The organism is Pseudarthrobacter sp. NPDC080039, assembly GCF_040702335.1.
GTDB classification, from domain to species: Bacteria; Actinomycetota; Actinomycetes; order Actinomycetales; family Micrococcaceae; genus Arthrobacter; species Arthrobacter enclensis_A.
Genome location: NZ_JBFBKY010000004.1, coordinates 217841 through 333183 on the forward strand (window position 1 = coordinate 217841; position 115343 = coordinate 333183).

Annotated in this window: 89 protein-coding genes, 2 tRNA genes and 2 pseudogenes (1 of these 93 cut by a window edge); 33 read left to right on the plus strand and 60 right to left on the minus strand. The window is 65.0% G+C overall.

Going from position 1 to position 115343, the window contains the following annotated elements; genetic code table 11:
* Positions 1-383 (plus strand): annotated as a pseudogene (locus AB0313_RS06880) (lysozyme M1); the annotation flags it as partial.
* A gap of 67 nt (positions 384-450) precedes the next feature.
* On the opposite strand, the gene rfbA reads toward AB0313_RS06880, so the two are convergent.
* Positions 451-1320, minus strand: coding sequence for a glucose-1-phosphate thymidylyltransferase RfbA (gene rfbA, locus AB0313_RS06885; protein ID WP_141942217.1), 870 nt, complete (start codon positions 1318-1320; stop codon positions 451-453).
* 2 nt (positions 1321-1322) lie between these two features.
* Positions 1323-2588: a hypothetical protein gene (locus AB0313_RS06890; RefSeq protein ID WP_366304473.1), complete on the minus strand. Its 1266-nt coding sequence runs from the start codon at positions 2586-2588 to the stop codon at positions 1323-1325.
* A 237-nt stretch (positions 2589-2825) separates the two neighbouring features.
* Between AB0313_RS06890 and rfbB the strand changes: the two genes are divergently transcribed.
* The 4 genes from rfbB to AB0313_RS06910 are packed head-to-tail and all read left to right on the plus strand — an operon-like array spanning position 2826 to position 6389.
* The gene (rfbB, locus tag AB0313_RS06895; protein ID WP_141942220.1) at positions 2826-3824 is read left to right on the plus strand and encodes a dTDP-glucose 4,6-dehydratase; all 999 of its coding nucleotides are present in this window, start codon (positions 2826-2828) and stop codon (positions 3822-3824) included.
* A 3-nt stretch (positions 3825-3827) separates the two neighbouring features.
* Positions 3828-5255: a bifunctional dTDP-4-dehydrorhamnose 3,5-epimerase family protein/NAD(P)-dependent oxidoreductase gene (locus AB0313_RS06900; protein WP_307306835.1), complete on the plus strand. Its 1428-nt coding sequence runs from the start codon at positions 3828-3830 to the stop codon at positions 5253-5255.
* Positions 5256-5300: 45 nt separating this feature from the next.
* Positions 5301-5966 carry a glycosyltransferase family 2 protein gene (locus tag AB0313_RS06905; protein ID WP_307306832.1) on the plus strand — a complete coding sequence of 222 codons (666 nt, stop codon included), beginning with the start codon at positions 5301-5303 and terminating at the stop codon, positions 5964-5966.
* A 12-nt stretch (positions 5967-5978) separates the two neighbouring features.
* Positions 5979-6389, plus strand: coding sequence for a DUF2304 domain-containing protein (locus AB0313_RS06910; protein ID WP_141942223.1), 411 nt, complete (start codon positions 5979-5981; stop codon positions 6387-6389).
* A 286-nt stretch (positions 6390-6675) separates the two neighbouring features.
* Here AB0313_RS06910 and galE read toward each other — a convergent pair whose 3' ends face one another.
* Complete coding sequence (gene galE / locus AB0313_RS06915) at positions 6676-7707, minus strand: UDP-glucose 4-epimerase GalE (RefSeq protein WP_366304476.1); 1032 nt, start codon at positions 7705-7707, stop codon at positions 6676-6678.
* Between the two features lie 109 nt (positions 7708-7816).
* Here galE and AB0313_RS06920 point away from each other — a divergent pair, with 109 nt between their 5' ends.
* Positions 7817-8560, plus strand: coding sequence for a glycosyltransferase (locus tag AB0313_RS06920; protein WP_366304478.1), 744 nt, complete (start codon positions 7817-7819; stop codon positions 8558-8560).
* A 177-nt stretch (positions 8561-8737) separates the two neighbouring features.
* Here the strand turns inward: AB0313_RS06920 and AB0313_RS06925 are convergent, their stop codons facing one another.
* Positions 8738-9622, minus strand: a complete 885-nt coding sequence (locus tag AB0313_RS06925) for a glycosyltransferase family 2 protein (RefSeq protein ID WP_307306823.1) — start codon at positions 9620-9622, stop codon at positions 8738-8740.
* Between the two features lie 128 nt (positions 9623-9750).
* Here AB0313_RS06925 and AB0313_RS06930 point away from each other — a divergent pair, with 128 nt between their 5' ends.
* Complete coding sequence (locus tag AB0313_RS06930) at positions 9751-10671, plus strand: glycosyltransferase (protein WP_160147566.1); 921 nt, start codon at positions 9751-9753, stop codon at positions 10669-10671.
* Between the two features lie 129 nt (positions 10672-10800).
* Here the strand turns inward: AB0313_RS06930 and AB0313_RS06935 are convergent, their stop codons facing one another.
* Entirely contained in the window at positions 10801-11727 is a 927-nt protein-coding gene (locus tag AB0313_RS06935; protein ID WP_160147567.1) for a glycosyltransferase family 2 protein, read from the minus strand.
* A 362-nt stretch (positions 11728-12089) separates the two neighbouring features.
* Between AB0313_RS06935 and AB0313_RS06940 the strand changes: the two genes are divergently transcribed.
* A complete protein-coding gene (locus AB0313_RS06940; RefSeq protein ID WP_366304481.1) occupies positions 12090-13076 on the plus strand; it encodes a hypothetical protein in 987 nt (328 codons plus the stop codon).
* Positions 13077-13345: 269 nt separating this feature from the next.
* Here AB0313_RS06940 and AB0313_RS06945 read toward each other — a convergent pair whose 3' ends face one another.
* From AB0313_RS06945 to AB0313_RS06975, 7 genes and pseudogenes are all read right to left on the minus strand, one after another.
* A complete protein-coding gene (locus AB0313_RS06945; protein ID WP_366304483.1) occupies positions 13346-15292 on the minus strand; it encodes a DUF6541 family protein in 1947 nt (648 codons plus the stop codon).
* Positions 15252-17291 (minus strand): DUF6541 family protein, encoded by a 2040-nt coding sequence (locus AB0313_RS06950; RefSeq protein WP_366304485.1) that lies wholly within the window; start codon positions 17289-17291, stop codon positions 15252-15254. The genes AB0313_RS06945 and AB0313_RS06950 overlap by 41 nt, the downstream gene beginning before the upstream one ends.
* Before the next feature lie 25 nt (positions 17292-17316).
* On the minus strand, positions 17317-18069 hold the full coding sequence (locus AB0313_RS06955; RefSeq protein WP_366304487.1) for an ABC transporter ATP-binding protein: 753 nt from the start codon (positions 18067-18069) through the stop codon (positions 17317-17319).
* A gap of 1 nt (position 18070) precedes the next feature.
* The gene (locus AB0313_RS06960; RefSeq protein WP_141942242.1) at positions 18071-18940 is read right to left on the minus strand and encodes an ABC transporter permease; all 870 of its coding nucleotides are present in this window, start codon (positions 18938-18940) and stop codon (positions 18071-18073) included.
* Positions 18941-20932, minus strand: a complete 1992-nt coding sequence (locus tag AB0313_RS06965) for a glycosyltransferase (RefSeq protein ID WP_141942243.1) — start codon at positions 20930-20932, stop codon at positions 18941-18943.
* Complete coding sequence (gene glf, locus AB0313_RS06970; RefSeq protein ID WP_141942245.1) at positions 20929-22116, minus strand: UDP-galactopyranose mutase; 1188 nt, start codon at positions 22114-22116, stop codon at positions 20929-20931. The genes AB0313_RS06965 and glf overlap by 4 nt, the downstream gene beginning before the upstream one ends.
* Before the next feature lie 123 nt (positions 22117-22239).
* Positions 22240-22536 (minus strand): annotated as a pseudogene (locus tag AB0313_RS06975) (N-acetyltransferase); the annotation flags it as partial.
* Between the two features lie 188 nt (positions 22537-22724).
* Here AB0313_RS06975 and AB0313_RS06980 point away from each other — a divergent pair.
* Positions 22725-26825 carry an FtsK/SpoIIIE domain-containing protein gene (locus AB0313_RS06980; RefSeq protein WP_366304490.1) on the plus strand — a complete coding sequence of 1367 codons (4101 nt, stop codon included), beginning with the start codon at positions 22725-22727 and terminating at the stop codon, positions 26823-26825.
* 52 nt (positions 26826-26877) lie between these two features.
* On the opposite strand, the gene AB0313_RS06985 is transcribed toward AB0313_RS06980, so the two are convergent.
* Complete coding sequence (locus AB0313_RS06985) at positions 26878-27270, minus strand: hypothetical protein (protein ID WP_366304608.1); 393 nt, start codon at positions 27268-27270, stop codon at positions 26878-26880.
* A gap of 325 nt (positions 27271-27595) precedes the next feature.
* Here AB0313_RS06985 and AB0313_RS06990 point away from each other — a divergent pair, with 325 nt between their 5' ends.
* Positions 27596-27844, plus strand: coding sequence for a WhiB family transcriptional regulator (locus AB0313_RS06990; protein ID WP_003804966.1), 249 nt, complete (start codon positions 27596-27598; stop codon positions 27842-27844).
* 127 nt (positions 27845-27971) lie between these two features.
* Here the strand turns inward: AB0313_RS06990 and AB0313_RS06995 are convergent, their stop codons facing one another.
* From AB0313_RS06995 to AB0313_RS07010, 4 genes are read right to left on the minus strand one after another with little or no spacing between them, the layout of a single operon-like run.
* Complete coding sequence (locus tag AB0313_RS06995) at positions 27972-29438, minus strand: sensor histidine kinase (protein WP_141942249.1); 1467 nt, start codon at positions 29436-29438, stop codon at positions 27972-27974.
* Positions 29439-29465: 27 nt separating this feature from the next.
* Positions 29466-34319, minus strand: a complete 4854-nt coding sequence (locus tag AB0313_RS07000; protein WP_366304492.1) for an NAD-glutamate dehydrogenase — start codon at positions 34317-34319, stop codon at positions 29466-29468.
* Between the two features lie 56 nt (positions 34320-34375).
* Entirely contained in the window at positions 34376-35680 is a 1305-nt protein-coding gene (locus AB0313_RS07005) for a P-loop NTPase (protein WP_366304494.1), read from the minus strand.
* Positions 35677-36318 carry a hypothetical protein gene (locus AB0313_RS07010; protein ID WP_141942255.1) on the minus strand — a complete coding sequence of 214 codons (642 nt, stop codon included), beginning with the start codon at positions 36316-36318 and terminating at the stop codon, positions 35677-35679. Before AB0313_RS07010 ends, AB0313_RS07005 begins: the two co-directional genes overlap by 4 nt.
* 152 nt (positions 36319-36470) lie before the next feature.
* On the opposite strand from AB0313_RS07010, the gene AB0313_RS07015 reads away from it, so the two are divergent.
* A complete protein-coding gene (locus tag AB0313_RS07015) occupies positions 36471-36686 on the plus strand; it encodes a helix-turn-helix domain-containing protein (RefSeq protein WP_141942257.1) in 216 nt (71 codons plus the stop codon).
* A 45-nt stretch (positions 36687-36731) separates the two neighbouring features.
* Here the strand turns inward: AB0313_RS07015 and AB0313_RS07020 are convergent, their stop codons facing one another.
* On the minus strand, positions 36732-37322 hold the full coding sequence (locus AB0313_RS07020) for a hypothetical protein (RefSeq protein WP_366304497.1): 591 nt from the start codon (positions 37320-37322) through the stop codon (positions 36732-36734).
* A gap of 110 nt (positions 37323-37432) precedes the next feature.
* Between AB0313_RS07020 and AB0313_RS07025 the strand changes: the two genes are divergently transcribed.
* Positions 37433-38305, plus strand: coding sequence for a hypothetical protein (locus AB0313_RS07025; RefSeq protein WP_366304499.1), 873 nt, complete (start codon positions 37433-37435; stop codon positions 38303-38305).
* A gap of 49 nt (positions 38306-38354) precedes the next feature.
* Complete coding sequence (locus tag AB0313_RS07030; protein ID WP_307306776.1) at positions 38355-38852, plus strand: Rv3235 family protein; 498 nt, start codon at positions 38355-38357, stop codon at positions 38850-38852.
* Positions 38853-38980: 128 nt separating this feature from the next.
* Here the strand turns inward: AB0313_RS07030 and secA are convergent, their stop codons facing one another.
* The 7 genes from secA to mtrA all read right to left on the minus strand — a co-directional run bounded on the left by secA (position 38981) and on the right by mtrA (position 49338).
* Positions 38981-41722, minus strand: coding sequence for a preprotein translocase subunit SecA (gene secA, locus AB0313_RS07035; protein ID WP_366304501.1), 2742 nt, complete (start codon positions 41720-41722; stop codon positions 38981-38983).
* 99 nt (positions 41723-41821) lie between these two features.
* Positions 41822-43033 carry a crosslink repair DNA glycosylase YcaQ family protein gene (locus AB0313_RS07040; RefSeq protein WP_366304503.1) on the minus strand — a complete coding sequence of 404 codons (1212 nt, stop codon included), beginning with the start codon at positions 43031-43033 and terminating at the stop codon, positions 41822-41824.
* A 30-nt stretch (positions 43034-43063) separates the two neighbouring features.
* Positions 43064-43789 carry a ribosome-associated translation inhibitor RaiA gene (raiA, locus tag AB0313_RS07045; RefSeq protein WP_141942267.1) on the minus strand — a complete coding sequence of 242 codons (726 nt, stop codon included), beginning with the start codon at positions 43787-43789 and terminating at the stop codon, positions 43064-43066.
* Positions 43790-43933: 144 nt separating this feature from the next.
* Positions 43934-44824: a phosphoribosyltransferase family protein gene (locus tag AB0313_RS07050; RefSeq protein WP_366304506.1), complete on the minus strand. Its 891-nt coding sequence runs from the start codon at positions 44822-44824 to the stop codon at positions 43934-43936.
* A 179-nt stretch (positions 44825-45003) separates the two neighbouring features.
* A complete protein-coding gene (locus AB0313_RS07055) occupies positions 45004-46719 on the minus strand; it encodes an LpqB family beta-propeller domain-containing protein (protein WP_307306763.1) in 1716 nt (571 codons plus the stop codon).
* Complete coding sequence (mtrB, locus tag AB0313_RS07060) at positions 46716-48692, minus strand: MtrAB system histidine kinase MtrB (protein WP_307306761.1); 1977 nt, start codon at positions 48690-48692, stop codon at positions 46716-46718. Before mtrB ends, AB0313_RS07055 begins: the two co-directional genes overlap by 4 nt.
* Positions 48664-49338 carry an MtrAB system response regulator MtrA gene (mtrA, locus tag AB0313_RS07065; RefSeq protein ID WP_141942272.1) on the minus strand — a complete coding sequence of 225 codons (675 nt, stop codon included), beginning with the start codon at positions 49336-49338 and terminating at the stop codon, positions 48664-48666. Before mtrA ends, mtrB begins: the two co-directional genes overlap by 29 nt.
* Before the next feature lie 168 nt (positions 49339-49506).
* Here mtrA and AB0313_RS07070 point away from each other — a divergent pair, with 168 nt between their 5' ends.
* The 6 genes from AB0313_RS07070 to AB0313_RS07095 are packed head-to-tail and all read left to right on the plus strand — an operon-like array spanning position 49507 to position 55880.
* Positions 49507-50988: a hypothetical protein gene (locus tag AB0313_RS07070; protein ID WP_366304509.1), complete on the plus strand. Its 1482-nt coding sequence runs from the start codon at positions 49507-49509 to the stop codon at positions 50986-50988.
* Entirely contained in the window at positions 50978-51616 is a 639-nt protein-coding gene (locus AB0313_RS07075) for a DUF4129 domain-containing protein (protein WP_366304511.1), read from the plus strand. Before AB0313_RS07070 ends, AB0313_RS07075 begins: the two co-directional genes overlap by 11 nt.
* Positions 51613-52818 carry a DUF4350 domain-containing protein gene (locus tag AB0313_RS07080; protein WP_366304513.1) on the plus strand — a complete coding sequence of 402 codons (1206 nt, stop codon included), beginning with the start codon at positions 51613-51615 and terminating at the stop codon, positions 52816-52818. The genes AB0313_RS07075 and AB0313_RS07080 overlap by 4 nt, the downstream gene beginning before the upstream one ends.
* Positions 52815-53828, plus strand: a complete 1014-nt coding sequence (locus AB0313_RS07085; protein ID WP_366304515.1) for a MoxR family ATPase — start codon at positions 52815-52817, stop codon at positions 53826-53828. The genes AB0313_RS07080 and AB0313_RS07085 overlap by 4 nt, the downstream gene beginning before the upstream one ends.
* Positions 53828-55120, plus strand: coding sequence for a DUF58 domain-containing protein (locus tag AB0313_RS07090; RefSeq protein WP_366304517.1), 1293 nt, complete (start codon positions 53828-53830; stop codon positions 55118-55120). Before AB0313_RS07085 ends, AB0313_RS07090 begins: the two co-directional genes overlap by 1 nt.
* 46 nt (positions 55121-55166) lie before the next feature.
* Positions 55167-55880, plus strand: a complete 714-nt coding sequence (locus AB0313_RS07095) for a DUF4166 domain-containing protein (protein WP_141942280.1) — start codon at positions 55167-55169, stop codon at positions 55878-55880.
* Positions 55881-55883: 3 nt separating this feature from the next.
* Here the strand turns inward: AB0313_RS07095 and AB0313_RS07100 are convergent, their stop codons facing one another.
* The 9 genes from AB0313_RS07100 to AB0313_RS07140 form a co-directional block, all read right to left on the minus strand.
* A complete protein-coding gene (locus tag AB0313_RS07100; RefSeq protein WP_307306864.1) occupies positions 55884-56897 on the minus strand; it encodes a hypothetical protein in 1014 nt (337 codons plus the stop codon).
* 68 nt (positions 56898-56965) lie between these two features.
* The gene (locus tag AB0313_RS07105; protein ID WP_043450675.1) at positions 56966-57373 is read right to left on the minus strand and encodes a chorismate mutase; all 408 of its coding nucleotides are present in this window, start codon (positions 57371-57373) and stop codon (positions 56966-56968) included.
* Between the two features lie 101 nt (positions 57374-57474).
* Positions 57475-59190, minus strand: coding sequence for an ABC transporter ATP-binding protein (locus AB0313_RS07110; protein ID WP_141942282.1), 1716 nt, complete (start codon positions 59188-59190; stop codon positions 57475-57477).
* Positions 59187-60212, minus strand: coding sequence for an ABC transporter permease (locus AB0313_RS07115; RefSeq protein ID WP_141942283.1), 1026 nt, complete (start codon positions 60210-60212; stop codon positions 59187-59189). Before AB0313_RS07115 ends, AB0313_RS07110 begins: the two co-directional genes overlap by 4 nt.
* A 1-nt stretch (position 60213) precedes the next feature.
* Positions 60214-61305: an ABC transporter permease gene (locus AB0313_RS07120; RefSeq protein WP_141942285.1), complete on the minus strand. Its 1092-nt coding sequence runs from the start codon at positions 61303-61305 to the stop codon at positions 60214-60216.
* Between the two features lie 127 nt (positions 61306-61432).
* Entirely contained in the window at positions 61433-63073 is a 1641-nt protein-coding gene (locus AB0313_RS07125) for an ABC transporter substrate-binding protein (protein ID WP_141942287.1), read from the minus strand.
* Between the two features lie 250 nt (positions 63074-63323).
* On the minus strand, positions 63324-64457 hold the full coding sequence (gene mnmA, locus AB0313_RS07130; protein ID WP_141942290.1) for a tRNA 2-thiouridine(34) synthase MnmA: 1134 nt from the start codon (positions 64455-64457) through the stop codon (positions 63324-63326).
* Positions 64458-64579: 122 nt separating this feature from the next.
* Positions 64580-65809 (minus strand): cysteine desulfurase family protein, encoded by a 1230-nt coding sequence (locus AB0313_RS07135; RefSeq protein WP_141942292.1) that lies wholly within the window; start codon positions 65807-65809, stop codon positions 64580-64582.
* Between the two features lie 21 nt (positions 65810-65830).
* Entirely contained in the window at positions 65831-66520 is a 690-nt protein-coding gene (locus AB0313_RS07140) for a helix-turn-helix domain-containing protein (RefSeq protein ID WP_366304521.1), read from the minus strand.
* A 90-nt stretch (positions 66521-66610) separates the two neighbouring features.
* On the opposite strand from AB0313_RS07140, the gene AB0313_RS07145 reads away from it, so the two are divergent.
* Complete coding sequence (locus AB0313_RS07145; RefSeq protein ID WP_141942295.1) at positions 66611-67033, plus strand: hypothetical protein; 423 nt, start codon at positions 66611-66613, stop codon at positions 67031-67033.
* 93 nt (positions 67034-67126) lie between these two features.
* On the opposite strand, the gene AB0313_RS07150 is transcribed toward AB0313_RS07145, so the two are convergent.
* Positions 67127-67771: a hypothetical protein gene (locus tag AB0313_RS07150; RefSeq protein ID WP_307306736.1), complete on the minus strand. Its 645-nt coding sequence runs from the start codon at positions 67769-67771 to the stop codon at positions 67127-67129.
* A 244-nt stretch (positions 67772-68015) separates the two neighbouring features.
* On the opposite strand from AB0313_RS07150, the gene AB0313_RS07155 reads away from it, so the two are divergent.
* The 4 genes from AB0313_RS07155 (at position 68016) to AB0313_RS07170 (ending at position 71144) form a co-directional block, all read left to right on the plus strand.
* Positions 68016-68963: a J domain-containing protein gene (locus AB0313_RS07155; protein WP_366304524.1), complete on the plus strand. Its 948-nt coding sequence runs from the start codon at positions 68016-68018 to the stop codon at positions 68961-68963.
* 23 nt (positions 68964-68986) lie between these two features.
* Complete coding sequence (locus AB0313_RS07160) at positions 68987-69454, plus strand: tRNA (cytidine(34)-2'-O)-methyltransferase (protein ID WP_141942300.1); 468 nt, start codon at positions 68987-68989, stop codon at positions 69452-69454.
* A 213-nt stretch (positions 69455-69667) separates the two neighbouring features.
* Positions 69668-70276, plus strand: coding sequence for a sigma-70 family RNA polymerase sigma factor (locus tag AB0313_RS07165; protein WP_141942301.1), 609 nt, complete (start codon positions 69668-69670; stop codon positions 70274-70276).
* A gap of 10 nt (positions 70277-70286) precedes the next feature.
* Positions 70287-71144 (plus strand): anti-sigma factor, encoded by an 858-nt coding sequence (locus AB0313_RS07170; protein ID WP_141946438.1) that lies wholly within the window; start codon positions 70287-70289, stop codon positions 71142-71144.
* A gap of 67 nt (positions 71145-71211) precedes the next feature.
* Here AB0313_RS07170 and AB0313_RS07175 read toward each other — a convergent pair whose 3' ends face one another.
* The 4 genes from AB0313_RS07175 to AB0313_RS07190 form a co-directional block, all read right to left on the minus strand.
* A complete protein-coding gene (locus AB0313_RS07175; RefSeq protein ID WP_307306731.1) occupies positions 71212-71991 on the minus strand; it encodes a PIG-L deacetylase family protein in 780 nt (259 codons plus the stop codon).
* 4 nt (positions 71992-71995) lie between these two features.
* Entirely contained in the window at positions 71996-72943 is a 948-nt protein-coding gene (locus AB0313_RS07180) for an electron transfer flavoprotein subunit alpha/FixB family protein (protein ID WP_366304526.1), read from the minus strand.
* A 13-nt stretch (positions 72944-72956) separates the two neighbouring features.
* Positions 72957-73748 (minus strand): electron transfer flavoprotein subunit beta/FixA family protein, encoded by a 792-nt coding sequence (locus tag AB0313_RS07185; RefSeq protein ID WP_141942306.1) that lies wholly within the window; start codon positions 73746-73748, stop codon positions 72957-72959.
* A 238-nt stretch (positions 73749-73986) separates the two neighbouring features.
* Positions 73987-75639 carry a trypsin-like peptidase domain-containing protein gene (locus tag AB0313_RS07190; protein WP_307306727.1) on the minus strand — a complete coding sequence of 551 codons (1653 nt, stop codon included), beginning with the start codon at positions 75637-75639 and terminating at the stop codon, positions 73987-73989.
* A 283-nt stretch (positions 75640-75922) separates the two neighbouring features.
* Here AB0313_RS07190 and AB0313_RS07195 point away from each other — a divergent pair, with 283 nt between their 5' ends.
* The 3 genes from AB0313_RS07195 (at position 75923) to AB0313_RS07205 (ending at position 80396) form a co-directional block, all read left to right on the plus strand.
* On the plus strand, positions 75923-77983 hold the full coding sequence (locus AB0313_RS07195) for a TPM domain-containing protein (protein WP_366304529.1): 2061 nt from the start codon (positions 75923-75925) through the stop codon (positions 77981-77983).
* Positions 77984-78089: 106 nt separating this feature from the next.
* Complete coding sequence (locus AB0313_RS07200; RefSeq protein WP_307306723.1) at positions 78090-78878, plus strand: PspA/IM30 family protein; 789 nt, start codon at positions 78090-78092, stop codon at positions 78876-78878.
* A gap of 90 nt (positions 78879-78968) precedes the next feature.
* Entirely contained in the window at positions 78969-80396 is a 1428-nt protein-coding gene (locus AB0313_RS07205) for a deoxyribodipyrimidine photo-lyase (RefSeq protein ID WP_366304531.1), read from the plus strand.
* 25 nt (positions 80397-80421) lie between these two features.
* Here the strand turns inward: AB0313_RS07205 and AB0313_RS07210 are convergent, their stop codons facing one another.
* The 5 genes from AB0313_RS07210 to AB0313_RS07230 form a co-directional block, all read right to left on the minus strand.
* Positions 80422-81354: a cytochrome b/b6 domain-containing protein gene (locus AB0313_RS07210; protein ID WP_366304533.1), complete on the minus strand. Its 933-nt coding sequence runs from the start codon at positions 81352-81354 to the stop codon at positions 80422-80424.
* A gap of 138 nt (positions 81355-81492) precedes the next feature.
* Positions 81493-81566: transfer RNA gene (locus tag AB0313_RS07215), tRNA-Met, on the minus strand.
* Positions 81567-81721: 155 nt separating this feature from the next.
* Positions 81722-81795: transfer RNA gene (locus tag AB0313_RS07220), tRNA-Met, on the minus strand.
* Positions 81796-81914: 119 nt separating this feature from the next.
* Positions 81915-84914: a UPF0182 family protein gene (locus AB0313_RS07225; protein WP_141942317.1), complete on the minus strand. Its 3000-nt coding sequence runs from the start codon at positions 84912-84914 to the stop codon at positions 81915-81917.
* Between the two features lie 139 nt (positions 84915-85053).
* On the minus strand, positions 85054-86082 hold the full coding sequence (locus AB0313_RS07230; RefSeq protein WP_141946439.1) for a S16 family serine protease: 1029 nt from the start codon (positions 86080-86082) through the stop codon (positions 85054-85056).
* A gap of 322 nt (positions 86083-86404) precedes the next feature.
* Between AB0313_RS07230 and AB0313_RS07235 the strand changes: the two genes are divergently transcribed.
* Positions 86405-87841: a zinc-dependent metalloprotease gene (locus tag AB0313_RS07235; RefSeq protein ID WP_141942319.1), complete on the plus strand. Its 1437-nt coding sequence runs from the start codon at positions 86405-86407 to the stop codon at positions 87839-87841.
* Between the two features lie 74 nt (positions 87842-87915).
* Here the strand turns inward: AB0313_RS07235 and AB0313_RS07240 are convergent, their stop codons facing one another.
* Genes AB0313_RS07240 through nudC form a run of 3 tightly spaced genes read right to left on the minus strand, consistent with a single transcriptional unit; the run spans position 87916 to position 91773 of the window.
* Positions 87916-88563 carry a YgjP-like metallopeptidase domain-containing protein gene (locus AB0313_RS07240; protein ID WP_366304536.1) on the minus strand — a complete coding sequence of 216 codons (648 nt, stop codon included), beginning with the start codon at positions 88561-88563 and terminating at the stop codon, positions 87916-87918.
* Positions 88560-90695 (minus strand): ATP-dependent DNA helicase UvrD2, encoded by a 2136-nt coding sequence (locus tag AB0313_RS07245; protein ID WP_366304538.1) that lies wholly within the window; start codon positions 90693-90695, stop codon positions 88560-88562. Before AB0313_RS07245 ends, AB0313_RS07240 begins: the two co-directional genes overlap by 4 nt.
* A 55-nt stretch (positions 90696-90750) precedes the next feature.
* Positions 90751-91773, minus strand: a complete 1023-nt coding sequence (gene nudC, locus AB0313_RS07250; RefSeq protein WP_141942323.1) for an NAD(+) diphosphatase — start codon at positions 91771-91773, stop codon at positions 90751-90753.
* Between the two features lie 142 nt (positions 91774-91915).
* Between nudC and AB0313_RS07255 the strand changes: the two genes are divergently transcribed.
* Positions 91916-93205: a macrolide 2'-phosphotransferase gene (locus AB0313_RS07255; RefSeq protein ID WP_141942325.1), complete on the plus strand. Its 1290-nt coding sequence runs from the start codon at positions 91916-91918 to the stop codon at positions 93203-93205.
* Positions 93206-93249: 44 nt separating this feature from the next.
* Here AB0313_RS07255 and AB0313_RS07260 read toward each other — a convergent pair whose 3' ends face one another.
* From AB0313_RS07260 to AB0313_RS07270, 3 genes are all read right to left on the minus strand, one after another.
* The gene (locus tag AB0313_RS07260) at positions 93250-96777 is read right to left on the minus strand and encodes an ATP-dependent DNA helicase (RefSeq protein ID WP_366304540.1); all 3528 of its coding nucleotides are present in this window, start codon (positions 96775-96777) and stop codon (positions 93250-93252) included.
* Complete coding sequence (locus tag AB0313_RS07265; RefSeq protein ID WP_366304611.1) at positions 96774-100073, minus strand: ATP-dependent DNA helicase; 3300 nt, start codon at positions 100071-100073, stop codon at positions 96774-96776. The genes AB0313_RS07260 and AB0313_RS07265 overlap by 4 nt, the downstream gene beginning before the upstream one ends.
* 116 nt (positions 100074-100189) lie before the next feature.
* Positions 100190-100606: an MGMT family protein gene (locus AB0313_RS07270; protein ID WP_366304541.1), complete on the minus strand. Its 417-nt coding sequence runs from the start codon at positions 100604-100606 to the stop codon at positions 100190-100192.
* 63 nt (positions 100607-100669) lie between these two features.
* Here AB0313_RS07270 and AB0313_RS07275 point away from each other — a divergent pair, with 63 nt between their 5' ends.
* From AB0313_RS07275 to AB0313_RS07290, 4 genes are all read left to right on the plus strand, one after another.
* Entirely contained in the window at positions 100670-101380 is a 711-nt protein-coding gene (locus AB0313_RS07275) for a 3'-5' exonuclease (protein ID WP_141942333.1), read from the plus strand.
* Positions 101381-101709: 329 nt separating this feature from the next.
* Positions 101710-102660 carry an ABC transporter substrate-binding protein gene (locus AB0313_RS07280; protein ID WP_141942335.1) on the plus strand — a complete coding sequence of 317 codons (951 nt, stop codon included), beginning with the start codon at positions 101710-101712 and terminating at the stop codon, positions 102658-102660.
* A 33-nt stretch (positions 102661-102693) separates the two neighbouring features.
* The gene (locus AB0313_RS07285) at positions 102694-103458 is read left to right on the plus strand and encodes an amino acid ABC transporter permease (RefSeq protein WP_141942337.1); all 765 of its coding nucleotides are present in this window, start codon (positions 102694-102696) and stop codon (positions 103456-103458) included.
* Positions 103455-104192, plus strand: coding sequence for an amino acid ABC transporter ATP-binding protein (locus tag AB0313_RS07290; protein WP_141942339.1), 738 nt, complete (start codon positions 103455-103457; stop codon positions 104190-104192). The genes AB0313_RS07285 and AB0313_RS07290 overlap by 4 nt, the downstream gene beginning before the upstream one ends.
* A gap of 92 nt (positions 104193-104284) precedes the next feature.
* Here the strand turns inward: AB0313_RS07290 and hemL are convergent, their stop codons facing one another.
* The 10 genes from hemL to hemE all read right to left on the minus strand — a co-directional run.
* Positions 104285-105616, minus strand: coding sequence for a glutamate-1-semialdehyde 2,1-aminomutase (gene hemL, locus AB0313_RS07295; RefSeq protein ID WP_141942341.1), 1332 nt, complete (start codon positions 105614-105616; stop codon positions 104285-104287).
* Positions 105617-105691: 75 nt separating this feature from the next.
* Positions 105692-106768, minus strand: a complete 1077-nt coding sequence (locus tag AB0313_RS07300; protein ID WP_141942343.1) for an LLM class flavin-dependent oxidoreductase — start codon at positions 106766-106768, stop codon at positions 105692-105694.
* The gene (gene hemB, locus AB0313_RS07305; RefSeq protein WP_307306694.1) at positions 106765-107748 is read right to left on the minus strand and encodes a porphobilinogen synthase; all 984 of its coding nucleotides are present in this window, start codon (positions 107746-107748) and stop codon (positions 106765-106767) included. The genes AB0313_RS07300 and hemB overlap by 4 nt, the downstream gene beginning before the upstream one ends.
* A 62-nt stretch (positions 107749-107810) precedes the next feature.
* Positions 107811-108677, minus strand: coding sequence for a uroporphyrinogen-III synthase (locus tag AB0313_RS07310; RefSeq protein ID WP_141942346.1), 867 nt, complete (start codon positions 108675-108677; stop codon positions 107811-107813).
* A 7-nt stretch (positions 108678-108684) separates the two neighbouring features.
* Positions 108685-109683 carry a hydroxymethylbilane synthase gene (gene hemC / locus AB0313_RS07315; RefSeq protein ID WP_141942348.1) on the minus strand — a complete coding sequence of 333 codons (999 nt, stop codon included), beginning with the start codon at positions 109681-109683 and terminating at the stop codon, positions 108685-108687.
* Entirely contained in the window at positions 109680-110867 is a 1188-nt protein-coding gene (locus AB0313_RS07320) for a ferrochelatase (protein ID WP_366304613.1), read from the minus strand. The genes hemC and AB0313_RS07320 overlap by 4 nt, the downstream gene beginning before the upstream one ends.
* Before the next feature lie 53 nt (positions 110868-110920).
* Positions 110921-111622 carry a hydrogen peroxide-dependent heme synthase gene (hemQ, locus tag AB0313_RS07325; protein WP_366304546.1) on the minus strand — a complete coding sequence of 234 codons (702 nt, stop codon included), beginning with the start codon at positions 111620-111622 and terminating at the stop codon, positions 110921-110923.
* 112 nt (positions 111623-111734) lie between these two features.
* Positions 111735-112718, minus strand: coding sequence for a hypothetical protein (locus tag AB0313_RS07330; RefSeq protein WP_366304548.1), 984 nt, complete (start codon positions 112716-112718; stop codon positions 111735-111737).
* 111 nt (positions 112719-112829) lie between these two features.
* Entirely contained in the window at positions 112830-114278 is a 1449-nt protein-coding gene (gene hemG, locus AB0313_RS07335; RefSeq protein ID WP_141942354.1) for a protoporphyrinogen oxidase, read from the minus strand.
* A 3-nt stretch (positions 114279-114281) separates the two neighbouring features.
* Positions 114282-115343 carry the 3' portion of a uroporphyrinogen decarboxylase gene (gene hemE, locus AB0313_RS07340; protein WP_366304551.1) on the minus strand. The gene runs 33 nt beyond the window's last position, so the window shows 1062 of its 1095 coding nt (coding positions 34-1095); the start codon falls outside the window, past its right edge — the gene reads right to left on this strand; the stop codon is at positions 114282-114284.

Below are 115343 nucleotides of genomic sequence, written 5' to 3' on the forward strand. Positions count from 1 at the left end.
ACGGAGCCATCATCTGGTCCACCGCCACAGGAGCCCAGGTCTCCCCCAACGGACCCATCCGCAGCGCCTGGCAGGCCAGCGGCTTCGAGGGAGGCACCCTGGGCTACCCGACCGGACCGGTAACCTGCGGACTGAAAAACGGCGGCTGCTACCAGAACTTCCAAAACGGAGCCATCATCTGGTCCACCGCCACAGGAGCCCAGGTCTCCCCCAACGGACCCATCCGCAGCGCCTGGCAGGCCAGCGGCTTCGAGGGAGGCCCCCTCGGCTACCCGACCGGACCGGTAACCTGCTCTGCTGATGGGCAAAGCTGCACCCAGTTCTTCCAGGGAGGTCGGATCGACTGGACCGCAACTGCCGGCGCCAAGATCACTCGGCAGTAAGGTAACAGCAAAGAAAATGTCGATGGCGCCCCGCAAGCGGGCCGCCATCGACATTTAAAATTGATACTTACGCGCCGTGCTCCAGCAGGTCAATCAAGTATTGGCCGTAACCACTCTTGATGAGCGGTGTGGCACGTTCGCGCAGTTCCTCATCAGTGAGAAAACCAAGTCTCCACGCGATTTCCTCCGGAGCACCGATCTTCAGGCCCTGGCGGTTTTCGGTGGTGCGGACGAAGTTCGAGGCGTCGTTTAGGTCATTGAAGGTGCCGGTGTCCAGCCAAGCGGTGCCGCGGGGGAGAATCTCGACCTGCAACTTCTCGCGCTCCAGGTAGGTGCGGTTTACGTCGGTTATCTCGAGTTCGCCGCGCGGCGAGGGCTTGAGGTTCTTCGCGATATCGACCACATCGTTGTCGTAGAAATAAAGGCCGGGCACTGCGTAGTGGCTCTTGGGTTTTGCCGGCTTCTCTTCAAGGGAGATCGCCTTCCCATCAGGGCCAAATTCCACAACGCCGTACGACGTGGGGTCCGCTACCCAGTATCCAAAGACAGCGCCGCCGTCGATATTTTCGAAGCGGCGGAGCTGCGTGCCCATACCCGGACCGTAAAAGATGTTGTCCCCGAGGACCAACGCCACCGGCTCGTTTCCGATATGTTCGGCACCCAGAATGAAGGCCTGCGCCAGCCCGTCAGGAGACGGCTGCTGGATGTACGTCAGGCTCACCCCGAATTGTGATCCATCCCCCAGGAGCCGCTGGAACTGCTCGGCGTCGTGCGGAGTGGTAATGATCAGGATGTCCCGTATGCCCGCGAGGATCAGGGTTGAGAGCGGGTAGTAGATCATCGGCTTGTCGTAGACCGGAACGAGCTGCTTGCTGACACCAAGCGTGATCGGGTGGAGCCTCGATCCCGTTCCGCCGGCGAGAATGATTCCTCGCACGCTCACCTTCTTTCGTTGTCGTTGGTTCGCAATCGGTTACACGATATCGCTACTCGCCCGTACTCCCAGCCGCGAGGTGCTACGAATGCCGGCACTTCGGCGAGCTGCGGGTCGGAAGCACATGCGGATCGTCCCGCCAAAACCTGCTCTCCCCACGATGGGCCGTCTGCCCTGGAACTGGTGGGTGGAAAGAATCCGAGGAACAGAATGGTGGCAAGTATTGTCGCGCAACTGTTTTGCCATGTGATTCCGCGGCGCAGGGAGGGCACCGGGGCTACAGGCCTCTCCGTTTCGCGACGCCAATGAAAACGGCCCGACGCCAGCGCCAGCGCCCCAAGTGCAAACATGGCCGGAGCAACTGCGTACCGCAGGAAGTCGAACTTCAGCCACTCCTGGTTCGTAAACGACGAATAATTCATAAATGCGCGGTTGTTGAAAACTTGGGCGGCAAACCAGAGGGCCGCGGAAACTCCGACGGACGCCAGCACGGCCACAAGCGTTGCGCGCCCATTGAATGCTGCGGCGACAGCAGGAGCCAATAACAACGCTACGGGGACCAGGAGCAGAGCTCCGCCGAAGTAAGTCCACGCGACGCCTACGCTGGACGCTGAACTTTCGACGCTCGACATACCTCCCTGCAGAAGCCACCCGATAATGACGCTTCCAAGGTCCCACGGCACTGCGTCCTGTGAGACCGAGCGCGGGAAGCTGACGTAGGTGATGAATTGCAGGGCAAGACCCAGGAGCAGGCCGACCGACCCGCCCCATTGACGCCGGGTGCGAACGGCAAGCCAGATAAGAGGTACAAAAAGAACCGTTTGGATCTCAGTGGTGGCGGCCACGAAAGACACAAGTACAAGCAGGATGTTGGACGAACGGCGCCGGGATTGATGTATGAGAATCCACGGGGTCAGCCACAGCATGTACCAATGAAGGTTGGCTGTATTTCCCATGACCTCAAGAGGTGCAACGGGTAGGAGTGCGGGTATCCCCGCGAGTAACAGCCGGCTCCAGACCGACGGAATATGTGACCGGCTAAGGAAGAAGACAGCCACGCCGACAAGCCCGACGCACGCGCAGGACAGCCACGAGATCCGCTCGGCGTATCCTTCGAGCGGACCCATACGAAGGGATAAGTGAGCCAGAAGCCGCGGAAGTAGATGGAGATATCCGTCATACGGGTCCATAAGGCCGCTCAGGAACCGGCTGTCCATCGCCTGACGAAGGAAGATGCCGCCATCCTCCGCCCAGAGGGTCTCCCTGGTCAATCCAGGAAGTCTGATCCAAGCCAGGAGTGTGAGGGCTGCAGCACCCAGAACGGCTGCGGCGAAGGCCCGGAATCCGTTCCTCGATACAGCGAGAGTCCCGCGGAACGCCCTCGGCAGACGGGGCGTTCCGGGAGCATCGACAAGCCGCGGTGGACGCAGCTGGCCAGCCGGCAAGTTCAAGTCGGACGTCCCTTCATTCAAACAATGTTCAAAGCCTATCGGCTACGATCTTGAATCATGCAACGACTCCTCGTCACCGGCGGCGCCGGCTTCATTGGTTCCAATTTCGTCCACTACGTTCTTGAAAACACCGACCAGCAGGTCACCGTTCTGGACAAGTTGACGTACGCCGGCAACCTGGAATCGCTTAAGGGTCTGCCCGAGGAACGTTTTACGTTCGTTCATGGCGATATCGCCGATGCTGCCCTCGTGGATCAGCTGGTTGCCGAGACCGACGTCGTGGTGCACTATGCAGCCGAATCGCACAATGACAACTCCCTGCATGACCCCCGCCCCTTCCTTGATACAAACATCATCGGGACCTACACGCTGATCGAGGCTGCCCGGAAGCACGACAAGCGGTTCCACCACATCTCAACCGACGAAGTCTACGGCGACCTTGAGTTGGATGATCCTGAACGATTCACGGAGCAAACGCCGTACAACCCGTCCAGCCCATATTCTTCAACCAAGGCCGGCTCGGACCTGCTGGTCCGCGCCTGGGTGCGTTCCTTCGGCCTGCAGGCGACGATCAGCAACTGTTCCAACAATTACGGCCCGTACCAGCACGTGGAGAAGTTCATTCCACGGCAGATCACCAACATCATCGATGGTATCCGGCCGAAGCTTTACGGCAAGGGCGAGAACGTTCGTGACTGGATTCACGCCAACGACCACTCGTCTGCCGTGCTGGCCATCATCGCCAAAGGCAAAATCGGTGAGACGTACCTCATCGGCGCCGACGGTGAGAAGAATAACAAAGATGTAGTCGAGCTGATCCTCAAGCACATGGGCCAGTCACCGGATGCCTATGACCATGTCGTGGACCGGCCCGGCCACGACCTCCGGTACGCCATCGATTCCACCAAGCTCCGCACGGAGCTCGGTTGGGAACCGCAATTCTCCAACTTTGACGCCGGCATTGAGGCCACAATTGCCTGGTACCGCGACAACGAAGACTGGTGGCGACCCCAGAAAGCCCTCACCGAAGCCAAGTACAAGGAACAGGGCCAGTAAGACATGTCTATTGAGTTTTCAAAAAAGCTGGTTGCCCACGAAACACCAATACCAGGCGTTGTCCTTTACGACCTGCCGGTGCACGGTGACAACCGGGGGTGGTTCAAGGAAAACTGGCAGCGGGAAAAGATGGTGGCCCTTGGGCTGCCGGACTTCCGTCCAGTTCAGAACAACATCTCGTTCAACGAGAAAGCAGGCACCACACGCGGCATCCACGCCGAGCCATGGGACAAATTCATTTCGGTAGCCACCGGCCGGATCTTTGGCGCTTGGGTGGACCTCAGGGAAGGGCCGTCGTTCGGTGCGGTTTTCACCGCCGAACTCGATGCCAGCCAGGCCATCTTCATCCCCCGGGGCGTCGGCAACGCTTTCCAGACCCTCGAAGACAACACCGCCTATACGTATCTCGTCAATGACCATTGGTCAGCTGACGCGCAGGGCCAGTACACTTTCCTGAACCTTGCCGACGAGACGGTGTCCATTCCGTGGCCTGTGCCCCTTGGGCAGGCCGAACTTTCCGACAAGGATAAAGCGCATCCCCGCCTTCAGGACGTTGCGCCGATGCAGGCTAAGAAAACCCTCGTGCTGGGCGCAAACGGTCAACTCGGCAAGGCACTGCAGGACGCCTACGATGGCGATCCATCGGTGGAATTCGCAGGCCGGAACGAGTTTGATCTGGCCTCGCCTGATTCCGGCTCAGGCCTGAACTGGAAGAACTACTCCACAATCATCAACGCTGCCGCGTACACGGCCGTGGACAACGCGGAAACCGCGGAAGGCCGGGAAGCCGCCTGGAATGTGAACGTTAAGGGCGTGGCCAACCTGGCCCGCATCGCCATCGAAAACAACCTGACCCTGGTCCATGTCTCCTCGGACTACGTCTTCGACGGCACAAAGTCATCCGCGTACGTGGAGGATGATCCGGTCTGCCCGCTCGGGGTGTATGGCCAAACGAAGGCAGCCGGCGACGCTGCCGTGAGCCTGGTGCCCCGGCACTACATAGTTCGCACCAGCTGGGTAATCGGAGACGGGAATAATTTCGTCCGGACAATGGCCGCACTTGCCGGAAGGGGCATCAAGCCTTCCGTCGTAAACGATCAAATCGGCCGCCTGAGTTTCACCGCGGACATTGCTGCAGGCATTAAGCACCTGCTGGACACTGACGCGGAGTACGGCACCTACAATCTTTCCAACGACGGCGAGCCGTTGTCCTGGGCGGCCATCGCCGCCCTGGTGTACGAATCGTGCGGCGCTTCGCCGGATGCCATAACCGGCGTGAGCACCGAGGAGTACTTTGCGGGCAAAGCTGCGGCGCCCCGTCCGCTCAACAGCGTCCTCGACCTGTCAAGGATCAAGTCAGCAGGATTCTCTCCCGTGGATCAGCTCCAGCGTCTTCGCGAGCTGCCGCTCATGTCATCGAGTGTTCGGTGAGTGCTGCGCGTCGGGGTGTTTGTGGTTGTGTGAGAGGATAGTGCGGTGAGTAAGACGTGGGTTGTCATTCCGATGTACAACGAGGCAACCGTTGTTGGCAAGGTCATCGAAGGCCTGTTGGGGACCTTTCCAAACGTAGTGTGTGTTGACGACGGCAGCCGTGATGGTTCTGTAGTTGTAGCCCGCAACGCGGGCGCGGTTGTGGTAGAGCATCCTGTGAACCTTGGCCAGGGTGCGTCGCTGCAGACGGGGATTGAGTACGCGCTGCAGGACCCCCAGACCGACTCCATTGTTACCTTTGACGCCGATGGGCAGCACCGCGTGGAAGACGCCGTGGCCATGGTGGAGCGCTTGCGAACGGAATCGCTGGATGTGGTGCTCGGTTCGAGGTTCCTGGATTCCAGGACGAAACTGACGGCCATGAAGCGGCTTGTACTGAAGGTCGCTGCGCTGCAGATGAAGTTGTCCACGGGACTGGACCTGACCGATGCCCACAACGGGCTGCGTGTCCTGGGCAGGGATGTTGCCAGCCGCATTCAGCTTAGACAGAACCGCATGGCGCATGCGTCGGAACTGGTCCACCAGTTGGCGGCCTTCAAGGTGAGGTACGTGGAACACCCGGTGCACATCATCTATACGGACTATTCGAAGGCCAAAGGCCAGTCCCTGCTCAATTCGGTGAACATCGTTGCCGACCTGTTCTTCAAATAGGAGGGCCAACCCTTGATCTTCATAGTCCAGCTTGTTCTGGTCATCGCAGTAATCTTTGTGTCGCTGGCCCTGATGCGCGGTGGGTCGAATACGCGGCACCTGGCGATCCGGCGGTTGCTGCTGATGGTTTTTGCCTTCGCCGCCGCAATCTCTATCTTCCTCCCCGACCTGCTGACTCGCGTGGCGCAGTTCCTGGGCATCGGGCGTGGCACGGACCTGGTCCTTTATGCCCTGATCTTCTGTTTCTTCGTCTTCATGTCAACGACGTACCAGCGGTTCCGGCAGTCAGAGTTCGCGCTGACGCTCCTGGCGAGGCGAATGGCCCTTGACGAGGCCCCCCGCCCGTGGCTGGAGGACGACCGTCCACGCCTGCAGGCTCCAGTCAAACAGCAGCCCACCGCAGCATCCGGGTCTGAACGCTGACACGGAATTTCACCGGCAGGGGTGCGGCGTTTGGCCGTCCCGCCGTCGGAACGTTCCTGGAAGGCTGACACGCGTCAGCTGCAACGCCAGGCGCCAAGGGCCTGAGCACGGTTTAGACCGGCTCAGGCCCTTCGGCGTAATTGCGGTTCTTTTCGTCTTCCACCAATGGTGCAGCTCCAAGGCACGGGTAGGGCGGCAGCCGGCCGGCCGGGAGCATCACGCAAACGCCAGCCGGCCCGCAGGCCCTCGATCTACCCGCCCAGGGGCTCGAAGAAGCTTCCGTCCGTCAGATTGGCTGGGACGACAGCGCCGTGTAGCCGGAGGGATTGGATTCCTGCCACCGCCAATGGTCCGCACACATGGCTTCGAAGGACCGTTCAGCCTTCCACCCCAACTCGCGCAACGCTTTGGACGGGTCGGCGAGGCTAACAGCGACATCACCGGGCCGGCGGTCCACGATTTCAAAGGGCACCGGGCGGCCCGTGACTTTGGCAAAAGCATCAATGACCTCCAGCACGGACGTCCCCCGCCCCGTGCCCAGGTTCCATGTGAACAGGCCTGAATTGCTTTCCAGGTACTGCAGCGCGGCCAGGTGCCCGGCGGCAAGATCCACCACGTGGATATAGTCCCTAACCCCAGTTCCATCCGGGGTGTCGTAGTCGTCGCCGAATACCCGCACCAGGGGGCGCATACCTACCGCGACCTGCGCCACAAAAGGCAGCAAATTGTTTGGCGTGCCCACCGGGTCTTCACCGATACGGCCTGAATCATGCGCGCCGGCGGGATTAAAGTAGCGCAGGACAGCGACCCGCAACGTGGGGTCCGCTGCTGCCACGTCCTCCAGAATCTCTTCGATCTGCTGCTTGGTGCGGCCATACGGGTTTGTGGCGTTGCGCCGCATCCCCTCGAGCAAGGGAAGCGGATTCTGGGGGTCGTAGACGGTGGCCGACGAACTGAACACGAGGCGGGTGACACCATGCTTTTTGAGGGCCGCTAGCAGGTTCAGTGTGCCCACTACATTGTTCATGTAGTACTCATAGGGGATTTGGGCTGACTCCCCCACGGCCTTCAATCCAGCGAAATGGATCACCGCATCCGGCTGGAACTCCCCCACCGCTGCTTCGAGTGCATTTGTGTCCAGAAGATCGGCCCAACGCGTCTTCACGGGCACGCCGGCAAGCTCTTCAACCCGTTCAAGCGACACCGGGCTGGCGTTGCGCAAGTTGTCGTAAACCATGACCTCGTGCCCGTGCTCAAGTAATTGCAAGACAGTGTGGGAGCCAATAAAGCCAGCCCCGCCGGTAACCATAATCTTCATGTCTTCAGGCTATCGGCACAGAGCCGCCCACGTTCAATCGGGCACGACCACATACCTGCCCATTGCTATGATGGGGGACGCCCCACACCCAACCCGCCGGAGAATATGCATGCCCACACGACCGGTCGTATCCGTCTGCATGGCGGCTTATAACGGCGCACAGCACATCCACGAGCAGCTCGATTCCATCCTCGCGCAGCTGACCGAGCACGACGAAGTGATCATTGTCGACGATGGTTCTACAGACGGCACCCGCGAATGGCTCACCAACATGCGCGACCCCAGGGTGAAAGTCCACTTCAACGAATCCAATCTCGGGTATGTCCGCAACTTCGAAAAGGCACTCGGACTCAGCACCGGAGAGATTGTCATGCTCTCCGACCAGGACGACCTCTGGCTGCCCGGACGGGTGGACGCCCTTGTCCGGGCACTTGATGGCGCAGAGGCCGTCGCCTCAAATTTCAGCTACTTCGAAGGCACGCCGCGGAAGCTTGAGCAGCTGCGCCTCAAACAGGGCACCGGTGGTCACAGGGTCCGGAACCTTATCCGGCTCTGGATCGGCATCATTCCCTACTACGGTTGCGCCATGGCCTTCCGCCGGACCTTCATCCAAAGCAGCCTCCCCTTTCCCCCGTTCCTCTACGAAACTCACGACCAGTGGCTCGCTATGCTCGCCAACGTCAGAGGAACCATGGCCCACCTCGAACTCGAAACCCTCAGCCGGCGGCTTCACGCAAATAACACAACACCCAAAACCTTCAGAGGCATCCCAACCATTCTGAAATCACGCTGGATGCTCAGCAAGGCCTTTGTTGAGGCAGTGAAGCGGCGCAAAGGTCCTCGGCCCGCTTAGCGCTTGGCGCTGCTTGACGTATTCGCAGCGACCATCAGGGTGGTCACGGAGCTACCGGCGTCGGCAACAGCTCTGGACCTGCGACCCCCATTGCCTTTCAGGTCGATAACAACGAAAAAATGTAGAGGGGCGGCGCCTTCCCGGCGCCGCCCCTCTACATGCTGAGTTGCTGGAAGCTTAGGCCACCACGTGCTTGAGAAGCTTCTGCACCGCCGCACTGTTGCCGGCCGCAAGGCCCTTGCCCACGAGGGAGGCAGCGTTGAGCCTGCTCATAAGGTGGGTGGTCGCGGCACGTGCGGCCTTCGTCCAGCCGCGGGCTTTAAACCGTTCCGCCTGGTCCTGGAAGAATCGCCGCTCCTCTTCAAACCGGCGCCCGTCAAGGGCACGGACCGAGGAGTCGGATGCGGAATGTCGACGGTACAGGAAAGCGAGCTCGGGATCCACGACCATAGCACCGCCTCGGTCCGCGACATCGAGGAGCATGGCCAGGTCCTGCACGACATCCAGTCCCTCTGTGAACCCGATCCCCTGCACAACCTCCGCACGCCATGCAAGCGACGGGAAGTAGGTCCAGTTCGCACGCAGGAGACTTGCAGCCAGGTCCTCGTTGGCGAGCACCAGCGGCGCTGATGTCTGGGGTGCGCACGCCTTCTTGACACGATCCACGAGCGGATTAACCGCGATGCCGTTCTCGTCGATCACCTGGACACCCGGCTGCACGATTGCAGCTTCCGGGTGGGCCTCAAAGGAGCGAACAACGACGTCGAGATAGTTGGGCAGCATAATGTCGTCGGCACCCATGATGACCACAATAGGAGCCTCCGCCTGCGAGAGGGCCTTGCGGTAGTTTCCGTTGGCTCCCAAATTCTCAGCATTCTTTTGGTACGAAACCCTCGGATCATCAATGCCGGCAAAAAACTCTTCGGGCTCCTTGCTCGGGTAGCCGTCATCGAAGACCCGCAGGCGCCAATCATGGAAATGTTGAGCCATGACGCTGTTGGCAGCCTTCTTCATAAGTCCCACGTCCCCGTAATAGGGCAGCATGACGTCGACTACGGCCATAGAGAGATCCTCCCACCATCGTTGTTGCGCCAGACGGCGCCTGACCATGCTACCGGACCGAGCGCGTTCGCATCCGCCGATAGACTGGAACGAACAGCCCGAGATCAAGGCTCCTGGAAGGAACACCATTGCCGCAGCAGGACTCCGTCGTCGCCGTACTGTCACTTTTCAACCCTCCAGCTGAAGTCGTCGAGCGGGTCCGGAGGCTACAGCGCCAAGTGGACAACGTGGTGGTTGTCGACGACGGCTCACCCTCACCCGATGCCCGCACCTTTGAACAATTGGCGGACGTTGCCCAGGTCATAAGGCTCGGCGAGAACAAAGGCATCGGCGCCGCCCTTAACGCTGGAATACAGCATGCGCGGGCCGCTTGGGATCCGGCGTGGCTGCTAACGCTCGATCAGGACTCCGAGATCGGCCCGCATTTTATCGAGCGCGCGCTGGAGACTGCGCAACGCGCCACGGGCGCTGGGATTAAAGTGGGTGCGGTCACACCAGAGACACACAACGGAACGCGCATCGACATGCTTCCCGGGAAGGACGAATTCGGGGAAGGCTTCGACCCGATGCAGTCCGGCACACTTATTTCCGCCACAGCGCTGGACCACGTGGGCCTCCTCGACGAGGCGCTCTTTATCGATGCTGTTGATTCGGAATACACCGCGCGGCTGCGACAGCACGGCTATCGCCTCATCACGGGCGATGGCTGCGACCTCTCCCACACCCTGGGGCAAGCACGTCCGATGAAGTTCCTGGGTCTCCGCGTAAAGATCGCCGGACGCGAGCTGAACGTTTATTACCATGCCCCATTCCGCGTCTACTACATGGCGCGGAACAGCATTCAATTGACCCGCAAATACCTTCTTGGCCAGCCGGCTTGGATTTTCAAGCGGGTGGCACTTGAAACCATCTTCCACCTGATACGCGTGACATACGGACCCAACCGGATGGCGCTGCTCAAGGCTGTTGTCCTCGGGACACGCGATGGGCTTCGGGGGCGTCGAGGACGAATCCCGCAGGACGTCCAGGACAAGCTCACGGCTCCCTAAGGCTGCCCACAGGAGGCAGAAAAGCATGGGCCTGCTGGCCCGAACGCGCGGAACAGCTGCCACCTGTTCAACGCAATCCGGGCTCAGCTGGCATTGATGCACCACCGCTGGCAGCGCCAGGGACGACAGCTATTTGAGCGCGTTGATCCCCAGAGCCTGGCGGCCCTCCCGGGGCAGGGTCGCGACCAGGCCGCCGGGCGCAATGCGCCGCGGCCGGCGGGAGACTCCGTGGAACCATCCTCGGGCCGCAGCTGAAACCCACCCCAGCTTGTTCTCGGCCTTGACAGCCTGCTCGAGGGTCTGAATGGCCAGGCCGCCCAGGTTGATGATCTTTGAGTTCCGATCAGTGTCCTTTTCCCGCACGTACCACAGGGTGTTTCGGATGTGGTAGTAAAGGCGCGGCCCCATGTCGGCCGTCGTGCCCTTGGCAACGGGATGGTTGACCATGCTCGCCGGAACGGTCATTGCGAGCCCCATACGGGACAGTCTGTGCGTGTATTCAGAGTCGTCGATCCAGATAAAGAAGTCGACGAACGGAAGGTGGGTCTCCCTTGCGAAGTCCAGGTTGACCAGCACGCCAACAAAGGTAGCGGTGTCGATCGCCACGCCGCCGGCGGCATTCGCATCCATGTGCCGCTTGGCATCTGTCGTAATGACCGGAGGGTTGCGGGTGTTGAAGACGTCGCGTCCGTGCGTAACCAGGGAAGCCAGAACCGAGGGGCGAGGCTCCATGCCCTGGAACGCTTCCTTCAGTGGCGCGAAGGCATCCAACTCCGGTTCGGCGTCGTCATCCATCAGCCAGGCAGCCTCATGGCCTTTCGCCATGGCAATGTCCAGTCCCCAAGCGAAACCGCCGGCGCCGCCCAGGTTCTTGCCCGTCTCGAACAGGGTCACATTTGGATGGTTCTTTCGCACGTAGTCCGCGCTGCCGTCCGTTGAACCGTTCTCGACCACGATGATCTCGTCCAGCGGTTCGCTCTGGGACTCCAGCGCGACAAGGCACTTTTCTAAAAGCTTTATTCGGTTGTATGAAACGACAACGGCCGCAAACGTCAATGCATCTCCTAAGTGCGGGGCCAGTCCAAGCAGTCTATAGGACGGACCCCTTCAGCCCGTCGCCTAGAATCGAAGGGTCCCCCTCGAACAGGAGTCCCGTGTCCATCAGAGCAGGATCTGCCCACATTCGCCGCCTGATCAGCTTCGCCGCTACGGTTGGGGCGTCGACTGTCGTGAGTCTGGTCACAGTTCCCCTGATCATTGGCCGGACAAGTGCTGCGGCTTGGGGCAGCCTGGCAGTCATACAGACAGGAGCCATCCTCTTCGGCGTTCTCGTTGCCTTCGGGTGGGGAACGACTGGTGCGGCCACTGTGGCCAGCATGCCGCGGGAGGCGAGGCCTGCGATGTATCTGGAATCACTCGTGTCACGGGCCTATCTCTTCATCTTCACGCTTCCAATCATGATCGTGGTGATGCTCTTGATTTCACCCGCAGGCGTCGGCGTAGTGATTGCTGGATCCGTTGCCTATCTGCTGCCTTTCCTTGGGGCGACATGGTATTTCATAGGTGAGGCCCGTCCGCTCCGGCTCTTCCTGCTCGATGCCCTCCCCCAAATGGTGGGGGTTATGGTTGGCTTCCTTGTACTCAGCGTGACCGGGGAACTTGCCCACTTCCTTATCGCCCTGGCCGTTCTCACGGCTGTGGGGGTGTTCCTGTCCAGCGCGGTAATCCTTCGGGGCCTTCCTGCCAATACGAGAGTCGATTTGGGGCTGAGGCCGGCGATGGCCCGCCTTGCACCGCAGCGCCATGGCGTAATTACGGCCGGGACCACAAGTCTCTACGTGACCTTGCCCCTTCTCGCCGTCTCCGCGCTTGCCCCGGCCGCCACCCCTCTGTACGCCATGGGCGACAAACTCTTCAGGTTCGGCCTGGTGGCCTTCTCTCCGGTACTGCAGGTCATTCAGGGCTGGGTTCCAGAGGGAGGACCGGTAACCGTCGCCCACCGTGCCCGGCGGGCAGCCATAATTGGCCCCTTGTTCGGCCTGCTCGGCGGGGCAGTCATAACACTCGCCACACCCACCGTCGCCGGCATGCTCTCTCACGGCGAACTCAGGCTCACAATGGCCCAGGCGCTCCCTTTTGGCCTCATGTTCACCGTCGTTGCCTGCACGCAGATTATCGGCCTGGCATGCCTGGTTGCGATGAATCAGTCAAAGGCCCTGGCCAGTTCCACAGTGCTCGGTGCTATAGCAGGAGTTCCCCTCATTCTCGGCGCCGCCTACTTCCTCGACGCTTGGATTGTGGCGTGGGCAGTCGTCGTATCGGAACTCGTTGTCCTTGCCTACCAGGCGTATGCGCTCCGCCGGCAGCTGAGCCGGCAGAAGGTCACGGCGCCCAGCGTGGTGTGACCAGGGCGCGAGTCCGACCGTGGGTCAACAATGGCCTTACCTCGGAGACCGGCAGACCCCGTGAGCTTGTTGTGCACGTTATTTGGGGTCCAAGATGCTGCTGGTGGCCGGCCCACGTTGCGCGGGCACCCCCAGGCCTCCAGCAGCTTCTCCGGGGGCCCGGTGTTCCTGGCTGTGCAGCAGTGCGCCTTCTCCGCCATCAGAGGCTGATGAGTGGTTTCTTTCGGGCTGTCCACACAAGCTGGCCGGGAGGTACCGGCGGTCAGAGACTACGACGCAGCACAAGCCGTGATCCGGAGCAGGCGTGCGCCGCCGTGCTGCCTTATCACTTCCGCAACGCCCTTTGTGTCCAGCCCCAAGAGGCCGTCGTAGGGGTGGTTTCCCCCGCCGATCTCGTCCCTGCCGAAATCGAGCACGTACCGGAGTCCAAGTCTGTTGACAGCTCCGCACACCCTTGGGTCCCACCGCGCATCGTCAAGCTTTTTGTTGACGAGATCCACATCGGGAAGGGTAGCCGACAACATATGAAGCTGCAGAGTCTTTCGCTGGCCAAATGTGTACGCGAGAGCAGTCCCCGTCCAGGGATTCCCGGCCAGGACCTCGCCGTCAGGAACGAGGGAAGGCAACTCGTCCAAAAGCTCCTTTTCATCCCGGTTCAGGAGGGGGGACGTATCCGAAAGCGAGTACTTGCCTTGGGCCGAGTAGACCTGATGGACGACGTTTGTTGCCTGCCCAATCAGAAAAACGAGCACAAGCAACCCTGCGACCTGTGGACTGGAGAAGCGCCGTCCCTTCCATGCAAGCAAGGGCTGCAGTTTGTGAGTCATGGAGACCACGGCCCACGACACTACAGGTATTGCTGCTATGGGAAGCAGGGCTGCCAGCCTGTACGAGTCGGCATACCAAGGGCCGGCAACTGTTCTCCGGAAGGGAAGAGCATCGATTGCCGCCACGTTCACAAACAGGTATGCCCCAACCGCGAACAGGCCTGCCACCCAGCGCCGTTCAGGCGACCTAAGCAGGTAGAAAAGGCCCAGCAAGATGAACACCGCGATGATTGGCGTGGAAGCCTGCCCAAGCGGTGCCACCATGATGGCCTCCCCAATGGCCTGTGCACGCATTTCGACGGGGTTCCAGTAGGAGGAAGGATCCGGCCGAACAAATTTCCAGAGCAAAAGCGTGAACGCCAACGCTGCTGCGGCAGCAACAACCAGATACGTTCGCTGGCGCCGCCCGGCCATCTGCCACCTGCGCCACAGGAATACCAGGAACATCGGCCATGTGAAGGCCACAAGGGAATGCAGGGCGCTCGGGTGGGCGAGAGCAAGGCCCGGTAGCCCAAGGCAAAGCAAAAGCGCTGCCGACGAGGGAACCAGTTCCGGGGCTGCAGAAACCCGCAACAGCTGGACCATAAGGCCGAGGGCCGCTGGCAGGAGGGCAACGGCCAGATGATTCGGATACAGTACGCCAAAATCCAGAAGGAGCAGCGGGAAGGCTGCGAAAGCTCCGGAGGCCACTCCGGAGACCACGGTGAGGAGACTGGATTTCCCGAGCAGTTGGCGGCAGAGATAGACACAACCGGGGACCCAGACCGCCATGGCAACTACGGCCGACACCGCGAAAATGGCAACCGGCGCCGTCTGGCCACTGAGCGCCATGGTGAGACTGACGATGCCGTGCCATGCAGCGGGGTAAAAGGCGGAGCCGTTCAGTTGTCCCAGCGTGAGACTTGACGCTGAACGTGTTTCCTTTATCCATGTCAGGGCGTTCAAGTGAAAAACGTCATCAATGGTCTGTGAGAACGCTCCTGGATGTCCCCATGAAACCAGTAGAGTGCCGCCCACCAGCACGGCGCCCAAACCGATACCCACTGCCGAAAATCGCGGCCAATCTCCCTGGACCCGGAGTGAGCCGGGCGGCATGAGAACCCGCAAAACGCTCAGGAGGACGCAGGCAATCAGTGCAGAGCCGAAAAATTGCAGGCCGCCCCACGGGATCCCACAGAGCGCGAGAACCACAGCAGAAACCGCGACGACGGACACGCTCAGCAAAGGAGCCGCAACCAGCAGCCCCAAGCCGCGCAGCTTCCATATCCAGCCCATCACGAGCCCGGGAAGGAACAACACGGCAAGAGCCGCTAACGCAGCCACCAAAGCGGACAACCACTCCACCTTCTCATTGCCCCTGTTCTTTATTGGCCGTTGGCACCGCGGCACCGCCGCACACGTCGAGCTTTAGTAGACGGGCGCTGCCTTCTTGGTCGATGACATGCGCAACACCGGCCGTGTCCAGCCCCAGCAGCCCGTCATAGGCTTCGTGCCTGAAATTGCGGAACTCCCTTGTTCCGAAATCGAGCACGTATCCCACTTTGAGGCGGTCAACGGCTGGGCAGACCTGTGGATCCCATCGGGCATCACGCAGCTTTCCGTCGACCATCCTCATGTCGTCACTCACCGTCGACAACGTGTGCAGTTCAGGGGTGCGGCGACCTGTGTAGGCGTAAACGAGTGAGGCTCCCGTCCATGGATTCCCGGCGATGACCGCATCCTTCGGAACGTGCTCTGCAACGCGCATGAGCAGATGCTCCTCATCGGTACTCAGGAGCTCCGATTGGTTGGTCTGGTTATATCCGTTCTGCGCGTCCCACACTGCGGCCCTCATGTTTCCCAGTTGGCCCTCGGCGGCGAAAAGGAAAACGAAAACGATCAAAACGACGGACTGAACAGACACGCGGGATGACTGAATCGGGCGCGCAAGCGCGGCAAGGCGCGCGAAGCGACGTTCGACGTGCCCGCTGTGCAGGAAAGTGTCGACCACCCTCCCAGCACGGACCAGGAACCAGTCGAATCCGACCAGAACAATCGGTGCCATCACGACCGGCAAGAGAGCGGCCACGCGGAAGGCATCGTTGTACCACACGCCCGTGATGTACTCACGGAACGGTACGCGGTCAAAAGACGAAACGGCGACGAACAGGAAAGCTGTCACGACAAACAGGGCCAACAGCCAACGCAGTGGCGCAACCCTTGTCACGAGAACAAGACCACCGAGAAGGCCGCCCGCTATGAACAATCCCACCGCGCCTCCCATGGGTGCCGCGAGGAATATTTGCCCTAAAGACTGTGCCAGGGATTGGACGGGGGGCCCGATGGAGTCCACAGCTTCCGGCCGAAGCGCGCCCCATAAGGCAACGGTAGCCGCGCCGGCCAGGACGAGAACGACGACGGCGATGGTCCTCGCACGCTTCTCGGGCATCCCTGCAAGAAAGCGGCGCGCGGCCCGTCGGTGAGCCATGATCACCAGCGGCCAACCCATGGCGATCAGGGCCATAACGGCACCTGGATGAGCCAGTGCCAGACCTGGAGCACCGATTATGAGGCATAGGAGAGCGAGCCCCTCAAATTCTCCCTTAAGGTCAGACGAGAACCCAAGCATCCTCACCACCAAAGCAAGCGCGAGCGGCAACAAGGCTGTCGAGTAAAGATTGGGATACAAGACCCCCCACATCGCCAGAAGAATTGGCTGTGCGGGGAAGGACGCGGCGACCAGCCCGGCGAGGATTCCCACCCTCGGCGATCGGGGGCACACCTGTCTTGCGAGCAGGAGCACGGCTGCGGGCCAGACGGCTGCCGCCGTGACAATGCACAGCGAAGATACTGCAACGGGTACGGAGACACCCGCAAATTCAACAATCAAGGCGCCGAGTGTGTGCCAAGCCGCAGGGTAGAAAGGAATTCCCGTCATTCCACCCAACTGCAGGGACGAGGCGAAGCCCGTCTCCACTATGTAGCGGATGGCGTTCAGGTGGAAGATATTGTCGGCAGTTTGGGAAATATGTTGTGGTTGTCCAAACATCCGCATGAATTGGATCGAGGCAACAAGGGCTCCCAAAGCAAGGCCGATAATGTCCGTCCGTATCCGCCCTGGGTAGCCGCCCCGAAAGTCAGATGAGGCGCGCCCTGCAAGCCTGCCGACCACGGCAGACGCAGCGGCGAAGACCAGGGCGGCGACGATGAAGCCAGTCTTGTCCCAGCGAAGGCCAAGCAATTGGAAAAGGACAGGGCCGACGGCCACCACCGTGGTGGTGAACAGGGGCGCGAGGGCATAGAGCGTAATTCCCCGAAGCCGTAGTCCCAACCCGACCAGAACACCTGGGACGAAAACAACGGCGAAGGCAACCAGGAGCGACGGTACTGCGGGTAACCACGTCAACATGCGGCTCCCCCACACCAACCTGCGGTCATGCGTCCAGGCTCCGGCCGCGGAGTTCGCCGACCACGTCGTGCACTTCGCCGTCCATGATCACCTTGCCGTGCTCAAGGAGGACCCCGCGTTCACATATCGTCGACACCAGATCAAGGTCATGGCTCACCACAAAGAGCGTTTTGCCCTTCTCAGCCAGTTCTTTGATCTTGGCGATGCACTTGCGCTGAAAAGGCTCGTCACCCACGGCAAGAATCTCGTCGATCAGGAAGACCTCGGGATCGGTATGGACGGCGATGGAGAAGGCCAGCCTCAGGTACATGCCCGACGAGTAGAACTTGACCTCGGTATCAATGAATTCTCCGATCTCTGAGAATTCGACAATTGATTCAAACATGTCGTCTATTTGCTTTTCCGACATGCCCAGGATGGCACCATTGAGGTAAACGTTGTCCCGGCCGCTGAGGTCGTGGTGGAATCCGGCTCCTACTTCGATCAGGCCAGCTACCCTGCCACGTGTTCGAACGCTTCCGCCGTCGGGCTGCAGCACTCCGGAAATCAATTTAAGCAGGGTGGACTTGCCTGAACCGTTGAGTCCCAGAAGTGCGACAGTTTCACCTTTGCGAACTTCAAGGGACACGTCATTGAGTGCCAGGAATTTCTTGGACAGGTCGCCTTTGCGGCCCTTGACAAGCCAGACCAAAGCTTCCTTCAGGGAACGGGTATGCCGCAGAACAAATTGTTTTCGGACGCCAACACAACTGATGGCGACGGGGCCGAACGAAGTCATTTCAGAGCTCCTGGGCAAAATGTACGGAGAGCCGGCGGAACGTCAACTGCCCAAGGAAAAGCACCACTAGGGTCACCACCATCGACACCGGCAGCCAGACGGTAAACAGGTTGGGCGGAATTGTGCCGGTAACAACCTGGTCGGCTTTGAGCGTGGGCTCCCAAAAAGCCCAATGGAATACTTCGACGGCAGTTGTCATGGGGTTCAGCTGGTAGAGCCAGTACCATGGGCCCATTGCGCGTTGCACCATGGACCAGACGTACAACACCGGTGACGCCCAGGTGACCACCATGACGATCATGTCGACGATGTTCTCAGAGTCGCGGAAGTACACGTTGACGGCCCCGAACATCAGTCCGAGCCCTGTGGCCAGCACCGAAACCATGATGAAGATCAGGACAACTGCAGCCAGCTGCAGCACCGACGGAGCCCAGCCCACCAGGAGACACGCGCCAATCAGAACGATCATTTGTGGCAGGAAGTGGGCTGCAGAGACCCAAACGGTGGCTACAGGGAAAAGCTCCCTCGGCAGATAGATCTTCCTGATCAGGTCCCGGTTGTCGACGATGGACCGCGTCGAGTTGGACAGGGCTTCGGTGAAGAAATTCACGAGGACTATTCCGGCGAACAGGTAGATCGCGTAATTGGGCGTTCCGTGCTCAAGGTTAAGGAAGATGCCAAGCGCGATGAAGTAGATCAAGAACTGCATGAGCGGCTTTACATATGACCACAGCAACCCGAGCACAGATCCGCGGTAGCGGATCTTGATCTCCTTGCGCACCAGCAACTTCAGGAGGAAGCGGTCACCGTATACATCGAGCAGGCCGCGTCCGCTCCCGGGCCGGACGAATCCGTCAACTTTCCCGGCCATCTAGTTTCCGTTCCTGCCATCGAGCCCAAAGGTCTTCTTCCAGGCTGCGAGGGATGTGATTTCAGGGACCGCCGCCCGGTACTGCTCACCCAACTTGTCCCAATCGCGGAACAGCCGCAAATGCAACCGGCTGGCTTCAGCCAGCATGGACTTGAGTTTCTTTGGATCCCGTTTGTACCAGGACGCACCGGTACCCTCAGCATTGGACACGATCACGCTGTCGTAATGGGCAAGCCTGAACCAGCGATTGTCCCGGTGCGCCAGGAAACCCTGGGGACGCTCAGCACTCTCGGGTGCGGGGTTCTTGACCAACTGCCGCGACACGGTCTTTATCCCCCACTGCACCAGGTCCTTCTTGGCCGGCATGCCGATAGGGGCTCCGCTTACAGGGCCCCGACCCAACTTGGGCGCCGGGAAATCGTCGACGTTTTCCTTGAGCTGGGCGTCTGAGTACTGGTCTTTCAGCGCGTTGATTTCCGGCAGCTTCGAAGCCAAAACCTTGTGGAGTTCCGCCGGTCCCTTGAAGATGTCCTGGAGCGCTTCAAGCCTGCCGTGCTGGGTGAAGTACTGCATGGACACGAGGTGCTTCACGTCGGCCTGTACTGATTCACGCAGAACGCGGCCGCCCTTAGGGTACGGACTGTGGATCAGGGTGGTGATCAGCCGGTTCCGTTCGTGGAAGTAAGCCTGCCAGCCGACCATGTCGTCTTTGTCCGCCCAGGAAACGTGCCACACGGCAGCGCCGGGAAGGGAGACGGTTGGATATCCTGCTTCCTTGGCGCGCAGGCCGTATTCGGCGTCATCCCATTTGATGAAGAGCGGCAGCGAGAGACCGATCTCCTTGATGACCTTTGTGGGGATCAGGCACATCCACCAGCCGTTGTAATCAACGTCCACCCGGCGGTGCAACCAAGCCGTCTGCCGGAGATTGGCGACCCCGAAGTCGTGTCGAAGCTCCATGTCCGCGTGCGGCTGCGCCGGCACGATCCGGAACGGATCCACGACCTCACCAAAGGTGTGCAGCACGCTGCGATTGTACAAATCGAACATATGGCCGCCGATGATGGCGGGGGTGCGGCACCGATCGGCGAAGATCAGCATGCGGCCAATGCTCTCGGGCTCCATGACGATGTCGTCGTCAAGGAGCAGGACGTAGTCGCTGCCGTTCTCAACCGACTCGTACATGCCCCGGGCGAAACCGCCTGAACCGCCGAGGTTCGGTTGGTTGATGATGCGCAGCTTGCCGCCCAAGGACTTTTCGACCTCAGCGAACCCGTCCTGCTCCTCCACCTTCTGGGTGCCCTGATCCACGATCAGGACTTCCTTGACGTTTGCGAGAGCCTCCGGATTGTCCGCCAGGATCCGGGCATTATTCAGGCAGAAATCAGGCTTGTTCATGGTGGTTATTTCCAGCGTCACCTGTCCGCTGGCGCGAGGAACCTCAAAGGTCTCCCACATGCCGCTTTTTAGGACCAGATCCGTGGAACTTGCCGCAAGATCGAACCAGTACCAACCACCGTCGCCAAAGGGTTTGAGCGAGAGTTCGAAAACAGAGGTTGCGTCCCCATCCACATGCCGCCCATCTACCCGCTGAACGGAGCCACGGGCGTTCGACTTATAGACGGTAACGGCGCCGGTCCCGGACGTCTCGACCACGAGGCGGATGTCCCGCACTGAGGTCCAACGCCGCCAATAGCTGGCCGGAAAGGCGTTGAAGTACGTCCCAAAGGAAATTTGCTCACCGGACCGGACACGCATGGACTGCCTCGAAAGCAGATCTTCGAAACGCGCCGGGCGACTGCCCGAGCTGAACATCTGCAGCTTCTCTTCAGGCAACTTGGGCGTGCGGGCGAGTTCGTCGTTTTCCCGCAGACGAATACCGCTGGCAGGCCCTGCATCGACGTATAGCGGGATGGTGTCTGTTTGGTCGGCGGACGGGAGGATCACTCTCTGAAGAGCGCTCCATGAGGATGACTCTTCAGGTGTCGTCATGCGTCCACGCCTCCGCTTTCCAGCTTGACGCCGCTTTCGAAGTGCGGCCGGATCTTGTTGTCAAACATGCTCAGCGCAGAACCGATGGCCATGTGCATGTCAAGGTACTTGTAGGTGCCCAGCCGGCCACCGAACAGGACGTCCTTTTCAGCCGCGGCAAGGTCGCGGTACTTGAGGAGGCGCTCCCTGTCAGCTGAGGTGTTGACCGGGTAGTAGGGTTCGTCACCCTTCTCCGCGAAACGGGAAAACTCGCGCATAATCACCGTTTTTTCGGTCTGGTAATCGCGCTCCGGGTGGAAGTGGCGGGGTTCGATGACGCGGGTGTAGGGAACGTCGGCATCGTTGTAGTTCACTACGGAGGTGCCTTGGAAGTCACCCACCTCAAGCACTTCTTCTTCAAAGTCGATAGTGCGCCAGGAGAGGTCACCCTCGGCGTAGTCAAAGTACCGGTCAACCGGGCCGGTGTAGACCACGGGGATGTTGCCCACAACCTTGTTCTTGCTGTATTCGTGGGACTCATCGAAGAAATCGGTATTGAGCCTTACTTCGATGTTGGGGTGCTCGGCCATCTTTTCGATCCACGCCGTGTAGCCGTTGGTCGGCAGGCCTTCGTACTTGTCGTTGAAGTACCGGTTGTCGTAGTTGTAGCGCACGGGCAGCCGCGAAATGATGCCCGCCGGCAGGTCCTTGGGATCCGTTTGCCACTGCTTGCCCGTGTAGTGCTTGATGAACGCCTCATAGAGGGGGCGGCCAATGAGCTGGATGCCCTTGTCGTTCAGGTTCTGGGGGTCCGTGCCGGCCAGTTCACCAGCCTGCTCCTGGATGAGCTCCTTCGCCTGGCCAGGAGTGAGGTTTGCCCGGAAGAACTGGTTGATGGTTGCCAGGTTGATGGGCAGGGAGTACACCTCGCCCTTGTGGACGCCGTAGACCTTGTGCACGTAGTCGGTGAAGGTGGTGAACCTGTTGACGTACTCCCACACGCGCTCATTCGACGTGTGGAAAAGGTGGGCGCCGTACCGGTGGATTTCAATCCCGGTCTGCTCTTCCTTTTCGCTGTACGCGTTCCCGCCGATGTGGTGGCGGCGGTCGATGACGACGACCTTCAAGCCGAGCTCGGTGGCGGCCTGTTCTGCGATTGTCAGGCCAAAAAAGCCGGACCCTACGATGACGAGGTCAGCGGTCACAAAATCTCCTGGTTCGAATGCGGGCAGCGCCATGGTGCGCATTGTCTGCTGCTCTAGCCTACCCGAGGGACTGCAGGACCAGTCGAATCGGCATCCGCGCGTGAGCCCCACCACAGGCGGCTGTCATACTGCGCGCAGCTTCCCTTCGTTTTCGATGTAGACCTCCCCGAGGACGGGGCAAACCCAGTGTCCGCCCTCCTCCTGGAGGGACCGCCCCGCTTTGCCGACCCAGCCGATCCGGCGGGCCGGCACCCCTGCAACGAGGGCAAAATCAGGCACGTTCCTTGTCACGACGGCACCTGCAGCGACCATGGCCCACGCGCCGATGGTCACTGGCGCTACGCAGACGGAGCGGGCCCCAGCCGAGGCTCCTTGCCGGGTGGTCACGCAGACCTAATTCCAGTCTTCCTCCGTTTTCAGTCCCGCAGATGGGCCGCCTCCCTGATCTAGGCGATATTCCACACCTTGCTGCCTGCCCCTATCCGCGCCTGGGCATCAACTTCCAGGCACCCCACCCGGCAGCTTTATCCACATAGCTCCCGAACCGACTGGGGCCAGCCTGGCACCCTGGCTAGCGTGTGGGTACCTACACGAAGGATCCGCAGCCAATGACTCTCAATTGCACGCTGGTTGGTGGCCCGGCTTCACCGCGTGTCGGGCCACCTTTGGAACTGTCCATCGATGCACCACCTGGCACTGAGGGCTCCGCGATTCACGAGCAGTTGGTGCGGAAGTTCGGCGCGGGCACTGTCACCGTGGGCGGGAAGGATCTTTGCGGCCTCGTCGTGGGAGTTGCACCGCTTGTGGAGGCGGCAATACTTGTCGACGGCGGTTCTGCGCCTTTGAGGCCGCGTCGTCAGCCAGGTGGGGGTTCTGGGAGTTATCTGGTCCTGACCATCGACAGCGGAGCAGCAGCGGGAACAGCAGTACCCTTGCGTCGCGGCAGCTACACCATTGGTCGCAGCGGCACTTCGATTGCCATTCCGGACCCGGAGCTGTCCCGTGAACACGCCCGTCTGGTTGTCGGAGAGACCGACATCGTGTTGATCGACCTGGAAAGCGCCAATGGCACGTTTGTTAACGGTGAAAGGATCCGGAGCGCGGAAGTCTCCACCGCATCGAGGATCAGGTGCGGGGAGTCCAACTTTTCACTGACGTTTTCAGACCTGCCCGGGCAGGTCCTTGCAGAAGCCGGAAGGTCCGTGGCGGAGCCAATTGTGGTGTCCGGCCGAATCGACACGCCAAACCGTGCGGTGTTCCTTGTGACAGCGGTTCTGCCGCTGGCGATTGGGGTGCTGTTGGCTGTTTTCACAGGAATGTGGATGTTCCTTGCCTTTTCCGCTGCTTCTGCGGTCTCACTCGTAGTGCCTGCGCTTGGCAATCACCGCCAGAGGCGGGCTTTGTCTGCAGCGGTGCGGGCCGCTGTCGAAGAAGACAAAACCCGCCGACGGCGGTGCGGCCCTCCCCTGTCCATGGTGGCCTTGGCAGCACACCAAAGGAAAGAGACGCCAGCCAAGGGCTCCGAGGGCGGCGGCGTTTGGCTGCGCCTGGGCGAGGCAGAACAAGCACCCAACATCCGGATTGAACCGGCACCCAATCCCAGCGCAATTCCGCCGGCAGGACACCTTCCTGTCCTGCTCGACCCGGGCCGCCCTCTCACCACACTGTCCGGCTCCCGGGCCGCCACCGACGGGGTCCTCCGTTGCCTTCTCATGCAACTTACGGGATATCCGCAGGCCGCAGGTACCCACGTCGTCATCCACGGAAAGCCCGGAAGCCTGCCTCTCACTGCCCGCTATCTTCCGGGAGTAACGCTCACTGCGACTATCGACGCAGCGCTCTGCGCAGTGCAGAGCAGCCGTCCTCCAGGTTGGGGGCACGCGGTCCTGCTGATCAGGGGGGAAGCCCTTGCAGCGGAGGCGGATGGTGTAATCCGCGACGCCGGAGTTCGGCACGGCTGGCAGGTCCTCCATTTCCTTCAGGACCTGGGCAAAGACCCGTCGTCCGATGTTCATCTATCTGGGGGCACTCCGGCCGTGATGCTCAACGGTGGGGCGACCGCATTCGTACCCGACCTGGTGCCCGAGGAAGTGTTCGCCGCTTACTGCCGGCGCCTGGCCGGCGGCCACCCTCCAGACAAGGAGCAGGTCAACTCCGTTCCCGCTGCCTGCAGCCTGGCTGAAGTCCTGCCCTTAGCAGCTGGCCCCACCGCTGAACGGTGGGAGGCCAATGAACTGTCCGATGGACTTGTTGTACCCCTGGGCCTGGGTGCATCTGGACCGAAGCTACTGGATCTTCAGGCAGACGGACCCCATCTCCTGGTTGCAGGCACCACCGGCTCAGGAAAATCGGAATTGCTCCGGAGCCTCACCCTGGCACTCGCATTGAGCTATCCGCCGGAGCGGGTCAATTTCTTCTTCATCGATTTCAAAGGCGGTTCAGGATTGGGCCCACTAAGTGGCCTTGTCCATTGCGTGGGGGTTCAGACAGACCTTTCAGCCGCCGATATGGATCGAACGCTGACGTCCCTTCGCGCTGAGGTGCGACTTCGGGAGATGCGCCTTTCGGCCGCCCGTGTTCCGGACATCTCCGCTTACCGCCTTACAGCGGCGGCCAAGGAGTTTGTCCTCCCCAATCTGGTAATCGTCATCGACGAGTTCCGGATGCTGGTCGACGATGCGCCCGAAGTGCTCCGCGAACTGCTGCGGATAGCTGCAACAGGGCGCTCGCTGGGCATTCACCTGGTGATGGCAACCCAAAGGCCGCAGGGCGCACTCACGGCGGACATCCGCGCGAACGTCACATCCAGCATCGCTCTTCGTGTGCAGTCCGACATGGAGTCGGTGGACATCATCCACTCCAAAGAAGCTGCAGCCATCGGTGTTGATGCTCCCGGCCGCGCGTTTCTTGCCCGCGGCACCGAGCCGGCCGAGGAATTCCAAGGGGCATCCCTGGCTTCCATCCCTGGGGGCCGAGATAGCGCCGTGACGGTGCACCGGACAACTGATTACCTCTGCAGGGAGACTGACCGGACGGGTGGTCCCGCTTCTGCGCTTACTCCCGTTCAGGCGGCGGAGCCGCTGGCAACCATGGTGCGGAGCCTCTGCTCTGCACAAGAGAGGCAAAGCCCGAGAAGACCCGTCGCACCTCCCTTGCCGGAAGAACTGGGGGAACCTGCTTCGGATGGTCCAGGCCCCGCGCCGGCTCACGGCGGCTCATCCCGGGGAGTACAGATGGAACCGCGTGCCGGCCAGGTTCGGCTCGGCTTGATGGATCTGCCTGCCAAGCAACAGGTGGAACCCCTGGCGTGGGGGCCTGCCCATCACGGCCATGCAGCGTTCATCGGCAGTGCTGCTTCCGGGGCCGAAGCTGCTTTGGAATTAACGGTGCACCAAGTAATAAACGGCGCCGCCGAAGCGCATTTCTATTTCCTGGATGCCCCGGGGAGCCTCCTGCCGCTTGCGGGGGCACCCGGAACGGGCGCCCACGCCGGACTGCACGACCTCCGCCGGGGGGTACGAATCCTGGAGCGGCTTGTCCGTGAACTTGGGGAGCGGCTGGCCAGCCCCGCCTCCGGTCGCATACCGCTAATCCTCGCAATCACCGGGTGGGGGTCCTGGGTGTCGGCTTTCCGTTCGGGACCGCTGGCCTGGGCGGAGGATCTGGTTCAGGACCTCGTCCGTGACGGCGCCCGGGCCGGGATCACGCTGTTGCTCTCGGGCGAACGGGAACTTGTGACTGCCAGGTTCTTTGGCACCCTTCCCAACCGCTTCTATTTTCCAGCCGGCTCCAGCGAGGAGAGCCGTGCCCTCTGGCCCCGGATGCCTGCCGTCCCTGCGGTTGCGGGGCGGGCGGTAGCCTTCGGCCCAGTTGCCGGGGGCGGTCTTGCCACCAGTCAGTTCTACCGCAGCCCTGCCATGAAGCTTTCCGGCAGGAGCCGTACCGGGTACCGTGCTGCCTCATCGCCTCCTTTCCGGGTGGAACCCCTTCCCGTAAAGATCGCAGCACGCGAGGTGGTGGCGCTGGCCAACCCCGCCCTGCCACCGGCAGGACCTCGGTCCTCCCTCCCGTGTCCGGAAAAGACTGCCGGCCGGGACAGCTCATTATGGTGGCAGGGAGCAACCAGAGGAGGGCAGCGGGATGTCACTTTTGGAGTTGCCGGCGATGAGCCCGCTCCGGCATCCTTCCGAATGCCTGGCGGTGGACTCTTTGCTGTTCTTGGCAATGCGGGCAGCGGCAGGAGCAATACGCTGCGCGCGTTGAAGGCACTCAACCCAACGAAGCTCTGGCATGCCTGCCCCTCACCGTCCGGGCCTGCCGGACAGACAGACGCTGCCGGCGACTTCCTGAAACACCTGCTGATCCAGGCGGAGGCAGGAGCGCGTCCCCGTGAGGGCATACTGCTTGTTGACGATGTCGACCTGCTTGCCCCGCCTGCACTGCGGGACCTGGAGCGGCTAAATGCCCTGGGGTGTTCCGTGGTGGTTTCCGCCGCGTACAGCCCGGTGCTTCTCCAGCGCGTTCCGCTCATCATGGATGCCCGTCTGGCAGGCGCCGGCCTCTTGTTGGCACCGCGTTCAACCGCGGACGGCGACCTGTTTGGGATCCGGTTTGAAACTGAGCCAAATCCCCCGCCCGGACGTGGCGTGTTAATCTCCGGTGGCCGTTCCTGCCCCGTCCAGGTGGCATGGGCCGGAGCGGACGGTTGATGCCGTTTCCGCGGGTTTTGGCGCTCGCCCGGTTCAGCTCAGGGGAAGCAGGTCAGAGGGCCGGTGGAGGGCTGCCCGTGCGGGACGCGTAGTTGATCACCTTGGTGGAAAACAGCAGGATGATGGCGATAACCGCGGGAACCACCATGGCGATTCCGGGCAGAAGAAGGCCACTGCTCAGGGCGGGCACTCCGATGGTCAGCGCGAACAACTGGGCCACGAGCGCGGCCGCCCTGGTCCATCTGTAACCGCGGTAGAGGAAGACGCCAACCGCAAACAACCAGGCGGAGAAAGCCAGGAGCAGACCCAGCGTGAAGACGGCGCCCCAGAAAGAAAGGACCGGACTTCCGCTAAGCAACTCGTAGGCATACCAGCCGGCCGCGGCCAGCAGGGCCGTTGCCTCCGCAACTGCAACAAGGGTAACTACCTTCGCCCCGCCCGGGATAGGCCCAGGCCTTCCATCGTCCCTGCGAGCGCGGCCGCCGCGGGGGTCTTCGGGAGACGGGGAGGCGGCTGCTGGGTCTACGGGGGGTCTTGACACACTCGCACCATACCGGACATAGTCGGACGCTGGTGAGGGCCGGAGCCGCCACTGTGATGCATCGCTCAGGTTTCGAGGGATATCGTGCGTTCCTACCCCTTGTTTACACAGCGTTAACATGACAGGCTTGATGCAGATGACCAAGGGGGCCCAGAGGGCCCTTTTCCTTTGTAGCCACTAGTGAATAATTTCACAAAGGCACTTCCCAGAAATGGAGCAACTGATCAGCATGGATTGGCGTAACCGCGCAGCGTGCCTCGACAAGGACCCGGAACTGTTCTTTCCAGTCGGAAATACAGGACCTGCCCTCCTGCAGATCGAGGAAGCCAAGAGCGTCTGCCGCCGGTGCCCTGTCGTGGACACCTGCCTTCAGTGGGCACTCGAGTCAGGCCAGGACGCCGGCGTCTGGGGCGGCATGAGCGAAGACGAACGCCGCGCCCTCAAGCGTCGTGCAGCCCGCGCACGCCGCGCCTCCTAGGACACCTAGGCGGGCAGGGCGGCTGCATCGACGGCAATAGCTTAACTACTGAGGCCCCGGGATAATCCAGATCTGGATTATCCCGGGGCCTCAGTCGTTTTGCCAGTAGTTGCCAGGGGCTGCCGGTTTATTTGCGTGCGAGGCTGAGCCGGATTTTTACTTCGGTGCCACCGCCCTCGCGGCGCTGCCAGCTGATGGTCCCGCCCAGTTCGCTCGTCACCAATGTCCTCACGATCTGAAGCCCCAGCCCCTCGACGTGCGGTGTCTCCGGAAGTCCCACGCCGTCGTCGGCGATGGTAACTGTCAGCTCTTCGCCGTCATCCCCGTCCGACCGGTCGGCAACCAGCCACACTGTTCCTGCCCTGCCCTCCAGGCCGTGCTCAACGGCGTTGGTCACCAACTCGTTGATGACCAACGCGAGAGGAGTGGCAAGGTCACTGGGAAGCTCACCGAAGGTGCCGGAACGCTCCGTTCGGACCTGCTGGGAGGGGGATGCCACCTCAGCTGACAGACGGAACTGCCGTCCGATCAGTTCGTCGAAATCCACGCTTTGCGTCAGTCCCTGTGACAACGTCTCGTGGACGAGTGCAATGGTGGCGACACGGCGCATCGCCTGCTCCAGGCCCTGCTTCGCCTCATCGCTCACCATGCGCCGGGACTGCATCCGCAAAAGAGCTGCGACCGTCTGCAGGTTGTTTTTGACCCGGTGGTGGATCTCCCGGATAGTGGCGTCCTTGGTGACCAGCTCCATCTCACGCCGGCGCAGTTCAGAGACGTCGCGGCACAGCACGAGTGCGCCGAACCGCTGCTGCTCATCCCGGAGCGGAATGGCCCGCAGCGACAGGCTGACCCCTCGTGACTCGATCTCGCTGCGCCACGGCATGCGGCCCGTGACCACCAGCGGCAGGGTTTCATCGACCATGCGGCGGTCCTTCAGCAGGCCGGCGGTGACTTCGGCGAGGGAGCGTCCTTCCAGCGATTCACCGTCCCCCAACCGGCGGAAGGCTGAAACACCGTTGGGACTGGCGTACTGCACCACGCCGTCGGCGTCGAGCCTGATCAGCCCGTCCCCCACGCGGGGAGCGCCACGGCGCGAACCCGTGGGCGAGGCAAAGTCCGGCCACAGCCCCAGTGTGCCCATCCGCAGGAGGTCGTAGGCACACTGGCGGTAGGTCAGCTCCAGCCGTGAGGGCATCCGGGAACTGGACAAATCCATGTGGGTGGTGACCACCGCCAGGGTTCGCCCGTTGCGCACCATGGGGACGGCCTCCACACGGAGCGCCATTTCGCTGTTCCAGTTCGTCTCGCTGGAGCGCTCGATGGTCTTGCTGTTCCACGCCTTGTCCACCAGCGGCTGAAGATCCGAACGGATTCCCTCGCCCACGAAGTCACTGTGGAACGCAGTGTGGGTGGTGGAAGGGCGCACATGCGCCAGGGCAATGTACCCAAGCTCGGGGTGGGGGAACCAAAGCGCCAGGTCGGCGAACGCCAGGTCCGCGACCATCTGCCAGTCCCCCACCAGGAGGTGCAGCCATTCGGCATCGCCCGGCCCGAAATCAGCATGTTCCCTGATGGGGTCCGTAAAGATTGCCACTGCACCTCCATTTGCGACGCCGTCTTGCTAGCGTCGGACGATTGACCTCAAGAGCCTCAATGCTACCGACAGTGAGGCCATGTCGTCGGCCTCGAGCGCGTTCACCTCGTCGAACATGCTCTTGGCCCTGCCCAGCTGCTCGGCGTTCTGCGCCTCCCAGTCCTTGAGCCGCGCCTCTGGTTCCCCGCCTCCAGGCGTGGCGTCCAGCACCGCGGTCGTCATGTCGGACACCGTGGAATACAGATCATCCCGCAGGGCAGCCCGCGCCAGGGCCTGCCACCGGTCCTGCCTGGGCAGGCTGCTGATCCGCTCCAGCAGCGAGTCCGCGTGGAACCGGTTGAAGACGGTGTAGTAAACGGCGGCGATGTCCTCCACCCGGTCCTCCCGGGACCGGGCGATCCTGGCGATGTCCAGGAGCACGAAGCTCTCGAAGAGCTCCGCCCAACGCAGGGCCAGGTTTTCGGGAAGTTCCCATTCACGGCCCTTCGCCAGCCATGCTGCCACCCGTTCCCGGTCGTCCCCGCGCAAGTAGTCCAGCAACCGGGCGCGCATCGGGTCCATCAGCGGCTTGAACTCCGCGATGACGTCGGCAATGGGCCGCGAAACGCTTTCCTGGCTGAGCAGCCACCGGACGGCGCGGTCGAGGAGTCGGCGGATATCCAGGTGGACGGTGCTCCAGTGTTCCGTGGGGAACGAAGCCGGCAGGCTGTTGAGCTCCGCCACCATCGAATCCAGCTCGTACACCTCGCGCAGCGCCACGAAGGCCTTTGCGACGGCCACTTCGCTGGCCGATGTCTCCTCCATGACCCGGAATGCGAAAGTGATGCCGCCGAGGTTGATCATGTCATTGGCAACCACCGTGGCGATGATCTCGCGGCGCAGCGGGTGGGTGTCCAGTTCCGCGTCGAAGCGTTGGCGCAGTTGGTGCGGGAAGTACGCACGGAGGGTCCCCCGGAACCAGGGGTCGTCCGCGAGATCGCTGTCCCGCAGGGCCGAGGCCAGTTCGATCTTGGCGTAGGCGGCCAGCACCGACAGCTCCGGGGACGTCAGGCCCTGCCCCTGCTGGAGGCGTTCCCGCAAGGTCTCCGTGGTGGGCAGCGCTTCAAGGTCCCGCTTCAGGTCGGCGCTCTTTTCGAGCCAGTCCATGAGCCGCTCGTAGCTGGGGCTCCACTCCGCCACCCGCGTGCGGTCGTTCAGGAGCAGGATGTTCTGGTCGATGTTGTCCTCCAGGACCAGCCTGGCCACTTCGTCCGTCATGGAGGCGAGGAAGTCGGCACGCTCCCCCGCCGGCAGCTTCCCTGCAGCCACCATGCGGTCAACGAAGATCTTGATGTTGACTTCGTGGTCAGAGCAGTCCACGCCGGCCGAGTTGTCGATCGCATCGCTGTTGAGGATGACGCCCTGCAGCGCTGCTTCGATGCGGCCGCGCTGCGTCATGCCCAGGTTTCCGCCTTCGCCCACCACCTTGACCCGCAGGTCCCGGCCATTGACCCGGATCGCATCGTTGGCTTTGTCACCGACCGATGCGTTCGATTCGGAGCCGGCCTTCACATAAGTTCCGATCCCGCCGTTGTAGAGCAAATCTGCAGGGGCCAGCAGGATGGCACGCAGCAGCTCCGGTGGGCTGAGCTCTGTGGTGTCCGCCGGGAGCCCAAGCGCGGCCCGCACCTGGGTGGAAACCGGGATGGACTTCGACTGCCGGGCGAACACGCCGCCGCCCTCGCTGATAAGGGACTTGTCATAGTCGTCCCAGGAAGATCTGGGGAGGTTAAAGAGCCTCTGCCGCTCCGCGAACGAAGATTCCTCATCCGGATTGGGGTCGAGGAAGATGTGCCTGTGGTCGAATGCCGCCAGCAGGCGGATATGCCGGGACAAAAGCATCCCGTTGCCGAACACGTCCCCGGACATGTCTCCCACGCCGACCACGGTGAAAGGCTCGGTCTGGGTATCCAGGTCGAGTTCACTAAAGTGCCGCTTCACTGATTCCCAGGCACCCCGGGCGGTGATGCCCATGGCCTTGTGGTCGTAGCCGACTGAACCGCCGGATGCGAAGGCATCGCCCAGCCAGAACCCGTACTCTGCAGAAAGGCCGTTTGCGATGTCCGAGAAAGTAGCCGTGCCCTTGTCCGCCGCAACCACAAGGTAGGAATCGTCGTCGTCGTGCCTGACAACGTTCGACGGCGGCACGAGCCGTTCGCGGTCGCCTTCCGTGAGCAGATTGTCGGTGAGGTCCAGCAACCCCCGGATGAAGGTCTTGTAGCTTTCGACGCCTTCCTCCATCCAGGCAGCGCGGTCCGTCGAGGGATCCGGAAGCTGTTTGGCGAAGAATCCGCCCTTGGCGCCGGTGGGCACGATGACCGCATTCTTCACTGTCTGTGCCTTCACCAGGCCGAGGACCTCGGTGCGGAAATCCTCCCGCCGGTCGGACCAGCGGAGGCCCCCCCGGGCCACCTTGCCGAACCGCAGGTGCACGCCTTCCACCCGCGGGGAGTAAACCCAGATTTCGAACATGGGCCGCGGGAACGGCAGCCCTTCGATCTGCGCCGGATCCAGCTTGAAGCTCAGGTGGGGCTTGTCCTGGTAGAAGTTGGTGCGGAGGGTGGCCTCAATGAGGTTGGCGAAGGTGCGCAGCACGCGGTCGGCGTCGAGCGTTGCAACCTTCTCGATCGAAGCCGCCAGCTTCTCCCTCACGGACGCCTGAGCTTCGGCTCGTTCCTCGTCTCTGACGGATGGGTCAAAGCGGGCAGCGAATAGTGCGCTAAGCCCCCTGGTGACGTCCGGGTTGGCCAGCAGCGTGTCCGCCATGAAGCCGAAAGAGCTGCTGTTGCCCATCTGCCGCATGTACCGGGCGTAGGCCCGGAGCACTGTTATCTGCCGCCAGTGCAGCCCCTCACGCAGCACCAGCCTGTCGAAACTGTCCGACTCCGCGGCTCCCGTGACGGCTGCGCCAAACGAATCAGCAAGTAGCCCACCGGTTGATACCGGGTCAACTCCGGCCGGGTATTTCAGGCCGAGGTCGTAAAGGAAGAAGTCGCGGCGGTCCGCTGTTTCGATCTCGAAAGGACGCTCATCCAGGACCTCAAGGCCGAGATTGTGGAAATAGGGCAGGATCTGGCTCAGGCTCTTGGGTTCCAGCATGTAGAGCTTGACCCGGGCGTCCTCCTCAAGGGTGGCGCCTGCACCTTCAGGAAGGTACACGTGGACACCGGGCCGGTCCTGTATCGCCCCGCTGTCCCGTTCGGCGGCGGCACCGTACTTTTCAAAACGGGCAATGTCTTCGAGTGCGTCCTCTACTTCGTAGTCCACGCGGTAGCTGGCCGGGAAGGCCTCGGCCCAGATGGCAGCCAGTTGCTTGGCTTCAGCAGGGTCCCGTCCCTCGCGAAGGACTTCGGTGATACCTTCACTCCAGGACCTGGCCGCCCGGACCAGCCGCTTCTCCAGCTCATCGGTGTTGACGTGGCTGACGTCGGCATCCTTTGGCAGGCGAATGCGGAAAAACAGGCGCGCGAGCGCTGATTCCGTCATCCGCGCTTCGTAGTCGATCGAGACCGCCTGGAACGTTTCCCTCAGTTCCTGCTCAATGCGGAGCCTGACGTTCGTGGTATAGCGGTCCCTGGGCAGGTAGACCACGGCCGACATGAACCGTCCATAGATGTCGGGCCTCAGGAACAGCCGGGTGCGCCGCCGTTCCTGCAGCTTCTGGATCCCAAGCGCGGTTGCGGCGAGGTCGGGAACCTCGATCTGGAACAGCTCATCACGGGGGTAGGTCTCCAAAATTCCCAGCAGGTCCTTGCCGGAGTGCGAGTCCGGCGGGAAGCCCGCGTTCTGCAGCACGGCGTCCACTTTCTCGCGGACAATGGGAATGTCCCGCACGGAACCCGCATAGGCACTGGTGGCGAACAGTCCGATAAAGCGGCGTTCACCGTTGACGTTGCCTGCGGCGTCAAAGCTTTTGATGCCGATGTAGTCCAGGTAGGCCGAGCGGTGGACTGTGGACCGTGAATTGGCCTTGGTGATGACCAGCGCACGCTTTTCCCGGGCCTTTTTGCGGCCCGTATCGGTGAGATGCTGGATGTGCGGGGAGTCGGCGGCGGCGCGGAGAAGCCCCAGGCCACTGTCCTCACGGAGTTCCAGGACGTCCTCGCCATCCACGTTGAGCAGGTCGTATTCACGGTAACCAAGGAATGTAAAGTTCCCCTCGTCGAGCCACCGGAGAAGGTCCTTGGCCTGCCGCAGTTCCGCAATCTGCCCGGAATTGGCCACCCGGTCCAGGCTTTCGGCGATCTCCAGCGCTTTTTGGCGCATCTTGGGCCAGTCCTCCACCGCGGCGCGGACGTCGTGGAGCACGCGGGTCAAACCTTCGAGCAGGGATGCCTTGGTCTCATCCGGGACGCGCTGGATCTCGACGGCGATCCAAGACTCCATGTGCGAGGCGTTTTCGCCCTGCGCAATCAGGTGGGAAAGGCTGGGCATCGCGGCTGTGTCCCCACTGGAGATCCCCAGGTGCGCCGGAACCCTGTTGACCTTGACCAGTTCACCGGTTTCCCGGTTCCGGGCGGCCACGAAAAGGGGGTGGACCACAAGCTTGATTGCCGCGTGCTGCCGGACAAGCTCGGCGTTCACCGAGTCGACAAGGAACGGCATGTCGTCAGTCACGACGAAAATGACGCTGCTGTCCTCTTCATCAACGATCGAGACTTTCGCCTGTCCCGGCTGCCGGAGAGACGCCAGACGGCGGTGCTCCAGCGCGCGGGCCTCGAGGACATCCCGAGGGTAGCTTCGGGCATCCTCCTCGGCCAGGTGCTGGTAGTAGTCCCCCATGAAGCCCTCGAGGCCTTCAATTGACAGGGGCTGGTCCTCCACGCTGGATCCAGACGACATTCGACAACGCCTCCATATGAGTTATCCGCCGCACCATTGCAGCTCTTATGGCGAGCCTATCCGTTTGATCTCCGCCGTGGTGTGGAAGAAAATACAGAGGATTTGGGTTTTCGCTGGGCGGGTGCACATACGAGCGCGCGGATGGCGTGCCGCAGCACCGACTCGGGGGCGGCTTCCAACAGCAGAGACCCTGCCAAGAGGGAGGCGTCGGCGGCACTGGGGTCATGGGGCAGAAACGATTTGAGCCCAAAAGCCGGCCCGTACCTTTCCCAGGCGTCCCGCAGTTGGCGCTCAGGTGCCCGACCAACCGAAGAGGAACGCACCTTGTTCATGACCACAATGGGGGACGCCTGCGGGACGGCAGCCTCCAGCTCGGCGAGAGCACGGACCATCCTGGGTACACCCACGGGGTCTGCCGCACCCACGGCGTAGACCGTGTCGGCAAGCTCCAACGGACGCAGGGTGGCGGCGTTTCGCCGCGGCGCCACCGTGTCAAAGCTGAGTTCCTCATCCGCTTCCAGGCAGAAGCCTGTGTCCACCACCACAACGTCGGCAATCTGCCGGGCCCGCTCAAGGACAATCGCCAGAGCCGCAGCGCGGAGCTCGGTCCACCGGTCAGCCCGGGTAATTCCGGTCAGGACCCGGAATGTGCCGGATGCTGTGGCTACGGTGGCTGCCACCCTTCGGAGTGCATCCGCATCCAGCTGGCCCTGGTCAGCGAGCCGGCACGCCTGGGCGAGCCCCGCTGACTCGTCAAGCAGACCCAGCACCGCCGCTACGCTTGCGCCGTAGGTGTCGGCATCGACCAGCAGGACGTCGCTGCCGTCAGCCGCCAATTCCCCGGCGATGTTCACGGCAACCGTGGTCCTTCCCGGGGACCCCGCGGGCCCCCAGACGGCGATGAGCCTTCCGGTCCCCTGCCCCTCCGGGTCGGGTTGTGGTTCGACGGTCTCGCATACCAGCGCAACGCCGGTGTCAGCAGGCGTGCTGCGAATGGCCGGACGGACCGAACCGGCCAGCTGCGCGACGGCGTCGGAAATCCGGTCCGAAAGTTCCGTGGAGGCGACACCCGTCAGCGCCGACGCGACACCGATCTTGCGAAGCCTTTCGGCTTCCTCTGCGTTATCTGTCAGTGCGATGATTGCCACGCCAACAGCTCCGAGCCGGTCCACCAGGGAAGCGGTCAACGCCTCGGTTCCCTCCGCTACCACTGCAGCCCGTGCAAGTCCGCTCTGGCAGGCTGCCAAAAGTTCGGGAAGCTCGTTGCATCTTCTGACGACCGTGACCGGGCCATGCAGCCTTTCCAGACCGCCCACCAGATCCTCAAGGCTTTGACCTACGGTAACGACGGGAATACTCACCGGCCGCCGCCCGGATTCCAGACAACCGATATTTTGGCCTCATTTGCCTGGGCGCCGAGCAACGCCGGCATCTGCTTGTCCTCCACCAGGACCATCAGCACGGTAGTTTTCGACGAGCCGAGCGCCGTGGACCCGGTGGTGATCTCTGCGATCTCAGCTCCGGGGAGGATGAGCTTCGGCTCACTGAAGCCGTTCCTGGCGTCCGGCTGCGCCACCCAGACATCCACCCGGGCGCCGGCCACTGCCTGGGACGGCAACGTCTGCTCAACACTCAGGGCAACGGGCTTCCGGTCCAGCCGGTCGGCCGCACCGAGGCTTGCCCTTGGAACCAGCTGGTCCTTTCCAATCCTCTGCATGGCGACGACGTCCTGGGGAAGGCCCGACTCCACGGTGATGTAATGCTGTTCCGTGTCGCCGAGCCGGACCTTGGCGCGGACCACGTTCTCTGGCGTCAGTCGTTCGCCCACAGCAATACCGTCGCGTGCCGCGTAGACCTCCGTGGTCCGGTCTGCGTTGTTGACCAGAAAGATGACGCCGGCAATGGACACCAGGACCAGGAGAACGCCCACCAACAGCCGCGGGTCCTTCCACGATGGCCGCCTCAGCCGTGGTGCAGTGGCACTTGAATCAGGAACCATACCGTTCTCCCCCTGGGTACGCCGGACCAGTCCCGTCTGGCCGGACTCCTCATTCTCACCGCAAGGCACCTGGAACAAAAGTCATTTTCCAAAATGCCGCCAAACTGTGGATAACAGCCGCAAAGTCTGCCACTTGATGGCAAAATGGGTTCATGCCAAGGTTTCTCACGCTCGCGGACGTCGCTGAGCAACTCCAGATCAACTCCCCTGCGGCGTACGCCTTGGTACGCAGCGGCGAGCTGAAAGCCATCCAGGTGGGTGGCAGGGGGCAATGGCGCGTTGAGGAGAAAATGCTCGAGCAGTACATCGAGGAGCGCTATGCCGAGGCCAGCCGCATGATTCAGCAATCGCGTTCCAAGTCCGGTTAGCGGGACCGGCTTACAAGGCCCGATACCCGCGGCCTTCAAGAGCTATCAGCTGGAGCGGGACCTAATCATGACCAGGGCGGCGAAAGGAATCGCCGAAACCTGGCTCACGCTGTTCCTCCGGCGGTCTTCCCCTGGAATCACCGACGCGAGGTCAATATAGTCCTTCCCCACACGGTCTATGACACCGGCCAGACGCACCGGCCCCCCGCTTCCCGCTGTTGTGACTGAGATCTCTGCCCTGTCCCGGGCGAGGCACCTCAGCGAGTGGGCCAGCCCAATGGCACGGCGCACCCCAGAATCTTCCTGAAGGGTATATCTGCCGAGGCCCACATACCGCGCCGCGGCAGCGTAGGGAATAAGCACTTGGTGCGGCCCCTCGTCAAGGACCAGCGCATCAGCGCCCGCATGCGTAAGTTCCCCGTGAGCCGACTCTCCACAGAGGAGATGGACGGCGATCCGGAAACCGACAGCCGCACGCAGCCTGTCTTCGAGCGACAGACCCACCATCTCTGCCCTGGCCCGCTCGTTGATTTCGCTGTCGAGCGCCAGCCGGTCGGCCTCCGCGAACTGGCCTTCCATGTCATGAAAGAGAGCATCCCAGCGCATCCGGCCAGCGTAGGGCGGCTTGCCCTGCACGTCAACGCGCCAAGACTTTTTCAGTCCAACGTATGGACAAATCCTCCTGGTTCGAACCAAAATGCTGCTATCAGCATCAAACGGTATTAAATTGCATCAAAGGAGAAGACGTGGCGCGTTCGACGGCAGGAAAAGGACCTGATGTCGCGATGGCGCTGGCCCTTCTGATGCTCGGCCTTGTGCTGTGCACACTCGGAGCCGGCCTGCTCGCTCAATGGCAGGACTCCGCTGCCCGTCACCAGGACACGTCAGCGGATGTCCTCCTCGCAGCGGCAGCCGCGGCCGCCGGCATCAGCATCCTCCTTTGGTGGACGGTTTCGGTCCTCGGTGCAGGAGCAGCTGTTGTGCTCGATCACCTGGGACGGCGGCAGGCCGCGGCGGCTGCGCGCAGGTTCTCTCCCGCATTCATGCAGCGGGCTGTAGTTGCTGCACTCTCTATCCAGCTGGTGACAGGCGTGGCGGCGAATGCCTCGGCCACGGCACCAGGGCCGCAGTGGATGCCAACGCATGCGCAATCGCTCCCAGCTTCCGTCACCTCTCCACCGGCCCCAGTCACGCCGTCCCCCACAGTGGACGACAACCTGACCGCTGCTGCAGTACCAACACCGTCGGAGCCGACCCAGGAAGCGTTAACAAGCCCTGCAGCCGCAGGGCCGGTGATGAAGCTGGGCGGCCAATTGTCCATATCCGCAGTCGATCCCGGTTGGCAGCCTGTTCCTCCGTTGGTGGAGCAGGGACTGTTGGCGGGACCTGAAAGCAGAAGCCTTCCCGCGACTGGCACGGGAGGCAAGGCGCAGTTTGTGACTGTGTTGGCCGGCGACACTCTGTGGGACATCGTGGCCTGCTTCCTCGGACCAGAGGCCTCGGAAGTGGATATCGCACTGGAATGGCCGCGATGGTACGCCGCGAACCGCGCGCTGATCGGCGGTAGCCCGGATGTCCTGCTTCCCGGCCAAGTTCTTCAGGCGCCCGAAGGTTCATAGCCGGTCTCGATCCAGGCCATCCATCTACCAATCAACCCAGGGGGAAACAATGACCGCAGTTACACCTGTCCGTACCGTTCCGGGGCCGGCCAACACCACTCAAGACGGCAGAAGGGGCACCGCAGGGACGGGGACATCTCCGGCGAAGCCGGCAGGGCAGTCCCCCGCCCGGCATCCGTCGCTGAGGCCGGTAAGTGAGGTCACTGAGGTGCGGGCGATAGCGCGGGGCACGGTCCAGGCCTCCATGGAGGTCCTGGTGGGGATACGTCCCGCCCACCAGCTGGCACGGCGCCTCGACCCACAGTGCTTGGCATCGCTGCAGCACCGCGCCGCATTGATAAGGCGGGAAATCACCAGGACAGGAAATCCTGCGTTGGTCAGGCTCCACCGCAATTCGACAGTGCGCTCCGTGCGGGTGTGCGAAGTGGCCGAAGGGATTTACGAGGCAAGTGCCGTAGTGGTGGATGACGTGCGCGCCCGTGCCGTTGCGCTCCGGCTCGAGCGCACTAAGCAGGTGTGGCGGGTAGTCGAACTCGTCATCGGCTGACCCGCGGAAGATGGCGGGGGCAGCCGAAGGGACGAAAAGTACCGACAAGAGGGCAAAAGACAGGCAGGGACGCGTCCGTCCCTGCCTGTCTTTTGCCCGCCACGGCGCGGCAGCCTCCGGCTGCAGTCCTAGCGCTTCTTTTTCTTCGCCGGGCGTTTGGCGGCATCCTGGGCAGCTGCCTTGGCCGGGTTGCCCGAGCGTCCGCCCCCGGCCCGCGTCTCCACGCGGGTCTGGGTTTGGCCACTCTCGCTGGGAGCCGTGTACTGCAGTTGCGCGGGTTTCTCGGGCGCCTCAAGACCGGCGGCGTGAACCTGTGGGTCCACGTGCTCGGTGTGGCCGCCTGCAGCATCCGGCACCACGACGTCCTGGGCGGGAGTTACTTCCACCTCAAGGTTGAAGAGGAATCCGACGCTTTCCTCCCGGATCGCTTCCATCATGCTCTGGAACATGGCGAAACCTTCGCGCTGGTACTCCACCAAGGGATCGCGTTGGGCCATGGCGCGCAGCCCGATGCCCTCCTTGAGGTAATCCATCTCGTAAAGATGTTCCTGCCACTTACGTCCAATGACGGAAAGGACCACGCGGCGCTCAAGCTCCCGCATGCTTTCGGAACCAATTGCGTCTTCACGGGCCTGGTACTGCAGGCGGGCATCGGAGAGGATCTCTTCCTTCAGCAACTCCACAGTGACCCTGGATTTGCCTCCCGCCTCTTCGATAACGTCTTCGGCTGTAACGCTGACCGGGTAAAGCGTCTTAAGGTTCGTCCAAAGCTGGTGGAAGTCCCAGTCATCGCCGTTCCCTTCCGCGGTGGCCGCGTCGATAAGGGCAGTAATGGTGTCCTCCACGAAGAACTGCACCTTTTCGTGCAGGTCATCGCCCTCCAGGATGCGGCGCCGGTCACTGTAGATGGCTTCGCGCTGGCGGTTGAGGACGTCGTCGTACTTCAGCACATTCTTGCGCTGCTCGGCGTTGCGGCCCTCCACCTGTCCCTGGGCGGAGGCAATGGCCCGGGATACGAGTTTTGATTCCAGCGCCACGTCGTCCGGGACGGAGCTGTTCATCAGCCTTTCCGCCGCTCCGGAGTTGAAAAGCCGCATAAGGTCATCGGTCAGGGAGAGGTAAAACCTTGACTCGCCGGGGTCACCCTGGCGGCCGGAGCGGCCGCGGAGCTGGTTATCGATGCGGCGGGACTCGTGGCGCTCGGTGCCCAGGACGTAAAGACCCCCGAGGTCCAGGACTTCCTCGTGTTCATCCTTCACCGACTGCTTGGCTGCCTCGAGGGCGGCCGGCCACGCGGCTTCGTATTCGTCGGAGTTCTCTTCCGGGTCCAGCCCGCGCTTGGCCAGTTCGGCGACGGCCGTGAATTCGGCGTTGCCGCCCAGCATGATGTCGGTGCCGCGGCCGGCCATGTTCGTGGCCACGGTGACAGCGCCCTTCCGGCCGGCCTGCGCCACGATGGCAGCTTCCCGGGCATGGTTCTTGGCGTTCAGGACCTCGTGGCGGATGCCTTCCTTGGCGAGCAGTTTGGAGAGGTATTCGCTCTTCTCCACGCTGGTGGTGCCCACGAGGACGGGCTGGCCTTTTTCATGCCGTTCGGCGATGTCCCGCACCACGGCGTCGAACTTCACAACTTCGTTCTTGAAGACAAGGTCCGGCTGGTCGATCCGCTGCATGTCACGGTTGGTGGGGATGGCCACCACGCCCAGCTTGTAGGTGCTCATGAACTCGGCCGCCTCAGTCTCGGCGGTACCCGTCATGCCCGAAAGCTTGCTGTACATACGGAAGTAGTTCTGCAGGGTCACGGTAGCCAGGGTCTGGTTTTCCGCTTTGATCTCGACGCCTTCCTTGGCCTCGATCGCCTGGTGCATGCCTTCGTTGTAGCGCCGTCCGGCCAGGATGCGGCCGGTGTGCTCATCGACAATCAGGACCTCGCCGTCCAGGATGACGTAGTCCTTGTCCCGCTTGAAGAGTTCCTTGGCCTTGATGGCGTTATTGAGGAATCCGATCAGGGGGGTGTTTGCGGACTCGTAGAGGTTGGAGATGCCGAGGTAGTCCTCAACCTTTTCGATCCCGCTCTCCAGGACGCCCACGGTGCGCTTCTTCTCGTCCACCTCGTAGTCCTTCTCCGGCTCCAGCCGCAGGACCACTTTGGCGAATTCGCTGTACCAGCGGTTGGTGTCCCCCTGCGCCGGTCCGGAGATGATCAGCGGCGTGCGTGCTTCATCGATAAGGATGGAGTCAACTTCATCGACGATGGCGAAGTTGTGGCCGCGCTGGACGAGTTCGGTCCGGTCCCAGGCCATGTTGTCGCGCAGATAGTCGAAACCGAACTCATTGTTGGTGCCGTACGTGATGTCGGCGGCGTATTGCTGGCGGCGAACGGCCGGATCCTGGTTTGCGAGGATGACACCGCTGGTCAGGCCGAGGAAACGGTAAACCCGGCCCATGAGCTCGGACTGGTATTCGGCAAGGTAGTCATTGACCGTGACGACGTGGACACCTTTGCCGGTGAGGGCGTTCAGGTAGGCGGGAGCGGTCGCCACCAGGGTCTTGCCTTCACCGGTTTTCATTTCGGCGATGTTGCCCAGGTGCAGGGCAGCGCCACCCATCAGCTGGACGTCGAAGTGGCGCATGCCAAGAGTCCGGGAGGACGCTTCGCGCACGGCGGCAAATGCCTCCGGCAGCAGGTCATCAAGTTTCTCGCCGTCCTGGTGGCGGGCACGCAGGCGGTCGGTTTCCTCACGAAGCTCCGCGTCCGTGAAAGTTTTGAACGAGTCTTCGAGGGCGTTGATGGAGTCGGCATAGTTTCTCAGCTGCCGGAGTGTTTTCTTGTCACCCGTGCGGAGAATTTTTTCGATAAGTGATGCCACGTGAAGATGCTCCCAGTCTGATGCCGCCGAATTCTGGCGTGTTCAGTCTACGGGAGAGACACGGAGGCGGAGCCCCTTTTCCCTGAGAGCGGATACTCCCTACAAACGTGCCACCTCATGCGCCAGCACCGCTGCGAGATCCCCTGCGTGGCCCACATCCACCCCGGGCAGTCCAAGCCATCGCGCCATCAGCTTCAGCTCGACGGCGAGTTCGACGGCGGTATCCGCCGGCGCATCCGGCTCGGCGAAGGCTGACCTGACCAGCAGCCGTCCCCCTGCCCGGTCCGCTTTGAGGTCCACCCTGGCCACGATCCTGTCACGCAGCAGAAAGGGCAGGACATAGTACCCAAAGCGCCGTTTGGGCTCCGGTGTGTAAATTTCGATCCGGTAGTGGAAGCCGAACAGTTCCCACAGCCGGCGGCGCTCAAAGACCAGGGAGTCGAACGGGCTTAGCAAGGCGCGTCCGGTGGCACGCCTCGGCAGTACCGCATCCGTGTGCCGGAAGAGCGTCCGGCCCCAGCCGGCGACCTCGACAGGTTCGAGACTTCCCTGCCTCACCAGGTGCTCAACGGCCAGTGCCGTTGCCTTGACCGGCGTCCGGAAATAGTCGGCGAAACAGCGGACGCTTCCGATCCCGTGCGCGCGGGCGGCAGCATCGGTCAACCGCTGGAGTGCTGCCGTGGGGTCCGCTTGCTCCCCGGGAAGGGCGTGGGCTGGAAGGACTTTCGAGGCCAGTGTGTACCTGCGTTCGAATTGCCCGGTCCTGGATGCGGCAGAGACCACTCCTTCTTCAAAGAGGTGTTCCAATACCCGTTTCACGGCGTTCCAGTTCCATCCCCAGTTGGCCACTTGTTTATCCTCGACGTGGCCAATGCGTGCGGTGAGTTCTGAAGCGGTCAGGGGCCGGGAACGGGCGAGGACCGCCAGGATCCTGTCCGCCACATCCTCCCGGAGTCCGGGGTCCAGCCGGGAGGCGCCCACCCACGGTCTCTTCTGCCACGGAAGCAGGTCCTGGTAGTGCTCCGGCCGGATATAGCTCGCTTCGTGCGCCCAGTACTCAAGCATGCGGCGCGGGTGGCTGGCGGACATGCGGTGCAGGATGTCGCGATCGTAGTCGCCCAAACGTGAGTAGAAGGGCAGGAAATGGCTGCGGACTAAAACGTTGACGGAATCGATCTGGACGAGTTGAAGACGGGCAAAAGTACGGCCCACCGTCCGTGCAGTGACGGGGCCGGTGGGCCGTTCTTTATGGAGTCCCTGCGCCGCCAGCGCGATCCGCCGTGCCTGGTCAAGGCTCAGCATTGCCGGCATTCAGACCTCTCTGGCGGTGGCTGGTCAACTCTAAGCGTTGGCGGGAGCGTCATCGGAGCGGTAGGCCAAGACCTTTTCCTCCACGACGGTGTCTCCCGGCTCACATTCGTGGTCCAGGGTGATGACTCCGTAGGTCCAGCCGCGGCGACGGTACACCACCGACGGCGTGTTGGTTGCCTTGTCCATGAAGAGATAGAAGTCGTGGCCGACGAGCTCCATGTTGTCTACAGCATCGTCGAGTGTCATGGAAGCAGCGGGAAAAACCTTACGGCGGATCAGCACCGGCGAGTTACCGGCCGGGATGTCATTTTCGACGTCGTAAGGGGACTTTTCCTCCGGCGGCTGCCCGGTTTCACTCCACCGGTTGGCCTCAAGGTACAGCGGCTCGTGGGCGCTGGCTGGTTCAAGGGAAGCGGTTGCTTCGCGGACAGCCTTTGGGGTGTGGCGGCCGTGGTGGACCTTCTTGCGGTCCTTGGCCCGCCTGAGCCGCTCAAGCAGTTTGTTGTAGGCGAGGTCAAAGGCGGCAAACTTGTCTGCGGCGCTCGCTTCGGCACGGATTACGGGACCACGGCCCAGGACGGTAACCTCAACGGTCAACTGGTCGCCGGTTTGCCGCGTATTGGTCTCCTTGGAAACTTTTGCGTCCACCCGCTGGATCTTGTCACCCAGGGATTCGATTTTCGCGATCTTTTCCCCGGCGTACTCGCGGAACCGGTCTGAAACCGTCAGATTTCGTCCGCTGATCATAAACTCCATGGTGCCCTCCAAATGACTTCGGTGACACGACGGCGGCGCTTCCTTGGGCCGGGCTGCCTGACAGTCGAGCCCCTCTCCGAGCCGCCATCGAAAGGTACATTCTGTTCTTGGTACCCACCTCAGACGTTAGTTCATAGCCACCCGTTATTCATCCTTTCCCGGTTTATTTTTTTCTGAGACGTGGTGGTCACCGCGCACTCCCGCGTCTGCGGCGTCACGGGCAGTGGCATCGGGCGGGCGTGTCGCCGCAAGCACGACGGCGCCCCTTACCAGGGCACCTTCGCGGTGAAGCGCACGGGCAGCTTCGCCAAGAGTCGCACCGGTGGTCAGGACATCGTCGATGATGAGGCAGGGCCGCCCTGCGACCTCTGTCCGGGCCCTCGGTTTGACCTTCATGGACCCCCGGACCCGCTGTGAGCGCGCTCCCCTCCCCAGGCCCTTTTGGCCGGCCGGCCCGTTGTGCCCGCCGGGCAGCCCATGACCGGAAACGGAAATCTTGCCCAGGGCATCCGCAACATTGAAACCCGGGAGCTGCCGCGCGGCCACCTTCAATAGCAGGTGGACAGGGCTGAAGCCCCTGCTGACGTAGGCCGCTGTGCTGGTGGGGACGGGGACCAGCAGGACTCCGTGACCCGCGGGAGCAGCCGACCTGACTGCTGAGGCCAATACACGGCCAAGGCTTGAGCCAAGCTGATGCTGTCCGTGCCGTTTGAAAGACAGCAGTGCCTGTGCCAGCTCGTCGCGGTACACACCCGCTGCCACCACGGGCAGCAGCACTGCCCCGGCAACGTCCATGAGGGCAGGAGCCCCGCTTTCTGCACGGAAAGGGTTCCTGGCCAGCTGGCGGATGCGGCTGGCGCAGGACGGGCAAAGCGTGCGGTCTTCCGCCCCGCAGCAGACGCAGTCCGCCGGGACCGCCAAGGCAAGGAGGTCGTCCGCGGCGCCGGCCAGCCACTCGAGAATGCGCAGGGATGCCGCCGTCTGTTCAGCCCGGTGCAGTGCCACGGGGGGTACCGGTGCAAGGTCTGGATCCACTAACGGATCCCTCGGTACCCGCCACCGGTGGAACCGCGTCTGCGCAATTTGGTCTTCATGGTCCCACTATCGAGCAGACGCCAGGCTACCGGCCTGCCCGGGGGCAGCCATGTGGAAAACCCCGCCTGGAAGGACGATGACGCATCACACGTACGCAGGCTGCTCCAGTGCCCCGAAGCTCAGCCTGCGAACGCCGGGTCGAGCGGGCCCTTGATCTGCGGCGACCAGCCGTTGCCGAGGCGTTGGAAGATCCCTTCCCCGGACTGCACATAGATGTCGTCGGTGCCGTTTCCGCCGCTGATGGCAACCAGGCCGGGCCAGGGCGCGAGCTGTTGCGGCTGCCCTGAGGTGAAGGACAACAGCTCCGGCGTGACGTTGGAACCCGCCGCGGCTTTCATGACGGCAACAGTAGTGCCGTTCACCCAGACCCCTTGGTCAGGATCGCCGTCGGCAACCAGGGTGATGGGAGCGGTCAGCTCACGCGGTGTGCCGTCTCCGGCCCGGATTATGCCCGTTACCTGCACTTTGGACTTTCCGTCCTGTTCCGAAATCACCAGGGCGCGCACGCCATCACGTGACACGCGGAACTCCTTCACCGTGCGGCCCGCAAGCCAGGAAGGTGCCAGGGTGACGGACGGAACGGCTGCGCCCTCCGCCACGCCGGTGGGATGGAACGACACCACTTCGGTGGCACCGGTAGCGCCGGGGCCCGCCGTCCACACCCAGTCGTTGACGCTGAAGGAGGGCCGGCTGAGGGTGCTGCGGGTGGTCAGGGCCCGGGCAGGCTGGCCCGGGCTGATGCTGTACAGGGTGGTCCTGCCGTCATTGAGGAAAGCCGCGGCCTGCGACACAGGCGATTCCGCAGGGTACCGGGGATTGAGCGCGGACACCGACTGCATGTCCGGCAACGGCGAGACACGGTTGTTTTCGTAGCGGACCAGTTCGTTGCCGCTGATGGCTATTTGGCGCGACGGCACCGTCTTGTCCAGCACGGGGGGAAGAACAGATCCGTTGTCCTCAACCCTGACCAGGTCCTGGTTGGCCCTCAACTCCACGTTGACGACGTCGGGCTGGCTGCGGAACGTCAGGGTCAGCTGCATCTGCATGCGCAGCCGGTCCTCGGCAGAGGTCTCGGTCAGTTCCTTTGCCGTGAGGTCCACCTGGGCCGCACCGGAGACAACGGGCACGGATTCCCTGGCGAGTTTGATACCGGAGGGGAAGGCACTGGCGACGGCGCCGCGCAGATAGGGAGCCGGGCCGGCCAGCAGCGCGCTGGTCATGGCTTTGACGGTCTTGTTCTTCAGGAACCAGCGGACATCGGGTATGGCGTAGGTGAACGTGGGATCGTAAAAGTAGATGGGGTAGGCACCGTAGATGACCTTGAATGTTTCCTCAGCGATGGCGGTTCCGTCCGGGATGGCGGATATCCGCCACTCCCCGTCCACCTGGGTCACAGTCACGGGAATTCGTTCGACGGTTCCCGGGGGCGACTGGGTGGCGATGCCGTCGGCGTCCACGGTGTAGGAGACGTCCAGCTCATAATTGAAGACGTTTTCCGTGCCCGTGGGAACGACGCGTGCCTCGCGGTACACCAGGGCGCGCTTGTCAGGCTTCCAGGACACGGCCGATGCCTGCGTCAGGTACTGGCGGGCCACCGCGTAGTCGTCTTCGTAGCCGCTGCCCGCGCGGTAAAAGTAGTCGATGATGGTCTCAGGCGACGCGCCCGGCTGCGGCGCCGCCGGAAGGAACACTGGAGCACTGACGTTGCCGGCGCTGCTTTCGCTGCTTTTCCCTACCGGCCCGGAAGTGGGAATGCGGGCACAGCCAGAGAGTAGGACGGCCAGCAGCGCGAGCAGTCCCGCAAGATACCTGGCGCGGCGCCGTGTGGCCCTCATGGTGTCTCCTCGGACGCCTGCGGCGGAGCGGGAGTGGCTCCCCCGGCCTGCAGCACCAGCATGTTTCTGTTGCCCTCTTCCGCCGGGATACTGCCCGGTGCTCCCGGGGTGGTGACGTCTTTGGGTTCCAGTTGCAGGGGCGGCTCGGAGATCCCGTCCTCCTGGCGCAGCGGGAGCGTCAGGCGGAAGTTGGCCCCATCGCCTTTCCTTCCCCAGGCCTGCAGCCAGCCGTGGTGCAGCTTGGTGTCTTCCATGGCAATCGACAGGCCCAGGCCGCTGCCGCCCGTCGTCCGGGCACGCGCAGGATCTGCCCGCCAGAACCTGTCGAAGACGCGGGCAGCCTGGGCCTGGTCCAGCCCGATCCCATGGTCCCGGACCGCGACGGCCACGGCAGTCTCGTTGGCGGCAACCGTGACGGTCACCGGCTTGCCCTCACCGTGCTCCACAGCGTTCAGGATCAGGTTCCGCAGAATCCTGTCGATCCGCCGGGCGTCCATTTCCACGATCATGGAACCCTCGGGAGCGGTGTAGAGGATCTCCGAACCATACTCGGCAGCAACGGGTGCCGCGCCCTCAATGACATGGGCGATCACCTGGAGCAGGTCCTCGGGCTCAGCGTCCAGCACCGCAACGCCGGCATCGAAGCGGCTGATCTCCAGGAGGTCGGAGAGCAAAGACTGGAACCGCTCCACCTGGTTGTAGAGCAGTTCTGCGGACCGCTTGTTGATCGGGTCGAAATCGTCACGTGCGTCGTACAGGACTTCTGCTGCCATGCGGACTGTGGTGAGCGGTGTCCGCAGCTCGTGCGAGACATCGGAGACGAAGCGCTGCTGCATCTGCGAGAGCGTTGCCAGCTGGGTGATTTGTTCCTGCAGGCTGGCCGCCATGTGGTTGAAGGAAGCTCCCAGGCGTGCCACTTCGTCCTCGCCCCGGACCACCATGCGCTCCTGAAGCTGCCCGGCTGCCAGCTTCTCGGACACCATCGCAGCGTGGCTGACCGGGCTGACCACGTTCCGGGTGACGTACCAGGCCACGGCACCGATCAGGAGGACCAGCACGGCACCACCGGCCCAGAGGACACTTTGGATTTCGTTGAGGGTTTGCTGTGCGGTGTTGAGATCGTAGATCAGGTAAAGCTCGTAAACGGTGCCGTTGAACGTCACCTTGTTCCCGACCGCGATTCCCGGCCGGTCCTCTGTCCCCACCGGGATAACGGTGGATGCCCAGTACTGGTCCTTGCCCGATTCCTGGACCGCCTTCCGCAGGTCGGCCGGGATGACGCTTACGGTCAGTTGGTCGGAGGCGCGGGATTCCACCCAGCGGTTTCGCGGCTTGGTCTGGTTGGGCATCGCTTCGAAGACATAGCGTCTCTGGATTACGGAGCCCCTGCCTTCCACGGCGCTTAGCGTGTCTGAAACCAGGGTAATGACGCTGGACTGGTCGGTGACCTGGGCGCCGTCAAACGTGTCCTGCACCTGCTTGACGTTGTAACGGGTCTCCGACTCCGCCTGGGTGAGCCGCTCCTGGAAGAGGTTGTTGGCAATCTGGTTGGACAGGTAGGCGCCAACGACGGCGAATGAGGTCACTGCGAGCATCAGGGTGGTCAGGACTGTCCGGAACTGCAGCGAACGGCGCCAGCGCTTTTGCAGGGCCCGGCCGAGGTACCGAAGCCCTGGGAGGAACCGCACGACACCGGTGCGCACCAACCTGACGACGCGCAGGGTCACGATAAGGGCGCGCCGCCGCCAGATACCTGCCCGGAACGCAACATGCCTCAGTCCGGGGGCCAAGCCGTCACCGTGACCGCCCGTTCCGTGGCCGGTGCCGTCCTGTGGGCTGCTGTCCCCCTCGGCGCCATCCAGGGCCCCGCTACCGGGGTTCAGGCCGGTGTCCGCTGGATGCGGGGTTGTGCGCCGGACCGGTTCCCCGTCCTGCGCAGCGGAGTCAGACCCCTGCTTTGTAGCCGACACCACGCACCGTCAATACAACTTCCGGGGCTTCCGGGTCCTGCTCAATCTTGGACCGCAGGCGCTGGACATGGACGTTGACCAGCCGCGTATCGGCAGCATGGCGGTAGCCCCATACCTGCTCCAGCAACAGTTCACGGGTGAAGACCTGCCAGGGCTTGCGGGCGAGCGCCACGAGGAGGTCGAATTCCAGTGGGGTCAGGGAGATGCGGTCATTGCCCCGGCTGACGGTATGCCCCGCGACGTCGATGGTGATGTCTGCGATCTTGAGTGTTTCAGGTGCCTTCTGGTCGCCGGGACGGAGGCGGGCACGGACGCGTGCCACCAGTTCGGCAGGCTTGAAAGGTTTCGGCACGTAGTCGTCGGCACCGGACTCCAGGCCGCGGACGACGTCCGAGGTATCGGACTTGGCGGTCAGCATGACGATGGGCACATCTGACTCCCCGCGGATCTGCCGGCATACCTCGATGCCGTCCATACCGGGAAGCATGAGGTCGAGCAGGACCAGGTCGGGCCGCGACGAGCGGAAAACGTCCAGGGCCTGGGCGCCGTCGGCGCAAAAGACCGGCTCGAAGCCGTCATTACGGAGGACAATTCCAATCATCTCGGCCAGCGCTTCGTCATCATCTACCACCAGAATGCGTGCCTTCATAGCTATATATTCCCTTATCGGGATGGGTTTGTCCTGTTGAGCGGCCTCTGGCATGGCGCGGTACTAGGCCGTCCGACGCCGGAACTATAGTCTTGGGGTCATGTTCCGCTGTGCCGGTGGCGCCTTTCGGCGGCCGGGGCAAGCGGACAGATATTGGGGGAGGAAACAGTGTCACAAGAGCAGCCGGGGCCCGAAGAGCCCACGCAGGAACGGGCGGCAGGCGCCAAGGACGCCCGCTCCGCCTATGGCGCCGGAGGCGGCCCGGACGTGCCGCCTCCCGCAACCCCTGGGCGGGAAGTGCCATGGACGCCGCCGGGCGGAAACGCATCGCAGCAAGGCCCCTGGGAGCAGCAGGCGTGGCAGCAGCAGCGGCCGCCGGGGCCGGCCGCCGGGCAACAACCCCCGCAGCCTCCGCACGCAAACAGCCCGTACCCCGGGGCGCCATATCCGGGAACCCCATACGGCGGTCACGCCTACGGGGCACACCAAATCAACGGAGCCCCCTACGGCGGCCCTCCCAAAAACGGTTCACCGTATCCCGGCCCACAGTATGGCGCCCCATTCCCGGCCCAGCCCCGCTACGTCGCTCCACCAAAGCCCGGGATCATCCCGTTGCGGCCACTGCTGTTCGGAGAAGTCCTGGACGGTTCCTTCCAGGCGATCAGGCGCAACGCCAAGGCCATTCTCGGCGCGGGCCTGCTGGCCCAGGCCCTGTCGGCCATCCTCGCAGCGGTGTTGACGGGATTCATCGCCACATCATCGGGGTCCGTGGAGTCGTGGGCGGCGACGGCCGGCAGAACCGGCACCGGTTCCCCAGGGATAGGGTCACTCGGAATCGGGCTGATGGTCGGCCTGGCCCTCCTGTCCCTACTGTCCGTATTCATTTCCGCTGTCCTCCAGGGCGCCATGGTGGTTCCCGTGGCCCGGTCCGTGCTTAACAGGCCCACCGGTTTCCGGCGCATGCTGTCACTGGCGCGCCCAAGGATTGGCGCGCTGATCGGGCTGGCGGCACTGCTGGTCGCAGCGGCAATGGCCGCGGTCATGCTGTTTTTCCTGGTCATCGTCCTCGTGTTCTCCAATGTCCGCGGTGTGGCCACGCTGCTGGTCGTTCCTCTCATGCTTGCCTTCTCTGCCATGTTCCTGTGGGTGGCAATCAAGATGGTGGTGGCGCCCGCCGCCGTCGTGATCGAAGAACTGGGTGCTTTTGCCGCCGTCCGCCGCTCCTGGGAGCTGACCCGCGGCAACTGGTGGCGGATTTTCGGCATCAGCCTGGTGGTTGCCATCCTGGTCGGCGTGATCACCCAGGTCGTCCTGATCCCGGCAAGCATCCTGCCTGCAATCCTGTCCGGGGTGGTCTCGCCGCACGGAGGCAGCGGACGGGATGCCGGAATGGCTGTGGCCATGGGGATCATCACCGCTGTCATCGGCGCCCTGCTGGGTGCAGTGGGCTATGCGTTCCAGACGTCCGTCATGGCGCTTCTCTACATGGACCTGCGGATGCGCAAGGACGGACTGGACATTGAACTGCTGCGCGAACTGGAGACCGGGGCGGATCCTGGCGGGGTCCCAGGCCGGGGACCCCACGCCGCCGGCAGCACGCCTTACCCCGGATACGTAACGCCGCCAGGGGCATGGCCACATGGCCGCTGAACCTCCGGTACTTCCGGGCGCCGGAGAGGCCCGTCGCTGGGCAGCGGAGGAACTGGCCAAACCCGAGTACCGTGACGCGGCCCCGTCCTGGCTCGACACGCTGTGGCAGAACTTCCTGGACTGGCTGCGGTCGCTGGACGGCTCCGGAGGCGACGCTGCCTCGGTCCCCAGCCCCGTCATCGCCCTCGTCATTGCCGTGATCATCGCAGCCGCCGTCATCCTGGCCCGTCCCCGCCTGAATGCACGTGCACGAAGGGCACAGGACGTCTTCGCAAGGGAAACGGCACTGACTGCCGCGGACTACCGGAACCGCGCCGAGGCCGCGGCCTCGGCAGGGAGGTGGGGGGACGCCGTCGTCGACCGATTCCGCGCCATGGTCCGCAGCGCTGAGGACCGCGCCATCCTGGACCCCCAGGCGGGGCGGACTGCTGATGAGGCGGCGCGGGCACTGTCCGTTCCTTTCCGCGCCGAGGCCCTGCGGCTGGCCCGGGCAGCCGCAACCTTCGACGGCATCCGTTACGGGAACAAGGCAGCGGACAGCCCCGATTACCAGGAGATGGTGGCGCTTGACGGAACACTGGATGCCCTGAGGGCCGCCTCCACCGGCAGCGCCGTGCCGATGCCATGACGGGGACTGCCGGGGCGGACACGCACCCTGTTGACGAAGAGGGGCGGTCCGCCGGGCCGCACCCCAAGCGACGCACCTTCACCGCCTGGTTACGGCGACACCGCAGCGCCGCCGCGGCCGGCGCTGCGGTGGCCGCGGCGCTGGCCCTCATCGTCGGCACGCAGCTCGCGCCCAAAGGTGACTCGGTTCCCCTCTCCGTCCACAACGCGGGCCCGGGTGGCGCGAAGGCCGTGGCCGAAATCCTCGGCCGGCATGGTGTCTCGGTGCACACCCCCAACCGCTTTGACACAGCGCTGGAGGACCTGCGGGCCAGTTCCTCCCCTACCCTGCTGCTCTATGACCGCAACGGCATCCTGGGTGAGCCGCAACTGGCAGCCCTGATGGCGGCCGCGCACCGTGTGGTGGTGGTCTCGCCCAGGTTGGAGACCCTCACCGGCCTTGACCACGGCATTCGCCAGGCCGGCGTGGTCCCCGATGCCTTCCCCATCCTGGACCCCGGATGCGCCCTGCCGGACGCGGAGGCAGCGGGGCAAGTCACCGGCCAGGGCGGATACGTGTACGACGGCGGGACGTCCTGCTACCGCGCTGCAGGAACCGCCGGAATGCTCGCCGTCAGCAGCGACGGACGCCTGGCTGTGCTGGGCAGCACAGAGGTCCTGGGCAACGACAAGCTGGACGAACTGGGAAATGCCGCGCTGGGAATCCGGATGCTCGGTGCGTCGCCGGACCTCGTCTGGTACCTGCCCTCACTGGAGGACGTCGCCGTGGGCGGCTCCCCGAAAACCCTCGACGACCTGGCGCCTGGCTGGGCCCGGTTCCTGGGTCCCTGGCTGCTGGTGGTGGCACTGGCGGCCATCGTGTGGAGGGGGCGGCGAAACGGCCCCCTGGTCTTTGAACCGTTGCCGGTTGTGGTCAAGGCCGTCGAGACGGCAGAGGGACGGGCACGGCTCTACCAGGACGGGCGCCCCATCGGACAAGCGCGCGACAATCTGCGGTCCGGGCTGCTGGTGCGGCTGGCCGTGAAGCTCAGGCTTGGCCCCGGCGCCACCGCCGAGGACATTATTGCCGCTGCTGCCCGGCTGCTCGGCAGGGACAGCGCGGAGGTCCGCATGCTGATCAACGAACGCCCCGCAACTGAACCGCGGCTGGTGGCCTGGTCCCAGGCCATGGACAAACTGGAGAAAGAGGTCATAGACCGATGAGTGAACAAAGCAGTGGGCCGGCAGTCCTGAATTCATTGGGTTCCAACAGCCCCCTGGACGACGACGGGGCACGCCAGGCGCTGCTGGCTGTCCGCCGGGAGGTGGCAAAGGCAGTGGTGGGACAGGATGCAACCGTCACCGGGCTCCTCATTGCCTTGCTTTCCCAGGGGCACGTGCTGCTGGAAGGCGTCCCCGGCGTAGCCAAGACCCTGCTGGTCCGGGCCCTCTCCGCCGCGCTGAGCCTGGACACGAAGAGGGTGCAGTTCACCCCGGACCTCATGCCGGGCGATGTCACCGGTTCGTTGGTCTACGACTCTCGCACGTCCGAGTTCACCTTTCGGGAGGGCCCTGTTTTCACCAATCTCCTGCTGGCCGACGAGATCAACCGCACCCCGCCAAAGACCCAGGCTTCACTCCTCGAAGCCATGGAAGAGCGCCAGGTGTCCGTCGACGGAGTGTCGCGGCGGCTGCCGGCGCCCTTCCTGGTGGCGGCCACCCAAAATCCGGTGGAGTACGAAGGGACCTATCCCCTGCCGGAGGCCCAGTTGGACAGGTTCCTACTGAAGCTCACCATGCCGCTGCCGGAACGGGGAGATGAGATTGAAGTTGTCCGCCGCCATGCCGCCGGCTTCGATCCCCGGGACCTTACGGCTGCGGGGGTAACCGCGGTCGCCGGCGGGGAGGACCTGGAGCGGGCACGGAAAGCGGTGACGCAGGTGGCCGTGGAGCCCGAGGTCATCGGATACATCGTGGACCTGGTGCGGGCAACCCGCGCCGCGCCCTCATTCCAGCTTGGTGTCTCTCCGCGCGGCGCCACCGCACTGCTTAATACCTCACGGTCCTGGGCGTGGCTCTCTGGCCGTGTGTTTGTCACCCCTGATGACGTCAAGGCCCTGGCGCTGCCCTGCCTTCGGCACCGGGTGGCCCTGCAGCCCGAAGCCCAGATGGACGGGGTGCGGGTGGATGACGTCCTGGCCAGCATCCTGGCCTCCGTTCCTGTTCCCCGCTGATGGCCATCTCGGGCCGTTACGTGGCACTGGTGCTGCTTGGCCTGGTGCCCGTGCTGCTGCTCCCGGGGTGGCCTACCGTACTGGCTACCGGCGCATTGCTTGTGGCCCTGCTGGCTGTAGACCTGCTGTTCGCCGGTTCCCTTCGCAGGGTCGGGGCCCTCCGTGCGGAACCGGAAAACGTGACGCTCAACAACGCGGTGGACGCCGTGCTCACGCTCCGTAATGGGGGCGCCCGCGCGGTCCGGGGAACGTTGCGCGATGGCTGGCAGCCCTCTGCCGGGGCGCAGAACGCGGTCCAGGACATCAACGTTCCGGCGGGCGAAAGCAGACGGTTCACGGTCAGGCTCCGGCCGGTCCGGCGGGGAGACCTTGCAGCTCACCACGTGACTCTTCGCTCGTTTGGTCCGCTGGGCCTGGCTGCCCGCCAGCGGACCATCGAATGCCCGGGCTCGGTGCGCGTCCTGCCGACATTCCATTCCCGGCGGCACCTGCCCTCAAAGCTGCGGAAACTCCGCGAACTCGATGGAAGGGCTGCGGTCCAGATCCGCGGGGCCGGTACCGAGTTCGATTCCCTGCGCGACTACGTCCGTGGCGATGACGTCCGGTCCATCGACTGGAGGGCCACGGCCCGGCGCTCAGCCACGGTAGTGCGCACATGGCGCCCCGAACGGGACCGGCGGGTGGTACTGGTCCTGGATACCTCCCGCACGTCCGCGGCGAGGATCGGTGACGAAACGCGCCTGGACACCGGACTCGAGGCTGCGCTCCTTGTGGCAGTCCTGGCAGAACGGGGCGGCGACCGTGTGGACTTCGTGGCCTTTGACCGCAGGACCCGGGCACGCGCCGGCTCGGCCGGGCAGGGCAGCATCCTGGCCCGGCTGGTCCAGGCCATGGCTCCCCTCAACGCGGAGCTGATCGAAATGGACTGGCCTGCAGTTCCGGCGCAGGTGCGCGCGGTCTCGGTGCACCGGTCACTCGTGGTGCTGTTGACGTCGTTGGACGGCGGGGCCCCGGAGGAGGGCCTTCTGCCCGTGGCGGAGCGGCTGGCCGGCCAGCACGTGGTGGTGGTGGCGGCCGTCCGTGACCCACAGCTGGGTACCATGCTCCGGGAGCGAAGCGACGCCACCGGGGTGTTCCGGGCCGCCGCCGCGGAACGGGCTCTCCTTCAACGGGCAGGGGTCATCGCCGAACTGCGGCGCTGCGGAGTGGAAGTGGTGGACGCCGAGCCGCAGGAGCTGCCGCCGCGGCTGGCGGACATGTACATCCGGCTCAAGGCAGCCGGTAAATTGTGAACCCACAGGCAATCAGCGCAGTCCCAGGCAACGAGAGGTCCACTTCATGAGCGTCCCGATCTACCAGCAGGCCCTGGGCACGGCGTTTTCCCAGCTGCAGCCCGAACTGCAGGAGTACTTCTCCCTGGCCCCGGGGTCAGGGCAGTACGGCGTAGGGGAAGGAACGTTCGACGTCGTGGGGTGCCGCCAGCGGTGGCTGCGCCCTTTGCTGCGGCTCACCGGGAGCGAGGAGGCCTTCTTTCCCGAGTACGGCGAGAACATACCCTTCCGCATCGAGAACCACGCCCATCAGGACCCGTTCGGCCGGTCCAGCCTTACAGCCCGCCGCGAGATTCGGTTCCCCGGCCGGACGCGGCTCTTCCAGGACACCACGAGTGCCAGCAACCGGGGCGGCCTGACGCAGTTGGTCGACTACGTGGGCCGGTACCGGCGCCTGGTGACGGACCTGAACCTGGGCGTTACGCCGGACGGCAGGCTGCGCGGAGTCTCGGAGGCGTCGCGGCTCTTCCTTGGACCGCTCCGGGTGCCGCTCCCGGAAGCCCTGGATGCCAAAGCCTACGCCGAGCAGTGGTGGGACCCGGCCGCTGGCCACAACGGTCGGCACCGTATCCAGGTCAAGGTCATCCAGCCACAGATTGGACTGGTCCTGGTGTATGCGGGGGCATTCGACTACCGGCTGCGCCCCTACACGGGCGGCAGTTCCGCCCAAAGCTACCTGCCCCGCTATGCGCAGCCTGAGCGGTGGGAAAACCGGGTCTAGCGCCTACCCCAGTGCCTGCTGGTTCAGGCCGTCGGCGACGTGCGTCAGCCTGCCCAGGACCGCCGTGGCCTGCGCCGGGGTAAGTCCGGCCAGTCCCGCAGAGGGCGTTACCCGCACGGCAGCGAGCAGCGAGGGCGGAAGGCCCAGCTGGCGCCAGGGACGCCATACGGAGTCCACGCAGTCGGCCACCTTGGGCAGCGGGCCCTTGGAGGATAGGTCCACCGCTCCGGCCCAAAACTGTTTTCCTGCCTCCATGGCTCCCGCCACCTGCTCCCACTGCCGGTTAGTCAGGGCTTTGAGCGGCAATGCCACGCCGTCCGCCCCTGCCGCCAGGGCCAGTTCGATGGGTGCCTCGATCTCGGGGAAGGCCAGCACTACCCCGGCTGCACCGGAGGAGCGAAGGGCGTCCAGGACCAGGCGCCAGGATTCGCGTACCTCTGATGCTGCCACCGCCCGAAGCGTGCGGTAGCCGCTCGCTGTGGGGATGGTCCCGCCAAGTACGGCGGCGATGGCCGGCTCATCCACCTGCACCACCACGCGGGTGCCCGGAACGGCGGCCGCCACCCGCGTGAGGAAGCCGGCCACGCCAGCAGAAAGGGAAGCAGCGAGATCCCGGCGGGCGCCGTAATCCAGCAGGGCCCGCTCTCCGTTGTGCAGGTAGAGGCCGGCCGCAAGGCTGAGCGGACCAACCAACTGCACTTTCAGTTCACCGGCGGACGCGTCCTCTGCCCCTGCAACATCTGCCAGGACGTTCAGGTCCGTGGCCAGGGCCGACGCCGCGCGGCGCATGTCCTTGCCGGGCCGGTCGACCAGCCGCCACCCATGGGGCTGGACGTCCACCGCGAGATCTTCCAGGAGCGACGCTGTGCGTCCCAGGGCATCGGAACCAACCCCGCGGTCCGGCAATTCCGCCAGGAACGGCAGGTGCGGGCTGCCGAGCTCCCCCCGGATGATCCGGGCGGCTTCCAGGGGGTCTTCCCCGGGCCAGGTTCCGAGGCCCGTGGCAGTTACCTGCAGGGGCGTGGCCTCCTTGGGCTGATGGGAGGCACTTAGAGGGGCGGACCCGGGCTGTTGCTGTTCCCGGCTCACGCCAGTGCGGAGGTCTGGGGCTGCTGGCCGGAGGAGGCCTGATGGTCCTCGGCGATGGCCTCATGGTGGCGGATCACTTCGCCGATGATGAAGTTGAGGAATTTTTCCGCGAACGCAGGGTCGAGGTGCGCGTCCTCCGCGAGGCGCCGCAGCCGTGCGATCTGCGCTGCCTCACGTCCCGGATCGCCGGCCGGCAGGCGGTGGGTTGCCTTCAGGAAGCCCACTTTTTGGGTCGCTTTGAAGCGCTCTGCCAGGAGGTACACCAAGGTGGCATCAATGTTGTCGATGCTGGAGCGGATGGACAGCAGTTCAGCCATCACCGAATCGTCCACGTGGCCTGCCAGGGAGCTGGCGGATGGATCAAAATCGTCGGAGCCAGGAGAGCTGGGGTTGTGCTGCGTCATGGCTCCAGTCTAGGGGAGCCGATCGAATAGCCGCGGGTGTTAAGCGCCGGTGCCGGGCCTGCCGGCACCGGCGCTCTCCACAGCATGGGATTCCTGCGGAATCAGGTCCCCAGGAGTGCGCGGTGCTCCTCCCTGCGTTTGGCCTGTTCGGCAGGGTCCGGCACCGGCAGGGAGGCAATCAGCCGCCGGGTGTAGTCATGCTGCGGGTTGCCCATGACCTGGCTGCCGATCCCCTGTTCCACCAGCTTCCCCTTGTACAGCACGCCCACCCAGGAGGACAGGATGTCCACCACGGCAAGGTCGTGGCTGATGAACAGGCAGCCGAACCCGAACTCCTCCTGGATGTCCCGGAACAGCTCCAGCACCTTTGCCTGCACCGAAACGTCCAGGGCCGACGTCGGCTCGTCCGCGATCAGCAGCCGGGGGTTCAGGCTGAGGGCGCGGGCCAGTGATGCCCGCTGCCGCTGTCCGCCGGACAGTTCGTGCGGGTACCGTCCTGCGTACGACGCCGGCAACTGGACTGATTCAAGCAGCTCACCGACGCGCTTGCGCGCCTGTGCTTCGCTGGGCCGGGTGTGGATGAGCATGGGCTCGGCAATACACTCGCCAATGGTCAGCTGCGGGTTGAAGGATGCGGCAGGGTCCTGGAAGACGAAGCCGATGTCTTTGCGCAGCGGTTTGAAAGTGCGTTCGCGAAGGTTCAGCATCTCGTAGCCCAGCACCTTGAGGCTGCCTCCCGTGGTGCGGTTTAGCCCGGCGATGGCCCGGCCAATCGTTGTTTTTCCGGAGCCGGACTCTCCCACCAGGCCAAATACCTCTCCCCTGGACAGGGTGAAGCTGACACCGTCCACGGCCTTGAACGCCGGCGTGCCGAGCCGCCCGGGATATTCGATCACCAGGTTGTCGGCAGCCACCAGTACCTCCTCATCCTGGTGCCGCCGCTCAGTGAGGCCTTCCGACGCCGAGTTGCGGCCGAGGTGGGGCACTGCAGCCAGCAGGTGCCGGGTGTAGTCCTGCCGGGGTTCGGCGAACAGTGTCTTCGATGTGGCTTCCTCCACGACATCGCCCTGGTACATCACCACCACCCGGTCCGCCAGGTCCGCCACGACGCCCATGTTGTGCGTGATGAGCACGATCGAGGTGCCGTATTTGTCCCGCAGGTCCCGGAGGAGTTCCAGGATTTCCGCCTGGACCGTGACGTCCAGGGCCGTGGTGGGCTCGTCCGCCACGATCAGGCCCGGGTTCAGCGCCAGGGCGGCGGCAATCACCACACGCTGCTTCTGGCCTCCTGAGAACTGGTGCGGATAATAGTTGACCCGGTGTTCGGGATCCGGGATCCCCACTTTGCGCAGCGCCTCAATGGCCCGGGCCTTGGCTTCCTTGGCGGACACCCGTCCCCCGCCGTTGGCTCCGGCGTGCGCACGGATCCCCTCCGCAATCTGCCATCCCACGGTGAACACGGGATTGAGGGCGGTGGAGGGCTCCTGGAACACCATGGCCACGTCCCGTCCGCGGATCTGGCGGAGCCGCCCCGGACTGAGGCTGATGACGTTGGTGCCGTTGATCAGCACGGCTCCCGAGCTTACGGCGGTCTCGGGGAGCAGCCCCAGGATGGTCTTTGCCGTGACCGTCTTGCCGGAGCCGGATTCGCCCACGATGGCCAGCACCTCGCCGGCTTTGACCTCCAGGCTGACATCCTTGACGGCGTACACGTCTCCCCCGTCGGTGGCGAAGGTGACCTTCAGGTGATCGATGTCCAGGACGGTTTTCCGGTCCTGGTCCTGCTGGTCGGACAGTGAACCGAGGTTTTCGCTCACGGGTTGCTCAATTCTGTTTCGGGGCCGGAACCGGCGCGAGTGCCCGGTGCGGCGGCAGCAGCTTTGCGGCCGGTCCGCTTCCGGCCGCGGAGACGCGGATCGTTCAAGTCGTTGATGCTTTCGCCCACCAGCGTCAGCCCGAGGACTGTCCAGACAATCGCGAGGCCCGGGAACAGCCCGGTCCACCAGATGCCTGAGGTGGTGTCCGCAAGCGCCTTGTTCAGGTCGAATCCCCACTCGGCCGCCGAGCTTGGTTCAATGCCGAAGCCAAGGAAGCCCAGGCCGGCCAGGGTCAGGATGGATTCGGAGGCGTTGAGGGTAAAGATCAGCGGCAGTGTGCGGGTGGCGTTCCGGTAGATGTGCCGGGTCATGATGCGGATGTTGGATGCGCCAACCACCTTGGCCGATTCGACGAAGGGCTCGGCCTTCAGCCGGATGGTCTCGGCGCGGATCACCCTGAAGTACTGCGGGATGAACACCACCGTGATGGAGATGGCGGCAGCCAGGATTCCGCCCAGCAGGCTGGACTGCCCGCCGCTGATGACGATCGCCATCACGATGGCCACCAGCAGCGACGGGAACGCGTAGATCGCGTCGGCGACGACCACCAGGATTCGGTCAAGCCAGCCGCCGATGTAGCCGCTGACCAGGCCGAGGATGACACCGGCGAAAATCGAGAGGACCACGGCCACGATGATGACCAGCAGTGCGGTCTGGGTACCCCAGATCACGCGTGAAAGGACGTCGTATCCGCCCACGGTGGTGCCCAGAAGGTGCTTGCCGCCGGGGGCCTGCTGGGTGGGGAAGTTGCCGTCGGCATCCGAGAGCTGCGCGAAGCCGTACGGCGCCAGCAGCGGAGCAGCCAATGCTGTGAGCAGGAAGATGCCGGTGAGGACGAGCCCCACCACCAGCATGAAGCGTTGCAGCCCGACGCTCTTATTGAAGTGGGAAACAACCGGCAGCCGCCGGAAGAAGGATGCCCGCGGGTTGGCCACGGGTTTCAGGGTGGTCTCGGCAGTCATGTCAGTACCTCACGCGGGGGTCGATCAGCGCGGCGATGATGTCCACGATGAAGTTGGTGACGGCGACGATGACGGCCAGCAGCACCACGATGCCCTGGACGGCGACGAAGTCGCGCGCCGTGAGGTAGTTGGCCAGCTGGAATCCGAGGCCTTTCCACTCAAAGGTTGTTTCGGTGAGCACGGCCCCGCCGAGCAGCACTGCGATCTGCAGGCCCATGACCGTGATGATGGGGATCAGCGCCGGCTTGTAGGCGTGCTTGGTCACCAGCCGATATTCGCTGACGCCGCGTGAGCGGCCTGCCTCGATGTAGTCCTTGCCGAGTGTGCCGATGACGTTGGTCCGGACCAGGCGCAGGAAGACCCCTGCCGTCAGGAGGCCAAGGGCCAGCGCCGGAAGGACGGCGTGGGACATCACGTCGCTGAGGGCAGCCATGTTGCCGCTGCGCAGGGCGTCCAGCCAGTAGATGCCGGTGGGGGCTTCCAGGGCTGTGAGTGACAGTTCGGTCCTGGTGCCGGCACGTCCGGCCACCGGGAGCCAGTGCAGCCACACCGAAAAGATGAGTTTGAGCAGCATTCCAGCAAAGAAGACAGGGGTGGCGTAGAACAGGATGGCCAGGATCCGGAGCACGGCGTCCGGCAGGTGGTCACGCCGGTGGGCGGCGATCATCCCCAAAGGGATGCCCACCACCAGGGCGACGATGATGGCGTTGATGGCCAGCTCCAGGGTGGCGGAGCCGTAGGTGGTCAGCATCTCGGTGACCTTGCGGTTGTCCGAGAGGGTGGTGCCAAAGTTGCCTGTAGCCAGCTGGCCCAGGTATTCGAAGTACTGCGCGAACAGGGGCCGGTCATAGCCGGCGGCGTGGATCCGTTCCTGCAGCTGGTCCGGGGGAAGCCGGCCGCCCATTGCGGCCGTGATGGGGTCGCCGGTGATCCGCATCAGGAAGAACACCATGGTGACGAGGATGAGGATGGTAGGGAAGATCAGCAGGAAGCGGACCAGGATGTACTGGCCCAGCCCTCCGCCTCCCTGCTTTTTCTTGGGCGGAAGGAGCGCGTCCGCGTCACTGGGTGGCGCGTCAATCAAAGTTGTCATCGGTACCTGGATTCGTGGTGACCGGGAGCCAGCAGTCCCCTCGATGCTGGCTGATGACCGGCAAAAGGCGGGACGCCGTTGCGGCGTCCCGCCTTTGGCCCGTCAGAGCCGGATGGGGGTGGAGTGCTTACTTGGACAGGACGCCAAGGCGGGTCTTGAAGGAGGGGTCAAGGGTCTTCTCGACACCCTTGACGTCAGCCCCCGCTACCAGAAGCTGCGAGCCCTGGAGGAGCGGCAGGGTGGAGAGGTCCTTTGCCACAGCCGTCTGGGCATCCCCGATCAGCTTCTGGCGCTCTGTCTTGTCCGGCGTGGTCAGCTGCTTCTGGATCAGGTCCGTGACAGTGGGGTTCTCGTAGTGGTTCTTGAGGAAGTTGCCCGGGATGAAGAAGGGAGTGAGGTAGTTGTCCGCATCCGAGTAGTCCGGGAACCAACCGAGCTGGTAAACGGGGTACGCGTCAGAGGTGCGTGCCTTGGAGTACGTCACCCATTCGGTAGACTGCAGGTCCACGGTGAACAGGCCCGACTTCTCCAGCTGCTCCTTGACCATGGCGTACTCGTCACCGGAGGACTTGCCGTAGTGGTCCGGGTTGTACTGCAGCTTCACGGTGACGGGCCCGGTAACGCCGGCGTCCGCCAGGGTCTTCTTGGCCTTGTCCACGCTGGGCTTGCCGCTGCCGTCGCCATACATGTCCTTCAGCGGCTGGGTTGCGCCGGGCAAGCCGTCCGGGACCACGGAGTAGGCGGGAACATACGTGCCCTTGTAAACCTGGTCGGAAATGGCCTGGCGGTCCACGATGTCGGCCATGGCCTGCCGCACCGCGAGGGCCTTGGCCGGGTTGGCTTCGGGCGTCTTGGCGCCGAACGGCATGGTGTCGAAGTTGAAGACGATGTAGCGAAGCTCGCCACCCGGTCCCTTGTAGACCTTGACCTTGGAGTCCTTGCCGAGGTCCGCGGCGTCCGTGGCGGTGAGGCTGCGGCCGGCAACGTCGATGTTGCCCCCCTGGACGTCCAGCTTGAGGTTGTTGGAGTCGGCGTAGTACTTGATGACGGCGCTGTCATTGGCCGGCTTGCCCAGCAGTCCGTTGTAGTCCGCATTGGCCTTGAGGCTGACGAGTTCGTTCTTCTTGTAGGAGTCGATCGTGTAGGGGCCGGCGAAGGGCTTGGCGGCGACGATGTCCTCATCGCTCATGATCTTGTCGGCCGGGAAGACTTCCTCGTCCACGATGGGGCCGGTGTTGGTCCCCAGGACGCTGGGGAACACCTGGTCATTTGCCTGCTTCAGGTTGAAGACCACGGTGGTGTCGTCCTTGGCCTCGACCGACTTGAGGTTGGAGAGCAGGGACGCGGGGCCGTTGGGATCGTCGATCTTCATGACGCGGTCGTAGGAGAACTTCACGTCTGATGAGGTCAGGGCGTGGCCGTTGGCAAACTTCAGGTTGGGCTTGAGCTTCACCGTGAATTCGGTGGGAGCAGTGAACGAGGCAGATTCGGCGATGTCCGGGCTGACCTCGGCAGAACCGGGCTTGGAGTTCATCAGGAAGGGGTAGACCTGGTTCATCACCAGGAAGGAGCCTGCGTCGTAGGACCCGGCGGGGTCGAGGGTGACGACCTTGTCCGTGGTTCCGAAAGTGATGGCACCGCCGCCGGCACTGCCGCCGGTGGCCGTTCCACCGCCGCCGCCCGATGGCCCCGTGCAGGCTGTCAGGGCCAGGGCGGAGATGCCTGCCAGCGCGATGGCGCGGTGCAGGCCAGTAGTGCTCTTGATCATCTGTGAACTTTCTTTCCGATGAGTACGCGCACGCCGGCGGTCACAGGTTGATACTCCCAGACGCCGGCGTGCAGTGCTGATCCCTAGATTCAATCAGAGAGTCAGCCCTCGGGACGGCAATTCCTGTGAGTTGAGACACAATATTTTCTCAAAAGTTACCCAGCAGTGCGCCCCGCAAAGGCGGAGGGCGGGCCCGGGCACGGCAACGCACCACCCCCGCGAAACCGTGGCGGTGCTGAAAGTGGTTGGGTTACAGAGCGGCGCGTTGGAGCGAGCGGGCGGTGTCGATGGTGGCCTGGCCCAGCACGCGGCTGCCCTGGTACAACACGACGGTCTGGCCGGGAGCGACGCCCCGCAATGGCGACACCAGGCGGACCACGAGCCGGCTGGCGCCGGTACCGTCAGTGGCGGGTTCCATCCGTGCAGTCGCAGGAACGGGGTCCCCGTGTGCACGGACCTGCGCGTAGCAGTCGAACTCGGCGCCCGTTTCCACCTCGGTGATGGGCAGGCCTGCCCAGGAAACCTTGATACCGCGGATCTCGTCGATCGCCAGCAGCGCCCCGGGACCCACCACCACCTTGTTCTCCTTCGGCCGGATCTCCAGGACGAAGCGCGGCTTGCCGTCGGCGGCAGGAGTTCCCAGCTTGAGTCCACGCCTCTGTCCGACAGTGAAGGCGTTGGCTCCGGGGTGCTCCCCTACCTTGGCGCCGGTCTCGTCCACGATGTCGCCGGTGGTCATCTCGATCTTTTCGGCAAGCCAGCCGGCAGTGTCACCGTCCGGAATGAAGCAGATGTCATGGCTGTCCGGCTTGTTGGCAACGGAAAGGCCCCGCCGCTCCGCCTCCGCCCGCACTTCGGCCTTGGACGGGGTATCCGCCAGGGGAAACATGGAGTGCTTGAGCTGTTCATGGGTGAGGACGCCAAGGACGTAGCTCTGGTCCTTGGCCCAGTCAGCGGCACGGTGCAGTTCCCGGTTGCCGTCCGCGTCCTCGATCACCTTGGCGTAGTGGCCGGTGCAGACGGCGTCGAAGCCCAGCGCAATGGCCTTCTCCAGCAGGGCGGCAAATTTGATCCGTTCATTGCAGCGCATGCAGGGGTTGGGCGTCCTGCCGGCCGCGTACTCGTCGATGAAGTCCTGGACGACGTCTTCCTTGAAGCGCTCGGAGAAATCCCACACGTAGTACGGGATGCCCAGAACGTCGCAGGCCCGCCAGGCGTCGCGGGAATCCTCGATGGTGCAACAGCCGCGGCTGCCGGTGCGGAGGGTGCCGGGCATGCGCGAAAGGGCAAGGTGGACACCGACGACGTCGTGCCCGGCCTCCACTGCGCGGGCGGCGGCAACAGCGGAGTCAACTCCGCCACTCATGGCTGCTAGTACTCGCATGCTGGCTTTCTGTTGGGGTTGCTTGCCTTCCGGAGCCGGACTGCATACCACGGCGGCCGAAACGATGTATGCCTATCCATTCTACGGCGGCAGGCAAATCAGCCCGTCGACGGCGGGAAGGGTCAGGTACCGCGCGAAGCCTGACGCGCCGCAGTACCGGCGGTCTGGATGGAGGACTCGTGCCCTGCCATGCCTGCCTGCCGCGCCCGTGCATACGCCTCCGGCAGCGCCGCAAGCAGGGCATCGACGTCATCCTCCGTGGAAGCGTGCCCCAGGCTGAACCGCTGGGCGCCACGCGCCGTTTCCTCATCAAGGCCCATGGCGAGCAGCACGTGGGAGGGCCGTGGCACGCCCGCCGTGCAGGCCGAACCGGTGGACGATTCAATGCCGGCCAGGTCCAGGAGGAACAGCAGCGAGTCCCCTTCGCAGCCGGGGAATGTGAAGTGGGCATTGCCTGGAAGCCGGCCGCCGCCGGGGGCGCCGCGGAGGACAGCGAGTGGAACGCGTTCACGGACGCCCTCGATCAGCCGCTCCCGCAGCGCTGCAATCCGGGCTGCTTCCGCAGGCAGGGTGGCAGCCACAGCCTCCGCCGCGGCGGCGAAGGCGGCGATGGAAGCGGTGTCCAGGGTGCCGGAGCGGACGTCACGCTCCTGGCCGCCGCCATGCTGCACCGGGGTGAGTTTCACCGACCGGCCCAGCAAAAGTGCACCCACGCCCACCGGGCCGCCGATTTTGTGTCCGCTGATGGACATGGCGTCGAGGCCAGAGTCCTTGAAATGGACCGGCACCGAACCGAAGGCCTGGACCGCGTCGGAGTGCACCGGGACGCCGGCGGCGTGCGCCAACTCTACGACCCTCCGGACCGGCTGGATGGTGCCCACCTCGTTGTTGGCCCACATGACCGTTACCAGCGCCACAGACCCCGGATCCCTGGAAAGCTCAGCTTCAAGGACCGCGAGGTCCAGCACGCCCTGGCTGTCCACCGGCAGCCATGCCACCTCCGCACCTTCGTGGCGCTCAAGCCATTCGACGGTGTCCAGGACCGCGTGATGTTCGACGGCGGAGCACAGGATGCGGCGGCGCTTGGGGTCTTCTGCCACCCGGGACCAGTACATGCCCTTTACCGCGAGGTTGTCCGACTCGGTGCCTCCCGAGGTGAAGATGACCTCCGAGGGATGCGCTCCTGCCGCCGCCGCGATGACCTCCCTCGCATCCTCGACCGCACGGCGGGCGCGGCGTCCCGAGCCATGCAGGGACGAGGGGTTGCCGGTCCGCGCCAACTCGCGCGTCAAAGCGGCGAGCGCGGCACCGGACAGCGGCGTGGTGGCGGCATGGTCGAGGTAGGCGGGCATCCTCAAATTCTATCGTCCCGGCTACGGCGTCTCTGGACCGGAGTCCCCGGCACTGCCCGTGATCCGCGCGCAGCAATGGCCGGATCCGGCAGCCCCGGCCACGCGGTCTTCACTGCCGCCACACCCGACCGCTGCCCCGCGCAGGAAAGCACCGTTCATGTCACACACCACTGCCGTATGTGCCCGTGAAAGCCGGTGGAACGGGCAGTTGGGCAGCTGGTAGCCGCCGTCGCCGTCCGGCTGGGGCTGGTAACCGGCCTCGGCCAGGAATGCCTCGAGGCCGGCCGCCGCTTCTGCCAGTTCCTTTCCCTTTCGGAACGCGGCTGCACGGAGCGTCTCCGCCACAGGGCCGCCACCGGCCTCGGAATCCTCGATGGCGGCTGCCATCAGTTCCCCGGCGAGGTCATAATTCCGGTCGGGCACGGACGCGTTCACTTCGCCGCCCAGCGGCCGGTAAAACTTGGCCGGCCGTCCGGAGCCGGGGCCCGTCCTGCCGGCGGGCTTGCGGAACTCCACGGCCAGCAGGCCGTCCTGGACCAGCTTGTCCAAGTGGAACGAAACGGTGCTCCTTGCCATGCCTGCGGCCTCGGCCACCTCGTCGCGTCCCAGGGGCCGCGGGGATGCGCCCACCAGTTCGAACAGCTGCAGCCTCTTCGCATCCGTCAGCGAGGCCACGGCCGCAATCCTGTCCACCCAAGGGAGTCGGTACATCAGAAGCCTCCACATCCAAAGTCAAGATCTCTTGATTATAGAACGGCAGCTTTCTAAAATTGCATTACCCACTTTTAGAAGGAGCCCATCATGACCTCAGCATCCGCAGTGCCCGCCCAGCATGCATCCGCCAGCCTGCCCGCAGAGCGGCAGGCCTTCCTGCTGCTGCGCACTGTCTTCACCGTTGCGCCCATCCTTTTCGGCCTGGACAAATTCACGAACATCCTGACGCAATGGACCGTTTACCTGGCACCCCAGGCCACCGCCGTCGTACCACTGACGCCCCAGACCTTCATGTACGTTGTGGGCGTCGTCGAAATCATCGCGGGCCTCGCTGTGGCGCTGCAGCCCAAGTACGGCTCGCTGCTGGTGGCCGCCTGGCTGGCGGGGATCATCGTCAACCTGCTACTGCTGGGAAGCTTCTATGACGTGGCGCTGCGTGACTTCGGACTGCTGGTCGGCGCCCTGGCCCTCAACCGACTGGCAACCGGAATCAGCCGCACCACCGCGTAAACGCGGCCGTTCCTCCCCAGCGGGGATGACGAACAGGAAGACCCGCCGGCAGCTGAGCCCTCCAGCCGCCGGCGGCCTTGCGCGGCCTGCCGGCTAGGCGGACGGCGGAAGCAGCGGGAGGTACCGCACCACATCACTGCGGGCTGAAGCGAGGCGCGCCGCATCCGGGCACGACACGGAAATGTATGCAGACGAGCCTGCAGTACCGAAGACCCGGGCCAGTACGGCCGTGGACCGTCCACCGGGAACCGACTGCTCCAAGGCCAGCACCTCCACCTTCCTGCCCGGCTCCTCCGGGGTCCCACCCCACTGCAGATTCTCCGTCTTCAGATAGGAAGGCTGGATGGTCGCGTCCAGGTACTGGAAAAGCGCAACAGTGGATTCCCGGTCTTCCCCGCGCACCAGTGGGTCCTGGCCGGTGCTGACCCTGGCAGAAACAACGCAGCCATCAGACTTCGCGTATTGGCTCGCCCCTGCCACCCTGTCCTTTTCCAGCGTCCAGCCCGGCGCACCTTTCAGTTCGTCAGAGATGCCCACGGGCACTCCGGGCGCCAGCGTGCCGCCGGCGGCGAACGGCAGGTCCCGTGCCGCCACGGCCGCGGCGTCGTGTCCCGGCGTGATGGTGGGAGTTGCCAGCACCGGAGTGCCCGCAGCGGCTGCGGGTGCGGAAGGGTCGCGCACATCCACGCTGCATCCGCCGAGGAACACCGCGCCCAGGCATGCAAGGGCAAGCGGCACTCCGCTGTGCCGGGCCCTGCATGGCCGTCGCGCCGTCGTCGGCATATCCATCCCCACTTTCGCTGCTCCCCCGGGCCGGTGTTCAGGCACGCAGGCAAGAGTCTAGACTCCACTCCCCCGGGAACCCGAAAGGCCCGGGCATTCGTTGTCAGTGCAGGCCAGCCGCCGGTTCTGGCTAGACTGGGCGGGCAGCTGGCTTCCCTCGGGGAGCCAGGAGGCCGCGCATGATGAAAAGGAAGAGTGCTTGACCGAGGGCAACAGCTCCCACTACCAGGTCCTTCGCGTGGCCGTGACCGCCACTGACAAGGAAATCAAGATGGCCTACCGGCGTGCGGCAAGGACTGCGCATCCGGACAAAGGCGGCGATGCCGCAACCTTCCGCCGCGTAACTGCCGCCTACGAAACCCTGATCGACCCGCAGCGCCGCAAAGCGTACGACCGCTCCTACGGATCGGGTACGGTCCGGGACGCTTCGTCCGACGACGGCGCCCACTTTGATGCCCCGGCTGCCGGAAGCCGGGCGTCGGCCACCGTGCGCAGGCCCGGCGGCAGCAGGAACAGCGCCGGCGATCCGCCAATCTACGTTCCGCCGTACGAGTCCGGCGGCGGCTACGTCCCGCTCATTCCGCTGTCCCAGGCAGGCCAGCAGGTGCACGGAATGCCGCGGAAGCGGGGAATCTTTGGCGCGGAGGCCCGCATCCAGCGGGAGATGAGGACAGTCCAGCTCCTGACCCGGCAGGTGCTCCCGGCCATACCCGCTGCCCGGCTCACCAACGGCCTGCAGTCGCCCGCGGACAACAGCCACATCGACCACGCGGTCCTCTCCGGCTACCGCCTGGCGCTGATTAACTCAATGCTGCTCCCCAAAGGGGCCTATGCCTGGGACGGCCGCACCCTCAACCATGGAGGGCGGGCAGTCGCACCACCCCAGCTCACCCACGTGGTGTGGGCCATGCAGGACATCTTTCCGGAGCTGAATGTGACTGGATGGACCGTGGTGCACAGCACCGACGGCAACCTCCACGAACCGGTCATCGACTACCACCGCAGGCCCGCAGGCGCGCTTGAAACTGTCCAAATTGTCAACGCCGCAGGCATGGTGCGCGGCCTGAAGGAATTTTTGTCCTCGGGGCCGGCGCCCAACACTGTCAACGTTCCGGTCCTCGCCCGGCTTCTGCGCGGCATGCACTGACGCCGGGTGGCTAGGATGGGGTGGTGTTCCGCATCCTTTTCCATGAACCAGAAATTCCCGGCAATACCGGCAACGCCATCCGCCTCGCCGCCATCACCGGCGCAGAACTGCACCTCGTGGAACCTCTCGGCTTCGACTTTTCGGACGCCAAACTGCGCCGGGCAGGGCTCGATTACCATGACTTGGCCGTGGTCACCGTACACCGGTCCATAGAGGACGCCTGGCAGCACCTCCAGCCAGAGCGCGTCTACGCCTTCACTTCCGACGGCACCACCAGCTACACAGACGTTGCCTACGCTCCTGGTGACGTGCTGATGTTTGGCCGCGAATCCGTAGGTCTGCCGGCCGAGCTGAAGACTGACCCGCATGTGACCGCCACGGTCCGGCTGCCCATGCTCCCGGCCCTCCGCTCCCTTAACCTTGCCAATGCGGCCTCCATTGCCGTCTACGAGGCATGGCGCCAGCAGGGCTTTGCCGGCGCGAAGCTGTAGCAACGGTATCCAGGGGCGCATCTTCCTGGCCCGGCAATAATTGTCAGGCTGCCACCCATCCATCCTGCCAACCGCACCGAATGCCTTTTGACGACATTCGAGCGGGGCAAGGAGCTGCAGGTGACACTACTGGAGGCAGGATCCAGGCAGAACAGCCGCAGCCGGCACGGCAGTGCTAAAAATACGCCGCCCGGAGACTTATGCTTGAACGTAATGGAAACTCCCAACGCGCCGAATTCCGAGGGCTCCGCCGCGGTGACCGACCCACCTGCCGACCTCAGCAAACGCCTATCGGCCCTGCTGGACGGCATAGCCCGCGGTGACCAGGCAGCATTCGCCGAGTTCTACCAGCTCACTTCCCGCAGGGTCTACGGTATGGCGCGCCGGGTGCTCATCGATCCTGAACTCAGTGAAGACACCACGCAGGAAGTCTTCCTCCAGGTCTGGCAGAACGCGGCGAAGTTCGACCCCCAGGCGGGAAGCCCGCTGTCCTGGCTGATGACCATCTCGCACCGGCGGGCAGTGGACAAAGTCCGGTCAGCCCAATCCTCCACGGACCGGGAGGCAAGGTACGGTGCCAGCACGCAGGACATTGACCATGACACCGTTTCAGACGAGGTGGGCAGCCGACTGGAGGCGGAGGCGGTGGTCCGCTGCTTGGGGACGCTGACCGAAACGCAGCAGGAATCCGTACGGCTGGCCTACTACGGCGGCCTTACCTACCGGGAAGTTGCGGAACGCCTGAACGCAGCGGTGCCCACTATCAAGTCCCGCATCCGCGACGGACTGATCCGATTGAAGACCTGTTTGGGGGTGAGTTGAGATGAGTGGAATGGACGAAGGCCGCAACGGCCGTTCAGGTTCCTTCGGTGACACCGTAGCCATGGACCTTGCGGCGGGCCGCGCTGTGGACCTCGCCGAGCTTTACGCCCTGGATGCGGTAACCGAGCAGGAACGCGACGCCATTGACGTGTATATCTCCACCGCCCCGGAGACCGAACGCCTGGCTTTCCTTGCACGGGTCCGGCAGTCCCGGGAAGCGCTGGCCCGCACATTCCGGGCCGAGGAGGAACCGCCGTCGGACCTGTTTGACCGGATCGTGGCCCAACTGCCCGCGCAGTTCCCCAAACAGGACGGACCGGACGCCGGAAGCACGGCAGCGGCTGCTCCGACGGCCGCGGCTGACGGCCTTGCCGGCCGTGATGAGCTGGCGCAGGCCCGCAAGCGCCGCGAGGAACGCCGCGGCTCCTCCGGGACCCGGCGCTGGCTGGTGGGAGTAGCGGCGGCCGCGGCCATCGCTCTGGGTGGAGTGGGCGTCGGCGCCTACATGGCCGACCAGAACGATCCCGTCAACCAGGTGGCCCGCGCCTCCGACCTCCGCGAGGCTTCGGTGAACGTGGCCGGCGGCGGCAAGGCAACCGTCCTGATTTCCGCATCCAAGGACTCGGCCGTGGTGAAAATGAGCGGAGTTCCCGCGCCCCCTGCCGGCAAGGTGTACCAGATGTGGCTGATCCCCAAGGACGGCTCCGCACCGGTATCGCAGGGGCTGATGGACGAACAGGCCCTCTCCAAGCCCGCGGTGGTCCAGGGCATCCACTCCGCCGCCGCGCTGGGAATCACTGTTGAGCCGGCTGGCGGGTCCAAGGCGCCCACCCTGCCCACGGTGGCGGCAGCCCCACTGGGCGCCTAGCACCAGGCCCTAAAACCGCAGGTGCCCCGTTCCTTGCCAATACAGGGAACGGGGCACCTTTTCAGTATCAGAACCCCGCGATGGTCCCGGGCCCGTTGACCGCCACCACATGGAAGGCTTCCGCGCTGCGCCCGCCGGCCAGGCCCGCCCTGGCAGCGTTGAGCAGCATGCCTTTGCGGACGGTGGCCTCCATGGCCGCCACGTCCGGGTGCTGGCTGACGTGCACGTGGATGGCTGCCAGCTTCGCCTCCACATGGGCGGTGACGTCCACGAAGTGGTTTTCCCGCTCTTCCGGTCCCGCATAAAACCACAGCCACGGCAGCTTGTAGGCCTCCAGCCCGGCTTCTGCCAGCTCCGGGTAGGCAAACGGGTTTTCAAGCGCCGGATACACCGCCCGGGTCACGGCCTCCCCCACGGCCAGATGGTCCGGGTGGCTCTTCTGGATCCGCTGCCAGTTCCGTTCCGGGTGCATGGAAAGGACGACGTCGGGGCGCAACTGCCGGATCAGGCGCACCACATCCTTCATCACCTCGTGGGACGGTTCAAGGTACCCGTCCCGCTGGTGGAGGTAGTGGATGTCGGTGACGCCCACCAGGTCCGCCGCCCGGCGCTGTTCGGCGTCGCGCATGGCGATGATGTCCGCGCGGTGGGCCGGGTCGAAACCGCCCGCGTCGCCGTCGGTCATGATGCAGTAGCTGACCTGCACGCCCGCAGCCGTCCAGGCCGCGATGGTGCCCGCCGCACCAAAATCGATGTCATCCGGGTGGGCCGCAAAACAGAGCACCCGCCCAATCCGGTGCGTGTCCGGATTGAACGGGCTCTGTGCCTTTGTGGTGGAGCCAGTCAAGGAGTCAGCCTTTGCGCTTCTTGATTTCGGCCGTGGCCTGCGGCAAAACGTCGAAGACGTCGCCGATGATGCCAAAGTCGGCGATTTCGAACACGGGGGACTCCGCATCCTTGTTGATCGCGACAATGACCTTTGACGTCTGCATGCCGGCCTTCTGCTGGATGGCGCCGGAAATACCCGCGGAAATGTAGAGCTGCGGGGAAACAGTCTTCCCGGTCTGCCCCACCTGGGCGTCGTGGCTGATCCAGCCTGCATCGGTGGCGGCACGGGAAGCGCCGACGGCGGCACCGAGAGCATCGGCCAGTTCTTCGACCGGACCAAAGTCGCCGTCCATGCCGCGGCCGCCGGCCACCACGATCCGCGCGTCGGTCAGGTCCGGCCGCCCGCTGGCCACCTTCTGCTCGCGTGCGGTGATGCGGGCCGCCGCGGCAACTGCCGGGACCTCCACTGTGGAGGTCGCGGGGCTGGTGGCGGCAGGAGCAGGTTCGGGCGTGACGTTGTTGGCCTTGAGGGTCAGCACCGAAACAGCGGTGGTGGCCTTGCACGCCGTGGTGTAGGAGCCGGCCAGGACAGACTTGTGCGCCGTGCCGTCCGGGTCCACCGCCACGACGTCGGTGATGACCCCGGCGCTCAGCCGGACGCCCAGTCGTGCCGCGATCTCCTTGCCCTCCGGCGAGTTGTCCAGCAGGACAATGCCGGCGCCGGTGTTTTCCGCGGCGGCGGCCAGGAAGGCGGCCTTGGGTGCCACCAGGAACTCATCCAGGTCCTGGGCCGACGGGCGCAGGATGCCAGCCACCCCATACTCGGCGAAGGCGGCTGCGGCGCTGTCGGAGAGCTCTCCATTGAGGGCCACAGTGCTTTCACCCAGGGAACGGGCCAGGGTCAGCAGTTCCAGGCTGCTCTTCTTGAGCGACGCGCCGGGGTTGTCGATGAATACGAGTACGTTTGCCATGTCGATGTCCCTCTTAGAGCAGTTTCTGGGCGGCCAGGAAGTCAACGAGCTTGATGCCGGCGTCACCCTCATCGGTGATGATGGTGCCTGCAGTCCTGGGCGGCCGCTGCTCCGCGCTGGTTATGGCGGTCCAGGAGCCGGCAAAGCCCACCTGGGCGGGGTCCACGCCGATGTCGGAAAGCGACAGGGTGGTGATGCTCTTGCGCTTGGCGGCGATGATGCCCTTGAAGTTGGGGTACCGGGGCTCGTTGATCTGGTCCGTAACGGATACAACGGCGGGCAAGGGTGCTTCCACTGTTTCCGAGTACGTGTCGGCGTCGCGGCGGGCCGTCAGCCGGCCGCCGTCCACCTGCAGCGTGGAAGCAAAAGTCACCTGCGGCAGTCCAAGACGCTCAGCCAGCTGCGCGGGAACAAGCGAGGTCTCGCCGTCGGTGGAGGCCATGCCGGTGAGGACCAGGTCCACGCCACCCAGATGCCGCACCGCTGCAGCGAGCGCAAGCGAGGTGGCCGCGGCATCAGACCCGGCCAGGGCGTCGTCCGTGACGTGGACGCCCTCCGTGGCACCCATCTGCAGCGACTTCTTGACCGCGTTGACGGCTCCGGCCGGGCCCATGCTCAGGGCAATCACCTGGTTGCCCGCTTTGCTTCCGCCCCGGGCCTCGGCCAGCTGCAGCGCGGCCTCCAGTGCATACTCGTCAAGCTCGGACAGAATGCTTTCGTCACGGTCCGTTGTGTGGCCCTCCCCGTTGAGGTGACGGTCGAACTGGGCGTCCGGTACATGTTTGACCAGGACTACGATCTTCAATGTCTCTTCCACTGTGTTTGCAGCAGCCTTCCATGCTTGTGGACAGCCAGCCGGGTGGGTCATGGCCGCGGAGTGCCCGGCAGGCGGGTGCTCCTAGCTAACCACATCGGCGAGCCTGCGTGCCCTCTTCCGTTAACGCCTGTGTCAGGCCCTGGTTTGGTACGGCATGACGACGGCGGCGCCCCCTGGGTGGGGGACGCCGCCGTCGTCACGCCGCTGGCGTTGTTGCTGCCCTGCGTCAGCTGGCTGCAGCACCCAGCGTGACGTCGAACGTCTGCTCGCTGCCGCCGCGCTGGACGGTGATCTTCACCTTGGAACCCGCCGGCTGTTCACGCACAGCCGCGGTCAGCTGGTTCGGTTCGCCGATGGTGAGGTCGTTGAACTTGGTGATGACGTCGCCAACCTTGATGCCGGCCTTGCCTGCCGCTGAATTGGGGTCAACGGTGGCCACGTCGGCTCCCACCGAGAATTCGGAGGACCCGCCCGCAGATGCCTTGGCCTTGACGCTGACGCCGAGCTGGCCGTGGGAGGCCTTGCCGTTGTCGATGATCTCCTGGGCCACGCGCTTGGCGTTGTTGATCGGGATGCTGAACCCGACGCCGATGTTGCCGCTCTGGGACGTGGAAGTGCCGGAGCCGGCGGACGCGATGGCAACGTTCACGCCGATGATCTCGCCCTTGCTGTTCACCAGTGCGCCGCCGGAGTTGCCGGGGTTGATCGCGGCGTCAGTCTGGATCACGTTGATGGCGATGGAACCCTCGCCCGAGTTCTGCTGGCTCTGGCCGCCGCCCGGAGGGGCGAACTGGAATCCCTGGTCGCCGCCGCCCTGGCTGTTGTCCCCGCCCTTGGGCGCTGCGGACGATGCAACGCTGATGGTCCGGTTAAGGGTGGAGACGATGCCGTCCGTTACCGTTCCGGTCAGGCCGAGCGGCGAGCCGATGGCGATGGCGGTATCGCCCACGTTGAGTTTGGAGGAGTCACCGAGCGTGGCGGGAGTGAGGCCGGAGGCGTCCTCCACCTTGATGACGGCGAGGTCGGACAGGGGGTCAGTCCCCACCAGCTTTGCGGGCACAACCTTGCCATCGTTGGTGCGTACTTCCAGCGTGGCGTTCGCGGTCTGGCCGTCGAGGGTTACCACGTGGGTGTTGGTCAGGATGTGCCCCTGGTCGTCAAGGACGATGCCTGATCCGGTGCCTCCTGAACTGCCGCTCGTGGCGCTGATGGTCACGACGCTGGGCGAGGCCTTGACGGCGGCAGCCGTGATGGCGTTGACGTCGTCCTTGTTGTTGACAATGACCGTGCCGGGCTGGCTGTTGCTGCCGATGGTTGAGGCGCTGGAACCGTTGTGTCCCGACAGTTCGGCGGCACCAACGGTAGCTACTCCTCCGCCTACGAGGCCTGCAGCGAGGATGCTGGCCACAAGGGTTCCGACGCCGAAGGTCGCCTTCCGCCGGGGGGCGTCCTTGGGATTGGGTGCCAGGCCCACGCCTCCGCCGGGGGTGCCGTGGCCGGCCCCATGCATCGGCTGGCCGGGAGCGCCCTGGCCGTCCTGGTGCTGCTGCTGGCCGTAGTAGCCCGACTGGCCGTAGAACGGCTGACGCTGGGGGTAGACGGGGCGCGGGGCGCCGGGCAGTTCCTGCGTGTGGTTGTCGTGTCCATACGGCTGGTCGAGCCGCTCTGTGTGGTTCTCCGCGCCCGGGTGGTTCTGCTGGTCCCCGGCGCTGTAGCCGCGGTCCTGACCTGTGGGGCCGGATCCGTTCCCGTACTGAGCGCCCGCCTGCCGGTCTCCAGGCTGCTGCGGGGCCTGCTGCCGGCCCTGCTCCTGCCAGGGGTCGGGGTTGCCCGCGCGGTTGTCCTCCGGGACCGGTCCTGGGGTTTGATTCTCAGTCATGGGACTTCCTTTCATCCTCGTCTGCCATTAACTATGAACCGTCCCGCTGTAACAAGCTCGGATGTTTGCTGAGAGCTTCCTGAACGCTTTGATGAAGGCCGTGGTCCCGGCAATGCGTTTCGCTGGCGGCATATTCGACCGCATGGACGGCCTGTGGGGTGCACCATAGAATCAAGATGAATTGCCACAGCGACCTGCGGCTTCACACCCAAGCGTGGGGGCGCTGCTGGATTCGACGACTGATTCGTCCCGAATCGGTGTCAGGCGTGCTGAAGGGTTGCACATGCGGTCAAAGTTCAAACGTGTCCTCGCCGTCATCGGCCTTGCCGGACTGCTGGCGGTACCCGCCGCCGCATGGGCCGAGGACCCGGTTTCCATCCCTTCCGGCACCAACATAGTTGATGACGCCAACGTCCTCGGCAGCCGGAAGGGGGAGGTCCAGGACGCCATCCAGAAGCTGTTGAAGGACCACAAGTACAACTTGTACGTGGTCACGGTGAAGTCGTTCGAGAACCCGTCTGACCCCAACTCTTGGGGAAATGCTGTCGCAACGCAGAAGAAGATGGGTAAGGCCGATGTGCTCCTGGCTATTTCCACTGCGGGGCAGTACTACTTCTCGCCGTCCTCGGCGAGTGCCATCTATTCCAAAAAGTCGAACATCACCCAGAACGCCATAGTCGCCAATCTGGCCGGCGGCAAGAAGGACTACGCCCAGGCTGCCATCGACACCGCATCAGCAGTCGGCGACGCGGCGGGCGGCGGAAGCGGCAGCGTGTCGTCCGGCGACGGTGCCGGCGCAGGCCTCCTGGTGGGCGCGGGCGTGGTGGTGGCCGGCGGCGGTGCGTACCTCTATTACCGGAACCGCCGGAAGAAGGCCGCGGGCCAAAATGCCTCCAGCGGAAGTTATGGCCCCCAGGGAGCCGAGCTGGACCCGCTCGCGTCGCTCAGCGTGGAGGAACTCCGCCGGAAGAGCGGTTCCCTGCTGATCGAGGCGGACGACGCCATCAAGTCAAGCGAGCAGGAACTTGGCTTCGCGCAGGCACAGTATGGGGATTCCGCCGTCGGGAACTTCACCAAGGCCCTCGCCGAAGCGAAGGCCCATATGACCGAGTCGTTCAAGCTGCAGCAGCAGCTGGACGACCACATCCCTGATACCGAGGAACAGCAGCGGACCTGGCTTGGTGAAATCATCCGACGCTGCGAAGCCGCCCTGGAATCACTCCAGGAGCAGAAGGCTGACTTCGACTCCCTGCGTGAGCTGGAGAAGAACGCGCCCCAGGCCCTCGCCGCGGTCAACACGGGGGCCCGGGAAGCCGACGCAAAGATCGCCAGCGCTGAACAGTCTTTGGCCGCCATGCGCTCCCAGTACGCCGACAGCGCCCTTGCCCAGGTCTCGGACAACATCGTGCAGGCCAAGGAACGCCTGGCCTTCGTGCAGAATGCGTCCGAAACCGCGCAGCAAAAGCTCACCGGAGGCGAAGGAAGCCTGGCCGCCGTCGCCGTCCGCGCCGCGGAGGAAAGCCTGCACCAGACCAACGTCCTGCTGGACGCCATCTCCAAGGTCTCCGCCAACCTCGACAAAGCCCGCAACGGCCTGGAAACGGCCGTGGTGGACACATCCCAGGACCTTGCCCAGGCAAAGGCCATGATCCAGTCCGGCACCCACGCGGAGCTGGCAGGGCCGGTTGCCGCGGTGGAGGCGGCATTGGCCCAGGTCAAGACCGAGATCCAGGGCGGGAAGATCGATCCGATCGCCACCCTGCAGCGGGTCGAAACGGCGCACCAGTCGCTGGACCAGGCACTGACCGGCATCCGCGACCAGCAGGAACAGGCCCGCCGCGCGCAGGCATCCCTGCAGCAGACGATCATGTCGGCGCAGGCCCAGATCAGCGCCACCTCCGACTACATCACCGCCCGGCGCGGCGGCGTGGGCACTGAGGCACGCACCCGGCTGGCAGAGTCCCAGCGGAACCTGGACTATGCACTGTCCATCGCACGCACCGACCCCGTCACCGCGCTCACCTATGCGCAGCAGGCCCACGCACTGGCGGCCCAGGCCGCACAGCTGGCACAGGCAGACGTTGAACACTTCGACGGCTACGCGAACCAGGGCTTCGGCCGGGGCGGCATGTTCGGCGGCGGTGGCGGCGGCGGACTGGGCGGCGCCATCCTGGGCGGCATCCTGATCAACTCCATCCTCAACGGCGGACACGGCGGCTGGGGCGGTGGCGGCGGCTGGGGTGACGGCGGAGGCGGCGGCTTCGGCGGCGGGGACGGCGGTGGTTTCGGCGGGGGAGACTTTGGCGGCGGCGATTTCGGCGGCGGAGACTCCGGCAGTTTTTAGAGCTTCCGCCCGGGACGCCGGAAGATCCCGGCGGGCGGACAGAAGCAGTACACCACTGTGCACCGGTTCCAGTGGTCAACACAGAGCAGGACGAAAGGCAAACACCATGGTTAAGCAGTCCATTTTCGGCCGGATCGCGCAGCTGGCAAAGGCGAACATCAACTCCTTGCTGGACAACGCGGAAGATCCGCAGAAGATGCTGGACCAGATGGTCCGCGACTACACCAACAACATCGCCGAAGCCGAGTCCGCCGTTGCGCAGACCATCGGCAACCTCCGGATGCTGGAAGACGACTACAACGAAGACGTCAAGAACGCCCGCGACTGGGGAAACAAGGCTCTCGCCGCTTCCCGCAAGGCTGATGAATTCCGTGCCGCCGGCGACGTTGCCGACGCCGAGAAGTTCGACAACCTGGCAAAGGTGGCATTGCAGCGCCAGATGGCCGCCGAGAGCGAAGCCAAGGGTGCAGAGCCGAGCATCGCCTCTCAGCGCGAGGTAGTGGACAAGCTGAAGAACGGCCTGGACCAGATGAAGAACAAGCTCAACCAGCTGACCAGCAAGCGCAACGAACTGGTTGCCAGGTCCAAGACTGCAGCGGCCCAGTCGCAGGTCCACGACGCCATCAAGAGCATCGACATCATGGATCCCACCAGCGAGGTGGGACGCTTCGAGGAAAAGATCCGCCGCGAGGAAGCCAAGGTCCGCGGCCAGCAGGAACTTGCCGCATCCAGCCTGGACGCGCAGTTCAACCAGCTGGAGGATCTGGGCGAGCAGACCGAAATTGAAGCCCGGCTGGCCGCCCTCAAGGCCGGAAACTCCACTCCTGCCCTAGGTGCTGCGAACACGGCCTCTTCCGAATCAACCGTTGATGAGGCGGATTTCGACAAGCTGTAAAGCGCGGCGTTCGTGTCGCCAGTAGCACACAACTATGGCCGGGACCGCAGTCCCGGCCATAGTTGTGTCCGCTGTGTGTAGCGTGGTGCCATGGCTTCTTCCGATGGAACGTCCCTGGTCTGGCTCCGTGATGATTTGCGGCTGGACGATAATCCGGCGCTGTCCGAGGCCGCCGGCCTTGGCAGGCCGCTTACGGTGGTCTACATCCTGGATGAAGAGTCCGACGGCGTCCGGCCCCTCGGTGGCGCGGCCCGGTGGTGGCTGCACCGGTCCCTCGCCTCATTGTCCGCCGAACTTGAGGACAAAGGATCGCGCCTTGTACTTCGCCGCGGCCCGGCAGGCGACATCATCCGGAAGCTCGCCAGCCAGACGAACGCCAGCCACCTCTTCTGGAACAGACGCTACGCGCAGCCCGAGCGGAGCATAGATGCCGGCATCAAGAACTGGGCCGGGGACAACGGCATCCAGGCCTCCAGTTACCAGGCGAACCTTCTGTTCGAGCCCTGGACAATCCGTACCGGGTCAGGCGGCCCCTACAAGGTCTACTCCCCATTCTGGCGCGCCTGCCTGGCGTCCCGGGAGATCCGCGATCCCTTGGAAGCGCCCGACGATCTGCCGGCGCCCGCCCCCGCCGGCCGCGGCCTGCCCGCCAGCGACACCCTCAGCAGCTGGGACCTCCTGCCCTCCTCCCCCGATTGGAGCGGCGGCCTGGCCGAAACCTGGGAGCCCGGCGAAAGAGGTGCCCAGGAGCGCCTTGAGGATTTCCTGGACGGGCCCATCGAGGAATACGGCACGGGACGGAACCTGCCGGGCACGGAAGGCACCAGCCGGCTTTCACCGCACCTGCGCTTCGGTGAGGTCAGCCCGTTTCGCGTGTGGCGGGAGATCCGCCGCCGCCACCCCCGCAAAATCCCTGCCGACGTGGGCACGTACCAGGCTGAGCTCGGCTGGCGTGAGTTCAACTGGCATCTGCTCTACCACAATCCGGAGTTGTCCGCCCGGAACTTCCGTCCCGCCTTCGACAACTTCCGCTGGGCGTCCCCCAGCCGGCAGGAGCTCGCCGCGTGGCAGCAGGGCCGGACAGGCTACCCGCTGGTGGACGCCGGGATGCGGCAGCTCTGGCAGACAGGGTGGATGCACAACCGGGTCCGGATGGCTGCCGCCTCCTTCCTGGTCAAGAACCTGCTGACCGACTGGAGGATCGGCGAGGAGTGGTTCTGGGACACGCTGGTGGACGCTGACGCCGCCAACAACCCCGCAAACTGGCAATGGGTGGCTGGATCCGGGGCAGACGCGTCACCCTATTACCGGATCTTCAACCCGGTGACGCAAAGCAGGAAGTTCGACGCCGGCGGAGCCTACCTGCGAAGGTTTATCCCGGAGATCGCGGACTTGGACAACAAAGCCATCCACGAGCCGTGGACTGCAGGCCCCGAGGGCTACCCGGAGCCGGTGGTGGACCTGCCGGCGTCGCGGGAACGCGCCCTGGACGCTTACCAGAAACTCAAGGAGGCTTAAGCGGGTTTCCTGCGCCTGTGCAGGATCAGCGGCTGACTTTGCCCATCAGCGAGGCGATGGGCCGCAGGAAGATCGGCCGCGCCAGGAACCAGGCGGCGACCATCACCACCACTGAAGCCAGGAACACCCAGAACCCGAACCAGCCGTCATCGTCCCGGACCCCGTACATGTGGTTCAGGTTCCGCAGCGCACCAGTGGCAAGCACCAGGAAGACGTGGACCACAACGAACGCCAGGAAGTAGATCATCACGGGGAAATGGACGGCGCGGGCCCGCTCGATCGGGTACGCCTTGTTCAGGGCCGCCGCCTTCTTTGGCCAGGCGGAGGACATCCGCAGGCCCGTGATGAACGCCAGCGGTGCGGCGATGAAGACGGTCACGAAGTACGCCAGCAGCTGCAGGGCGTTGTAGTTGATCCAGCCGTCCTCAGTGGGCCAATTCAGTGACGCGTACTGCAGGGCGGCCGAGAGGGCATTCGGGAAGACGTCCCAGCTGGTGGGCACAATGCGCATCCATTGCCCGGTAGCGAACAGCAGGACGGCGAAGACAAGCCCGTTCAGGATCCAGAGTGTGTCGAGTGTCAGGTGGAACCAGAGCTCGAGGGTGATCTTGGTGGGGGCGTTCCTGGTCCGGATCAGGCCTTTGTTGTTCCTGGTCCAATGGCCGCTGGGGCGTGTGGTGGTCCTGACCTGCCATCCGGTACGGATGATCAGGAGCAGGAAGAACGCATTGAGGAAATGCTGCCATGCCAGCCACGCGGGGAATCCCACCGGTGCGTTCTCCGGGAGTTCCGACCGGCCCGGAAAGTCGGTGACGAAGGAGGCCACCGCCGGAAGACCCATGAGAAGCTTGGCGATCAGTACCACCAGGACCACGGCCACGAGGACGGCAGGCACCACCCAGTAGAGCCGGGACCGCTTACCCGTCGCGGCGCCGGGCTTCTTTGTGGGTGTGGCCATGGAACAACATACCTCTCAGGAAGGACGGGGGCTGCCCACAGATTGCGGGACCCTTCGAAAGAGAATACTAGGAACTGGACCCATCCACGGAAAGGAAAGGCCCCAACCGGCATAACTGCCGGTTGGGGCCTTCATAAGTTGCGGGGACAGGATTTGAACCTGTGACCTCTGGGTTATGAGCCCAGCGAGCTACCGAACTGCTCCACCCCGCGTCGCTCGAACAACACTACCCTACTTTTACCGGCACCCCGACCACTCCCGCCGCACCGGCCGCCGGAGTTCGAGGATGGTGCTGGCCGCCGCCACGGCGGACGGCGGGGAAAACAAAAGGCCCGGACATTGTTTCCAATATCCGGGCCTTCCTCAGTTGCGGGGACAGGATTTGAACCTGTGACCTCTGGGTTATGAGCCCAGCGAGCTACCGAACTGCTCCACCCCGCGTCGCAAGAACTACTTTACCGGGAGGTGAACCGGAGGCCAAATCGGGGCGGCGTGACGTCCGTTACCCTGCCCGGCACCCGCTCCCCGAAGGGTTCGGATGCCGGGCCGCCGTCGTCGTACTACTGCCCTGCCGACGATGACGGGCTTGGCGACGGCGAGGCCGACGCAGCGGGCGCCGGGGACGCAGCGGGAGCAGTTGCCGGCAGCTTCGCCTCAGCATCCATCGCCTTCTTCAGAGCTGCAGCAACTTTCTTCTGCGCATCGCCATAAGCAGCGAAGTCCCCGGCCGCCAGCGCCGTCTGCCCTGACTGGATGGCCGCGTTTGCCTCGTCCAGGGCCGCCTTCAGCTGGGCCTTGGCATCCGCTTCCGCAGGTGTGGCAGGCGCGGGAGGGCCGGCCGGAGTCTGTCCGTTGTTGGCGGAGTCGCCCGCGGCCGCGCCGGAGTCACCGCCAAACAGTTGCTTGAGTGCGGCATCGAGGGTAGGCGCGAAGCCCACCTTGTCGCCGAAGGCCACCAGCACTCGCTGCAGCGTGGGATATGACGTCTCACCCGTCGACTTGAGGTAGACCGGCTGGACGTAGAGGATTCCGCCGCCGACGGGAAGGGTCAGCAGGTTGCCGTTGAGCACGTCTGAAGCGCCCTGCCGCAGCAGGTTAAGCGCCTGCGACACGGTGGGGTCCGAGTTGAACTTGTTCTGCGCCTGCCCGGGCCCGGGCACCTGGGTCTCCGGGGGGATCTGCAGCAGCCGCAGCTTGCCGTACCCGTCGGCCTTCACCCCCGCCTGGTTGCCGGCATCCGAATCCGCTGCGAGGAAGCCGTAGAGGACGTTGCGTGCGTTTCCGTTCACAATCTGCGGGATGAAGGAGGACGTCAGCTGGAAGGCCGGCTTCTCCTGGTCCGGCATCTGCAGCGACATGTAGAACGGCGGCTGCTTCACGTCCGTGTCCACCGTGGGATCGGCAGGGGTGCTCCACGCGTCGTTGTTCTTGTAGAAGCTGATGGGGTCCGTCACGTGGTACTGCCCCAGCAGTTCGCGCTGGACCTTGAACAGGTCCTCCGGGTAGCGGACGTGGCTCATGACCGCACCGGACATCTCCGAGTACGGCTTCAGGGAGGACGGGAAGACCTTCTGCCAGGCCTTCAGTACCGGGTCCGTGTCGTCCCAGGCGTAAAGGGTGACCGAGCCGTCATAGGCGTCCACGGTGGCTTTGACCGAGTTCCGGATGTAGTTCACGGTGCTGTTGGGGAGTGCCACGGCGCGGCCGGAACTGGTCTGCGAATCGGCGGTGGCATCGGACAGCGACTTCTGCTGCGAGTACGGGTAGTACTGGCTGGTGGTGTAGCCGTCCACGATCCATTTGACCCGGCCATCCACCAACGCCGGGTAGGCGCCGCCGTCAACGGTGAGGTAGGGAGCCACCTTCTGGACACGCTCGCGGGGACTGCGGTCATACAGGATCTGGGAGTCCTGGTTCACGCCGTCCGAAAGCAGCAGGTCGGAGGACTGGAACTTGATGGCGTAGAGGATCTTGTTGAAGAAGGAGCCGACGTTCGGGCCGCCGTTCCCCTTGAAGGTGTACTGCGTCTCGCCCTCTCCTTCCTTGCCGGAGGGCCGGTCCTGCTCACGCGGGGTGGCGCCATCGGGTGCACCGACGATCGAGTATTCGGGCGAGGATTCACCAAAGTAGATCCGTGGCTCGTAGGTGGTGTCGTTCCCCAGGACGCCTGTGGACGGGATGCCTGACTGCAGGAAATCCGGCTTTCCGTCCACGGTGAACTTGTTGCCCTTGGCCGCGACGACGCCGTAGCCGTGTGTGTAAACCACATGCTGGTTCAGCCAGCCCTGCTGGTTGGTTGCCACGTTGGTGGGGTTGAGTTCGCGCACGGCGATCACGGTGTCCTGGACCTTGCCGTCCACCTCGTAGCGGTCCACATTGAGGGCCTTGGGGAACTGGTAGTACGGACGGTACTGTTCCAGCTGCGCGAAGGCGTCGGAGATCAGGTTGGGGTCCAGGAGCCGAATGTTGGCCGTGGTCTGGGCGTCGGGCGCCAGCGCGCCGGTGTTCGCCGTGTTGGTTGCGTCGTAGCGGGTTTCCTGGACGCCGTCCAGGCCGTAGGCCTTGCGGGTGTTGTCGATGTTGCGCTGGATGTAGTCCCGTTCCAGGGTCTGCTCGGAGGGACGGACCTGGAACTGCTGGATAACCCATGGATAGACACCGCCGGCCAGGATGGAGGTGATGATCAGCATGGCGGTGCCGATCACCGGCAGGCGCCACCGGCCGATCACGGCGGCCACGATGAACAGGATGGCCACCAGTACGGCAGCCACGGCGAGGATCGCCTTGGTGGGAATCACGGCGTTGACGTCCGTGTAAAGTGCGCCGGCCCACCGGCCGCCGTTGCTCTGAACCGACGAGTAGCGGTCCAGCCAGAAGTTGATGCCCAGCAGCACCAGGAAGGCCGCGCCTGTGACCGCGATGTGGATCTGCGCGGCGCGGCTGGTGAAGACACCCCGCTCCATGAGCCGGATGCTGCCATACAGGTAATGCGTGAGGATGCCTGCGATGCCCGCGATCACCACCACGCTGATGAGGAAGCCGGTCACGAAGCCCAGGAACGGCAGGGTCATCAGGTAGAAACTGATGTCCATGTTGAACTGCGGATCGGTTTGTCCGAAGCCAACCTGGTTGAAGAAAAGCAGGACCTTCTGCCACTGGCTGGCGGCAGCGCTGCCCGCGAACAACCCAAACAGGACGGGCAGGCCCACCATGACGATCCGGCGGACCGGCTCCAGCTGTGCCTGATACCGGTTGAGGTTGTCCCGGACCTCGGAGTCCGGAGCGTAGACCGGCCTGGCGTTGTAGGCAATCCGGATGGAGAAGAAGACCGCCGCGAACATGATGGCGAAGCCGGCGGCGAATGTTGTGATCTTGGCGAGGTTCTCGGTGACGAAGACCTGGATAAAGCCCAGCTGCTGGTACCAGAGGACGTCGGTCCACACATTTGCGAAGAAGATGAAGCCCACCACCACCAGGGCGACAACGATCAGGGTGGGCGTCAGGGCGCCCCGACGCGATGGGGGCCTGCCTGTGGACGTGGTGCTGGCGGGACGGGACAAACTGGGTACCTCATAGCTGGTCGTCGAAAATCGAAGCGTGCGAGCGACGTACGGTACCGGTCCAACGGCTGGTTTCGTCCGTCATCTGTGCCACGAGTGGCGGTAGAGCTTAGTTCCTGTGAGTCTAGTTGCGCCCAGTCTATTTGCTGGTGCAGGCCGGGAGTGCCGATGTGTCCTGCCCACTTCCGGCCACCTCCACGGCGTGGCGGGCCTCCGAAAGGGTCTCCACCCTGACCACCTGAAGGCCGGCGGGAATGTGGCCGGCTACCTCATCGCAGTTGCCGGCCGGTGCCAGGAAAAGGGTCGCGCCGGACGAGCGCGCCCCCCGCATCTTTTGGTCGATGCCGCCGATCGGACCCACGGAACCGTCCGGTGAGATGGTGCCTGTACCGGCGATGTGCTTTCCGCCCGTGAGGTCCCCCGGCGTCACCGTATCGATGATGCCAAGCGAGAACATCAGCCCCGCACTGGGGCCGCCCACCTTGTCCAGTGAGATCTGCACCTGGAAGGGGAAAGTGAACAGGTACTTGAGCATGACGCCCAGGATGTAACGTCCCTGGCCGTTATCCTTCGGCGTAACCTCCACGGTGACGGGCTGACCTGCCCGCTCCACCGTGACTGCGACAGGAGCGCCCTTACCGGCGGCGAGTTCATCCTGCACCACAGACAGCGCCGTGATGTCCTTGCCGTTGATGGTCTTGAGGATGTCCCCTTGCTGGATTTTCCCTTCGGATGCCGACCCCTTCGACAGGCCTGCGGCCTGGAGCTGCTGGCCGAAAGGGATCTTCAGTTCGTTGAGCGCGGACGCCACGGCGTTCTCCTGGGACGTGGCCATGGCAACGGCGCTCTGTTCCTGGGCCTCTTCCTTGGTGGTCCCCGTCGGGTAAATCAGTTCCACCGGGTAGACGGCCTTGGAGCTGTCCAGCCATGCAGAGAAAGCGTTGAGGATACTGACGGAACCGGTGGGACCGCCATCGACGTACACGGTGGTGAGGTCCAGGCTCCCCGCAGCGGGATAGGTTTCGTGGCCGCTGACATTGATGACCGGGTGTCCCTGGCTCTGCCCCAGCGTGTTGTAGGTGGGCCCGGGTGACTCGATGACGTAGGGCACGGGAACTGTGGCTACGGCAATTCCCAGCCCCAGCGCCGCCAGCCCTGCAACCATCATGGTGGAGAGCCGCTTCCGGGGGCGGCCGGCGTCGTCCGTGCCTGCGCTGCCATCCGCGGCCGGCGCTGCGGTGCTTCCACCCGGCCTTTCGGGCGGACCGCCGGCGCCCAAGGGCGCGGGGCTGGAGAACGGGGAAACGTCGGGAACGTGGTCCTCTGAGGAATGGCCGCCACGGGTTGTAGTCACCCCACCAACAGTACGCGGTAGGGGCGCGCCGGGACGCTTTGCCTAGAGCGAACGACGGCGGCGGACGGCAGACAGCCGACCCCCACCGGGGTACCGTGAAGGTTGATCAACAGTCACACCATCGATCGGCGGGACCATGACTTCCAACCCACTTAATCCGTCCAACGGCGACGACAATCCCAAGGATCCGTTGGCCGAAATGCTGCAGAACCTGATGGGCGGCAAGGGGATGGAGAACTTCGACCCCAGCGAACTCGCCAAGGCCGCTGGCCTGCCCGATGACCCCAACCTGTTGGCCCAGATGTTCTCGCAGGTGCAGGCGATGATGAGCGCACCCTCCGAGGGCCCCGTCAACTGGACCCTTGCCCACGACAATGCCCGGCGCGTGGCCGCCGGCAGTTCCGACCCATCGGTCACGGCCCAGCAGTCCCGCGATGTTGACGAGGCGCTCCGCCTCGCCGAACTGTGGCTGGACCCGGTTACCGACCTGCCCGCCACCGGCCTGATCGGCAAGGCCTGGTCCCGCGCAGAGTGGGTGGAGGCCACCCTTGGCACCTGGAAGCGCCTGACCGAACCCGTGGCCAACAGCATCGCCAACGCCCTGTCGGCCGCCATGACGGAGCAGATGCCCGAGGAAATGAAGTCCATGATGGGCGGGGCCTCCTCCATGCTGCAGAACATGGGCGGTGCCATCTTCGGCATGCAGCTGGGGCAGGCCATTGGGGCGCTGTCCAAAGACGTGGTGAGCTCCACCGATATCGGTGTCCCGCTCGTTGACCTTGAGATGGCACTGCTGCCCGCGAACGTTGCCGCCTTCGGCGAGGGCCTGTCCCTGCCCGAGAACGACATCCGGCTGTTCCTCGCCGTGCGCGAAGCCGCCCACTCCCGGCTCTTCGTCCAGGTCCCCTGGCTGCGGGGACACCTGTTGGGCGCCATTGAGGCCTACGCCCGCGGCATCCACATCGACACTTCACGCATCGAGGAACTGGCCCGGGACCTGGATCCCAGCAACCCGGAAGGCATCCAGGAGGCCCTGTCACAGGGCGTCTTCATGCCGCAGCGCACCCCCGCCCAGGAACAGGCGCTGGAGAAGCTCGAGACTGCCCTGGCCCTGGTTGAGGGCTGGGTGGACGAGCTCACCGCGGCTGCGACGGAGAAGGTTCTGCCCTCTGCCGGAGCGTTGCGCGAAACGGTGCGGCGCCGCCGGGCCACCGGAGGACCGGCAGAGCACGCGTTCGCGTCCCTGGTGGGTCTGGAACTGCGGCCGCGCCGGCTCCGCGACGCAGCCACCCTGTGGGCCACGCTGAAGGAAGAACGCGGCATCGAAGGCCGCGACGCGATCTGGCACCACCCCGACCTGCTGCCCACTGCCGAGGACCTGGACGATCCGAAAGGCTTCAGCTCACGCCGGAAGCTTGCGGAGGCGAGCGACACCGAGGTGGATGACGCACTCCAGAAGCTGCTCAGCGGCGGCTTCGACACCATGCCCCTGGACGACGACGGGGACGCCGGCGGCCAGGGCGAAACCGGCGGCACGCACGACGACGGCGGAACGGACCAGCCCAAAGGCTGACACTTTTTCGGCGGCCCGGTCTTCCTGGGCCGCCGAAGTGCTCAAGGCGGGTGTTCATCCGGGGTGGACCCGGGCTAGTCGATGTCTCCCGGCCAGTCGCCTGGCAACTCCCCCGTGCCCGCCGGGCTGGCCGTCGCATCTCCGTTGTGGAGTCCCCGGGACGTGGCGAACGAGACCCCCTCAAGGAACGCTTTGGCCCGATGGGTTTCCGGATAAGCTTCCAGCAGCTTCCAGAAGGCCGCATTGTGGGACGCCACCAGGAGGTGGGCCAGTTCGTGCAGAAGGACGTAGTCGATGACCCACTGCGGCATGGGCCGCAGCTTGTCCGAGAGGCGGATGGTCCCTTCGGCCGGGGTAGCGGAACCCCACCGGGAGTTCTGGTTGCTGACCCACCGGACAGACGCAGGAGTTGACCGGCCCCCAAGGTACTTTGCGGACAACTGCGCGGCGTGGGCCGCCAGGGCCTCATCGGTGGCAGGACGGCGCCGCCCGGCTGCAGCCTTCCGCTCCCCCTGTCGGTGCAGCTTGGCCAGCATGCGGTGGACCCACTCCCGCTCCTGGGCAGCAGTGAACCGGGCCGGAATGGCAACGACCGCCGTCCCGTCTTCCCAGAACGCCGCAACTGTCCGGGTGCGCCGGGCCGAACGCCGCACTTCCACGGGAGAACCGTCGGGCGTGGTCAGGCCCCCGGCAACCCTCCGGGGACCGGTGCCCGGCCTCACAGCACGGAACTTTCCGTAAGGACCCGGAGGACGTCCTCGCCGTACCTCTCAAGTTTGGACGGCCCGACGCCGGCCAGGGCCGCAAGCTCTTCCAGCGACGCCGGCCTGGCCTCGGCAATGGCAGTGAGAGTGGCGTCGGTGAAGACCACGAACGCGGGCACGTCGGCGGTCTGGGCCACTTCACGGCGCCAATTCCGTAGCGCATCGAAGGTTTGTTCCTCGTAGGTGGGCGGGCACGCATTGCAGCGGCCCACCTTGCGTTCGGCACCGGTGGCCAGCATGCTGCCGCAGACCCGGCACACCGCAGGCGCGGCTGCCTTTCGGCGCGGAGCTGGTGCCTTTCCGCGTGCGCTTGAGCTGGCGACCGAGTCAGGCCGCAACCCGTCCAGGAACCGGGACGGCTTGCGGTTGGCGCGGCCTCCGGGAGTCCGCGCGGTACTCCACGAGAGCGACAGGTGTTCGCGGGCACGGGTGACGCCGACGTAGAGCAGGCGTCGTTCCTCATCCACCGATTCAGGCGAATCGGCGAACGAGATGGGCATCAGTCCTTCGCTGAGCCCCACAAGGAAGACGGCGTCCCATTCCAGGCCCTTGGCGGCATGGAGGGATGCAAGCGTCACGCCCTGCACCGTGGGGGCGTGCTGGGCGAGGGAACGCTCCTGCAGTTCATTGACGAAATCGACGAGGCCGAACTGCGGGCCACGGTTCTGCGCGAGCTCGTCGGCGAGGGCCACCAGCGCCGCGAGGGACTCCCAGCGTTCGCGCAGGGCACCGCCACTGTGCGGAGCGGAATCGGTATAGCCGAGTGAGGAGACAATATCCCGGACCAGTTGGCCGAGCGGTTCCGGCGTATCAGCCTCCGAGACAGCCCTGGTGGCCGCGCGCAGCTGGAGGATGGCGTCCCGGACCTCCTTGCGGGCAAAGAAGCGTTCGCCGCCGCGCAGCTGGTAGCCGATGCCCGCCGCCGCCAAGGCCTGCTCGTAGGCCTCGGACTGGCCGTTGGTGCGGAAAAGGATTGCTATCTCGCTGGCGGGGGTGCCGGCGTCGAGCAGTGCCTTGATCTTCTGTGCCACGGTGGCGGCTTCGGCTTCGTCATCAGTGCACTCGGTGAACTGGGGCGCTGGCCCGGCGGGGCGCTGCGCAACGAGCTGCAGGGGCGCCGCCCAGGCTGCATCCGCCAGGGGTCCGCCGCTGCGGCGGGCGGCCAGCAGGTCATTGGCGAGCTTCACCACCTGCGGGGTGGAACGGTAATCCCTGATGAGCTTGACGACGTTCGCCTGGGGGTAGCGGGCCTTGAAGTCCAGGAGGTGCCTGGGTGACGCACCAGTGAAGGAGTAGATGGTCTGGCTGGCGTCACCCACCACGCAGAGTTCGTCGCGTCCGCCCAGCCAAAGCTCCAGGAGCCGTTGCTGCAGCGGGGACACGTCCTGGTATTCGTCCACTACGAAATGCCGGTACTGCTCACGGACGGTGGCAGCCACCTTCTCGTCCTCCTGCAGGATCCCCACAGTGATCAGCAGGACGTCCTCAAAGTCGATCACGTTGCGGTCCGTCTTGACGTCCTCGTAGGACTGGAAGACGCGGGCAACCGCAGTGAGGTCGAACCCGCCGGGCGCTCCCCTCCCCTGGGCGTTCTCGAGGTAGTTGGCGGGGGTCAGCATGGACACCTTGGCCCACTCAATCTCCGAGGCAAGGTCGCGGATGGACGCCCGGTCGGTGCTGAGCCGAAGCCGCCGGGCAGCCTCTGCAAGCAGCTGCGCTTTGTGGTCAAGGAGGTTGGGCAACGTTCCGCCCACAGCCTGCGGCCAGAAGAACTGCAGCTGGCGAAGGGCGGCGGCGTGGAAGGTCCGGGCCTGCACGTTTCCCGCCCCGAGGTCCCGCAGCCGGCTGCGCATCTCAGCCGCAGCGCGGGCAGTAAATGTCACCGCCAACAGTCGTTGCGGGGTGTAGACCCCCGAGTGCACGCCGTAGGCGATGCGGTGGGTAATGGCACGGGTCTTCCCGGTTCCGGCGCCCGCCAGCACGCACAGGGGGCCGTTCAGTGTGCTGGCCACCTCGCGCTGTTCTGCGTCCAGCCCCCCGAGGATCCGGTCCTCAAGGGAGCCTGCTCCGTCAAAATTCTCTGTAGTCACTTCTGCTGCTTTGTTTCCCGACTACCGCATGCTGGAGTCTTGTGGATGGAATAACCTAGGCGCCGGCCAGGTCCTGGATGCGGCCGCCATACCAGTGCTCAATCAGTGAACGGGCGATGGAGAGCCTGCTGGAGATGGTGATCTCCCCGCTGAGCACCGCTGCCTGGAGTTCCGTACGGCTGAACCAGCGGGCCCTGGTGACCTCGACGCCATCGGGCGTTGCCTGGGTGTCTTCGGTGACGGCGGTGAATCCAAGCATAAGGGAGGCCGGGAACGGCCATGACTGGGAGCCCAGGTACTGGCATGCTGTGACGCGGACTCCCACCTCCTCCTGGATCTCGCGGACGACCGCTTCTTCGAGCGACTCGCCGGGCTCGACGAATCCGGCCAGGGTGGAGTAGTTTTTCGCGTCCACGGGACCCCCGCCCCCGAGGAGGAGCCGGTCATCCGGGCCGACCACGGTGACAATAATGGCCGGGTCAGTGCGCGGGAAGTGTTCGGACTTGTCCGAAGGGCACCGCCGCACCCAGCCGCCGGATTCCACCCGTGTGGGCGCACCGCAGCGCGGGCAGTGCGTGTGGGCTGCGTGCCAGTTGGCGATGGCGCTGGACTCCACGAACAGGGCAGTCGAAGTGGCGGTCAGGCCTGCTGCGGCCTCGCGGAACCCGGCCCAGACCGCGTCCGCGGGAATCCCTGCTGTACCTGGCTCCGGGGCTTCCGGCAGGACGAAAAGCAGCAGCTCGGTTCCGGCCGGAAGGTCCGCCGCCGGCAAAGCCGATCCCAGGTACACGACGAGTTCCGGCGCGCATCCTGCTTCCTCCAGCCCGGCCAGGAGGTCCTTGGCCCCGCTGAGGACCATAGTGCTTCCCTGCACCAGCCCCCGCCGTCCGGAGAGGACCGCGGCCACGGCATCCGGGTCTGCCAGGAGTTCATCGATCATGCCGGGCCTCCCGCGCACTGCAGATCCTCGGTCCACCAGGGCGGGCCTTACCGGGAGGAGGGTGTCCACCAGATGGTTTGCCGGCAGCCGTGCCGGTACAGCATGGTTTACGGATGCTACGGACTCGGCATAACTCATGGTTCCACCGTACTGACTGCCGCCGACATTTCACATTTTCCCGATCCGGTCCGTCTGGGGCCCGCAGCCGTATTTGCAGCTATCTGAAGACTCGCCGCAACCGGACCGCTCTTCGGGACGGCAGGCAATCTACCGTGGAACGGTGAGAAGAAAACCGATTGAACTGGCGGCTGTCGCAACCGCGGCAGTCCCCGGACTGACCCCGACGGCCGTTAGCTCCGCGCCGGACGACCCCGCGGACTTCGACTCGGCCCTGCTCCTCGATTCCGAAGGCAAACGCTGGCGTGTCCGGTCGCCCCGCCATGCCGAGGCCAGTGCCCGGCTGGAAACGGAGTTCCTGGTGCTGCGGGCCTTCGCTCCGGGCGTTCGCGCGGAATTGCCGTTCCTCATGCCGACGGTGGCCGGCAGTGTCCGCCTGGGAACGCTGACCACCTTTGTCTACTCACACCTGTCCGGAAGCACCCGCAGCGTCGAAGAGCTGACCTCCGGGCCGGCCAGCCTGGCCCGCGAGCTCGGTTCCGCCTTGGCTGCGATCCACGACCTGCCCCGGTCACTGGTCAGCAATGCCGACCTGCCCAGCTACACCCCCAACGAGTTCCGCCAGCGGCGCCTGAACGAACTGGACCAGGCAGCAACTACCGGGAAGATCCCGGCGGCCCTGCTGCGCCGCTGGGAACACGCCATGGAGGACGTTTCCCTTTGGCGGTTCAACCCCTGCGTGGTCCACGGCGACCTGCACGAGGACAACCTGCTGGTGGAATCGGGCCGGGTGACCGCGGTAACCGGTTGGACAGACCTGCGCATCGGCGACCCTGCCGACGACTTTGCCTGGCTGGTAGCGTCCAATGAACAGGATTTCATTGACGCCGTCCTGGCCTCCTACACGTCCAGCCGGCGCGACGTCCCGGATCAGCACCTGCTGCGCCGGGCCGCGCTGTCTGCCGAGTTCGCCTTGGCGCAGTACCTGGTGAAGGGGCTGGCCGCCGGAGACCAGGAGATGGTCAGCGAGGCCGAAGGAATGCTCCAGAGCCTGGCGGACGACATCGCCGAATACGGGGGCCGGCCCATCAGCGTGGAACCACTTCCGGCCACCAGTGGTTCCGGGAACGATGGAACGGCGGCCGCTGCCCCGCCCGGAACTGCCAGTGCTGCCCCTTCCACTGGAAGCGGCAGTTCTGCAGTCACTCCCGCGGTCACGGTCATCCCTGTCCCGGCCGAACCCGCCATACAGGCAGAACCCGCCGTCGGCGCCCAGCCAGAGGCGAACCAGGCCAAGCATTCAGCTAAGGCACACCCCGCAGTGCACGTAACACCCATCCCGGCGGAGCGGCCGCATGCCGGCACTGGCGGCCAGGATCCGGATGGCGGGACCAAGGGTCCGGACGACACGTCCACAGCCGCCCTTTCGGTGATCAACGCGAAGCAGGGCTGAATCGGGAAGAGAGTCTGCCCGGGGCCGGCGGAGCCCTGTCCGGCCTACTGGCGGCTCAGTGCTGCCGCAACGATGTTTTCCAGCTCTGCTGCCGTGCCCAGGTCATGCGGGCGTACCACGGCGTTGTCCGCGACATAGAAGAATGCTGCCCGAACCTCCTCCAGCGGAACATTTTGGAGGCGCGCCCACGCCAGCCGGTACACAGCCAGTTGGATGGAGCGGGTCTTCAGCTGGGCAGCCGACGGCCGGCGGCCTGTCTTCCAGTCGACCAGGTCCCAGCGGCCATCGGCGTCCTGGAACACTGCATCCACGCGTCCACGCACCACAACCTCCCCCACCCTGGTCTCCACCGGGACCTCGACGAAGGCCGGTGACCTGTCAGCCCAGGGGGAAGCCTTGAAGGTCGCCACCATCTCGTCGAGGTCGTAGGCCGCATCAATGTGGTCGTCCGAGCCGGGCGCCTCTCCAAGGTCCAACATCCCCGCCGTTCCGAAATACTCCTCTACCCAGGCATGGAACGCGGTTCCCTTCCGCGCCGACATGCCTGGCTCGCGCGGAACGGGACGACGAAGCCGCCCCAACACCGCCTGGGGGTCGTCTCCCAGGTCCACCAGGGTGGAAGCGGAGATGTGGGTGGGCAGGTGCACATCCTGTCCGCCGGACCTTCTTGCCCTGCGCTCCAGCAGCAGGGCAGCCTCCCGCGCCCAGCCTGCCGCTGGCCCGGTGAGGCCCGGCTGGCGCCCGGGCAGGGCGCCGCTCCCCTTCCCGGAACTGGCCGAATGGCCCGCCCGCTCCAACGGGCCCGGCCGGCCGCCGGCCTCAAGGAACGCAAGCACCCTCCGGGCGGCTGCTTCCATCGCCGTCCGGCGCCCCCGCGCCAGGCGCAACCGCTGGCCGTCCCGCGGGTCCACAGGTCCTTCGAGGGGGTCGTAAGGCCAGACTGCTTCTTCTGATTCCAGTGTCAACGGGCTCTGGTCCGGGAGCGCGGCCTCGTCCAGCGATAACGGGTGCACCAGGGCCTGCGGAGGCATCCCGCCCTCGGCCGCTTGCGTCAGGGTTTCGAGCTCGGCGAGGAACGGCGACATCTCCGCGCGCCCGGCCCGGGAACCAACCCAACCGGCGCTGGACACCCACAGCACATGCTTGGCCCTGGTGTACGCGACATACGCCAGACGCCGTTCCTCTGACTCGCCGTGAGCCTGAACGGCTGCTTTGTAATCCTTCTCGGCATCCAGCCAGCCTTTTTGATCAGGCTGGTCCAGGTCCCACTGCGGCAGGTCTGACCGGTCTCCGCGCAGGGGCCAAGGCAGCGCAAGTGCGCCGCTGCTCCAGCGGGAATCCCTGTCGCTTGGAAATGCCCCGGCGTTCATTCCCGGGACGAATACAACATCCCATTCCAGGCCTTTGGATGCATGGACGGTCAACAGCTGTACGGCTTCCCTGTTGACGTCGCTGGCAGGCGCCTCTAACCCGTTTTCTTCCGCTGAGGCGGCCTCCAGCCAAGACAGGAACGCGAGGATGTCCACGCGTTGGGAGGTACGGAGGAACCCGGCGGCTGCATCCTGGAAGGCATCGAGGTTTCGGCGGGCCTGGTGGATGCTGATCCCGGGGCGCGCTGCCACCTCGATGTCCAGCAGCATGGCCCTTTCCACCTCCCCCAGCAGCGTAGTGAGGTCGTCGCCCAAGTAGGCGCGCAATTGCCGCAGCTCGAGGGACAACCGGGCCAACCTGCTGCGCGCCCCAGCGCTGAGCGTACGGCCATTCGTCGAGGTCCAGTCCTCGCGGGGCAGGAAGTCCAGGGCTTCCACCAGGCTGGCCCCGTCCGTGAGGTCCCCCTCGAGGACGGGCGCGTCTGCTTCATCGGTGTCAAGGTCGTCGCTGCCGGCTTCGGACCCCTGCGCCGCCCTCCCGCGGCTCCGGGCGAGCTGCCCGGACCAGTCCCGCAGCGCCATGAGATCGGCAGGGCCTATCCGCCAACGGGCCCCTGCGAGCAGCCGCATGAGGGCGTCAGAGCGGCCTGGATCGGCCAGGACCCGCAAGGTGGCGACCAGGTCGACGATCTCCGGGGTGTCCAGAAGACCTCCCAAGCCTACGATTTCGTAAGGAACTCCCCGGGCTTCGAACTGCCGCCGGACTGGCTCCATTTGGGCCCGCCGCCGGCACAGCACCGCGAGGGCCGGCGGTTCGGCGGTACCGTCCGGTTTCAGCTCGAAGTCGGTTACGCGGTACCGAAGGACGTCGTCCGCAAGCGCCGCGGCTTCGTCGACGTCGCTGGCAAACCGGCCCAGCACAACGCTGCCTTCCACGGCGTACGGACTTGGCTGCAGCGGCGGCACCTTGGCAGTGGACGATCTGCCGCCGCCCGGCCCATTGTCTGCAGACGCGCGGCCAAGGGACTGCGACATGACGTTGGCGGCCGCAAGGATGGACCGGCCGTTGCGCCAGGCCGTAGTCAGGTAGGAAGTTGGGGCAGGCGCCCAGCGGGCGCCGTTGCCGGGTGCGTCAGTGCGGACGGGGAACTCACGGACAAAGTGGAACAGCTGTCCTGCGGAAGCACCACGGAAGCCGTAAATTGACTGGTTGGGGTCGCCCACCGCCGTCACGGCATGGCCATCCCCGAAGAGGCGGGAGAAGAGGACGAGCTGCGCATGGGACGTGTCCTGGAACTCGTCGAGAAGGACCACCTTGTACCGTTGGCGCTCCATCTGCGCAGCCAGCGGAACGTCCTGGGCCACCTTTGCGGCGAGGGCCACCAGGTCCCCGAAGTCGAGGGCGCCGCGGGCACGTTTGGCTGCTGCGTACCGGCCAACCATGTCGGCAACGCTTGCGCGGGTCCGCAGCATGCCCGCGAGGTCCGCGACGGCCTTGGGCGGGTTCTTCTTCTTGTCGGCCAGATAGGGCAGGGCTTCAAACTCCGCAAGCCGGGCCATCAGCCAGGCCTCGACATCCTCCGGCTCCTGGAGGTGTTCCGCGCACTCTCCGGCGAGCTGGATGACGGCTTTGACAAGCGTGGATTTGGCCGCGCGGAAGTGCTCGTATTCGCCGTCGTAGGCCTCGACGACCTCGCTGGCAAGCTGCCAGGCCTGCGCTCCGCCAAGCAGGACGACGTCGCGTTCCACGCCGAGCCGAAGCCCGTAGTCGGAGACGATTCCGCTGGCGAACGAGTGGTAGGTGGACACTTTCGGCTCCAGCGCATCGCTGCCGAGCAGGCCCTCCGGGAAGACATCGTGCCAGGTGTCATTTGCGGCAAGCCGCTGGAGCCCCAGAAGCTTAGACCGGATCCGGCTGGCAAGTTCGCCGGCAGCCTTGCGGGTGAAGGTCACACCCAGGACTTCTTCGGGAGTAACCCACCCGTTGGCCACGAGCCACACCACCCGGTCCGCCATGGTGGCAGTCTTTCCCGATCCGGCACCGGCAATAACCAGCCTCGGCGCAAGGGGGGAAGAAATGATGGCGGACTGCTCAGGCGTGGGAGAGTTCTTTTCGCCGAGCAGCACGGAAAGTTCTTCCGGGCTGAAGCGTGCTGCCGGTGCAGGCTGTGCTGGTGTCATGGTGGACTCTGCAGTACTCATTCGGTCACCTGCCGTCCGCGTACACACAGCGGGCAAACCTCCGGGAGCCGGCAGCCGTGGCCGCCGTGGCCGCCCTTGGCGGGATCATGCCGCGCAACGAATTCACTGCCACCCATGACGGCGGCCGCCTCCCTGACCATGTCCAAGGCCCAGTTCTCCTGCGGGTCGAGTGGTTGCTGTTGTTGGATTGCGGGGCTCTTTGCAGCGGTTCCAAGCTGTGCCAGCACTGCACCGCCGGGAAGGCCGGGAGCAGTCCGGCCGGTGTCAAAGCCACCGGCCAACACCGCCGCCTGGTATGCACCGAGCTGAGGATGGCGGGACAATTCCTCCTTTCCCGGCTGCCGTTTGCCGGTCTTGAGGTCCACCACCACCAAACGGCCCTCTTCGTCGATTTCCAGCCGGTCCACCTGGCCTCGGAGAACAGCCTCCCGCGCCGGACCCCCGTCCACGCCCACCTCCCCAAGTGCCACTTCGAAGTCCAGCTCCACGCCCAGCAGGCTGCGGCCTTCACTCCTCATGGACAGCACATACTGCGCCAGCTTGCGCACCATGGCCTCGGCGCGCTGGAAGTCGAGCCGTCCCTCCCAGTTGTCCTTCATGCCAAGGGCGGGCCAGCGCCTTACAAGTTCAGCGACGTACTCGGATCCGGAAGCGTCGGGCATGTCCTGGGCGATGGCATGCACCAGCGTCCCCAAGCTGCGGGCAAAGTCGGTGGCAGGTTCACCACCTGCTGCCTGGACGAACCAGTCCAGTGGGGACTTGTGAACCGTTTCGACCTTCGACGGTGACACTGACACCGTTCCCCCTGGCGGGACAACTGCCTCGGAGGAGGTCAGGGGTGCAAGTCCCCACCACGAGGCCGGGTGGGCGCCTGCGACTGCCGGTTCCACCGCGGCGAGATGGGCCAGGACCCTGGCGGCCTCTTCCGCCTGCACCAAATCCTTGCCATCCAGGTCCTTGCCATCGAGCTGGGCGTGTTGCCGCAGTTCGGCGACAAGGGCGCGCAGCGTCATGGGACGTTCCACCTGGGTGAACGTCCTGTTCTCCTGTCCGGGAGCCAGCGGCGCAACGAAGTCCAGGAAGGACGAGGGCTGGTCGTCCTCCGACGATACTGCCGTACACACCAACAGCTCGCGTGCCCTTGATACCGCCGTGGAGAAGCTGCGGAGTTCGTCATAGCGGATATCCCTCAACCGGCTCAGTGGATCGCGCTGAAGGGCATATGCAGCGCCGTGCTCCACGGCGTCGGCGTACAGGGTGCTGCCCAACAGTTCCCCGCGGAGCCGCGTGTTGGGCCACACTCCCTCCTGCAGCCCCGCAATGAGTACCACAGGCCATTCCCGGCCTGCCGCGCTGGCCGGGGTCATCAGCTCCACGGCATCGTCCACCTGGGCACGGGCGGCAAGGGTGTCCATGGGAAGCTCCTGGTTCAGGAGGTATTCCAGGAACTGTTCCGGGCCTGCCCCGGGCATCTGGTCCACGTAGCGCTCCGCTGTGTGGAAGAGCGCCATCATGGCGTCAAGGTCGCGGTCGGCACGTGCACCGTGGGGTCCGCCCGACAGGGCAATGGCCGTCCATGCAGAAGACAGTCCCGTGGAGTCCCACAGTGCCCACAACACAGACTCCGCATTTGCACCTGGCAGGGAGGCAGCCTCCCGTCCCGCCTGAATCATTCGTGCGGTGCGCCGGGCGGCGCGGCCTTCGATTCCCAGTGCACCGAGGGCTCCGGGTTCGAGCAGGGCCTCCACGAGCAGGGCATCGCTGGCGCGGCCACCGCCGCCCAGCAGCTCCTCGCGGCGCAGCGATTGCCGCAGCCTGCGCAGCTCAATGGAGGTTGCACCCCCGATGCGGGAGGTAAGGAGTGACACCGCGGCTTCCGGCGTCAACAGCCCCGGATCCAGGGCGATCGCGAAGGCGTCAAGGAGCGGACGCACGGCCACCTCATCCCGGACCGCGGACTCAGCCACCGGAACCCTTACCGGGATACCCTGCCCCGACAGGTAGCGCTGCAACTCGCTGACCTGGCCGCCATTGCGGACGATGACAGCGATATCCGCCAGATCGCGGTTGTGGTTAATGTGCTGGTCCAGAATCCGCTGTGCCACGTACCGCAGCTCATGCACAGGAGTAGGGACCAGGTGGGCCTCCACCTTCCCCGGCACATGGGCACCGGCCCGCTGCGGAGGGCTGTCGGGCTGCAGAGGGCTGTCGGGCTGCGCAGCGACATCGGGCTGCGCGTCCCAGGTCGGCGGGTCGAGGCGGCGTGCCAACTGCCCGCCGGCACGCTGCGAAATTCGCCCTGCCACGTTCAACCACGCCCCTGCCACCGCGGGAGCCAGGCCATGGGCGTGCCACAGCGGGCGCTCGATGACGGACGCTTGGGCCGACAGAAGCCGGGGCAGTTCAGCCACCAAATCGGGCCGGGCTCCCCGGAAGCCCTGGACCACTGTGTCCGGAGACGACGTCACATAGCAGTCCCTGCCCGCGGCGACATCGGCCAGCAGTTCGAAAATGGCGGGGTTGGCTTCCTGGATGTCGTCCACCAGGACAACCTGCAACCGGGCCCGCTCAGCGGCCAGGAATTCCGGTGCGTCCTGGAAGATCTGCCTGGCGGCCGTGATGATCCCGGCGGGATCGAAAGCCTCGGGCATGCGCAGGTCAAGGACGTCGCGGTATTCGGCGTACAGGGCGGCAGCGGCTTTCCAGTCGGGCCGGCCGCACTCATCCGCCATGTGGGCGAGGTCGTCGGCTGTGCGCCCCGATTCAATGATGCGGTCAAAAAGTTGCCGTACTTCCTGGCGGAACCCGCGTGTCTCCAATGCGCCGTCCAGATCGGTTGGCCATGGCAGTTCCAGCCCCGGAATCCGGTGGCCCTCCAGGAGTTCCTTGATGATGAGGTCCTGTTCCGGACCGGAGAGCAGACGCGGCGCCCTTGAGAGCGGGATTACGCCCTGGGCCTTTGCCCGCCGGATCAGGTCGAAGGCGTAAGAGGCCCATGTCCTGGCGGGAGTAGTGCTGAGGCTCCGATCCAGCCGGGCGGTGAAGCGGTCTCGCAGGAAATCCGCTGCAAGACGCGTGGGCGCAAGGATCAGCATCCGTTCCGGGTCAACGCCGTCACGGAAGACCCGCTGGACCGCCGCCTCCACGAGGACGGTGGTCTTTCCCGTTCCCGGGGCGCCCGGCACCAGCACTGGTCCTGAGCCCTGGGTAACGTCCACCGCTGCCTGCTGGTCGGGTGTCAGCCGAAGCGCCGCCGCATGCACCTGCCTGGGCGGGAGAAGCCGAAGGGCGGGCACGCGGGAAAGGGCGCTGCTGCCATTCGGGCTGCCCCCGGCGGCAAAGGCCGGGCCCTGGCCAATCCGCGGCTCATGCCGCTGCGGGTCCCAGGGGCCGGTCAAAGGAACTGTTACGGTCACAAAATCATTCCATCATCAGGCACCGACAATCGGTGGAGCCGCCGCTCCAGGTCCTCGGCAACGGCATCGATAATGTCAAAATCCCGGTCAGTCGGTGCCCAGCGCGCCAAGGACAGGTCAACCCGCCACCGGCCCTCCCCCGTCCTCAAATACGACCCGTAGGAACCGGCGAGCGGGGTACCTTCTTCAAGGTAGCGGAGGAGGGCTTCTGCTTCGTGGCCCTCGGGCGCATGTCCGCTGGCCTTCAGGATGCGCCACCATGCGGACCCGCCCCCGTGATGGCTCATGACCGAGCCGACCTGGCGCGGACCGCCTGACCCCAAAAGCTCTGCGACGTCCCCGTAGGAGACTGCGGTCCCGGCCGGCACCAGCCTGACGACTGCCAGGACCGCCTGGACGTACTCGTTCCGCATTGATCCAATGTAGCCGCAGTGGCGTTCCCCGGAATTGTCGGTGGCTCCCCTTAGCGTTGAAGCATGAGTTCCTGGAACACCCTCCCACGCGCAGCCTTCGACCTGGAAACCACCGGCCGCAACTCGCGGGCGGCAAGAATTGTCACCGCGTCGATCACTGTCGTGGACCAGGGGGGTGAGGTCATCAAGGAGCACGAGTGGCTGGCCGATCCGGGCGTGGAAATTCCCATCGAGGCCAGCGACGTCCATGGAGTGACCACCGAACAGGCCAGGCGGGACGGCCGGCCTGCGCACGAAGTCACCCGCGAGGTCGCCGCGGTGCTGCAGGAGCTCTTCGACTCAGGCACCCCGGTGATCGCCTTCAACGCGAGCTACGACTTCACCGTGCTTGCCGCTGAATCGGCCCGCTATGGAATTCCCCAGCTCACGCGCTTCCCGGTCCTGGACCCCTACATCATGAACAAGCAGGTGGACCGGTACCGCAAGGGCAAACGCACGCTCACCGCCTTGTGCGAGGAATACGGCGTGGTCCTGGACAACGCCCACACCTCCGCTGCGGACGCCCTGGCTACCCTTCGGGTCCTTGATGCGATGGCCGGAAAGTTCCCCAAGCTGGTGATGCCGGCCCGGGAGCTCCACCAGCTGCAGGTGGACTGGGCAGTTAGCCAGGCGGCAGACTTTCAGGGGTACCTCAGGAAGACCAAACCGGCCGCCGTGATTGAGGGAGACTGGCCCGTGCTGCCGCCCCAGGATGCCACCGCCGGCGGCTTCTAATCCGCGGCGGACGGCCACTAAGTGGGAGGCATGTCACAGTCATGCTGCTTAACAAAACCGTCGCCGGGTACCGGAGAATCCTTCGCCGTAACCGGGTAGTCGCAAGTGTGATCCAGCACGCCGGAGCCCGGAGAGCGAACAGAGTTCGGCGTTACGGCCTAACCGGCCCCCTTTCTTCAGCCGGTCGGGCGTTGTCACCCTAGTGAGACAATAAAGTTTTGCGGTCACCCCTGCCCCGGACACCCCAAGCAGCGCCGGGCAGGTGCCAGGCGCCTTAGCGCTGCCTTGCGGCCCGGTCGACTTATGACTCATATGAAAGTGACAACCTGATGAAAATCAAAGCGATGAAGTGGCTCACTACCGCTCCCGTTGCACTTGCCCTCGCGGTTTCCCTCGCAGCCTGCGGCGGCGCTTCCTCCCAGCCCAGCGGCTCCCCCACGGACGCCCTGAAGGGCAGTGACCAGCAGACGCTGGACAAGTACACCACCGCGAACGTCACCCCGATCGACAAGATCGACAAGACCAAGCTCGGCCTCATCACCGAGGGCACCCTGCGCGTGGGCACCCTCTCCGACGCCCCGCCCAACATCTTCGTTGATTCCTCCGGCAAGTTCACGGGCTACGACAATGAGCTTCTGCGCGCGATGGCCGACAAGCTCGGGCTCAAGGTCGAGTTCGCCTCCACCAAGTTCCAGGCGCTCCTCAGCCAGGTCAAGAACAAGCAGTTCGATGTCGGGTCCTCCTCGATTTCCACAACTGACGCCCGCCGTGAAACGGTTGCCTTCACCAATGGCTACGACTTTGGCTACATGGCTCTGGTAACCAAAGAAGATGCCAAGGTACAGACGTTCGCCGGACTGAAGAGTGGCCTGCGCATTGGCGTCGTCAGCGGCAGCGTCCAGGAAGACTACGTCAAGAACACCCTGAACATTGAGCCTGTTTCCTTCCCCGACTACAACACCGTCTTCGCCAGCCTGAAGAGCGGGCAGGTCGACGCCTGGGTGGCTCCTTCCCAGCAGGCAACCGGCCAGGTCAAGCCCGGCGACGGCACGAAAATCGCCGAGAAGAAGCTCAACACGCAGAATTTCACCGCCTACGCCGTCGCCAAGGACAACCCTGCCCTGCTCGAAGCGCTGAATTCTGCCCTTGATGCCGTGGTTGCCGACGGCACCTGGTCCAAGCTGACGGCCCAGTGGTACACGGACCGCCCGACGGCTGCCGAGCAGACCCCGGAGGGTTGGAAGCCGGGCAGCAAGGCCGTCAAGGTCCCAGCGAACTAGACACCGGCTACCCAGAAAAGATAGCGAAGCCATATGGATTTCCTGACACGACTCGGAGAGACCTTCCTTGACTGGAACAAGATCGCTGAGGTTCTGCCAAGCATGTTTGCGGTGGGCCTGCCCAATACCCTGGTCCTTGCGATCACTTCCGGACTTATCGGGGCCTTCGCCGGCCTGATCCTGGCTCTCATGGGTATTTCGCGAAATCCTGTGGCTCGGTGGGCCGCCCGGGTGTACACAGATGTATTTCGTGGACTCCCGGCGGTCCTCACCATTCTGGTCATCGGCCTTGGATTCGGTCCGATCTTCCGCGAGATGACAGGCAGCAACAGCCCCTACCCCATGGGCGTTGCGGCTCTGGCGCTCATGGCCGCCGCGTACACGGGTGAAATTTTCCGTTCCGGAATTCAGAGCGTAGACAAAGGGCAGCTTGAGGCGTCACGTGCCCTGGGATTCGGCTACGGCCCGTCCATGCGCCTCGTAGTGGTTCCCCAGGGTATTCGCCGGGTGCTTCCTGCCCTCATGAACCAGTTCATTGCGCTGATCAAGGATTCCTCTTTGGTATTCACCCTGGGCCTGCTGGCCACGGAACGGGAACTGTTCCAAATCGGCCAGGACGCCGCGGCTCGCAGCGGTAACCTGTCCCCGTACGTGGCAGCTGCCATTTTCTACCTGGCCATGACTATCCCGCTCACTCACCTGGTCAACTACATCGACGCCCGGCTGCGTACGGGCCGGCCCGAAAAGAAAGAACCGGACGACGCCGCGGCTGTCGTTGGAAAGGGAGCCCAGGCATGAGCGAATTTGCGTCAGGAACACTGAGCGCCAAGAACATCCACCTTTCCTTTGGCAGCAACCACGTCCTGCGGGGCATCGACCTGCACGTGCCCCAAGGCACCACGGCGTCAGTCATTGGCCCGTCAGGGTCCGGGAAGTCCACGCTGCTGCGGGTCATGAACCGGCTGATCGAACCTGACCAGGGCGACATCCTGCTCGATGGCCGCTCGGTGTTGAAGGACAACCCGGATGAGCTCCGGCGCCGGATCGGCATGGTGTTCCAGCAGTTCAACCTCTTCCCGCACAAGACCGTGGAGGAAAACGTCTCACTGGCCCTGCGGAAACTGCGCAAGCTCTCCAAGGAGGAGGCGCGCAGCGAGGCGCTGGAACAGCTGGACCTGGTGGGCCTGAAGCACAAGGCTGATTCCCGTCCGGCCAATCTTTCCGGTGGCCAGCAGCAGCGCGTGGCCATTGCCCGCGCGCTTGCCATGAAGCCTGAGGTCATGTTCTTCGACGAGGCCACCTCCGCCCTGGACCCGGAACTGGTCAAGGGCGTCCTGGCATTGATGACGGACCTCGCCAAAGGCGGCATGACCATGGTGGTGGTAACCCACGAAATGGGCTTCTCCCGCAACGTCTCGGACGCCGTGACTTTCATGGATGCCGGTGTGGTGGTGGAGTCGGGGCCGCCCGAGCAACTCTTTACCGACCCCCGGACGGACCGCCTCAAAGGTTTCCTCTCCGACGTCCTGTAGTACCTGAAGCACGAAAAGAAATCCCCGCCTGCAGTGTGAAGGCGGGGATTTCTTTGTCTATGGGAGTGAAAGGGACGCGCCGTCCCCCGCAGCTACCCCTGGGCGGCAGCGGCGGCCTTGGCGGCAGCCGGCAGCGCGTCGTAGATCCGGTTCATCGCGTCGTCGTCGTGAGCGGCGGAGAGGAACCAGGCCTCGAAAACGGACGGCGGCAGGTAGACCCCGGACTCGAGCATCGAGTGGAAGAACGGGGCGTAGCGGAACGCCTCCTGCGCCTGCGCGTCGGCGTAATTGTGGACGCCGTTGGCAGAGGTACCGAACGCCACAGAGAAGAGGTTCCCCGCGAACTGGATGGAGTGGTCAACACCTGCTGCATCCAGGGCGTTGGAGACGGCGGAGGACAGTTCCAGCGACCGGACGTCAATGAATGAGTAGACGTCCCGGGTGGCGTGGGTGAGGGTGGCAACACCCGCCGCCATGGCCACCGGGTTTCCGGACAGGGTGCCGGCCTGGTACACGGGGCCGGTGGGTGCCAGGTAGTCCATGACGTCTGCACGGCCGCCGAGCGCCGCCGTCGGCATGCCGCCGCCGATGACCTTTCCGAAAGTGAGCAGGTCAGGCGTCCACGGGTCCTCGGCATCCGGCGCACCGCCGGTGAGGCCCCAGTAACCGGAGTAGCCGGTGCGGAAACCGGTGAGGACCTCATCGACGATGAGGAGTGCGCCGTGCTCGCGGGTGATCCGCGACAGCCCGGCGTTGAACCCTTCAGCCGGGGTGACTACCCCCATGTTGGCCGGTGCGGCCTCCGTGATCACGGCGGCGATGTCCTGCCCGTGAGCGGCGAAAGCTTCCTTGACGGCCGTGAGGTCGTTGTACGGGAGCACCAGGGTTTCGGCGGCGGTGGCTTCGGTGACCCCGGCGGAACCGGGCAAGGCAAGGGTTGCCACGCCCGAGCCTGCCGCTGCCAGGAGGCCGTCCAGGTGGCCGTGGTAGCAGCCGGCGAATTTGATGATGAGGTTCCGGCCGGTGAAGCCGCGGGCCAAACGGACCGCCGTCATGGTGGCTTCGGTTCCGGTGGACACCATGCGGAGGCGCTCGACGGCGGGCACGCGCTCCTGCACGATGGCGGCCAGGTTGGCCTCATCCGGGGTTGAGGCGCCGAAGGAGAGGCCGCGGTCCACCGCAGCGTGAACGGCGTCGAGGACGGCCGGGTGGGCGTGGCCCAGCAGTGCCGGTCCCCACGAGCAGACCAGGTCCACGTATTCCTTGCCGTCGGCGTCAGTCAGGTACGCTCCCTTGGCCGAGACCATGAAGCGCGGCGTGCCGCCGACCGAGCCAAACGCACGGACCGGGGAGTTGACGCCGCCCGGCATCAGCTGGCGGGCGCGGTCGAAGAGTGCCTCGTTGCGGGCGTTGCTGGAAGTCATGGTTCCTATTCTCTCAGTTAGCAGGTGAGCCGGGCAGCATGGGGGCCCGGCAGCACAGTTGAGCCAGGGGCACGGTCAACCTGCGAGCAGCTCGGCGACCCGGGGTGCCACCGCCGTGCCCATCAGTTCAATGGAGCGCATCATGGCCGCGTGTGGCAGCGGACCATTGCTGTATTTGAGGTCGAAGCGGTCAACGCCCAGGTTGCGCTTCAGCCGGACGATCTTCCGGGCCACCGTTTCCGGCGATCCCACGTAGAGGGCGCCTTCCGCGGAGCACAGGGCGTCGAACTCGCCCCGCCCGGCCGGACCCCACCCGCGCTCGGCCCCGAGCTTGTTGCGCAGCTGCAGCCAGTGCGGGAACAGTTCTTCCCGGGCCTGCTCGTCGGTGTCCGCCACATGGCCCGGCGAGTGGGTGGCTATCTGCTGCATTGGGTGCCCGTACTTGGACATGGCCTCCCGGTACAGGTCAGCCAGCGGCCGGAACCCTCTGGGCTGCCCGCCGATGATGGCGAAGATGATCGGAAAGCCGTAGTGGGCGCAGCGGAGCACGGACTCCGGTGTTCCACCTACGCCGATCCATGTGGGCAGCAGGTGGTGTTCCAGCGGCGGGTAGACGCTCAAGCCGTGCAGGGCCGGCCGCGTACGGCCCTCCCAGTGGACCGGTTTTTGGGCGCGGACCTTGCTGAACAACTCAAGCTTTTCCTCGAACAGCATCTCGTAGTCCGCCAGGTCCAGGCCGAACAGCGGGAAGGACTCCACGAAGGATCCCCGTCCCAGCATCACTTCGGCACGGCCGTTGGAGATGGCATCGACGGTTGCGAAGCGCTGGAACACCCGGATGGGATCGTCCGAGCTCAGCACGGTCACTGCAGAACCAAGGCGGATTCGGGTAGTCCGTGCCGCGGCTGCCGCCAGGAAGACTTCCGGCGCGGACACGGCGTAGTCCTTGCGGTGGTGCTCCCCCACGCCAAAGGCATGGAGTCCGACGGCGTCGGCAAGTTCCGCCTGCTCCAGCAGTTGGCGCAGGACCTGGGCGTGCGGTTGCGGGCTGCCGTCGGAATTTACGCCGACGTCCCCGAACGTGTTCAGGCCGAGGAGGATGCGGTCCTCCCCCACCGGTGTGGCGGGTCCGGCGGCCGGTCCGTCTGTCAATGGGATTCCTTGAGCCAGCCGGCCAGCTCGGCAGCCCAGTAGGTGAGGACTGTGTGGGCTCCGGCGCGGCGGATTCCCAGCACTGATTCGGTGATGGCGGCACGGCGGTCGATCCAGCCGTTGGCGGCCGCGGCCTCGATCATGGCGTACTCACCGGAGATCTGGTAGGCGGACACGGGCACGGGGCTCATCGCGGCCACGTCCGCAACGATGTCCAGGTAGCTCATGGCCGGCTTGACCATGATGATGTCGGCGCCTTCGGCGAGGTCCAGTTCCACCTCGCGCAGGGCTTCGGTGCGGTTGCCGGCGTCCATCTGGTAGGTCCGGCGGTCGCCCTTGAGCTGGGAGTCAACCGCTTCCCGGAAGGGGCCGTAGAACGCGGAGGCATACTTCGCCGCATAGGCGATTAGCGAGGTGTTCACGTGGCCGGCGCCGTCCAGCGCCGAGCGGATAGCGGCGATCTGGCCGTCCATCATGCCCGAGGGGCCCAGCATGTGGGCCCCTGCTTCGGCCTGCGCCACGGCCATCCGTGCGTAGATCTCCACGGTGCGGTCGTTGTCCACGTAGCCCTCGGCGTCGAGCACTCCGCAGTGGCCGTGGTCGGTGAATTCGTCCAGGCACACGTCGCTCATGACCACCAGGTCATCGCCCACCTCGGCCCGGACGTCCCGGATGGCTTTGTTCAGCACACCCTCCGGATCGAGGGCGGCGGTCCCTTCGGCATCGCGCGTTTCGGGAATGCCGAAGAGCATGATGCCGCCGAGGCCCAGCTCAACAGCCTCCGCAGCGGCCCGCTTGAGGGTGTCGGTGGTGTGCTGGACGACGCCGGGCATGGACGTGATGGGGTTCGGCTCCGTCAGTCCCTCGCGGATGAAGGCAGGAAGAATGAGTTCCGACGGTGCGAGGCGGGTTTCGGCGGTCAGCCGGCGCATGGCGGGGGTGGTACGCAGGCGGCGGGGGCGTTGGTTGGGGAAAGTCATGGTACCGGTCCTTCGCGTTTGTCTTTTGAGTCTGTTGGTGAACGGGAGGCACTGCGGTTTCGTCAGGGCGGGCTAAGCGCCTTCGCAACGGCGGCCACCAGCCCGTCGGGGGTCGGCTCAGCGGCCACGGCTGCCACATCCAGGCCCAGGGCAACTGCCTGGTCCGCCGTCGAACGGCCAATCACCACCAGCCGGCAGCCGGCCAGCGGCCCAAGCGCTGAAATCCGACGCACGGCGCTTGGCGACGCGGCAATCACCGCGGCCATGCGGCCTGCTGCGATGTCCGCGGCGGCAGCATCCGGGGTCAGGAGTGGGTACGACGGCGGCTGCGCACCGGCGTCGTCCGCATCCGGCTGGACGGCAAGACGGCGCTCCGCTGCCGCGGGATAGTCGACAGTGCGGTAGGCAGTCACCACGGTAACGTCGCTGTCCGCCGCTGCCAGTCCTTCAGCCAGGGCGGGTGCGGCGATGTCCGCCTGCGGCAGGAGGATCCTGCCTGTCCCTGGCCAGACGTCAAGCAGGCCGGCAGCCGACTGCTCTCCGGGCGGGGTGAGGGCGACAGCCAGTCCCCCGGCCTCGAGCAATCTGCGTGTTGCGGGACCGACGGCGGCGATCCGCGTCCCGGAGGGGACCAGCTGGTCCAGGCCAAGCCCGCGTTCCGCCGCCTTTTCCATGAGGACGTGGACCGTAGTGGCACTGCTGACGACCAGCCAGTCGAAGGCACCTGCGGCCAGGGCGTCGCAGGCGACGTCCAGCGCGTGCTGGTCCGGGGCCCGTTCGAAGTCGATGAGCGGCAGCAGCACTGGCGTCGCGCCGGCCTCTTCCAGCGCCGCAACCAGGGCAGCGGACCGTTCAGGGCTGCGGGTGACCAGGACCCGGGCCCCGCCAAGCGGTGCCTGGGCTCGGGACCCGTTGGAAGGCTCCGTCATCGCCAGGTCAGGACGCCTGCAGGTCTGCGATGTCGGCGGCTCCGGCGGCAAGGAGGGCCTCGGCCAGTTCAATGCCCAGCAAGGTGGCGCCCACTTCCGTCAACCCGTCTGTGGCGCGCTTGTCACGCACGGTGTCGGTACCGTCAACGGCGCAGACCACCGCTTCCAGGTGCAGCATGCTGCCCTTGCGGTAGGCGTAGGCCCCCACAGGAGCTGCGCAGCCCGCCTCGAGCCGGGCCAGCAGGGCGCGCTCGGCAGTGACGGCGAGGCGGGTGTCGGGGTCGTCCAGGGCCGCCAGCGCCTGGGCCAGCACCTCCCGGGAGCCTTCTGTTGACCCCTGTTTCGGCGGAGCGTCGGCCGTCCGGCACTCGATGGCAAGGGAACCCTGGCCGGCTGCCGGCAGCATCACGTCGGTTTCCAGGTACTCGGTGACGGCATCCAGCCGGCCGATGCGCTCCAGGCCAGCAGCCGCAAGGACCACCGCATCGAGGTCGCAGGACTTTCCGGCCACCACCTGGTCGGTGGCATTGCCGGGCAGGCCGGGAACCCGGCCCAGCCGGGTGTCCACGTTGCCGCGGATGTCCACGATGTCCAGGTCCGCGCGGGCCGCCCTCAGCTGGGCTGCACGCCGCGGCGAACCGGTGCCAACGCGGGCTCCTGCCGGCAGGTCGGCCAGCTTCAAGCCATCACGGGCACACAGGACATCCCGGACGTCCACCCGCCGCGGCGTGGCGGCAAGGCTGAGCCCCACCGCCGCCCCCGTTGGCAGGTCCTTGAGCGAGTGGACGGCCACATCGCACTCGTTGCGCAGGAGCGCGTCACGCAGGGCGGCGACAAAAACGCCGGTGCCGCCCATCTGGGACAGGGGCCCGGTGAGGACGTCCCCGTCCGTGCGGACGTGCACCAGCTCCACGGGGAAGCCTCCGACGGCGGCGAGCTGGTCCGCGGTCTGCCGGGTCTGGGTGAGAGCCAGTTTGCTGGCGCGGGTTCCGATCCGGACGGTCACAGCTGCGCCGTTTCACCGGCAGCGTCTGAGGGGTACGGGTCGTGCCCGGTGCCAACAGTGGTGTCCGCGCCGGAAATGGTCGGCTTCTCGCCGCGGAAGTTGGCGCAGCACCCCGGCCTGCAGACGTCGTACCAGGGACCAAGATCGGTCAGTGCCGGGCGGTCGCTGATGTTGTTGGCCACGGTCCGCTCGCAGATCAGGTCCACGAGTCCATCGACGAACTTGCGGTGTGTCCCGGGAGTGGGCACGCGGGTGGCAACCAGTCCCAGATTGGCGCAGGTTTCCATCGCCTCGGTGTCCAGGTCCCAGACAACTTCCATGTGGTCGCTCACAAAGCCCAGGGGGACGATGACGACGCCCTTGACGCCCTTGACGGCCAGTTCCTCAATGGCGTCGTTGATGTCGGGTTCCAGCCACGGCACATGCGGGGCACCCGAACGGGACTGGTACACGAGGGACCATGGCGCGTCGAGCCCGGATTCGTCCTTGACCCGCGCCATCACGGCCGTGCCGTTGGCCAGGTGCTGGGCCACGTAGGCGGAGCCTTCCTGGAACTGGCGCGGCTCACCTTCGGACCGGCCTGCGGCCTCGGCGTCGCGGGTGGGAATGGAGTGGGTGGCGAACAGGACGTGGACGGGGGCGTCAGGCGTACCCGCTTCGGCGAGCTTGGCGCGGACCTCGGCCAGGCCGGCGGCAGTGCCTTCCACGAACGGTTCGACGAAGCCGGGGTGATCGAAGTACTGGCGGACCTTGTCCACTTCCAGCCTGCCGTCCAGACCGGTCTCCGTCAGCGCCATGCCGATATCCTCGCGGTACTGGCGGCAGCTGGAGTAGCAGGAGTAGGCACTCGTGGTGAGCATCAGCACCCGGCGGTGCCCGGCGTCGTATGCTTCCTGCAGTGTCTCCGGGATGTACGGTGCCCAGTTGCGGTTGCCCCACAGCACGGGCAGCTCGATGCCGCGGGCAGCCAGTTCTGCTTCCAGTGCTGCCTTGAGTTCGCGGTTCTGCTGGTTGATGGGGCTGACGCCGCCGTTGGCACGGTAGTGGTGCGAGACCTCCTCGAGCCGCTCGTCCGGGATGCCCCGGCCGCGGGTGACGTTCCGGAGGAACGGGATGACGTCCTCCTGGCCTTCCGGTCCGCCGAAGGAGGCGAGCAGGACGGCGTCGTAATTCTTGGGGGCCATGCGGCCGGCCTCGGTGACCGGATTGACGGCCGTGGCGGCCTGCTGTTCCGGGCTCACGCGAGGACCTCGGCAACCTCGTCGGCGGAGATACGGCGTCCGGTGTAGAACGGAACTTCCTCGCGGACGTGGTTGCGCGCCTCCGTGGAGCGCAGGTGGCGCATAAGGTCCACCAGGTCCACGAGTTCGGGCGCTTCGAGGCCCAGGATCCACTCCCAGTCGCCCAGGGCGAACGAGGAAACGGTGTTGGAGATGACCTGGGGGAAGTCGCGTCCCAGCAGCCCGTGGTCGCGGAGCATCTTGCCGCGCTCGGCTTCCGGGAGGAGGTACCACTCGTAGGAGCGCACGAACGGGTAGACACAGAGCCACTCGGCCGGAGCGACGCCACGGGAGTAGGCGGGCGTGTGGTTCTTGGCGAACTCCGCCTCGCGGTGGACGCCCATGGCGGACCAGACGATCTCGGTGCCGGCGAAGAGGGTGCTGCGGCGGATGTCGCGGATGGCCTGCTGCAGCGCTTCCGGCTTGGGGCCGTGGAGCCACACCATCACGTCGGCATCGGCGCGCATGGCTGAGACGTCGTAGCTGCCGCGGTGCGTGACGCCGGCGGCGGCGAGGCGATCCAGCAGCACCTCGAAATCGGCGGCGGCGTCAGCACTGCGGACCACAGGCTCCGACCGCTTGAATACCGTCCAAAGGGTAAAGAACTGCTCGGCTGATTCTTCGGTTTTAGTGACAGATTCGGCAGAAGTGTGGCTCATGGTTACCAGTTTGCCCCTTCCCTGCCCCCAAGGCGAAACCGAAGAGTTCTACAACTCGTAGAAGTGATCAAAGTCACGTTTTGCCGTGCGGCACGCCACGATGGACCGGGTATCAGGGGCGGCGCATGCGAAGGAACACCAGCCCCGCAGCGGCACCCACGCCAACCAGCCCGGCCCCCAGCCACACCATGGCACCAGGCATGTCCCGCAGCGGCCCGACGAAGGACACCGGGCGTCCCGGGCCTGCCTGCTCGCCTGCCGCCTGCGGCAGCCGCGTCGGCTGGGAGTTCCGTGCATTGATGGACAAAGCTGTGGGCAGCGGAGAAGCCGTGGCCCCTTGCGCACCGGGTCCATCGGCGCCGGCCGCAAGGGTACCGGGCAGGAAATTTACCCCAGCACCGGCACCAGGCACCGCGGACTGTTCGCCGGATACCGGGGCAGCGCCTCCCTGGCCGGCCGCGGGCGCGGTTCCCTCCGCCGGCGCGGCAATCGCCGGCAACTGGCCCGTGACGCCTGCGGCCGGAGCTGCTCCTGCCGCGGATGCAGCACCAGGCGCAGAGGCCGCACCGGAACCAGCTGGTGTGGACGCCCCCGGCCGGGCCACCGGCGGCGAACCCGTTGGTGCTGCCGCGGATGTGGTTTGCGGGCCCGGCGCCATGGGCGTCCCCGAGGTTGCCGGAGCCGTAGGCGCCGAGGTCCAGTCCCCGGACGGGGAAACGGTGATCACCGGAAGCAGGGCGCCAGGCACTGTAGGGATTGCGGACGGCGTGCGCGGCGTCCGGGCTGCCGGGGCGCCGGCACCGGGTCCTGCCGGGTTCTGCCCTTCACTCCCCTGCGCGGAGGATCCGCCAGTCACGTCCGGCCCCGGCGTAACGGCAGCAGTTTGCCGGGCAGCGATGGACAGCCCGAAAGCCGCAGCACTGGCGGCTGGGGCTGCGGGGTCCTGCGGAGGGGGGACTGCGTCGTCTGCCAGGGACGCCTGGACGCCGGTGGAAAGAACCAGTACCGCTCCGACGGCCGCTGCTGCGGTACCGCGCCGGATTCCCCCATGGATACCGGTCCGGGACATTGAAAGCTCGGACCTGTGTTGAACCATAGTCATCGACCCTAACCAGAACAATTGTCCGATTGGAAACCGGAAAGCCCGGCCCGGACGGTGCCGCATGCGGCCGTGCACCTGCTGAACCCCGCTGACCAGCAGCGATGCTCAGGCGGCGGTCAGCCGGCCGATTTGCTCACGTGTGTCGGCCACCACAGCGGCCAGGCCGTTCCCCGCCACCCAGCCGCCCACCACGGCCAGTCCGCCGGCAGCAGTGCATGCCTGGCGGATTTCCGCTGCCCGCGCCCGGTGCCCCACGGCGGCGAACGGCAGGGCTCCGCGCCACCGGACCACGTCCCAGCCCCGCACGTCCTCCCCGGAGATCCGGACGTCCAACAGGGCGGAGGCATCGCGGAGGGCGGCCGCGAACAGCTCATCATCGGTCCCGGGGCCGGCGGGCTGCGCCGAAGCACCGTCCACGCGGCCATAGGAAAGACGGACCACGTGGTGACCCGGACCGGCAGCGGCTGCCAGCCAGTCCCATTTGCCCGTGGCGTGCGTGAGCGCCTTTGCTTCGATGCCCGGTGTCTGGGGAGCCACCAGGATTCCCGTTCCGCGGGGGCGCCGGTCCAGCTCCGGTTTGTCCAGCACCAGCGTGACCAGCTTGACGTCGGGCCCCGCCGCCGGTTTCTTTCCGGCGACCGCGGGGACCGCCTGTTCCAGCAGTCCGACGGCGGCAGGTCCCTCCACGGCGACGACCAGCAGGGCGCCGTGGAAGGTTGTACCCGCGGCCTGGACGAGCCAGTCGGCCGGGGAGCGCGAAATTGTTGTGGCGGCGGCGCCCAGCAAGAGGGTCACTCCCCGGCCCCGGAGATCCGCCACCAGGGCGTCCACCAGGGTGTGCATTCCGCCGTCCAGGCCGGCGACGGCGGAGCCCGCCTTGGCCGGGTGGCTCCCCGGGGCTTTGCCGGGCGTTCCTGCGCCGCGCCGCTGCGCCGAAACCGCGGCAGCGAGGGAACCATGCCTGCGGAGCCCGGCACGGAGCCCGGGGGCCACCATGTCGACGTCGAGCAGTCCGGGATCAGCGGAGTGGACCCCGCCCACCACGGGTGAAACCAGCCGTTCCAGCACGCGCGAACCCATCCGGGCCCGAACCAGGGCGGAGACGCTGGTGACGCCCGCTCCGGCACCCACAGAGGCCGGCAGCAACCGGTCCAGGGAGGCGCGGAGTGAGCCCAGGATACCCAGCGTTCTGCGGACCTCGGGGTCCCAGGGGTTGGCGGGGATGCCCAGTACCCCGGTGCGGGGCAGCTCGCGGGGTCCGTCCGGAAGCTGCACCCAGGCACCTCCGGGGCGTGGGGGGACAATCTTCCCGCCGAGCCCGAGTTCGGCGCAGAGCCGGGCTACGGCGTCGGACCTGGTGGCGAAGGACTCGGCGCCGCTGTCCAGGGTGAGTCCGGCGACGGTATGGCTGCCCACGCACCCGCCCCACGCCGTCCCCGCTTCGAGGACGGTCACCTCATAACCGGCCGCGGCGAGTTCCCGGGCGGACAGCAGTCCGGAGATCCCGCCGCCCACCACCAGCGCCCTGCCGGGCTTCGCCGGCGAGCTGCCCATGGCTTACTCCGGCGCGATGGAGTGGATGAGCTCCACCACCCGGGTCAGGACGTCCGGGTCCGTTTCGGGCGGTACGCCGTGTCCCAGGTTCAGGACGTGGCCGGGCGCGGCGGAACCGGCGGCAATGACGTCACGGACGTGCGCTTCGAGGATGTCCCATGGGGCTGCCAGGAGCGCAGGGTCGATGTTCCCCTGCAGCGGCACGGTTCCGCCCAGCCGGCGGTTCGCCTCGTCCAGGGGCAGCCTGTAGTCGACACCCACCACGTCGACGCCTACGTCGCGCATGGCCACGAGCAGCTCGGACGTGCCGGTGCCGAAGTGGATGAGCGGGGCACCAAGCTGCCGGACATGGTCCAGGGCGCGGGCCGACGCCGGTGCAACGTATTTGGTGTAGTCGGCAAGCCCCAGCGAGCCGGCCCAGGAGTCGAAGAGCTGCGCGGCGGAGGCGCCGGCCTCCAACTGGGCCTGGAGGAACATGCCGGAGGCGTCGGCCGCCCAGTTGGCCAGAGCCGTCCAGGTTCCCGGGTCCGCGTGCATCATGGTCCGGGGACCCAGGTGGTCACGGGACGGCTTGCCCTCCACCATGTAGGCGGCCAGGGTGAACGGTGCACCGGCGAACCCGATGAGTGGGGTCTTTCCCAGTTCCGCCACCGTCAGCCGGACCGCTTCACGGATGGGCTCAAGGGCTTCCCACGTGAGCTGCGGCAGGGCTGCGACATCGGCCGCCGTGCGTACGGGCTTGTCCAGCACGGGCCCTACACCCGGGACGATGTCAACGCCAACCCCGGCAAGCTTCAGGGGAATGACAATGTCCGAAAAGAAGATTCCGGCATCCACGTCATGCCGGCGCACGGGCTGCAGGGTGATCTCGGAGGCCAGCTCCGGCCGGAGGCAGGAGTCAAGCATGGCGATGCCCTCGCGCACCTTCAGGTACTCCGGCAATGACCGTCCCGCCTGCCGCATGAACCAGACAGGACGGCGGGACGGTTTGCCCCCTCGGTAGGCCGTGATCAGCGGTGAGTCTGCGGTACGGCCGTCCATCAGTGGATGGTCTGCGGCAAGGGT

Coding starts and splice junctions, on each gene's coding strand:
- rfbB (WP_141942220.1), top strand. CDS start 2,826: ATGCAACGACTCCTCGTCACCGGCGGCGCCGGCTTCATTGGTTCCAAT.
- AB0313_RS06900 (WP_307306835.1), top strand. CDS start 3,828: ATGTCTATTGAGTTTTCAAAAAAGCTGGTTGCCCACGAAACACCAATA.
- galE (WP_366304476.1), bottom strand. CDS start 7,707: ATGAAGATTATGGTTACCGGCGGGGCTGGCTTTATTGGCTCCCACACT.
- AB0313_RS06920 (WP_366304478.1), top strand. CDS start 7,817: ATGCCCACACGACCGGTCGTATCCGTCTGCATGGCGGCTTATAACGGC.
- AB0313_RS06925 (WP_307306823.1), bottom strand. CDS start 9,622: ATGGCCGTAGTCGACGTCATGCTGCCCTATTACGGGGACGTGGGACTT.
- AB0313_RS06950 (WP_366304485.1), bottom strand. CDS start 17,291: ATGTTGACGTGGTTACCCGCAGTACCGTCGCTCCTGGTTGCCTTCGCC.
- AB0313_RS06955 (WP_366304487.1), bottom strand. CDS start 18,069: ATGACTTCGTTCGGCCCCGTCGCCATCAGTTGTGTTGGCGTCCGAAAA.
- AB0313_RS06960 (WP_141942242.1), bottom strand. CDS start 18,940: ATGGCCGGGAAAGTTGACGGATTCGTCCGGCCCGGGAGCGGACGCGGC.
- AB0313_RS06965 (WP_141942243.1), bottom strand. CDS start 20,932: ATGACGACACCTGAAGAGTCATCCTCATGGAGCGCTCTTCAGAGAGTG.
- AB0313_RS06980 (WP_366304490.1), top strand. CDS start 22,725: ATGACTCTCAATTGCACGCTGGTTGGTGGCCCGGCTTCACCGCGTGTC.
- AB0313_RS06990 (WP_003804966.1), top strand. CDS start 27,596: ATGGATTGGCGTAACCGCGCAGCGTGCCTCGACAAGGACCCGGAACTG.
- AB0313_RS07000 (WP_366304492.1), bottom strand. CDS start 34,319: ATGTCGTCTGGATCCAGCGTGGAGGACCAGCCCCTGTCAATTGAAGGC.
- AB0313_RS07010 (WP_141942255.1), bottom strand. CDS start 36,318: ATGGTTCCTGATTCAAGTGCCACTGCACCACGGCTGAGGCGGCCATCG.
- AB0313_RS07015 (WP_141942257.1), top strand. CDS start 36,471: ATGCCAAGGTTTCTCACGCTCGCGGACGTCGCTGAGCAACTCCAGATC.
- AB0313_RS07030 (WP_307306776.1), top strand. CDS start 38,355: ATGACCGCAGTTACACCTGTCCGTACCGTTCCGGGGCCGGCCAACACC.
- AB0313_RS07040 (WP_366304503.1), bottom strand. CDS start 43,033: ATGCCGGCAATGCTGAGCCTTGACCAGGCACGGCGGATCGCGCTGGCG.
- raiA (WP_141942267.1), bottom strand. CDS start 43,789: ATGGAGTTTATGATCAGCGGACGAAATCTGACGGTTTCAGACCGGTTC.
- AB0313_RS07055 (WP_307306763.1), bottom strand. CDS start 46,719: ATGAGGGCCACACGGCGCCGCGCCAGGTATCTTGCGGGACTGCTCGCG.
- mtrA (WP_141942272.1), bottom strand. CDS start 49,338: ATGAAGGCACGCATTCTGGTGGTAGATGATGACGAAGCGCTGGCCGAG.
- AB0313_RS07075 (WP_366304511.1), top strand. CDS start 50,978: ATGGCCGCTGAACCTCCGGTACTTCCGGGCGCCGGAGAGGCCCGTCGC.
- AB0313_RS07080 (WP_366304513.1), top strand. CDS start 51,613: ATGACGGGGACTGCCGGGGCGGACACGCACCCTGTTGACGAAGAGGGG.
- AB0313_RS07085 (WP_366304515.1), top strand. CDS start 52,815: ATGAGTGAACAAAGCAGTGGGCCGGCAGTCCTGAATTCATTGGGTTCC.
- AB0313_RS07090 (WP_366304517.1), top strand. CDS start 53,828: ATGGCCATCTCGGGCCGTTACGTGGCACTGGTGCTGCTTGGCCTGGTG.
- AB0313_RS07095 (WP_141942280.1), top strand. CDS start 55,167: ATGAGCGTCCCGATCTACCAGCAGGCCCTGGGCACGGCGTTTTCCCAG.
- AB0313_RS07105 (WP_043450675.1), bottom strand. CDS start 57,373: ATGACGCAGCACAACCCCAGCTCTCCTGGCTCCGACGATTTTGATCCA.
- AB0313_RS07115 (WP_141942283.1), bottom strand. CDS start 60,212: ATGACTGCCGAGACCACCCTGAAACCCGTGGCCAACCCGCGGGCATCC.
- AB0313_RS07120 (WP_141942285.1), bottom strand. CDS start 61,305: ATGACAACTTTGATTGACGCGCCACCCAGTGACGCGGACGCGCTCCTT.
- AB0313_RS07125 (WP_141942287.1), bottom strand. CDS start 63,073: ATGATCAAGAGCACTACTGGCCTGCACCGCGCCATCGCGCTGGCAGGC.
- mnmA (WP_141942290.1), bottom strand. CDS start 64,457: ATGCGAGTACTAGCAGCCATGAGTGGCGGAGTTGACTCCGCTGTTGCC.
- AB0313_RS07135 (WP_141942292.1), bottom strand. CDS start 65,809: ATGCCCGCCTACCTCGACCATGCCGCCACCACGCCGCTGTCCGGTGCC.
- AB0313_RS07140 (WP_366304521.1), bottom strand. CDS start 66,520: ATGTACCGACTCCCTTGGGTGGACAGGATTGCGGCCGTGGCCTCGCTG.
- AB0313_RS07145 (WP_141942295.1), top strand. CDS start 66,611: ATGACCTCAGCATCCGCAGTGCCCGCCCAGCATGCATCCGCCAGCCTG.
- AB0313_RS07165 (WP_141942301.1), top strand. CDS start 69,668: ATGGAAACTCCCAACGCGCCGAATTCCGAGGGCTCCGCCGCGGTGACC.
- AB0313_RS07170 (WP_141946438.1), top strand. CDS start 70,287: ATGGACGAAGGCCGCAACGGCCGTTCAGGTTCCTTCGGTGACACCGTA.
- AB0313_RS07180 (WP_366304526.1), bottom strand. CDS start 72,943: ATGGCAAACGTACTCGTATTCATCGACAACCCCGGCGCGTCGCTCAAG.
- AB0313_RS07190 (WP_307306727.1), bottom strand. CDS start 75,639: ATGACTGAGAATCAAACCCCAGGACCGGTCCCGGAGGACAACCGCGCG.
- AB0313_RS07195 (WP_366304529.1), top strand. CDS start 75,923: ATGCGGTCAAAGTTCAAACGTGTCCTCGCCGTCATCGGCCTTGCCGGA.
- AB0313_RS07200 (WP_307306723.1), top strand. CDS start 78,090: ATGGTTAAGCAGTCCATTTTCGGCCGGATCGCGCAGCTGGCAAAGGCG.
- AB0313_RS07205 (WP_366304531.1), top strand. CDS start 78,969: ATGGCTTCTTCCGATGGAACGTCCCTGGTCTGGCTCCGTGATGATTTG.
- AB0313_RS07210 (WP_366304533.1), bottom strand. CDS start 81,354: ATGGCCACACCCACAAAGAAGCCCGGCGCCGCGACGGGTAAGCGGTCC.
- AB0313_RS07230 (WP_141946439.1), bottom strand. CDS start 86,082: ATGATGGTTGCAGGGCTGGCGGCGCTGGGGCTGGGAATTGCCGTAGCC.
- AB0313_RS07235 (WP_141942319.1), top strand. CDS start 86,405: ATGACTTCCAACCCACTTAATCCGTCCAACGGCGACGACAATCCCAAG.
- nudC (WP_141942323.1), bottom strand. CDS start 91,773: ATGAGTTATGCCGAGTCCGTAGCATCCGTAAACCATGCTGTACCGGCA.
- AB0313_RS07260 (WP_366304540.1), bottom strand. CDS start 96,777: ATGAGTACTGCAGAGTCCACCATGACACCAGCACAGCCTGCACCGGCA.
- AB0313_RS07270 (WP_366304541.1), bottom strand. CDS start 100,606: ATGCGGAACGAGTACGTCCAGGCGGTCCTGGCAGTCGTCAGGCTGGTG.
- AB0313_RS07275 (WP_141942333.1), top strand. CDS start 100,670: ATGAGTTCCTGGAACACCCTCCCACGCGCAGCCTTCGACCTGGAAACC.
- AB0313_RS07280 (WP_141942335.1), top strand. CDS start 101,710: ATGAAAATCAAAGCGATGAAGTGGCTCACTACCGCTCCCGTTGCACTT.
- AB0313_RS07285 (WP_141942337.1), top strand. CDS start 102,694: ATGGATTTCCTGACACGACTCGGAGAGACCTTCCTTGACTGGAACAAG.
- AB0313_RS07290 (WP_141942339.1), top strand. CDS start 103,455: ATGAGCGAATTTGCGTCAGGAACACTGAGCGCCAAGAACATCCACCTT.
- hemL (WP_141942341.1), bottom strand. CDS start 105,616: ATGACTTCCAGCAACGCCCGCAACGAGGCACTCTTCGACCGCGCCCGC.
- hemB (WP_307306694.1), bottom strand. CDS start 107,748: ATGACTTTCCCCAACCAACGCCCCCGCCGCCTGCGTACCACCCCCGCC.
- AB0313_RS07310 (WP_141942346.1), bottom strand. CDS start 108,677: ATGACGGAGCCTTCCAACGGGTCCCGAGCCCAGGCACCGCTTGGCGGG.
- AB0313_RS07320 (WP_366304613.1), bottom strand. CDS start 110,867: ATGGCCCCCAAGAATTACGACGCCGTCCTGCTCGCCTCCTTCGGCGGA.
- hemQ (WP_366304546.1), bottom strand. CDS start 111,622: ATGAGCCACACTTCTGCCGAATCTGTCACTAAAACCGAAGAATCAGCC.
- AB0313_RS07330 (WP_366304548.1), bottom strand. CDS start 112,718: ATGGTTCAACACAGGTCCGAGCTTTCAATGTCCCGGACCGGTATCCAT.
- hemG (WP_141942354.1), bottom strand. CDS start 114,278: ATGGGCAGCTCGCCGGCGAAGCCCGGCAGGGCGCTGGTGGTGGGCGGC.